Origin of the sequence: Nocardioides eburneiflavus (genome assembly GCF_004785795.1) — a bacterium.
In the GTDB taxonomy this organism is placed as follows: domain Bacteria; phylum Actinomycetota; class Actinomycetes; order Propionibacteriales; family Nocardioidaceae; genus Nocardioides; species Nocardioides eburneiflavus.
The window spans coordinates 3110270-3225612 of sequence record NZ_SRRO01000001.1; the positions used below are offsets into that span (position 1 = coordinate 3110270).

The 115343-nt window shown below is 67.2% G+C and carries 109 protein-coding genes and 1 pseudogene (2 of these 110 running past the window's edge); 76 read left to right on the top strand and 34 right to left on the bottom strand.

All coding sequences use genetic code 11. The annotated features are described in order from the left end of the window. The 11 genes from EXE59_RS25105 to EXE59_RS14700 form a co-directional block, all read left to right on the top strand. On the top strand, positions 1-101 hold the 3' portion of the coding sequence (locus EXE59_RS25105) for a hypothetical protein (protein WP_210429005.1). 76 nt of this gene lie to the left of the window's left edge; 101 of the gene's 177 nt are visible here — the last part of the coding sequence; the start codon falls outside the window, past its left edge; the stop codon is at positions 99-101. 436 nt (positions 102-537) lie between these two features. Then, positions 538-978 carry a dimethylamine monooxygenase subunit DmmA family protein gene (locus EXE59_RS14655; RefSeq protein WP_135839570.1) on the top strand — a complete coding sequence of 147 codons (441 nt, stop codon included), beginning with the start codon at positions 538-540 and terminating at the stop codon, positions 976-978. Next, on the top strand, positions 975-1928 hold the full coding sequence (locus tag EXE59_RS14660; protein ID WP_135839571.1) for a PDR/VanB family oxidoreductase: 954 nt from the start codon (positions 975-977) through the stop codon (positions 1926-1928). Before EXE59_RS14655 ends, EXE59_RS14660 begins: the two co-directional genes overlap by 4 nt. A gap of 32 nt (positions 1929-1960) precedes the next feature. After that, positions 1961-2980: a heme-dependent oxidative N-demethylase family protein gene (locus EXE59_RS14665; protein ID WP_168218529.1), complete on the top strand. Its 1020-nt coding sequence runs from the start codon at positions 1961-1963 to the stop codon at positions 2978-2980. Positions 2981-3154: 174 nt separating this feature from the next. Then, positions 3155-3610: a MaoC family dehydratase gene (locus EXE59_RS14670; RefSeq protein WP_135839573.1), complete on the top strand. Its 456-nt coding sequence runs from the start codon at positions 3155-3157 to the stop codon at positions 3608-3610. Next, positions 3607-4650: a phosphotransferase family protein gene (locus EXE59_RS14675; RefSeq protein ID WP_135839574.1), complete on the top strand. Its 1044-nt coding sequence runs from the start codon at positions 3607-3609 to the stop codon at positions 4648-4650. Before EXE59_RS14670 ends, EXE59_RS14675 begins: the two co-directional genes overlap by 4 nt. After that, positions 4650-5897, top strand: a complete 1248-nt coding sequence (locus EXE59_RS14680) for an acyl-CoA dehydrogenase family protein (protein WP_135839575.1) — start codon at positions 4650-4652, stop codon at positions 5895-5897. The genes EXE59_RS14675 and EXE59_RS14680 overlap by 1 nt, the downstream gene beginning before the upstream one ends. Continuing rightward, on the top strand, positions 5884-7725 hold the full coding sequence (locus EXE59_RS14685) for an acyl-CoA dehydrogenase (RefSeq protein WP_246056801.1): 1842 nt from the start codon (positions 5884-5886) through the stop codon (positions 7723-7725). The genes EXE59_RS14680 and EXE59_RS14685 overlap by 14 nt, the downstream gene beginning before the upstream one ends. 69 nt (positions 7726-7794) lie before the next feature. Next, positions 7795-8532, top strand: coding sequence for an SDR family oxidoreductase (locus tag EXE59_RS14690; protein ID WP_135839577.1), 738 nt, complete (start codon positions 7795-7797; stop codon positions 8530-8532). Between the two features lie 44 nt (positions 8533-8576). Further along, positions 8577-8837 carry a hypothetical protein gene (locus tag EXE59_RS14695; protein ID WP_246056803.1) on the top strand — a complete coding sequence of 87 codons (261 nt, stop codon included), beginning with the start codon at positions 8577-8579 and terminating at the stop codon, positions 8835-8837. Positions 8838-9273: 436 nt separating this feature from the next. Next, the gene (locus tag EXE59_RS14700) at positions 9274-10266 is read left to right on the top strand and encodes an NADPH:quinone oxidoreductase family protein (protein WP_135839578.1); all 993 of its coding nucleotides are present in this window, start codon (positions 9274-9276) and stop codon (positions 10264-10266) included. Between the two features lie 262 nt (positions 10267-10528). Here EXE59_RS14700 and EXE59_RS25110 read toward each other — a convergent pair whose 3' ends face one another. The 3 genes from EXE59_RS25110 to EXE59_RS14720 all read right to left on the bottom strand — a co-directional run bounded on the left by EXE59_RS25110 (position 10529) and on the right by EXE59_RS14720 (position 13976). Continuing rightward, positions 10529-11773, bottom strand: a complete 1245-nt coding sequence (locus EXE59_RS25110; RefSeq protein WP_135839579.1) for a tyrosine-type recombinase/integrase — start codon at positions 11771-11773, stop codon at positions 10529-10531. A gap of 281 nt (positions 11774-12054) precedes the next feature. Continuing rightward, entirely contained in the window at positions 12055-12993 is a 939-nt protein-coding gene (locus EXE59_RS14715) for a 3-carboxyethylcatechol 2,3-dioxygenase (RefSeq protein ID WP_135839580.1), read from the bottom strand. Next, the gene (locus EXE59_RS14720) at positions 12990-13976 is read right to left on the bottom strand and encodes a zinc-binding dehydrogenase (protein WP_135839581.1); all 987 of its coding nucleotides are present in this window, start codon (positions 13974-13976) and stop codon (positions 12990-12992) included. The genes EXE59_RS14715 and EXE59_RS14720 overlap by 4 nt, the downstream gene beginning before the upstream one ends. A 100-nt stretch (positions 13977-14076) precedes the next feature. Here EXE59_RS14720 and EXE59_RS14725 point away from each other — a divergent pair, with 100 nt between their 5' ends. The 8 genes from EXE59_RS14725 to EXE59_RS14760 all read left to right on the top strand — a co-directional run bounded on the left by EXE59_RS14725 (position 14077) and on the right by EXE59_RS14760 (position 21499). Further along, positions 14077-15474 (top strand): aromatic ring-hydroxylating dioxygenase subunit alpha, encoded by a 1398-nt coding sequence (locus EXE59_RS14725; RefSeq protein WP_135839582.1) that lies wholly within the window; start codon positions 14077-14079, stop codon positions 15472-15474. Then, entirely contained in the window at positions 15471-15824 is a 354-nt protein-coding gene (locus tag EXE59_RS14730) for a non-heme iron oxygenase ferredoxin subunit (protein WP_135839583.1), read from the top strand. The genes EXE59_RS14725 and EXE59_RS14730 overlap by 4 nt, the downstream gene beginning before the upstream one ends. Continuing rightward, entirely contained in the window at positions 15824-17044 is a 1221-nt protein-coding gene (locus tag EXE59_RS14735) for an NAD(P)/FAD-dependent oxidoreductase (protein ID WP_135839584.1), read from the top strand. The genes EXE59_RS14730 and EXE59_RS14735 overlap by 1 nt, the downstream gene beginning before the upstream one ends. Before the next feature lie 65 nt (positions 17045-17109). Then, a complete protein-coding gene (locus EXE59_RS14740) occupies positions 17110-17694 on the top strand; it encodes an aromatic-ring-hydroxylating dioxygenase subunit beta (RefSeq protein WP_210429006.1) in 585 nt (194 codons plus the stop codon). Between the two features lie 11 nt (positions 17695-17705). Continuing rightward, positions 17706-18566, top strand: coding sequence for an alpha/beta fold hydrolase (locus tag EXE59_RS14745; RefSeq protein ID WP_210429007.1), 861 nt, complete (start codon positions 17706-17708; stop codon positions 18564-18566). Beyond that, positions 18563-19396 (top strand): 3-(cis-5,6-dihydroxycyclohexa-1,3-dien-1-yl)propanoate dehydrogenase, encoded by an 834-nt coding sequence (gene hcaB, locus EXE59_RS14750; RefSeq protein ID WP_135839585.1) that lies wholly within the window; start codon positions 18563-18565, stop codon positions 19394-19396. The genes EXE59_RS14745 and hcaB overlap by 4 nt, the downstream gene beginning before the upstream one ends. Positions 19397-19409: 13 nt before the next feature. Continuing rightward, the gene (locus EXE59_RS14755) at positions 19410-21047 is read left to right on the top strand and encodes an acyl-CoA synthetase (RefSeq protein ID WP_135839586.1); all 1638 of its coding nucleotides are present in this window, start codon (positions 19410-19412) and stop codon (positions 21045-21047) included. Further along, positions 21044-21499 carry a hypothetical protein gene (locus EXE59_RS14760; protein ID WP_135839587.1) on the top strand — a complete coding sequence of 152 codons (456 nt, stop codon included), beginning with the start codon at positions 21044-21046 and terminating at the stop codon, positions 21497-21499. Before EXE59_RS14755 ends, EXE59_RS14760 begins: the two co-directional genes overlap by 4 nt. Positions 21500-21537: 38 nt before the next feature. Here EXE59_RS14760 and EXE59_RS14765 read toward each other — a convergent pair whose 3' ends face one another. Continuing rightward, positions 21538-22341 (bottom strand): IclR family transcriptional regulator, encoded by an 804-nt coding sequence (locus EXE59_RS14765; protein WP_210429008.1) that lies wholly within the window; start codon positions 22339-22341, stop codon positions 21538-21540. Between the two features lie 148 nt (positions 22342-22489). Between EXE59_RS14765 and EXE59_RS14770 the strand changes: the two genes are divergently transcribed. From EXE59_RS14770 to EXE59_RS24520, 6 genes are all read left to right on the top strand, one after another. After that, the gene (locus EXE59_RS14770; protein ID WP_246057070.1) at positions 22490-23050 is read left to right on the top strand and encodes a helix-turn-helix domain-containing protein; all 561 of its coding nucleotides are present in this window, start codon (positions 22490-22492) and stop codon (positions 23048-23050) included. A 274-nt stretch (positions 23051-23324) separates the two neighbouring features. Next, positions 23325-24044, top strand: a complete 720-nt coding sequence (locus EXE59_RS14775; protein ID WP_281280316.1) for a 2-keto-4-pentenoate hydratase — start codon at positions 23325-23327, stop codon at positions 24042-24044. Then, entirely contained in the window at positions 24041-24988 is a 948-nt protein-coding gene (locus EXE59_RS14780; protein WP_135839589.1) for an acetaldehyde dehydrogenase (acetylating), read from the top strand. Before EXE59_RS14775 ends, EXE59_RS14780 begins: the two co-directional genes overlap by 4 nt. After that, positions 24985-26010, top strand: coding sequence for a 4-hydroxy-2-oxovalerate aldolase (gene dmpG / locus EXE59_RS14785; RefSeq protein ID WP_135839590.1), 1026 nt, complete (start codon positions 24985-24987; stop codon positions 26008-26010). The genes EXE59_RS14780 and dmpG overlap by 4 nt, the downstream gene beginning before the upstream one ends. A gap of 27 nt (positions 26011-26037) precedes the next feature. Then, positions 26038-27072: an alpha/beta hydrolase gene (locus EXE59_RS14790; RefSeq protein WP_135839591.1), complete on the top strand. Its 1035-nt coding sequence runs from the start codon at positions 26038-26040 to the stop codon at positions 27070-27072. Further along, a complete protein-coding gene (locus tag EXE59_RS24520) occupies positions 27069-27176 on the top strand; it encodes an FAD-linked oxidase C-terminal domain-containing protein (RefSeq protein ID WP_246056807.1) in 108 nt (35 codons plus the stop codon). Before EXE59_RS14790 ends, EXE59_RS24520 begins: the two co-directional genes overlap by 4 nt. Before the next feature lie 138 nt (positions 27177-27314). Here the strand turns inward: EXE59_RS24520 and EXE59_RS14800 are convergent, their stop codons facing one another. The 3 genes and pseudogenes from EXE59_RS14800 to EXE59_RS14815 form a co-directional block, all read right to left on the bottom strand. After that, positions 27315-28871, bottom strand: coding sequence for a bifunctional 3-(3-hydroxy-phenyl)propionate/3-hydroxycinnamic acid hydroxylase (locus tag EXE59_RS14800; RefSeq protein WP_135839593.1), 1557 nt, complete (start codon positions 28869-28871; stop codon positions 27315-27317). Positions 28872-29182: 311 nt separating this feature from the next. After that, positions 29183-29333 (bottom strand): annotated as a pseudogene (locus EXE59_RS25115) (IS30 family transposase); the annotation flags it as partial. Positions 29334-29843: 510 nt separating this feature from the next. After that, on the bottom strand, positions 29844-30611 hold the full coding sequence (locus tag EXE59_RS14815) for an SDR family NAD(P)-dependent oxidoreductase (protein WP_168218530.1): 768 nt from the start codon (positions 30609-30611) through the stop codon (positions 29844-29846). 505 nt (positions 30612-31116) lie between these two features. On the opposite strand from EXE59_RS14815, the gene EXE59_RS14820 reads away from it, so the two are divergent. The 4 genes from EXE59_RS14820 to EXE59_RS14835 all read left to right on the top strand — a co-directional run bounded on the left by EXE59_RS14820 (position 31117) and on the right by EXE59_RS14835 (position 35807). Beyond that, positions 31117-31662 carry a VOC family protein gene (locus EXE59_RS14820; RefSeq protein ID WP_135839595.1) on the top strand — a complete coding sequence of 182 codons (546 nt, stop codon included), beginning with the start codon at positions 31117-31119 and terminating at the stop codon, positions 31660-31662. 316 nt (positions 31663-31978) lie between these two features. Continuing rightward, entirely contained in the window at positions 31979-33256 is a 1278-nt protein-coding gene (locus EXE59_RS14825; protein ID WP_135839596.1) for a sugar ABC transporter substrate-binding protein, read from the top strand. Continuing rightward, the gene (locus EXE59_RS14830) at positions 33256-34788 is read left to right on the top strand and encodes a sugar ABC transporter ATP-binding protein (RefSeq protein WP_210429010.1); all 1533 of its coding nucleotides are present in this window, start codon (positions 33256-33258) and stop codon (positions 34786-34788) included. Before EXE59_RS14825 ends, EXE59_RS14830 begins: the two co-directional genes overlap by 1 nt. Continuing rightward, positions 34785-35807, top strand: coding sequence for an ABC transporter permease (locus tag EXE59_RS14835; protein ID WP_135839598.1), 1023 nt, complete (start codon positions 34785-34787; stop codon positions 35805-35807). The genes EXE59_RS14830 and EXE59_RS14835 overlap by 4 nt, the downstream gene beginning before the upstream one ends. Before the next feature lie 150 nt (positions 35808-35957). On the opposite strand, the gene EXE59_RS14840 is transcribed toward EXE59_RS14835, so the two are convergent. After that, positions 35958-36902: a LysR family transcriptional regulator gene (locus EXE59_RS14840; protein WP_168218531.1), complete on the bottom strand. Its 945-nt coding sequence runs from the start codon at positions 36900-36902 to the stop codon at positions 35958-35960. On the opposite strand from EXE59_RS14840, the gene EXE59_RS14845 reads away from it, so the two are divergent. The 4 genes from EXE59_RS14845 (at position 36877) to EXE59_RS14860 (ending at position 41728) form a co-directional block, all read left to right on the top strand. After that, positions 36877-37926 carry a LysR family transcriptional regulator gene (locus tag EXE59_RS14845; protein ID WP_168218532.1) on the top strand — a complete coding sequence of 350 codons (1050 nt, stop codon included), beginning with the start codon at positions 36877-36879 and terminating at the stop codon, positions 37924-37926. The two genes, EXE59_RS14840 and EXE59_RS14845, sit on opposite strands and share 26 nt — an antisense overlap. A gap of 359 nt (positions 37927-38285) precedes the next feature. Next, positions 38286-39146 carry an ornithine cyclodeaminase family protein gene (locus tag EXE59_RS14850; RefSeq protein ID WP_210429011.1) on the top strand — a complete coding sequence of 287 codons (861 nt, stop codon included), beginning with the start codon at positions 38286-38288 and terminating at the stop codon, positions 39144-39146. Positions 39147-39154: 8 nt separating this feature from the next. Next, a complete protein-coding gene (locus EXE59_RS14855) occupies positions 39155-40645 on the top strand; it encodes an NAD-dependent succinate-semialdehyde dehydrogenase (RefSeq protein ID WP_135839602.1) in 1491 nt (496 codons plus the stop codon). Between the two features lie 63 nt (positions 40646-40708). Beyond that, positions 40709-41728: a dihydrodipicolinate synthase family protein gene (locus EXE59_RS14860; protein ID WP_135839603.1), complete on the top strand. Its 1020-nt coding sequence runs from the start codon at positions 40709-40711 to the stop codon at positions 41726-41728. A 211-nt stretch (positions 41729-41939) separates the two neighbouring features. Here EXE59_RS14860 and EXE59_RS14865 read toward each other — a convergent pair whose 3' ends face one another. Then, positions 41940-42902 (bottom strand): amidohydrolase family protein, encoded by a 963-nt coding sequence (locus EXE59_RS14865; RefSeq protein WP_168218533.1) that lies wholly within the window; start codon positions 42900-42902, stop codon positions 41940-41942. Further along, positions 42902-43840, bottom strand: a complete 939-nt coding sequence (locus EXE59_RS14870) for a VOC family protein (RefSeq protein ID WP_135839605.1) — start codon at positions 43838-43840, stop codon at positions 42902-42904. Before EXE59_RS14870 ends, EXE59_RS14865 begins: the two co-directional genes overlap by 1 nt. 207 nt (positions 43841-44047) lie before the next feature. Here EXE59_RS14870 and EXE59_RS14875 point away from each other — a divergent pair, with 207 nt between their 5' ends. From EXE59_RS14875 to EXE59_RS14930, 12 genes are all read left to right on the top strand, one after another. After that, positions 44048-45103: a LysR family transcriptional regulator gene (locus tag EXE59_RS14875; protein ID WP_135839606.1), complete on the top strand. Its 1056-nt coding sequence runs from the start codon at positions 44048-44050 to the stop codon at positions 45101-45103. Positions 45104-45523: 420 nt separating this feature from the next. After that, the gene (locus EXE59_RS14880; protein ID WP_135839607.1) at positions 45524-46912 is read left to right on the top strand and encodes an aromatic ring-hydroxylating oxygenase subunit alpha; all 1389 of its coding nucleotides are present in this window, start codon (positions 45524-45526) and stop codon (positions 46910-46912) included. Between the two features lie 3 nt (positions 46913-46915). Next, positions 46916-47470, top strand: a complete 555-nt coding sequence (locus EXE59_RS14885) for an aromatic-ring-hydroxylating dioxygenase subunit beta (protein WP_210429012.1) — start codon at positions 46916-46918, stop codon at positions 47468-47470. After that, positions 47467-47682: a ferredoxin gene (locus tag EXE59_RS14890; RefSeq protein WP_210429013.1), complete on the top strand. Its 216-nt coding sequence runs from the start codon at positions 47467-47469 to the stop codon at positions 47680-47682. The genes EXE59_RS14885 and EXE59_RS14890 overlap by 4 nt, the downstream gene beginning before the upstream one ends. A gap of 26 nt (positions 47683-47708) precedes the next feature. Continuing rightward, the gene (locus tag EXE59_RS14895; RefSeq protein ID WP_135839608.1) at positions 47709-48971 is read left to right on the top strand and encodes an NAD(P)/FAD-dependent oxidoreductase; all 1263 of its coding nucleotides are present in this window, start codon (positions 47709-47711) and stop codon (positions 48969-48971) included. Beyond that, on the top strand, positions 48958-49791 hold the full coding sequence (locus EXE59_RS14900; protein ID WP_135839609.1) for an SDR family oxidoreductase: 834 nt from the start codon (positions 48958-48960) through the stop codon (positions 49789-49791). Before EXE59_RS14895 ends, EXE59_RS14900 begins: the two co-directional genes overlap by 14 nt. 97 nt (positions 49792-49888) lie before the next feature. Next, complete coding sequence (locus EXE59_RS14905; protein WP_210429014.1) at positions 49889-50878, top strand: MBL fold metallo-hydrolase; 990 nt, start codon at positions 49889-49891, stop codon at positions 50876-50878. A 12-nt stretch (positions 50879-50890) separates the two neighbouring features. After that, positions 50891-51817 carry a fumarylacetoacetate hydrolase family protein gene (locus EXE59_RS14910; RefSeq protein WP_168218534.1) on the top strand — a complete coding sequence of 309 codons (927 nt, stop codon included), beginning with the start codon at positions 50891-50893 and terminating at the stop codon, positions 51815-51817. Positions 51818-51942: 125 nt separating this feature from the next. Continuing rightward, on the top strand, positions 51943-53211 hold the full coding sequence (locus EXE59_RS24530; RefSeq protein WP_281280319.1) for an FAD-binding oxidoreductase: 1269 nt from the start codon (positions 51943-51945) through the stop codon (positions 53209-53211). A gap of 537 nt (positions 53212-53748) precedes the next feature. Continuing rightward, positions 53749-54681, top strand: coding sequence for a VOC family protein (locus tag EXE59_RS14920; RefSeq protein ID WP_135839611.1), 933 nt, complete (start codon positions 53749-53751; stop codon positions 54679-54681). Positions 54682-54788: 107 nt separating this feature from the next. Further along, the gene (locus tag EXE59_RS14925) at positions 54789-55940 is read left to right on the top strand and encodes an alpha/beta hydrolase family protein (RefSeq protein ID WP_135839612.1); all 1152 of its coding nucleotides are present in this window, start codon (positions 54789-54791) and stop codon (positions 55938-55940) included. Positions 55941-56088: 148 nt separating this feature from the next. Continuing rightward, on the top strand, positions 56089-56553 hold the full coding sequence (locus EXE59_RS14930) for a nuclear transport factor 2 family protein (protein WP_168218535.1): 465 nt from the start codon (positions 56089-56091) through the stop codon (positions 56551-56553). Between the two features lie 329 nt (positions 56554-56882). On the opposite strand, the gene EXE59_RS14935 is transcribed toward EXE59_RS14930, so the two are convergent. The 5 genes from EXE59_RS14935 to pdhA all read right to left on the bottom strand — a co-directional run bounded on the left by EXE59_RS14935 (position 56883) and on the right by pdhA (position 61911). Then, positions 56883-57803 carry an NAD(P)-dependent oxidoreductase gene (locus EXE59_RS14935; RefSeq protein ID WP_135839614.1) on the bottom strand — a complete coding sequence of 307 codons (921 nt, stop codon included), beginning with the start codon at positions 57801-57803 and terminating at the stop codon, positions 56883-56885. Continuing rightward, entirely contained in the window at positions 57685-58167 is a 483-nt protein-coding gene (locus EXE59_RS25120; protein WP_135839615.1) for an SDR family oxidoreductase, read from the bottom strand. The genes EXE59_RS14935 and EXE59_RS25120 overlap by 119 nt, the downstream gene beginning before the upstream one ends. A 260-nt stretch (positions 58168-58427) precedes the next feature. Next, a complete protein-coding gene (locus EXE59_RS14945; protein ID WP_246056811.1) occupies positions 58428-59816 on the bottom strand; it encodes a dihydrolipoamide acetyltransferase family protein in 1389 nt (462 codons plus the stop codon). Further along, entirely contained in the window at positions 59813-60778 is a 966-nt protein-coding gene (locus EXE59_RS14950) for an alpha-ketoacid dehydrogenase subunit beta (RefSeq protein WP_135841321.1), read from the bottom strand. Before EXE59_RS14950 ends, EXE59_RS14945 begins: the two co-directional genes overlap by 4 nt. 26 nt (positions 60779-60804) lie before the next feature. Next, on the bottom strand, positions 60805-61911 hold the full coding sequence (gene pdhA, locus EXE59_RS14955) for a pyruvate dehydrogenase (acetyl-transferring) E1 component subunit alpha (RefSeq protein WP_135839616.1): 1107 nt from the start codon (positions 61909-61911) through the stop codon (positions 60805-60807). A gap of 131 nt (positions 61912-62042) precedes the next feature. Here pdhA and EXE59_RS14960 point away from each other — a divergent pair, with 131 nt between their 5' ends. Continuing rightward, positions 62043-62492 (top strand): Lrp/AsnC family transcriptional regulator, encoded by a 450-nt coding sequence (locus EXE59_RS14960; protein WP_135839617.1) that lies wholly within the window; start codon positions 62043-62045, stop codon positions 62490-62492. 228 nt (positions 62493-62720) lie between these two features. Then, positions 62721-63635 (top strand): SDR family NAD(P)-dependent oxidoreductase, encoded by a 915-nt coding sequence (locus EXE59_RS14965; protein ID WP_135839618.1) that lies wholly within the window; start codon positions 62721-62723, stop codon positions 63633-63635. A gap of 241 nt (positions 63636-63876) precedes the next feature. Here EXE59_RS14965 and EXE59_RS14970 read toward each other — a convergent pair whose 3' ends face one another. From EXE59_RS14970 to EXE59_RS14980, 3 genes are all read right to left on the bottom strand, one after another. Then, positions 63877-65223 (bottom strand): IS256 family transposase, encoded by a 1347-nt coding sequence (locus EXE59_RS14970; RefSeq protein ID WP_425464498.1) that lies wholly within the window; start codon positions 65221-65223, stop codon positions 63877-63879. Between the two features lie 171 nt (positions 65224-65394). Continuing rightward, positions 65395-66378, bottom strand: coding sequence for an NADPH:quinone reductase (locus EXE59_RS14975; protein ID WP_135839619.1), 984 nt, complete (start codon positions 66376-66378; stop codon positions 65395-65397). Between the two features lie 56 nt (positions 66379-66434). Next, positions 66435-66977, bottom strand: a complete 543-nt coding sequence (locus tag EXE59_RS14980) for a PadR family transcriptional regulator (protein WP_135839620.1) — start codon at positions 66975-66977, stop codon at positions 66435-66437. A gap of 97 nt (positions 66978-67074) precedes the next feature. Here EXE59_RS14980 and EXE59_RS14985 point away from each other — a divergent pair, with 97 nt between their 5' ends. The 7 genes from EXE59_RS14985 (at position 67075) to EXE59_RS15015 (ending at position 74595) form a co-directional block, all read left to right on the top strand. Next, positions 67075-67494 (top strand): ester cyclase, encoded by a 420-nt coding sequence (locus EXE59_RS14985; protein ID WP_135839621.1) that lies wholly within the window; start codon positions 67075-67077, stop codon positions 67492-67494. Between the two features lie 482 nt (positions 67495-67976). Then, positions 67977-69242, top strand: coding sequence for an MFS transporter (locus EXE59_RS14990; RefSeq protein WP_135839622.1), 1266 nt, complete (start codon positions 67977-67979; stop codon positions 69240-69242). A gap of 28 nt (positions 69243-69270) precedes the next feature. Continuing rightward, on the top strand, positions 69271-70833 hold the full coding sequence (mhpA, locus tag EXE59_RS14995; RefSeq protein ID WP_135839623.1) for a bifunctional 3-(3-hydroxy-phenyl)propionate/3-hydroxycinnamic acid hydroxylase MhpA: 1563 nt from the start codon (positions 69271-69273) through the stop codon (positions 70831-70833). A gap of 30 nt (positions 70834-70863) precedes the next feature. Beyond that, positions 70864-71847 (top strand): gamma-resorcylate decarboxylase, encoded by a 984-nt coding sequence (tsdA, locus tag EXE59_RS15000; RefSeq protein WP_135839624.1) that lies wholly within the window; start codon positions 70864-70866, stop codon positions 71845-71847. Next, positions 71844-72935 (top strand): maleylacetate reductase, encoded by a 1092-nt coding sequence (locus EXE59_RS15005; protein WP_281280320.1) that lies wholly within the window; start codon positions 71844-71846, stop codon positions 72933-72935. The genes tsdA and EXE59_RS15005 overlap by 4 nt, the downstream gene beginning before the upstream one ends. Beyond that, positions 72932-73804: a dioxygenase family protein gene (locus EXE59_RS15010; RefSeq protein WP_135839625.1), complete on the top strand. Its 873-nt coding sequence runs from the start codon at positions 72932-72934 to the stop codon at positions 73802-73804. Before EXE59_RS15005 ends, EXE59_RS15010 begins: the two co-directional genes overlap by 4 nt. 62 nt (positions 73805-73866) lie before the next feature. Beyond that, positions 73867-74595 carry an IclR family transcriptional regulator gene (locus EXE59_RS15015; RefSeq protein WP_135839626.1) on the top strand — a complete coding sequence of 243 codons (729 nt, stop codon included), beginning with the start codon at positions 73867-73869 and terminating at the stop codon, positions 74593-74595. A 118-nt stretch (positions 74596-74713) separates the two neighbouring features. Here the strand turns inward: EXE59_RS15015 and EXE59_RS15020 are convergent, their stop codons facing one another. Genes EXE59_RS15020 through EXE59_RS15030 form a run of 3 tightly spaced genes read right to left on the bottom strand, consistent with a single transcriptional unit; the run spans position 74714 to position 77345 of the window. Continuing rightward, positions 74714-75355 (bottom strand): CoA transferase subunit B, encoded by a 642-nt coding sequence (locus EXE59_RS15020; RefSeq protein ID WP_135839627.1) that lies wholly within the window; start codon positions 75353-75355, stop codon positions 74714-74716. After that, complete coding sequence (locus EXE59_RS15025; RefSeq protein WP_210429200.1) at positions 75352-76125, bottom strand: CoA transferase subunit A; 774 nt, start codon at positions 76123-76125, stop codon at positions 75352-75354. The genes EXE59_RS15020 and EXE59_RS15025 overlap by 4 nt, the downstream gene beginning before the upstream one ends. A gap of 2 nt (positions 76126-76127) precedes the next feature. Next, on the bottom strand, positions 76128-77345 hold the full coding sequence (locus EXE59_RS15030; protein ID WP_135839629.1) for an acetyl-CoA C-acetyltransferase: 1218 nt from the start codon (positions 77343-77345) through the stop codon (positions 76128-76130). Between the two features lie 78 nt (positions 77346-77423). Between EXE59_RS15030 and EXE59_RS15035 the strand changes: the two genes are divergently transcribed. After that, positions 77424-78317 carry a LysR substrate-binding domain-containing protein gene (locus EXE59_RS15035; protein WP_135839630.1) on the top strand — a complete coding sequence of 298 codons (894 nt, stop codon included), beginning with the start codon at positions 77424-77426 and terminating at the stop codon, positions 78315-78317. A gap of 233 nt (positions 78318-78550) precedes the next feature. On the opposite strand, the gene EXE59_RS15040 is transcribed toward EXE59_RS15035, so the two are convergent. From EXE59_RS15040 to EXE59_RS15065, 6 genes are all read right to left on the bottom strand, one after another. Then, positions 78551-79270 carry an HAD family hydrolase gene (locus EXE59_RS15040; protein ID WP_210429016.1) on the bottom strand — a complete coding sequence of 240 codons (720 nt, stop codon included), beginning with the start codon at positions 79268-79270 and terminating at the stop codon, positions 78551-78553. A gap of 32 nt (positions 79271-79302) precedes the next feature. After that, positions 79303-81024: a glycoside hydrolase family 3 protein gene (locus tag EXE59_RS15045; protein WP_135839632.1), complete on the bottom strand. Its 1722-nt coding sequence runs from the start codon at positions 81022-81024 to the stop codon at positions 79303-79305. A gap of 5 nt (positions 81025-81029) precedes the next feature. Continuing rightward, complete coding sequence (locus EXE59_RS15050) at positions 81030-81908, bottom strand: cyclase family protein (protein ID WP_168218538.1); 879 nt, start codon at positions 81906-81908, stop codon at positions 81030-81032. Positions 81909-81984: 76 nt separating this feature from the next. Further along, positions 81985-82998 carry a substrate-binding domain-containing protein gene (locus tag EXE59_RS15055; RefSeq protein ID WP_135839634.1) on the bottom strand — a complete coding sequence of 338 codons (1014 nt, stop codon included), beginning with the start codon at positions 82996-82998 and terminating at the stop codon, positions 81985-81987. Between the two features lie 39 nt (positions 82999-83037). After that, positions 83038-84105 carry an ABC transporter permease gene (locus EXE59_RS15060; RefSeq protein WP_135839635.1) on the bottom strand — a complete coding sequence of 356 codons (1068 nt, stop codon included), beginning with the start codon at positions 84103-84105 and terminating at the stop codon, positions 83038-83040. Next, positions 84102-84857, bottom strand: a complete 756-nt coding sequence (locus EXE59_RS15065; RefSeq protein ID WP_168218539.1) for an ATP-binding cassette domain-containing protein — start codon at positions 84855-84857, stop codon at positions 84102-84104. Before EXE59_RS15065 ends, EXE59_RS15060 begins: the two co-directional genes overlap by 4 nt. Before the next feature lie 198 nt (positions 84858-85055). Between EXE59_RS15065 and EXE59_RS15070 the strand changes: the two genes are divergently transcribed. Further along, positions 85056-85721 (top strand): TetR/AcrR family transcriptional regulator, encoded by a 666-nt coding sequence (locus EXE59_RS15070; protein WP_135839637.1) that lies wholly within the window; start codon positions 85056-85058, stop codon positions 85719-85721. A gap of 180 nt (positions 85722-85901) precedes the next feature. On the opposite strand, the gene EXE59_RS15075 is transcribed toward EXE59_RS15070, so the two are convergent. Together EXE59_RS15075 and EXE59_RS15080 are read right to left on the bottom strand one after the other, a co-directional pair. After that, positions 85902-87632: a GMC family oxidoreductase gene (locus tag EXE59_RS15075; protein WP_135839638.1), complete on the bottom strand. Its 1731-nt coding sequence runs from the start codon at positions 87630-87632 to the stop codon at positions 85902-85904. A gap of 144 nt (positions 87633-87776) precedes the next feature. Continuing rightward, on the bottom strand, positions 87777-89228 hold the full coding sequence (locus EXE59_RS15080) for an aldehyde dehydrogenase (protein ID WP_135839639.1): 1452 nt from the start codon (positions 89226-89228) through the stop codon (positions 87777-87779). Between the two features lie 248 nt (positions 89229-89476). On the opposite strand from EXE59_RS15080, the gene EXE59_RS15085 reads away from it, so the two are divergent. The 9 genes from EXE59_RS15085 (at position 89477) to EXE59_RS24200 (ending at position 99570) form a co-directional block, all read left to right on the top strand. Then, on the top strand, positions 89477-91078 hold the full coding sequence (locus tag EXE59_RS15085) for an FAD-dependent monooxygenase (RefSeq protein ID WP_135839640.1): 1602 nt from the start codon (positions 89477-89479) through the stop codon (positions 91076-91078). Then, positions 91075-93180 (top strand): acetate--CoA ligase family protein, encoded by a 2106-nt coding sequence (locus EXE59_RS15090; RefSeq protein ID WP_135839641.1) that lies wholly within the window; start codon positions 91075-91077, stop codon positions 93178-93180. The genes EXE59_RS15085 and EXE59_RS15090 overlap by 4 nt, the downstream gene beginning before the upstream one ends. After that, a complete protein-coding gene (locus EXE59_RS15095; protein WP_135839642.1) occupies positions 93173-94858 on the top strand; it encodes a (2,3-dihydroxybenzoyl)adenylate synthase in 1686 nt (561 codons plus the stop codon). Before EXE59_RS15090 ends, EXE59_RS15095 begins: the two co-directional genes overlap by 8 nt. 1 nt (position 94859) lies before the next feature. Next, the gene (locus EXE59_RS15100) at positions 94860-96011 is read left to right on the top strand and encodes a cupin domain-containing protein (protein WP_135839643.1); all 1152 of its coding nucleotides are present in this window, start codon (positions 94860-94862) and stop codon (positions 96009-96011) included. Continuing rightward, complete coding sequence (locus EXE59_RS15105; RefSeq protein ID WP_135839644.1) at positions 96008-96868, top strand: fumarylacetoacetate hydrolase family protein; 861 nt, start codon at positions 96008-96010, stop codon at positions 96866-96868. The genes EXE59_RS15100 and EXE59_RS15105 overlap by 4 nt, the downstream gene beginning before the upstream one ends. Next, positions 96868-97623, top strand: coding sequence for a maleylpyruvate isomerase family mycothiol-dependent enzyme (locus EXE59_RS15110; RefSeq protein WP_135839645.1), 756 nt, complete (start codon positions 96868-96870; stop codon positions 97621-97623). Before EXE59_RS15105 ends, EXE59_RS15110 begins: the two co-directional genes overlap by 1 nt. Before the next feature lie 62 nt (positions 97624-97685). After that, a complete protein-coding gene (locus EXE59_RS15115; protein ID WP_135839646.1) occupies positions 97686-98519 on the top strand; it encodes a PaaX family transcriptional regulator in 834 nt (277 codons plus the stop codon). Positions 98520-98582: 63 nt separating this feature from the next. After that, positions 98583-98807 (top strand): alcohol dehydrogenase catalytic domain-containing protein, encoded by a 225-nt coding sequence (locus tag EXE59_RS24195; protein WP_210429017.1) that lies wholly within the window; start codon positions 98583-98585, stop codon positions 98805-98807. 40 nt (positions 98808-98847) lie between these two features. After that, positions 98848-99570, top strand: coding sequence for a zinc-binding dehydrogenase (locus EXE59_RS24200; protein ID WP_246056813.1), 723 nt, complete (start codon positions 98848-98850; stop codon positions 99568-99570). A 525-nt stretch (positions 99571-100095) separates the two neighbouring features. Here the strand turns inward: EXE59_RS24200 and EXE59_RS15125 are convergent. Next, on the bottom strand, positions 100096-100563 hold the full coding sequence (locus EXE59_RS15125) for a hypothetical protein (RefSeq protein ID WP_135839647.1): 468 nt from the start codon (positions 100561-100563) through the stop codon (positions 100096-100098). A 1392-nt stretch (positions 100564-101955) separates the two neighbouring features. On the opposite strand from EXE59_RS15125, the gene EXE59_RS15130 reads away from it, so the two are divergent. The 5 genes from EXE59_RS15130 (at position 101956) to EXE59_RS15145 (ending at position 104851) form a co-directional block, all read left to right on the top strand. Further along, positions 101956-102201 carry a hypothetical protein gene (locus tag EXE59_RS15130; protein ID WP_135839648.1) on the top strand — a complete coding sequence of 82 codons (246 nt, stop codon included), beginning with the start codon at positions 101956-101958 and terminating at the stop codon, positions 102199-102201. 375 nt (positions 102202-102576) lie between these two features. Continuing rightward, positions 102577-102966, top strand: a complete 390-nt coding sequence (locus EXE59_RS15135) for a single-stranded DNA-binding protein (RefSeq protein ID WP_135839649.1) — start codon at positions 102577-102579, stop codon at positions 102964-102966. 14 nt (positions 102967-102980) lie between these two features. Beyond that, positions 102981-104015, top strand: coding sequence for a DUF4192 domain-containing protein (locus EXE59_RS15140; RefSeq protein WP_135839650.1), 1035 nt, complete (start codon positions 102981-102983; stop codon positions 104013-104015). 13 nt (positions 104016-104028) lie between these two features. Continuing rightward, positions 104029-104184, top strand: a complete 156-nt coding sequence (locus tag EXE59_RS23820; protein WP_168218540.1) for a hypothetical protein — start codon at positions 104029-104031, stop codon at positions 104182-104184. Continuing rightward, the gene (locus EXE59_RS15145) at positions 104177-104851 is read left to right on the top strand and encodes a hypothetical protein (RefSeq protein ID WP_135839651.1); all 675 of its coding nucleotides are present in this window, start codon (positions 104177-104179) and stop codon (positions 104849-104851) included. The genes EXE59_RS23820 and EXE59_RS15145 overlap by 8 nt, the downstream gene beginning before the upstream one ends. A gap of 352 nt (positions 104852-105203) precedes the next feature. Here EXE59_RS15145 and EXE59_RS15150 read toward each other — a convergent pair whose 3' ends face one another. Next, on the bottom strand, positions 105204-105419 hold the full coding sequence (locus tag EXE59_RS15150; RefSeq protein ID WP_135839652.1) for a hypothetical protein: 216 nt from the start codon (positions 105417-105419) through the stop codon (positions 105204-105206). Between the two features lie 532 nt (positions 105420-105951). Here EXE59_RS15150 and EXE59_RS15155 point away from each other — a divergent pair. Then, positions 105952-107040, top strand: a complete 1089-nt coding sequence (locus tag EXE59_RS15155) for an IS110 family RNA-guided transposase (RefSeq protein ID WP_135837073.1) — start codon at positions 105952-105954, stop codon at positions 107038-107040. Between the two features lie 320 nt (positions 107041-107360). After that, entirely contained in the window at positions 107361-107705 is a 345-nt protein-coding gene (locus EXE59_RS15160) for a hypothetical protein (RefSeq protein ID WP_135839653.1), read from the top strand. Positions 107706-107759: 54 nt separating this feature from the next. Here the strand turns inward: EXE59_RS15160 and EXE59_RS15165 are convergent, their stop codons facing one another. Both EXE59_RS15165 and EXE59_RS15170 read right to left on the bottom strand, forming a co-directional pair. Then, entirely contained in the window at positions 107760-109307 is a 1548-nt protein-coding gene (locus EXE59_RS15165) for a hypothetical protein (protein WP_135839654.1), read from the bottom strand. Next, positions 109297-109662 carry a hypothetical protein gene (locus EXE59_RS15170; protein ID WP_135839655.1) on the bottom strand — a complete coding sequence of 122 codons (366 nt, stop codon included), beginning with the start codon at positions 109660-109662 and terminating at the stop codon, positions 109297-109299. The genes EXE59_RS15165 and EXE59_RS15170 overlap by 11 nt, the downstream gene beginning before the upstream one ends. Before the next feature lie 217 nt (positions 109663-109879). On the opposite strand from EXE59_RS15170, the gene EXE59_RS15175 reads away from it, so the two are divergent. Continuing rightward, positions 109880-110746 carry a hypothetical protein gene (locus EXE59_RS15175; RefSeq protein ID WP_135839656.1) on the top strand — a complete coding sequence of 289 codons (867 nt, stop codon included), beginning with the start codon at positions 109880-109882 and terminating at the stop codon, positions 110744-110746. Between the two features lie 159 nt (positions 110747-110905). On the opposite strand, the gene EXE59_RS15180 is transcribed toward EXE59_RS15175, so the two are convergent. Then, complete coding sequence (locus EXE59_RS15180) at positions 110906-112078, bottom strand: NAD(P)/FAD-dependent oxidoreductase (RefSeq protein WP_168218541.1); 1173 nt, start codon at positions 112076-112078, stop codon at positions 110906-110908. Between the two features lie 1070 nt (positions 112079-113148). Between EXE59_RS15180 and EXE59_RS15185 the strand changes: the two genes are divergently transcribed. The 3 genes in view from EXE59_RS15185 to EXE59_RS15195 are tightly spaced (at most 23 nt apart) and all read left to right on the top strand, a layout consistent with a single transcriptional unit that may run on beyond the window. Next, a complete protein-coding gene (locus EXE59_RS15185) occupies positions 113149-114048 on the top strand; it encodes an ABC transporter substrate-binding protein (protein WP_210429018.1) in 900 nt (299 codons plus the stop codon). A gap of 23 nt (positions 114049-114071) precedes the next feature. Continuing rightward, complete coding sequence (locus EXE59_RS15190; protein ID WP_246056815.1) at positions 114072-115040, top strand: amino acid ABC transporter permease; 969 nt, start codon at positions 114072-114074, stop codon at positions 115038-115040. Next, on the top strand, positions 115037-115343 hold the 5' end (the start) of the coding sequence (locus tag EXE59_RS15195; RefSeq protein WP_135839659.1) for an amino acid ABC transporter ATP-binding protein. It continues 461 nt past the right edge of the window; only the first 307 of its 768 coding nucleotides appear in the window; it begins with the start codon at positions 115037-115039; the stop codon falls past the right edge of the window. Before EXE59_RS15190 ends, EXE59_RS15195 begins: the two co-directional genes overlap by 4 nt.

Genomic DNA, 115343 nt, shown 5'->3' on the forward strand with positions numbered 1-115343 from the left:
CTGGTGAGGTGGTCGTACGCAACTCGGTCATATCGGTAGATCCATACATGCGGAGCCGGATAAACGATGTCGAGTCGTCCATCAGAACCGTTCGCACTTGAGGCGGGTCTCGATGGCGGTGCCGTCGCGCGCCGTCGCCGTCTGCGAAGCGACGCCTTTCTCTGCTGAGCCGTATGTCATCCATCCCCCAACCGGGCACGGGTCGCCATGACACCTTCTCGCCCATGCGGGCGCGCCGCACAGTAGTTCCCGACGACGACGCCAGAGCACACGGAGAGTGAGCGCAGCATGAGGGAGCCGACCGTTCCGCGAGCGGTTTCCAGTGACCACCCAACCGTCTCGGCCTCGCATCACGCTGTGGCTCGGAGGCCTCGCTCGATCGAGCGCTGGCAGACGAACGTACCGAATCACGCAGCACGCCCATCGAGTCTGCCACCGGCAACTCGCCATGTGGTGGTGAGCTTCGGCGGCCTGGGGTTGCGGTTCGGAGGAGCCGCTGCGGCACGAGAGGTAGCTGACCGCCTCGCTTCCACAGTCATGTCTTCCCAGTCGGTCGTCGATCGCGTGCACGTGGACAACCTCGATTCGGAGGGGCTGGCTCGCATCGGATTGGACATCCTCGCCGCCTCGGTGGGCACATGCTTCGTTTTCGTTGGGTCGGAGCGTGAGGTGTATGCCGCCAGGTCGGAGGCCATCGCTTCGGGCGCGATCTCGGAAGAAGTTGTGGTGGCCCCTATCGACGGGGAGGCTGGCAGTGACGATGCGGTCGCCTGGTCGGACGGTGCTGAACCGCGCAACCTGTTCTGTGCCCACTGTCACCAGACGTTCACCGCGGTTGCCGGCGTAGGTGACGCGGTGACCTGCCCGAGTTGCGGGCTGTCCCTGAGCGTGCACTACAACTTCTCGCGACGCCGGGCGGCGTACCTCGCGAAGTATGTGTCCAAGGACAGCTTGGTGAACCGAGGATCACGACCGTGATCGAGCATCCGAAAGCCGACGGCAGATTGATTGAGCTCGCTGTCGCTTCTGTCGTGCGGAATGTACCCGACGTCGCCGGCCTCAGCCTCGTGCCAGCGATGGGCGGGACGCTGCATTCCTACGCACCAGGGAGCAACCTGCCAGTCCAGTGGCGAGAAGGCCGTTTCAACTCGTACTCGTTGACCGGGGATGGCTACCAGCCCGATGCCTACGAGATATCGGTTCGCCTAGACACGAGCGGCAGCGGCGGCTCGGTGCGATTGCACCAGCTCGCAGAGGGTGACAGCGTGTGGACCTTGCCGCCGCGGGACGACTTCACTCCTGTCTGGTCGGCGCGCAAGCACCTCCTCATTGCTGCCGGGATCGGAGTCACGCCAATCCTGTCGCACGCCCGCTCGCACCAATTCTGGAAACGTCCGTACGAGGTCCACTACGTGACACGCAGCGCAGTGCATCTCGACGACTTCCTGGGGCTCGCGGATGCCGACCCGACCGTGTACTTCTCGCGTGAACAGTTCGCCGGAGCACTCCCGGAACTACTGCGACGTCAGCCGATGGGCACACACCTCTATGTCTGCGGACCGGAAGGGATGATCGATTCCGTGCTCGGAGCGGCGCGGGATGCCTATTGGCCGTCGGCCAGGCTCCACCACGAAGCATTCGCCCTCCCAGCCCTGAATGCAGGCCCGCCGTTCACGATCAACGCACGACGAAGCGCGGTGACTGTTGACGTGCCAGCCGGTGTGACGGCACTCGAAGCCTTGGAGGGCGCAGGCGTGCCTGCACGGAACTTGTGTCGCCGAGGTTTCTGCGGTGAATGCGCCACCAAGGTCCTTGACGGGAAGCCGCTTCACCGCGACGAGGTACTAGACGCAGACGAGCGGAAGTCGGGGGACCAGATGCTCGTATGCGTATCGCGTGCACAAGGTCACGTCTCGCTCGACCTGTGACAGACAACCCGCCGACCAAACAAGGAGGACAAGTGCGTCCCACCGACTTCGCCGCCACTGACGTCGAACACTTCCCGTTCCCACTTCAAGACGACTCGATGCGGCCTCGCGTGGACGTCGAACCGGCATGTGTTGCCAAGGACAACGGCGTGGGCACCTGGGGACGCACGATGTTCGTCGTCGATCACAACTACGAGCGCACCAGCCAGATCCGCCGAGACATCCTCGAGGCCGACCGGGCACGCTTCACGGCGTTCCCACACATGATCACCGCCCAATGGGACGCGATGACGTACATCATGCGACGGCTCGCGGCGGAGTACCCCGACGATTTCGCGGTCCGCATCTCAGGAACTGACTGGACGTGGACGAACAAGCTGCTGGACATCCACCACGACTTCGTCTTCGGCGACGCCGACACCCTTCCCCACCAGCCGTTGGAGTACATCGCTCGGCAAGTCCAGGAGGACCTGCTCCTCCTCGACGTGCACGAAGAAGGCCTGGTTCTCGACAGCGCGTTAGTGACGTTCTCGATGGCTTGGTCCCCGACATTCACCACGGGAATGACCTTCCACGAAGCGCATGGGACCATCCCGCGAATCATGGGTGACGGCACCGTCAGCCGAGCCGAGAGGTTCCTGATGACCATGCCGCCTGGTGAGGTGTACCGCCGCAACCCATGGTCGTTCCAAGTTGGAGGCAGGCTCGATATCTCCATGGATACGCTGCCCGAATGGTCGGCTGAGTTGAGCGAGTTCCTAGCGGGCGATCCTCACGAGCAAGTCGGCCAAAGGATGCGGATGCGCAGCGAGGTTTCACATTTCGTGCGGCTCCCGATGACGGGGGTGGTGCTCTACACCATCCGTGCCCAGTCCATCACCCTGGAACAGCTCGCGTCAGTGCCCGCATGGGCTCGGCGCACGGTCAGCGTGATTGAAGAGCAACCAAAGGACCTCGCGCACCACCGCGGCTTCACGCTCTACGGACCGGTGGTGCTGCCGTACCTCAAGGACCGTCTGGATTCGACCACTGGCATTCGAACCAGCCTCTGACCGAGCCCGTGTGTTCAGCGGCGCCCGGACATCCCCCGGCCGGGCGCCTTTCCCGCGCTCGGCTCATCCAATCGACTCCTGCACGGCACGCTACCGACACAAGCATTCGACCCGCTCTCGAACCCGCGACCCATCGAGGTGACCGCGCGAAGGGCGCTCGTGAAGGGATATGCGATGAAGGTCTTCCGAAGCGTGGAAGAACTGCGAGACGCAGTGGGCACCCACGTGGGTCATTCCGACTGGTACGACATCGACCAGCGTCGAGTCGACCTGTTTGCCGAGGCCACAGGCGACTTCCAGTGGATTCATGTGGACCGCGAGCGTGCCGCTGCCGGACCGTTCGGCTCGACGATCGCTCACGGTTTCCTCACGTTGTCGTTGCTGCCCGTCCTGACGTGGGGGGTGTATCGCACCGAGGGCTTCCGGATGGAGATCAACTACGGCCTGAACAAGGTCCGATTCCCTGCTCCGGTGACGGTGGCGAGCCGCGTGCGCGCTGGCGTCGAGATGATCTCCCTAGAGGAGTTCGGGAACGGGTACATGTCGACTACCCGGATCGTGATCGAGCGCGAAGGCGCGGACAAGCCCGTTTGCGTCGCCGAGAGCCTCGGCTACATGGTGCCCGCATGAGCACGCCGGCCACGACGATTCCGGGGATTGACCTGGATCGACTCCGTGACTGGATCGACGAGACGATGCCCGACCGAGCCAATGAGGAACTGGACGCCGAACTGATCACTGGTGGACGCTCGAACCTCACCTACCGGCTGCGGCTCGGGAGCACAACATGCATCCTTCGTCGCCCCCCTCTGGGTCACGTCCTGGCAACCGCGCATGACATGAGCCGCGAGTACACGGTCATGCGGGCACTCGGCGGCACCGACGTACCGGTGCCACACGTACTTGCCTCTTGCGAGGACATAAGCATTATCGGTGCGCCGTTCTACCTCATGGACTTCGTCGAAGGCTCCACGTTCCGTAGCAGGCACGATCTCGGCCAGCTGGGCCCGCACCGAGTTCGATCGCTGTCCGAAGAGTTCATCGACGTCCTGGCGCGCATTCATTCCGTAGACCATCGCGAAGCCGGCTTGCAGGACTTCGGCCGACCTGAGGGGTACCTCGCGCGGCAGGTATCCAGGTGGCAGACCCAGATGCAAGCATCCCACTCCCGAGACCTTCCTGACGCGGACCGCCTCGTATCGCTGCTTACCGAGCGTGTCCCGTCGTCCGGTCCCATCGGAGTCGTGCACGGCGATTACCGCCTCGACAACGTGATCGTCGACGAACGCGACCGTCCCGCCGCGGTCATCGACTGGGAGATGTCCACCATCGGCGACGTGTTGTCGGATCTGGGACTGACCGTCGTATACATGCGCCTCGCAGCGATGGTGGGTGATGCGCGATTTGAGGTGGTCGCCGACGCCTCCAACGCAGAGGGGTTCATCTCAGAGCACGACGTTCTCAAGAGGTACGCGCGCCTCACAGGCCGCGACCTCGGTGACTTCGGCTTCTACCTGGGGCTCGCCAGTTTCAAGCTCGCAGGGATCCTCGAAGGCATCCACTACCGCTATCTACAGGGTCAGACACTCGGACCCGGCTTCGAATCGATCGGCGACACCGTCGGTCCGCTCCTTGCTGCTGGCCTCGACTCGATGGAGGAGAACTACTGATGGAGTTCGCGCTCGACGCCAAGACCGAGGACTGCCGGGAGACGCTGCTGACCTTCATGGACACGCACGTCTACCCCAACGAGACACGCTTCCATGAGGAACTCTCGGCCGCCGAGGACCGTTGGGCCTGGGACACGTTGCCAGTGTTGAAGGAGATCCGCGCCGTAGCGCGCGACTTGGGGTTGTGGAACCTTTTCCTCCCTGGCGACCACGGGGGAGGTCTTACGAACCTGCAATACGCGCCCCTGGCCGAGATCACCGGCCGCAGCATGCACTTGGGCCCTGCAGCCCTCAACTGCTCAGCTCCGGACACGGGCAACATGGAGGTCCTGTCGCTCTTCGGCACGGCGGCGCAGAAGGAGCAGTGGCTCCAACCCCTCCTCAACGCCGAGATCCGCTCCTCATTTGCCATGACTGAGCCCGCGGTTCCGTCGTCTGATGCAACCAACGTTTGCACCGAGATCCGCCGCGACGGAGATGAGTACGTCATCAGCGGATCCAAGTGGTGGATCACTGGTGCAATGAACCCCAACGCCAAGATCTTCATCGTCATGGGCAAGACCGATCCCACCGCCGATCGACACCAGCAGCAGTCGATGATCTTGGTCGAGCGCGACCGCCCAGGCGTAGGTGTCGCCAGACACCTGGATGTTCTTGGATTCGACGACCATCAGCACGGCGGGCACGCCGAGCTCAAGTTCCACGACGTACGGGTCCCGGCCAGCAACTTGATCGGCGAGGAAGGCAAGGGCTTCGCAATCGCCCAGGCACGTCTCGGTCCGGGCCGCATCCACCACTGCATGCGGATGATTGGTATCGCCGAACGAGCAATCGAGCTCATGTGTGAGCGCGTCGACGGTCGGACGGCCTTCGGTAAGCCACTCGCAGACCAAGGAGTCATCAGGACCTGGATTGCGGAGTCGCGCGTCCGGGTCGAACAGCTTCGGCTGCTCGTGCTCAAGACCGCATGGCTGATGGACACGCAAGGCAACCGAGCCGCCCACACGGAGATTCAGTCCATCAAAATTGCTACCCCGCGCACCGTCGAGTGGATTCTCGACAAGGCGATCCAGGCGCACGGAGCGGGCGGGCTGTCGCAGGACTTCCCGCTCTCCTACGACTTCGCGTCTGTGCGGACGATGCGGTTCGCTGACGGACCCGATGAGGTGCACCTCAACACCCTCGGGCGAGCCGAGCTTCGTCGACAAGCAGAGCGCCGCGAGGGGGTACGCCGTGGCCGCGGGTAAGACCGTTCTTCAGCGCAAGCTGCTGCCGGCGTTGGACTTCATGCTGCACGACTGGCTGAAGGTCAGCGACCTTACGAGCCGACAGCGGTTCGAGGAGCACAGCCGCGAAACGTTCGACGAGCTAATGAGCGCTGCGTCAGACGTGGCCGCAGATCGCTTCGAGCCGGCGTACCGGATCAGCGACGAGCAGGAGCCCTACGCGGTGGACGGGGGGGTGGTGACTCCCCAAGAGACTCATCTTGCCTTCCAGGCCTACCGCGACCTCGGGATCCTTGCAGCCAGCCACGACGCCGACTTTGGCGGAATGCAGCTGCCGAGGACCGTCGACCTAGCGACTCGGGTCATCTTCGGAGCGTCTGGGCACAATCTCGCGCCGTTCCTCTTGACCGACGCCAACGCGTCGCTGCTGTTGGAGCACGGCACGGAGATGCAGAAACGCGTGTTTGCCGTGCCGGAACTCGAGTTCCGATGGACGGGAACCATGTGCCTGTCCGAGTCCCAGGCCGGCTCGTCTCTCGCCGACATCACAACGGTTGCTCGAGGAGACGGCGAGGATTACGCGACCGACTCGCTAGGACCGCGTTACCGCCTGACCGGCAACAAGATGTGGATCTCGGCTGCCGAGCACGACCTTACCGAGAACATCATCCACCTCGTGTTGGCGAAGATCGTGCGTGAGGACGGGACTGTCGACCCCAGCACCAAGGGCATTTCGCTATTCATCGTTCCCAAGGTGCTGGTGGACGAAGATTCGCGCCTGCTTGAGCGTAACGACGTGACGTTGGTCAGCCTCAATCACAAGCTCGGGCATCATGGGACACCCAACACCGCGCTCGCTTTCGGCGATGGCACGCACACCCCCCGTGGAGCGGGGGGAGCGATTGGCTACCTCGTCGGAGAAGCCGGTGACGGGCTGCGCCAGATGTTTCACATGATGAATGCGGCGCGCATCGAGATCGGTCTGGCAGCGGCGTCGCTCGGCATGGCCGGTTACGCCACCGCGCTCGACTACGCCAAGGATCGCCGCCAGGGCCGCCCGCGGACGCAGGGCGCCAAGAATCCCTCACGACCTCAGGTGCCAATCATCGAGCACGCAGACGTGAAGCGAATGCTGCTGGCGCAGAAGGCGTATGCAGAAGGGGGCACTGCCCTCGCTCTGTACGCCGCCAGGCTGCTAGACGATCAGATGACCGGGACGCCCGCTCAGGCGGAGCGTGCGTCGATGCTGCTCGACATCCTCACACCGGTAGTCAAGAGCTGGCCCAGCGAGTGGTGCTTGGAGTCCAACAGTCTCGCTATCCAGGTCCTTGGCGGCGCCGGGTACACCCGCGACTGGCCCGTGGAGATGTACTGGCGCGATCAGCGGCTCAACATGATCCACGAAGGCACGCACGGGATTCAGGGCCTCGACCTTCTCGGCCGCAAGGTCCGAGTGGACGGTGGTGCGCATCTGGACGCGCTGGGCCTCGAGATCCGTAGCACGGTCGGCGCCGCCGAGCGCGCCGGGATGAAGGCTGAGGCTGCCGCGCTGGCACGGGCCTGGGATCAGCTGCTCGATGCGACCGAACGCGCCTGGGCCACCGAAGATCCTTCGGAGGCGCTCGCGAACGCCACTCCGTACCTCCAAGGATTCGGCCACGTCGTGGCCGCTTGGATCCACCTCGACCTCGCCGTCGCCGCTGCCGGCAGCGACCACAGTGAGGCCCCAGGACGAACCGCTGCAATGAAGTACTTCTTCGCCTACGAGCTGCCCCGCATCGGGGCCTGGTTCGACGTGGCAGCGCGCCGTGAGCCGCTCTGTCGGGACGTACTTCCAGAACACCTGTAGTCCCAGGCCAAGAGCCAAAACCTCCCAGACGTCGTCAGCAGTGGCGGTGTCCCGTCGAAAGGAACGAACATGGGCAACCTCGCCCTCGAGTTCACAGGACGCACCGTCGTCGTCACCGGGTCCGCACGAGGGATCGGCAAGGAGGTGGCGCGCACGTTTGCTACCGCCGGCGCCAGCGTCTACCTCATCGACCCCGACGCCGACGAGGTCAAGCGCTCAGCCGAGGAAGTTGGGGGCACCGCGATTGTCGGCGACGTGAGCTCGACCCAAGACGTCCAGAACGCCATCGGTCAGATGGTCCGCGAGACAGGGCGGGTGGACATCGTCGTGAACAATGCGGGCATCCTGCGCGACAAGGTTCTCTGGAAGCTCACCGACGAGGACTGGGATCAGGTTCTTGCGGTGCACGCTGGCGGCACCTTCCGCATGACTCGCGCCGCGGTCCCGCACTTCCGTGAGCAAGGCTACGGACGAGTCATCAACGTCACCTCCTTCACCGGTCTCCACGGCAATCGGGGCCAAGCCAATTACGCCACAGCCAAGGCGGGCATCATCGGCTTCACCAAGACCGCGGCGAAGGAACTCGCAGCCTTCGGGGTGACAGTGAACGCCATCTCGCCCAACGCAGAGACACGGATGATCGCGTCTATCCCCGAAAACCGGCGGGAGGCAGTGACGGCCGAGATTCCGCTCAAGCGCTTCGCGCAGCCCCACGAGATGGCAGCCGCCATCGCGTTCCTCGCGTCCGAAGAGGCCGGCTACATCACGGGTACCATCTTGCCGGTCGATGGCGGATTGGCCATGTGAGCTCGGCGATGCCCACCAACACCGCCCACAGGCCAGAAAACTGCATGGACGAGAAGACGCCAGCGGCGGTCTCCATGCGTGTCGGCATCCGGGAGTCGCGACCTGGCAAGACGCTGGTCGCCGCCACGGCGAAGACGGCGGCGCAGCTCGCCGCGCTCGGCTACGACGTCGTCGTCGAGGCAGGGGCCGGCGCGGCCGCGGACCAGCCGGACACGGCGCGCGCCGAGGCGGGCGTCCGCGCGGATGCTCTTCGGCGACGTCACGGACAAGGTCAACGAGATCGTCGCCGCCCTCGGAACCACTGATTTCGCTAGCACCGGCCCTCGGGCCGAACTTCGCTCCGCCTGACGCCTGAGAGCACATAGAAAGGAGTGACCGTGACGACACGGCGCACATTCGCTGAAAAGATGAGTCCGCCGCCCAGCTGGCCCGTTCGCCATCACCATTGGCCGCGCTACCTCGTCTCCGCACCCCGTGCCGTGTGTCCTCGGGGTGGGGCCGGGCGATTGCCCGTTCCATATGACAATTGGCATGCCCGAGAAGTTGGCAGCCCTCAGGCGGTCTGCGGCGCCCCAGCTGTCGAGTGGAAGTTTTTCTGGACCTTGGACTTCAAGGATGCCGGTGTGCGCGCGTGCCCCGACTGCGCGAGGTTCACCAGCCGCCGATCCTAATCGGTGGTCACGACTCGATTCATTGATCGGTGCGTGCTGACTGCGAATTTCCTTACTAGGAGCTACCCCCATGCAAGCCATTCAAATCACGACGCTCGAAGGGCCAGAGGCCATTCATCTGTGCGAGGTGGCGACACCGGAAGGAGACGATCTCGTTCTCATCGACGTCGAGGCCATCGGGGTGGCGTTCCCAGAACTGCTCCAAACCCGCGGGCTGTATCAGTATCAGCCTGGCTTGCCGTTCATCCCTGGCGCTGAAGTCTCCGGTGTCGTTCGGTCGGCGCCTGACGGGTGCAGCCTTCAGCCCGGCGACCGTGTGGCGTCTCTGCCCCTGATCGGTGGATTCGCTGAACAGGTACGAGCTCGTTCCGATCTCACGTTCCGGCTGCCCGACGAGGTGAGCTTCGAGGCAGGAGCCGCCTTCGTGTTCAACTATGCGACGTCGTATTTCGCGCTCGTTCAACGTGGTGGACTGCAACCGGGCGAGACGGTGTTGGTCCACGGGGCCGCTGGAGGAATCGGCACGAGCGCGATACAGGTGGCGAAGGCCTTCGGGGCCGGGGAAGTTATTGCTGTCACTTCCTCGGCGGAGAAAGGGGACGTCGCGCTCCAAGCCGGAGCAGACCGCTATGTGCTGGCAGACGGCTTCAAGGATGCAGTCGGCCGCACCGTCGACGTCGTCGTCGATCCCGTGGGCGGTCCTCGGTTCACCGATTCCTTGCGCACGCTGCGTGAGCACGGCCGGCTGCTTGTGGTCGGGTTCGCGGCCGGCGAAATCCCGATCGTGAAGGTCAACAGGTTGTTGTTGAACAACATATCGGTAGTGGGAGTCGGCTGGGGCGCTGATTCCTTCGCCCGCCCTGGCGAGGTGGCGGCACAGTGGGATGCACTGGTGGACCACCTCCGTTCCGGTGCCCTGAGTCCCGTCATAGGGCCGATCTTCGCGTTAGAGAACGCTGTTGAGGCCCTCCGGTGCCTCAACAGCCGCGGCGCGACGGGCAAGGTGTTGCTGACTACGGACCCGAACGGCCATCGTCCCCGCGAGCCGAAGAAGGCTGAGTAACTCTGTTGCCGAAATGAGTGACCCTGATGCGCGCTACCGGGCAGTGAAGGCAGCGCAGGTCGCTGCCGACGTCGTAACCATGCGGACCTTGTTCACCGAGGACGCGCCCGTATGTACGAGCCTCACAGCGGCAGCCGCTCAGGACCAGCAGTAGCCGAGTTCTTGGGCACCTCGGTTGGCACGAGTCTTTTTTGACCTCCAGTTTCAGCCGCTCCCATGGATCGTTCAGGGAAACCGCGCGTCGATCGAGTGCAAGGAGACACTACGGACACTTAAAGGGGTCGCGCTGAGGATCAACTGTGCCGATGGTGGGAGTACATCCAGCCGTCGCGTCGGAAGCCCTGAGTCCAAAATGACGCCGCAGTTGGCTATCCCTACTTACCGGCAGGTTGGAAGGGTGCACTGTGGTCGAGGCACGTGGAGCGCGCTGAGTGCGCAAGCCGACAGTCCCGAGTTTGTAGACCTGTGCGGCGTTGACGCTGGAATGACCGGCCCTCTTCATCAGGTCGGGGAGTGTTGCCCCGGCGTGCGCGGCGAGTGTGAGGCCTGTGTGCCGGAGGTCGTGGAACCGAAGGTCGGGACGGTCTGCGTCTCGGCGCCCCGCGTCAAACCACCGGAACATCGTCGTACCGGTCAGATGGCCTCCGGAGCAGCCGTCGTGCTCGCAGTCGCAGGTGCCTTTCGGGGGGCGGACGCTGGGGAAGAGGAGGTCGTCTTGTCTGGGTCGTGCGTGCGCTGACAGGTGTTGGAGGAGAGCGTCGCGTAGGTGGGGCGGGACAGTGATGTCTCGGCGGCCGGCGTCGGACTTGGGCTCCCCGACAAGGACTCGCCCGTCTCGAAACGTCATGGCGCGCGGTGGACTTTTGAGGGTCGCGCCGTCGGCGGACACGTCGCGGCGGCGCAGCTCGGCTACCTCGCCGAAGCGCAAGGCGCACCAGCCGGCCAGGAGCACGGCCATGCCGTACGACCCGGGCATGCGAGCGGCGATAGCTTCCAGCTCTGGCACGGTGGCGGGCTCGATTGTTCGCTGACGCTTGGTCTGTCCCGCCCCTTTGAGGATGGCCGGATTGACGGCCAGAAGCTCTTCGTCGACGGCGCTGCTCAAGATGGTGCGGAGGAGTCCGTAGGCATGGGCGTTGCCGGTCCGTCTGTGCGAGGGCAGGCCGCCGTGCCACTTCTTGATCTGCGCACGAGTGATCTGGTCGAGGCGAGTTGGTCCGAAGGCGGGGAGGAGTTCTCTGTCCAGCATGCTGCGGTACAGCAGCCGGGTTCGGGGACGGAGGGGAGTCCCGTCGGGTCCGCGCCGGTTCTCCAGCCACCCTTCGGCGTACGCGCTGAACGTCTGGCGAGCAGCCGCCTCGGCCTCCTCCCTGGCTTTACGCTCGACGGGACAGAGGTAGACCTCACGGACGATGTCCGTGCGGACGCCGGCCAGCCAAGCGTCCGCGTCGCCAGTCGTGGTGAACGTCGTGTGCGCGGCATGCTGCTCTTGACAGTCCCGACACACGTACTGGGCTTGGAGGCGTCCCGAGGGAGCCTGCTAAGGGCGGCGCGGGAGCGACGGCTGAAGCTGGACCCCGAGCAGCTGGCCCGAGAGCGGCGCGTCGAGGAGGCGTCGGTCGACGTCGAGGTCGCCTGGGAGGACCGGGCCCGGGCCGAGCGGGCGGTGGCCGACGCGGAGGTCGCGGCGGCGGCCGCGATCGAGCGGTTTGTCGCCGAGCGCCTAGCGGTCAAGGATGTCGTGCACGGGCCAGCTACCGGCCGGGACCTGGGGAACGCGAGGTGGCGTCACCTCTGTGCGGCAGTCGCGACCGCGAAGCCTGCGATCCATTCGGGGATCGCGCGGTAGAAGCGGTTCGACATCTCGTAGGACCCGCTGGCGGCCAGTGAGGCAAATGCGGCAATCCAGGTGCGCACCTCGTGCCCGGAGCCGCCGCCTTGATGGCCCACCCACTCGACCGCCCAGGAGTCGAATTCGGCCAGGTCGCCCTTCTCCAGCAGGTCAAGCAGAAGGTTGTCCCACTCGGGATTGATCGGGATCATCGATGTCGCGCCGGCGGCGTAGTCGCGTCCGGCCTGCACGACGCGCTCCTCGGCCTTCGCGCGCTGCTCGGGCGTGGGCGGATGGCCTTCGATGAGGGCGTCGGCGACCCGCGGGGGTGCACCGTCGAGCACCGGCACCGGGGGATCGTGGGAGAGCCCACCGGAACCGAGAAAAAGCACCCGTTTGTCGAGCTGGGCGGCGGCCTCGCCGATGGCCGTACCCAGTGCACGGACGCGCGACAGCGGACCAAGGGGGGTGGCCACACCATTCACGAACACCGGTACAACGGGCACCTGATCGATGCCGCCGAACAAGACCTCGAGCGGCTGCACGAAGCCGTGGTCGACGGTCATCCGGGCGGAGATGGTCAGGTCGACTCCATCGTCGAGCACGGCTCGTGCGATGGCCTGCGCGGCTGCTGTGTCGACGGAGAGCGGCCCTGCCTGCGATCCGAAGTCACCGACGGAGTGCGCCGCTGTGGCCAAGCAGAACGGTGGCATCTCCTTGTAGAAGAAGCCGTTGTAGTGGTCCGGCGCGTAGAGCACCACCAGTTCGGGGTCGAACTCGTGCACGAACGCGCGCGCCTGCGCGACGGCGGCATCGACGGCGTCCAGGACCTCGGCGTCCGGGTCGTTCTTGCCGATCAGGGGGGAGTGGGACAGGCCCACGGCAGCGGCGCTCACGTGTGCTCCTTCGGGTCGGTGGGGTGGACGATGACCTTGCCGACTACGTCGCCGTCGGCCATGAGCTCGAAGCCCTTGTGGATTTCGGCGAGGGGCATGGCGCGGTCGATGACGGGGCGCACGCCCGTAGCGGTGATCATGCGCAGCAGCGCCACGAACTCACTGCGCGTGCAGCCGGTCGATCCGAGGATCCGCTGCTGCAGGTAGAAGATCCGGCCCAGGTCGGCCGGTGGGTTCATCCCGGACGTGGCTCCGGCGATGACGACGGTGCCACCGGGGCGCAGGCACTTCAGGGAGTGGGACCAGGTGGCCTCGCCGACGGTCTCGATGACGACGTCGACCTTCTCCGGGAGCCGGCCACCGGACTCGATGCCGCGCGCGCCCCATGACTCGGCGAGCTCCAGCTTGGCGGCGGAACGTGACGTGGCGTAGACGACCGCGCCGGCCGTGACGGCGAGCTTGATGGCGGCGGACGCGACCCCACCTCCGGCGCCCTGAACGAGAACACGGTCGCCGGCCTTGATCCCGGCCTGGGTGAAGAGCATCCGGTACGCCGTACCCCACGCGACCGGCAGGCAGGCGGCCTCATCGAATGAGATCCCGTCCGGGATCGGAAGGAGGTTGCGGGCCGGCACCAGCAGAGACTCGGCGAACGCGCCGTCGGTCTTCTCTGAGAGCAGGGCCCGCTGCGGGTCGTGGGTCTCGTCGCCGCCACCCCGATCAGAGGAGGCAATGACGGGGTAGACGACCACGCGGTTACCTACCGCGTCATACCCGGCGGCGTCACAGCCGAGGATCCTGGGGAGCTCTTCGGGCGGGTGCCCGACGCCACGCAGTGTCCAGAGGTCGTGCATGTTCAGCGATGAGGAGACCACCCGCACGAGCGCCCAGCCGGGCCGTGCCAGCTTGGCGGGCACGTCGCGCAGCACCAGCCCGGACATAGGGTCGGTGGGGTTCTGGGAGATGGCCACGGCGGCGAACATGGCTAAACCGTGCGGGTCGTGGCGACCGGGCGGCACTCGGCGTGCCGTGCAACGGCACACGGGCTGTGAGGACCGGTCGCACCCGGTGTTCCGTTCTCTCATGACCTCGACCATCGAGCCTACGACGGCGCAGGAGGCCTGCCCGGGCAACGCATGCGGCAACCCGCCCCAGGGTCGGGCCACTTCCGCGGCGCGCGGCGCGCTGGACCGGCCCTCTGAGCTCCAGCGCACCGTCGACGTCTCCGGCCTCGTCGACAGCGAGGGCGGGCTCCTGGATCGCGCGATCTTCACCGACCGCCTGCTCTACAGCCAGGAGCTGCGCCGGGTGTTCGCGCCCAGTTGGCTGTTCCTCGCGCACACCGACCAGTTCCACAAGCCGGGCGACTTCTTCACGACGTACATGGGTGAGGACCCGGTCATCGTGACCATGGACAAGAACCGGCGGATCAAGGCGTATCTCAACTCCTGCCGGCATCGCGGCGCCCGGGTGTGCCGCGCGGACTTCGGTCAGACCCGGAACTTCACTTGCACCTACCACGGCTGGTCCTACGACCTCGAAGGCCGGCTCGTGAGCGTGCCCAACGAGAGTGGGTATCCCGACTCCTTCCGCCGTGAGGACTGGGGCCTGGTCGAGGTCCCGCACGTGGAGAGCTACCACGGACTGATCTTCGGCACTTGGAACCCCGAGCCCGTCTCGTTGCGTGAGTCGCTCGGCGATATGGCCTGGTATCTCGACGCGATGCTCGACCACGACCCCGAAGGAACCGTGGTCGTCGGAGGCGTCCACAAATGGGTGCTCGACGGGAACTGGAAGCTCGCGGCCGAGCAGTTCGCCACCGACTGGTACCACGTGAACATGAGCCATGCGTCGGCGCTCATGGTGCTCTCGCCGACCGGGAAGGGCTCCAAGGACGAGATCGTCCACCGCACCGGTCGGCAGTACGTCGACCCGAACGGCCACGGAGCCGGGTTCCCGGTTCACCCGAAGAACCGGTTCGACGCCGATACGGTGCACCACTGGATGGACTACGACGCGCTCCGTGAACGCCTCGGCGACGCACGTGTCGAAGGACCGGTGACCACCGGCCACGCCACCGTCTTCCCGAACTTCTCCTACCTCCCGGTCAACGGCTCGATCCGCATCTGGCACCCGAAGGGTCCGGACGAGATGGAGGTCTGGGCCTGGACGATCGTGGACAAGTCCATGCCGGGGGAGGTCCGCGAGGCGCAGCGTCTCTACAACCTCCGCACCTTCGGCCCCACTGGCATCTTCGAGCAGGACGACGGCGAGAACTGGTCGGAGTGCCAGGCCATCGCGCATGGCTTCATCACCAACGGGGTCGCCCTGAACTACCAGATGGGCATGGGGTCCGAGCGCGAGGACGGCATCCACCCCGGCACCACCAGCGAGCTCTACAGCGACGCCGCCGGCCGGTCCTTCTACGCCCGCTGGCGCACGCTGATGAACACCCCCGCCTGGCACGAGGAGACCCAATGACCATCGACACCGGCAACGGCGTTGGAATTCGGGTCGCGAACCTGAACGACATCCCCGAGGGCGAAGGCATCTCCGTCCCCAAGTACGTCACCGGCACCGACGACGACATCGCGCTGCTGCGGGACGAGGACGGCAGTGTCTGGGCGCTGGACGACACCTGCACCCATGAGACTGCGTCGCTGGCTGACGGCTGGGTCGAGGAAGGTCATGTGGAGTGCCCGCTCCACTCGAGCAAGTTCTGCCTCAAGACCGGCGAGGTGCAGGGCCTGCCCGCCACCAAGAACGCCTGTCCTCACCGCGTCGAGGTCCGCGACGGCGAGATCTGGCTGTTCCCCAACCAGGCTCCCTGATGGAGGCGGCCCGTAGCGTCGTCATCGTCGGCGGCGGCATCGCTGGCGTCAGCACTGCAGTCGCGCTCCGCTCTGGCGGTTTCCTGGGCGAGATCACGCTTGTCGACGCCGGTGAGTTCCCCTACGACCGCCCTCCGCTGAGCAAGGACTATCTCGCCGGGAAGCAGGACCTTGAGCAGGTCGCCCTGCAGCCTCAGAGTTGGTACGACGACAACGCGGTGCGGCTGCGCAACCTGGCATCCGTGACCGCCCTCCGCCCCGGACATCGGGCCGTCGAACTGTCCGACGGAAAGCTGCTTGCCGCCGATCGCATCGTGTTGGCCACCGGCGGCCATGCGGCCCGCCCGCCGATTCCGGGCGCGGACAGCCCGCGGGTCCACGTCCTGCGCACCGCCGAGGATGCCGATGCCTTGCGCAAGGCGATGCTGCCCGGTGCCCGGCTGTTGGTCGTCGGCGCCGGTCTGATCGGGGCAGAGGCCGCGTCGACCGCGCTTGGCCTCGGCTGCGAAGTCACCCTGGTCGACCCGGTCGCGGCGCCGCTGGCCCACACGGTCGGCCGCGACGTCGCCACCTGGCTGCACGGACTGCACACCGAGCGCGGGATCTCCGTCGTCACCGCCGGCGTCGAGTCGTTCGCGGACACCGCGGCCGGCGTCGAGGTCCGGATCTCTGGCGAGGACGAGTCGCGCACCTTCGACGCCGTGCTCCTCGGTGTGGGGATGACGCCCGAGACCTCCCTCGCCGAGGAGGCCGGTCTGGAGACCGATCAGGGCGTGGTGGTCGACGCCGGCCAGACGACGAAGACCCCCGCCGTACTCGCGGTTGGCGACTCCACGCGGCGTCGCATCCACGGCGCCCTGCTGCCCCGCGCGGAGCACTGGGAAGCAGCCCAGCACGACGGCGCCCGTGCGGCCGCAACCATCCTGGGCGTCCCCCGACCGGCTCCGACCTCGAGCTGGTTCTGGAGTGATCGTCACGGGCTGCATCTCGAGGCCGTCGGCAAGATCGCGGGCGCTGGGACCACCGTGGTCCGCGGCGCGATCGGCGACCCCTCCTTCTCGGTGTTCGGCGTGACCGGCGGACGGGTCGTGGGCGCTGTGGCCGTCGACGAGCCGAACGCGGTGCGTGCCGCCCGCCGCCTCATCGACCGATCGATCGTGGTCGATCCGCACCGTCTCGCAGATCCCAGCGTCGACCTGCGCAAGCTGCTCCGCGGCTGAACGGGCGTGCCGTGCGACGGCACACGACGTTCCGCCAACTCCGCAGAAGGGATCGAATGGTGACCGTGACCACCACTACGGACCCGGCCTCGGCGATGAGCGCCCGCGAGCCCGGGGCGCTTGCGGACTTGCAGACCCACTTCGAGGTCGAGCAGTTCTACTACCGCGAGGCCGAGCTGCTCGACGACGGTCGCTATACCGACTGGCTCGAGCTGCTCGCCGACGACCTCGACTACTGGATGCCGACGCGCACCAACCGGCTTCGTCGACAGCAGGCGCTGTCGATCGCCAAGCGCGGCGAGGCGGCGTTCTACGACGAGTCCAAGGAGTCCCTGGCCTGGCGGATCCGCCGCTTCGACTCGGGAATGGCCTGGGCCGAAGACCCGCCGTCGCGCACCCGCCACCTGGTGACCAACGTCGTCGCCCGCTATCTCGACCCCGACGAGCACGAGGGCTTCACTCCCCACGACCTCGTGGTCCGGTCGGCGTTCCTGGTCTACCGCAACCGGCTGGAGCGCGAGGAGAACGTCTTCGCCGGCGGACGCACCGACGTGCTCCGGCGTTCGCCGTACGGTCTGCTGGTCGCGCGCCGCACGATCCTGCTCGACCAGAACATCCTGCAGTCCAAGAACATCTCCACCTTCTTCTGAAAGGACCCTCCGTGACCGCCACCGAGCTGGAGCTCACCCACCACACCGTGTCGACCAGCCGCGGCGACATCGCCGTGGCCGAGACCGGCACCGGCCCGGTCTTGGTGATGCTGCATGGCGGCGGCCCGGGTGCCTCCGCGGTCGCAAACTACGGCCAGAACCTCGCGGCTCTGTCGAAGCACTTCCGCGTCGTGCTGCCCGACCAGCCGGGTTTCGGTGGCTCGTACCGGCCGAGCCAGGAGGAGCTCGATGGCTTCTCGATCACCCAGATCGCCGTCGACGCCCTCGTCGAGGCGTTCGACCAGCTCGGGATCGAGAACTTCCACCTGCTCGGCAACAGCCTCGGTGGAGCGGCCGCGATCGCGCTGGCCCAGCAGCACCCCGACCGAGTGATTCGGCTGGTGCTGATGGCGCCCGGCGGCGGCTGGCTACCGTTCGGCCCCACGCCGACCGAGGGCCAGAAGGAGATGTGGAAGTACTACAACGGCGAGGGCCCGTCGCTTTCGAAGATGAAGTCCTTCATCGGCGTGATGACCGCCGAGCCGAAGAAATGGACCGAGACGGCCGAGGCGCGTTACCAGGCGTCGCTCGACGAGAGCCACATCGCGTTCTACCACCGACTCAACGCCCACTTCGCCCAGCGGCGCGGCATGGACCCGCTATGGCGTGACCTGCACAAGGTGAATGCCCCGACCCTGCTGCTGTGGGGCCGCGACGACCGCACGATCACGCTCGAGGGCGCCCAGATCATGCTGAAGTACATCCGCGACGTGCAGCTTCACGTCTTCGGAAACTGCGGGCACTGGGTGCAACTGGAGCGCCAGGCCGAGTTCGAGCGCCTGGTCACCGACTTCCTGGGCAATGGCTCGTGAGCGGCTGGCTGGAGGGTTACGTCGCCCTCGTCACCGGCGGCGGGTCCGGCATCGGGGCCGCAGTCGCGGAGCGATTCGTGGCGGAGGGCGCCTCTGTTGTGGTGATGGGCCGCGACCAGGACAAGCTGGCCGCGGTCGTGAAGAGCTCGACGGACCCGGACCGCATGCACGCCGTCGCCGGCGACGTGTGCTCCGCCGACGACCTGGCTGGCGCCGTCGCCGAGACAATCGACCGGTTCGCCAGGCTGGACACGCTCGTGCCCAATGCCGGGATGTGGGACTTCCAGCGTCAACTCACCAAGCTCACCGCCGACGAGCTCTCCCGCAGCTTCGACGAGCTCTTTGCGGTCAACGTCAAGGGCTACCTGCTCGCCGCGCACGCCGCCTGGCCCGAGCTGGTGAAGACCCGGGGCAGCATCATCATGACGCTGTCCAACGCCTCCTTCTACGTCAACGGCGGCGGGCCGGTCTACACGGCCAGCAAGCACGCATGCCTCGGCCTGATGCGGGAGCTAGCCTATGAGCTCGCCCCGAAGGTGCGCGTCAACGGCGTGGCCTGCGGTGGCATGAACACCGACCTGCGCGGCCCCGCCTCGCTGGACCTGGCCGACCGGTCGATCGCTACAGCGTTCGCCAAGCGGGGCTCGGACGCTCCGCCGCCCCCGATTCCACTGCACGACTCCAGCACGGATCCGCGCGACTTCACCGGGTCCTACGTCCTACTCGCGTCGCGCGAGCAGTCCGGGCCGATCACCGGGCAGGCCATCTCGGTCGACGGCGGCATGGGCGTGCGCGGCTTCCGCAGCGACGCCGGCGGAAACCATCTCTAAGGAGCGACCACCGATGACCAGGCACATCTCGATCCCCGAAACGAACGCCGCGCAGACGAAGCCGCCGGTGCTCGGCCACCCCGCGAACTCCGGCCACCGGGTCGACATCAACGCGGCCACCGCGGTCGCCCGGCACGCCCGCTTCCGGCCGGACAGCACCGCGGTCGTCTACGAGGGCGGCGACCTGACCTACGGAGAGCTCGACGATCGTGCCGCCCGGCTGGCCTCCGTGCTGGCCGACGGCGGCACGAGCGAGGGTGACCGGGTCGCCTACCTCGGGCTCAACAGCCTGTCGTTCCTGGTCACCATGCTGGCGGCGTTCCGGCTTGGTGCGATCTTTGTGCCGATCAACTTCCGGCTCGCCGGTCCGGAGCTGGAGTCGGTGCTGGCCCGCAGCGGCGCCAACACGATCGTGTGCGAGGAGGGCCATCGCGCCGCCGTCGACGCGGTCACGGGTCACCGGCTCTCTCTCAGGCTGCTCGTCGACGACGATCCGGCGATCCCGACCACCCCGGTGACCAGGCCATGGATCGGCTGGTCGGCGTTGTTGGCAGACGCGACGCCGTACGCTGAGATCGCGGTGAGCGACTTCGATGATCCGGCGATCCTTATGTTCACCTCGGGCACGACCGGCCTCCCGAAGGGGGTCGTGCTCACCCACGGCAACGCGTGGTGGAACTCCGTCAACGTCGAGCTCATGCTCGACAGCCGGCCCGGTGACACCACCCACGCCGCGGCGCCGCTCTTCCACATCGGCGCGCTCAACAGTTTCGTGCTGCGTGCTCTGGTGCGCGGCAACCGCATCGTGCTGCGCCGCGGGTTCGACCCGGAGCAGACCCTCGACGACTACGCTCGGTACGCCGTCGGGTCGACGTTCGCGGTCCCGACCATGTTCCAGGCGCTGGCCCGACACCCAGGCTTCGCCGATGCAGACCTCTCCGCGCTCCGGTCTGTCGTCGTTGCTGGCGCGCCCGTCCCGCCGTCGCTGATCCGGCAGTGCGCCGAGCGAGGCATCCAATTGCAACAGGCCTGGGGTCTGACTGAGACCGCCCCGTTCGCGACCCATCTGCCGGCGGAGTGGACGTTGGCCAAGACGGGCTCGGCCGGCATCCCGATGCCGTACACCGAGGTGCGGGTCGTCGACATGGAGGTCGGCGATCCGCTCCCAGCAACCCGACGGGGAGAGATCGTCGTACGCGGCCCCAACGTGACGCCTGGCTACTGGGAGGATCCTGAGGCCACGGATGCGGCGTTTGACGGAGAGGGGTGGTTCCACTCCGGGGACATCGGCTACCTGGACGACGACGGTTTCCTCTTCATCGTGGACCGCCTCAAGGACATGATCATCTCGGGAGGGGAGAACGTTTACCCCGCCGAGGTGGAGCGGGCACTCGCCGACCTTCCTTGTGCGGTCGACGTCGGCGTCGTCGGCGTGCCGGACGATGAGTGGGGTGAGGCGGTGGTCGTGGTAGTCGCCGTGGCCCCGGGCGCCGAGCTCACCCTCGAGCAGGTCCGCGAGCACGCCGCGAAGAGTCTGGCCCGCTACAAGCTGCCCAGGCGGCTGCAGATCGTCGACAGCCTCCCGCGCAACGCCTCCGGCAAGCTCGACAAGATCCGGATGCGTTCGAGCCTCGCGATGGAGGAGTCATGACTGCCGAGATCCCGGCCATCTCGCTCGAGTCATGGAAGACGCTTTCCCGGGACACCGCCCGAGTCTGGACAAGGCTTGTTCTGCGTCGCCAAATCGAGCCCGCCACCGTCGGCACCGTCGTTCTCGAGCGTTGTGCATCCGGCCGTCTGCGGGAGGCTTACCCCGTGAGTGAGCACGACATCGAGGTTCGGGTGACCGAGTTGCCTCCCGTGGTGCTCACCTCCCTTCTCGGCGATCTGGTCGCGGCGATCCTGGCCGCCGACCCCCACTGCCGCCGAGTCATCTACGCCGTGCCCGAGGGCGATCTGGAGCTGCTCGGCGCGGCCGAAGACGCGGGATTTCGCTTCGTGGTGGACGTCGAGCTACCTGACGGACCGGTGAGCTTGGGGGTCGCCGAGCCCGCCTGGGTCACGTTCGTCGACCTGGACCTCGAGCGCGTACCGCATACCTGACGGGCTTCGTCAGTCGTCCTTCGGGTCCGGGACCGACGTCATGCGACGGAGCGTGGTCGGCGCAGGGATGCGCCCAGCCCCGCCCTCAGAGCGGCCAGCGAGGCGGAGTGTGCGACTTGCCGAAGGGCAGGCGAATGCTGTTGGAGGTCGAAGCTGCCCACGGGGCCGGACACGGACAGACCTGCGACCGGACGACCGCCCACCCCGAAGACCGGAACCGCGATGCAAGCGAGCCCCGGCGCGGCTTCCTCGGACTCCACTGCGAAACCGTCGCGGCGTACGTTCATGAGCTGGAGGGTCAGGCGATCGGAATCCACGAGCGAGTTCGCGGTGAGCGCTGTTAGCGGAGCGGTGGCGAGGGCGTCGAAGGCGGCGGGATCGTGAGCAGCCAAGGCCTTGCCGATGGCCGTGCAGTGCGCAGGGACTCGTCCTCCGACCCGGGAGGGCGAGGGAACGCGGCGGTGACCGTAGAGCTTGGCCAGGTACACCACCTCGACGCCGTGCAGCGTGGCCAGATGGACCGTTTCGTGGGTCAACTCGTACAGGTCTGCCAGGAACGGGGTGAGGGCTTCGCGGATGCGCTCGTTCTCGGGGGAGTAGACGGCGCTGCCCAACTCGTGAAGTCGCCGACCGAAGCGGTAACCGCTTCCCACTCGCTCGACGACACCGTTGCGCTCGAGCATCTTGAGCACCCGGAAGGCCGTGGACTTGCTCAACTCCGCTCGTCGAGCCAGTTCACTGACGCCCAGGCCGGTACTGGCCTGGGCGCCGAACGAGACCAGCAGGCTGAACGCCTTGTCGATCGCTGCCCGATCGTCGCGGGATGTCGTCGTGCTGCTCATGGTCCGAACTCCGATGTCCTCGCTCTGATCTAGTATAGGTGACATGATGGCTACTAGAAGTGACGCCAGTCAAGAGTGACGGGCCGTCAACTACAGTGACACCCTTGGAGTGGTCGAGGTGGAATCAAGTGAGCTTGTGGCCCGAAATGTGCACCGTTTCCGGCTGGAGCGCGGGCTCAGCATCGGGGACCTGGCCCGAAGGTCAGGCTTGGCAAAGCAGACCCTGTCCAAACTCGAGATGGGGAACGGGAACCCGACTGTGGAGACCCTGGCTGCCGTCGGCTCCGCTCTCGACGTGTCGCTGCGACGCCTGGTCACCGAATGGGGCACCCCGGTGTACGTCCTGCGGTCGGACCAGGGGGAGTGGTCGCATTCCCGGGGACACCAAGAGCGCGCCCTGGACGAGGTCTACGGCTCGGGCTATGTGCGGACTGTGCTGCTGAAGATGACCCGCGGGGACGACTCCGGGGAGGTCGACGCTCACCAACCCGGCACGCTGCACCACGCCTACGTGGTGAGGGGGAAGGTGCGGATCGGGCCGACGAGCGACCTAGTCGATCTCTCGGCCGGAGACTTCGTCCGTTTCCCTGGCGACATCCCACATAGGCAGACGTGCCTGAGCGATCGGGCGCTGCTGCACATGGTCACCACGCTTCCGCAGGTGCGCCAGTTCGGCCCCACGGTGCTCAGCCAGGCCCAGTCCACATGAAGGTGTGCCGTGGAGCGGCCGGGGCTGTCGAGGGCGTGCGCGCCCTCGACAGCCCCTTCGCCGTTTGCGAGTCGCGAGGTAAACCCACGGGGCATCGCCAGAAGCAAGACCGATCCCTGTGCCGTTGACCGGCACGGACCACCCCGCATCTCGACAGGCAGTCGATATTCGAAGGGTGACTCTTGAGCCCACGCCCCTGGATGCCGGCCTGGCCACCACCCGAGCAGCAGACCGGCTACTCAACGCGACCACCACCCACGTGCCCTGCAGCCCCGTGCGGGACCTCATCGGCTCCGACAACGTCCTCGCCGCTTACGCCGTCCAGCGGCGTCTGACCCAGGCGCGACTGCTCGACGGTGCCCGAGTGGTCGGCCGAAAGATCGGACTGACATCTCCGGCCGTGCAGGCACAGCTGGGGGTGGACCAGCCCGACTTCGGGATGCTCTTCGACGACATGGCCCATGACGACGGCGCCATGATTCCTTTCGGATCCGTGCTACAGCCACGTGTGGAGGCGGAGATCGCCTTCGTGCTCAAAGACGACCTCGTCGAGGGTGAGCTCAACAACAAGCGGGTTCGCGCGGCCATCGACTACGGCGTGGCTGCCCTTGAGATCTGCGGCAGCCGCATCCGGGACTGGGACATCAGCTTCGGGGACACCGTCGCCGACAACGCCTCGGCCGGAGCCTACGTGCTCGGCGGGGTACGCGTGCGGCTGGATGAGGTCGAGCCCAGGGATGTCGAGATGACGATGAGCGTCAACGGCGAGCAGGTCTCGACCGGATCCGGAGCGGCTTGTCTAGGCGACCCGGTCAATGCGCTCATGTGGCTCGCCCGCCAGGCGCGCAAGCTCGGCGAGCCGCTGAGGTCCGGACAGGTGGTCCTGTCCGGAGCGCTCGGCCCCATGTTTCCCATCGCCCCCGGCGCCGAGGTCACCGCGACGATCACGGGGCTAGGCACTGTCTCGTGCACGTTCACCGAGGAGGAGGAATGAGCCGGACCAAGGTCGCCATCATCGGTTCGGGCAACATCGGCACCGACCTGATGATCAAAGTGCTCCGCAATGCCGAGCACCTGGAGATGGGTGCCATGGTCGGCATCGACCCTGACTCCGACGGTCTCGCACGCGCCGCGCGGATGGGTGTGCAGACCACGCACGAAGGCGTTGCCGGACTGATGGCGCTGCCCGACTTCCCCGAGATCGAGATCATCTTTGACGCAACATCGGCCAAGGCCCACGAGGCGAACGCCGCGCAACTCGGCCCGCTCGGCAAACGGCTCATCGACCTGACCCCCGCCGCGATCGGGCCCTACGTCATCCCCGCGGTCAACCTCGAGGAGCACCTGGACGCGCCCAACGTCAACATGGTCACCTGCGGAGGACAGGCCACGATCCCCGTGGTCGCGGCCGTCGCCCGCGTCGTACCCGTGGAGTACGCCGAGATCGTCGCCTCCATCGCCAGCAAGTCGGCCGGCCCGGGCACCCGGGCCAACATCGACGAGTTCACCGAGACCACCTCGGCCGCGATCACCCAGGTCGGCGGCGCCAAACAAGGCAAAGCGATCATCATCCTCAACCCCGCCGAGCCGCCGCTGATCATGCGCGACACCGTCTTCGCCCTCGTCGACGCGCCAGACCCCGCGGTGCACGAGGAGATCCGGCGGTCGGTGGAGAAGATGGTCGCCGACGTGGCGGCCTACGTTCCTGGCTACCGGCTCAAGCAACCGGTGCAGATCACCGAGATCCCCGGGGACCAGCCGGTCGAGACCCTCATCGCCGAGGGTGCCCAGCGTCCCACCCACCAGGTCTCGGTGTTCCTCGAGGTCGAGGGCGCCGCGCACTACCTCCCGGCATACGCCGGCAACCTCGACATCATGACCTCGGCTGCCGTGCAGATGGCAGAGCGGATCGCCGCTGCCAAGGAGGCCCACAAGTGAGCACCAAGATCTTCGTCCAGGACGTCACCCTGCGCGACGGCATGCACGCCCTTCGGCACCGGATCTCCACCGACGACGTGCAACGCATCGTCAAAGCCCTCGACGAGGCCGGCGTCGACGCGATCGAGGTCGCCCACGGCGACGGACTGGCTGGCGGCTCGGTCAACTACGGCCCGGGCTCCAACACCGACTGGGAGTGGATCGAAGCCGCGGCCTCTGCGCTGGAGCGCGCGCGGCTGACCACGCTGTTGCTGCCCGGCGTGGGCACGATCCATGAGCTGAAGACCGCGTACGCGCTCGGCGTCCGCTCGGTCCGCGTGGCTACGCACTGCACCGAGGCCGACATCTCCGCCCAACACATCGCCGCCGCGCGGGAGCTAGGCATGGACGTCTCCGGCTTCCTGATGCTTTCCCACATGGCGCCGCCCGAGGAACTCGCCCGGCAGGCAAAGCTGATGGAGTCATACGGCGCACACTGCGTCTACGTCACCGACTCCGGCGGCCGGCTGACGATGAACGACGTGGCCGCCCGCGTCCAGGCCTATCGCGACGTCCTCGACGCCGGGACCGAGATCGGGATCCATGCGCACGAGAACCTCTCGCTCTCGGTCGCCAACTCCGTCGTCGCCGTCGAGAACGGCGCACGCCGCGTGGACGCGTCCCTCGCAGGCCATGGCGCCGGTGCTGGCAATTGCCCGTTGGAGGCCTTCATCGCGGTCGGGAACATCTCCGGGCTGAAGCACGGTTGTGACCTGTTCCAGCTGCAGGACGCCGCCGACGACATCGTTCGCCCGCTGCAGGACCGGCCGGTCCGGGTGGACCGGGAGACCCTCACGCTCGGGTACGCCGGGGTCTACTCCTCGTTCCTTCGCCACGCCGAGAACGCGGCGCGGAGCTACGGCGTGGACGTCCGCGACATCCTCATGGAGTGCGGTCGCCGCCGACTCGTCGGCGGCCAGGAGGACATGATCATCGACGTCGCCATCACTTTGGCCACCGACAACCAGGCCGTTGCGGTCTGACGACCCCACTGAATCAGGAATTGCGACATGACCGACTCAGCACGACGAGTAGACGTCCAGTTCGGCTCAGGCGACGGGAACTGTCGGGCCTGGCTCTACCTACCCGCCGGCGCCACATCTGCCGAACCGGCGCCGATCATCGTCATGGCACATGGCTTCGCCGGCATCAAGGAGATGAGGCTCGACGCGTTCGCCGAGCGTTTCGTGGGCCAGGGCTACGCCTGCCTCGTCTTCGACTATCGACACTTCGGGGCCAGCACCGGCGAGCCGCGTGAGCTCGTGAACGTCCGCCGCGAACTCGACGACTGGAAGAACGCCGTCGCGTACGCCAGGCATGTGCCTGAGGCGGATCCCGCCCGCGTCATTCTCTGGGGCACCTCATTCGCGGGTGGTCACGTCATCGTTACGGCAGCGGACGACCCCGACATCGCTGCGACCATCGCCCAGTGTCCGTTCACCGACGGTCTCGCGGCCGGCGTGAGGATGCCATTCACCACGCTTCTGCGGCTGATGCGCTGCGCCGTCCAAGACAGTCGCGCGGCCAAGCGGGGCGGAGACCCCGTCAGAGTCGAGGTCGTCGGAAACCCTGGAGATCTTGCAATCATGACCGCTCTCGATTCCATGCCAGGATTCAACGCGATTCTCGAAGCCTCCGGAATCTCCGACTGGCCAAGCCGCGTCCCTGCCCGGGTCATGTTTCAGATCCCCCGATATGCCCCTGGCCGTCGTGCCAAGGACATCCGCACGCCGATCCTGTTCTGCATCTGTGACCGCGACAGCGTCACCCCGGCTCGCAAGACCGACAAGTACGCAGCACAGGCCGTGCTAAGCGAGACCCTTCACTACGACGCAGGGCATTTCGAGATCTATGTCGGGGACCTCTTCGAGACCGTCGTGTGTGACCAGATTTCGTTCCTCGCCGAGCATGTGCCCACCCGACCTTTGATGGACATGCTCGAATCGCACCCCAAGGTCACTCCGGGCGCTGGGATCGCGCAGAGCTCGGCGACGTCGGTCGTCTCAACGCGCCGTGGCTGGCCAAACAGGCCGGTCGAGACGTGATCACGGTGACCGCACGGATCAAGCGTGCGCTGGACCCGTGCGGCATCCTCAACCCCGGAGTCATCCTGGAGACCGGGGGCCCGTCGCGGGAGGCCACCTCCTGAGCAGGGGTGTAGATGGAAGCCCGAGCGCCCCTCGTCGACGACCTGCCCCTGTTTGTCTCGAGCTCGGCGAGCCGTTCATCGCGGTTACGGACCGGATGGACTTCAAGCACGGCTGCGACCTCACCGTGAGGCAGACCATCATTTGACAGGGGCGACGGCGGGGAACTCCGGGACCGCCAGACCGTCGACGTCGGTGGCGGCGATGAAGCGGTCCGGTCGTACCGCCAGGACGCGTACGCCACTCTCCTCCAACCACGGGAGCAGCATTCGTGCGGTATCGACGCACGTATCGGGTCCGGATGCGTGCGCATTGGCAGGACTCACTGTCACGTAGCGGGCGCCCAGCTCATCCCACCCATCCTTCTCGGCAGGGCTCAGCACGGTGGCGGGATCGACGCCAGCTCCAAGCAGCACGAAGCCGTCGCCGAGAAAGTCGTCGAGAAGCATTCGCCGGCCGTGCGTCGTGGTGACCAGCGGCTGCGGGATCATCCGACCTACGAGTGAGCCGGACGAGAACGGACCTCGGAACCAGCCGGCTGCTAGCCGTGGAGTGGAGCGCTCCAGAGTCGAGTCCTGTGCACCGGTTCGTGGGGTGAGGCGAGCTTGCTCCTCCGGGGAGAGCTCCTGCTTGATGATGCGACCGAGCTGTACGGCGAGGTCGGTGTAGTAGGCGACGTTCGGGCGCCTCTCTACCTCGTAGGTGTCGAGCCACTGCGGTGACAGCCTCCCGTTGAGCACCCGGCCAAGTTTCCAGCCTAGGTCGTGAGCATCACGGATGCCGGACTGCATCCCGGCGCCCGCCCATGGCGGCATCATGTGGGCCGCGTCGCCGGCCAGGAAGACGCGTCCAACTCGCCAGGTGTCCGCCATCCGCGTGTGGTGCTGGTAGAAGGCGTGCTGATGAATCTCCACGTCATCCTCGGAGACGCCGAGAGCCTGGAGCAGCTTCCAAACATCCGTGCTGGTCGGATAGTCCGCCGGCGACTCGTCAGGCCGCAGCGGAATCTCCCAACGGTGATTGCCTGCCGAAAGGGCGACGTCCACGGCGGGGCGATCCTTGTCGGACCAGAAGGTCAGTATGTCGCGGTCGGGCCACCAGCGCTTGACCCGGCAGTCGATGACGACCCACGTCACATTCAGCGTTTCGCCGACCAACCGTGCGCCGATCGCCGAACGCGTCTGAGAGGAACCGCCGTCGGCCGCGATGGCATAGCGCGCCCGCACGGATGTCGATCGGCGGGTGGCGACTTCGGTAGCGGTGACGGTCACTCCGTTGGCGTCTTGCTTGACGTCCGTGACGTTGTAGCCAAAACGGGTGTCGATCTCAGAACGCTCCTCGGCGCAGGCGCGCAGCTCGGCTTCCAGGGCTGGCTGGTAGATGTTGTAGAAACGCGGTTCCTTGCCGAGGAGCGACGGGGGGTGCTCGACGCGGTAGATCTCAGCGTGGTCGTAGGTCAACCAGCGCGACGCGCGTTGCGGTTCCAGCGTGGGTGCAACCCGGTCGTCGACCCCGAGGGACTGAAAGATCCGCACCGTCCAGTCGTTGACCGTCATGGCCCGCGCTCGCTGGTAGATCCCTTCCTCGCGTTCGAACACGATCGTCGTGGCACTCTCGTGCGCCAACGACAGGGCCGCCAGCATCCCGGTCGGTCCGTAGCCGATGATCGCCACATCGGCGTCGAACTGGTCGTCCATCTTCATCCTTCTTGTCAATGTTCCGTAGATCCCACGGCGATGCTCGTGCGGCTACTACGGGTTGGCCGGCCGTTCCTTCTATGAACGCGCAGGTAGTGCATTCTTAGGCGACCTGGACGTGCGTTCACGACTGTGCCCCGACTGCTCCTTCTGCACCCGGATCGGACTCATGCCCCGCTCCTCGGCGAAGGTGACGACCTGCTGGAAGACGCGGGGGTCGGGTTAGGACCTCCGAGAACAATGTCGACCATCACAGGCGAGCGAACTGACCGTCGTTCCGCAGTGCGGCACACAGATCGCAGCATCTTTCAATGGGCGGGAACGGCTCGGTTCTTGACCTCCGCGGGCCCTTCGGTGATGAGCGCCTCAGGTGTGACGTGTGCCCAGGTCTTTCGCCTTCACGTCGGCTCGCAAGGCCCAACCGGTCCGCAGGCGCAGGATGAGCCCATGCTTGAGCGCCCCATGGATCATCGCCTCGGTGCGTTGGCGAAGTCCTCGGCCTCACGAATCATGGATCCAGCGCGCTTTATCGCGGCCATCGCGGGGAATGAGTCCGCAGGGTGTCGCACGAAGTAGGCGGTCTGTGTTGCACCGAGGCAGACGAGTCCCTCGAACATGAAGACGGCTCCCCGTGCGATGGTCGATCTGGCATCGCTGAAACGTGCCCCTCGCGGAGGTCGTGGTGAGGACCGCACGCGTTTCACGACGGGTTGCCAACCCGTCCTGAGATGGGTGACGCCTTGGTACTCGCACCGGCAGGGGCGTCGACTTCCGCCCGGAGGGGCGCATCGGTCATCGTGGCGGTCATGATCTTCCTCAGGTGGGGTTGCGGCCGATGAAGAACTCCCGGAACGGGTCCATGCTCGGCTCGAAACCCGGGTCGATGAGCCCCTTCCGCACGGCGTACATCTGGCCGTCGTAGATACGCTGTGTCGGCTGGCGCAACGGTCCAGCGACCCCTTGCGACCTGCGTTAGTGCATCCGGATGCCACCGTCGACGTTGAACGCCGCTCCGGTGATGTGCCTGGCCCGGTCGGAGGCGAGGAACGCGATCATCTCCGCGATGTCGCGGGGAGTCTGGTATTCGCGCTGGGGGATGAGGTTGCGGAAGTGCTCCACGGCCTCGTCCAGCGTCATGCCTTCCCGCTTGGCCCAGTCGTCGAAGTCGTGCATCCCAGTTTCGAGCAGGCCCGGGTGCACGGAGTTCACCGTGATGCCGCGCGACGCGTACTCCGCCGCCAGAGCATGGGTGATCCCGATGACCGCCGCCTTCGACGCGGTGTAGGGAAGAATGAAGGGCGATCCCATCTGACCCACGATCGACGAGAGGTTGATGATCCGACCGCTGCCTTGCTCGATCATCCCGGGGAGGAAAGCCCGCGTGGTCACAAAGGTCCCGCGCGCGTTGGTGTCCATCACGCGGTCCCACTCCTCGTCAGAGATGTCGGTCACCGCACACGTGGGCGAGTTGACCCCGGCGTTGTTGACGAGGATGTCCACCCGACCGAACACCTCCGTTGCGCGCGCAGCCAGAGCGACCCCGGAGTCACTGTCGCGAACGTCGTGCTCCACGCCTATGGCCTCGCCCTCGAGCGCATCCGCAAGCTGTGCAGCCTCCGAGCCGCGCAGATCAGCCACCACGACCCTGGCGCCCTGCTCTGAGAGACAAGCAGAGGTTGCTCGGCCAATGGCGCCGGCGCCACCGGTCACCACCGCCACGCGTCCATCGAGGTCCGGCATCATGAGCTCCCTTCGAGGGAAACGACTGACGATCGCCGCATGCCGAACCCGCGAGTGATCGCCACGTCGAGCGGACAGACTCCGCTCCGTTGCGTTGCCGCGGACCCCATCGAACGTTGCACTACGAACCTCCCGGTATCGACTCGAGTTGTGACCTGCCGATGGACAGTAGTCCCGCGTGTTACGTCCTGCTAACAATGGTTGGTGATCTCTGTGTATTGACCAGGGCAATGCCTCGTCGCAGAGCGCCTCGCCTGAGAGGTCGTTCGCGACGGTCGGGACCGTCAGCCGTCGATCGAACGGCGGTCACGCCGCGGCAAGCGGGCCACTCTTGGCGATTGATGAGATCGATGCGCCGTCTTGGGAAAGAGTTGTTGTTCGAACTGTGATGAGCGGCACTAGCCTCGCGAGTCGTTGTCCCGACTCGGGCTCGGGCTCGTGAGGAGACGCGGGAGCCTCTCAAGGGCCCCTCACCAATCTGACCATCATCACGGAGAGTCCAACCATGCACGACATGTCGTTCGTCGGACGATCCTTCGATCAGCTCTGCTTCGTGGTCGAGGATCTTGACGAAGCTGTGGAGACCTGGAGGCGCAACTTCGGCATCACGGCATGGAGCGTGTGGGAGAACCTGTCCGTCGGCCAGACGGAGAAGACCTATCGGGGCGAGCCCGCCGAGTTCGAGTTCAGCGTGGCCTATGCCTTTGCTGGCGAACTCCTCATCGAGTTGGCCCGGCACGACAGCGGATCGAGTGTCTACAAGGACTGGTTGGACGAGAAGGGCGTTGGGCCCCATCACATCGGATTCCGGGTCAGGGACGCCGCTGAGTACGCCGCCGCGGAGGAGGCGTATGTCGCGCGTGGCATCTCCAAAGCAATGAGCGGCTTCATCGAGGGCAGCGGAGTGGGACTAGGAAGCTGCCGGTGGGGCTACTTCGACACGCGCGAGACCCTCGGGTGCTACACGGAGATCTACTACCTTGACCCAGAGCTGATGATCAGTATGGAGCGGATGAAGCGCGGAGAGATTTTCACGTCTCCGCCGCTCTAGTGGCGTAGGGCGTTCCTCGCCGGAGCATCGACAGGGCGCCAGCTTCTGTCCGTCGCGTCGCCTCACAGCAGGCGAGGCGAGGCTCTGGGTGAGGCGTCCTCGTCCTGGCGGGCAAGGCTCTTCCCGCGCTCGGCTGACCGGCCGCGCTCGAACCGGTGCCCGTGACGCTGTTCGATTCCCGTCATCGGCGCAACGCATCATCGAGAGCGATCTGCGCTGATCGTTATCATCGATCATTGAGGGATGGCACGCGCCGTTATGCCGACTTCTAGGCGAGCGCGGTTTTTGGATAGACCACCAGAAGTGATGTCTGCGCATGCAAGATAACGGTTTCTCCGATTGTCTGCCGATCCCTACAGTTCGTGACGAGGGCCACACTGGCCGCCGATCAGGAGGGCACACAGTCATGCGAAACACCTCAATTCGACGTCGAGCCGTCGCGCCGTTGGTCGGGATTGCCCTGGCCTGCGGACTCAGTGCCTGCGGGTCGGACTCCTCATCGGACGGTGGCGATGCGGGCTCGGGCAGCGACGCGAGCACGAACGTCGGTGCGACCGGCGCCGACATCGACGCCGACATCGACGCCGAGCTCGCGGCCGACTTCAAGGGCACCTTCACCGCGCCGCCCACCTCCGCTCCCACTCCCGCGGCCGACGCGAACGTCTGGGTGGTGCCGTGCGGCAAGGTCGTCGCCGGGTGTCAGGCTCCTGCGGAGGGCGCTGTCGAGGCCGGCGAGGCCCTCGGGTGGACGATGACCATCGCCGACGGTGCCTTGGGGGTCGGCGACGGCTACAGCGTGGCCATCCGCCAGGCCGTCGCGGCGAAGGCCGACGCGATCATTGTGACCGGTATCGACTGCGACTACGCCAAGGGCGGGCTGCAGGCCGCCAAGGATGCCGGCATCCCGACGATCCTCTTCGGAGGCTTCGATTGCGATGACACGCCTCTGTTCACCACCGAGGTGAAGCTGAGCGAGGAGTACCCCAGCTTCGGAGACTTCCTGAAGGCATGGGGCGCGGCGAAGGCGCGCTGGCTCATCAACGCGACCGACGGCAAGGCAAAGGTGATCAACACCGTCGTCACCGACTCGAGGACCGCCCGATACCCCAGCGAAGGCTTCGCCGACGAGCTGGCGAAGAGCTGCCCCGACTGCGGCATCGTCGACAACCTCGAGTTCCAGGTCGCGGACGTGGCCGGGCCACTGGCGCAGAAGTTCTCGGCCATTCTGCTCTCCAACCCGGACGCGAACGCGATCCAGCCGACCTTCGACTCGTTCATCCTCGCGGGGTCGATGCCGCAGGCCATCGCGTCCACGGGACGCAAGATGACGATCATCGGCGGCGAAGGTCTGGCTCCGGGCATTTCCCTGATCCACGCCGAGCAGGTCGGCGCGGCGATCGGGTGGGACAACGGCTGGGCCGGATGGGGCGCCATCGACACCACCATCCGCGTGCTGGCCGGCGAGGACACCGTGCCCCAGGGTTGGGGTTGGCAGACGGTCGACGCCGACCACGACCTCCCCGCGGATGGGGAGGGGTACACGACCGGCTTCGACTTCCGGAGCGCCTACAAGGCCGCATGGGGCATTTCCTAGTGGACTCGAGCCCCGCTCTGCTGGTTCAAAAGCTCAGCAAGCACTACGGCGCGACGCAGGCCTTGCGCGACGTCGACCTGACGACGCAACGAGGCAGCATCCACGCTCTCGTCGGAGCCAACGGGTCTGGCAAGTCCACGTTCGTCAAGATCCTGGCGGGGATCGAGCGGGGGGACCACGGCGGCACGATCGCCGTGGGCCCCCAGGTCGTCCCGGCCTCAGGCATGAGCCCGGACCTGGCCCATGACCTGGGGCTCCGCTTCGTCCACCAAGACGTCGGTCTGTTCGACGGGTTGACGGTGTCGGAGAACATCGCTCTCGGGCACGGCTTCGGCACCCAGAGGCTCGGGCGGATCCATTGGCGCCGTCTCGAGTTGGAGGCGGCGGCCCTCATCGACCGCTACCAGATCCACGCCACACCACGCTCCACGGTGGGTTCGCTCAACGCGGCGAGCCGGACGATGCTGGCGATCGCCCGAGCCCTGGGCGACGATCCTGACGAGGGGGAGCGCATCCTCATCCTCGACGAACCGACGGCGTCGCTGCCAGAGCGGGAAGCCGATCTGCTGGCTCAGATGCTCAAGCGGTTCGCCGCAGGTGGCCAGACGATCCTGTTCATCAGCCACCACCTCCGCGAGATCCTGCAGCTCGCGGACAACGTCACCGTCCTCCGGGATGGTCGTGTCGCAGCGGATGTGCCGGCCGCGGACCTGACCGAGGACGAGCTCGTGACGCACATCTGCGGCCGGCGCATCGTACAAGCGGCCGTGGCGGCCCGGAAGGCCGACGGCGGAGAGCAGACTCTGGCCGTCGACGGGTTGGTGAGCGGGCGGCTCAACGGAGTCTCCTTCAGCGCGGACAGGGGAGAGATCGTCGGGATCGCGGGGCTGCAAGGTTCGGGACGCTCGACCCTGCTGCGTACCTTGTTTGGCCACCTCCCAGCGTCGCAGGGATCCGTGCGGTTGCGAGGCGAGGCTCGAAGGCTGGCGGAGCCGGCAGACGCGATTCGGGGCGGCATCGCCTACCTGTCGGAGGATCGTCAAGGCGAGGCCGTCTTCGGTGGCCTCAGCATCAGGGAGAACGTGGTCGCGGCGTCGTTGCGCGAGTTCTGGCGCGGCTTGCGGATGGCCCACGGCGCGGAGTCGTGGGAGACACAGAGGCAGATCGAACGGTTTGGCGTGGTCACCTTCGGGCCGGAACAGACACTGGACGCACTCTCGGGTGGCAACCAGCAGAAGGTCGTGCTTTCCCGGTGGTTGCGGCGCAAGCCGTGGCTGCTGCTGCTCGATGAACCCACGCAAGGCGTGGATGTGGGGGCGCGGGCCGACATTCACGCTGCACTGCGTCGTGAGGCCGAGAACGGCACCACGGTGCTCCTGGTCTCCTCGGACTTCGAGGAGCTCTCCCTTGTCTGCGATCGCGTGCTGGTGCTGCGCGACGGAGTCGTGGCGGCCGAGTTCCACGCCCCGGACATCCACCCCGACAGTCTGGTCCAAGAGTCCTACTTGGAACGTCAGGAAGAAGCGTCATGACCGTCACGGCCTCGGAGACCAACACGAACCGTCCACAGAGCAAGAGCCATGGGTTCCTCGTCGGCCTCGGGCAGCGGTACGGACTGCTCGTCATCCTCGCCGCGGTGGTGCTCTTCTTCAGCACCTACAGCAAGACGAGTGAGGCGTTCCCCAGCCAGGCCAACCTGATCACCCTGATCGGGAACTCCACCGTCGTCTCCGTGATCGCGCTCGCCATCGTCGTGCCGCTCACCGCGGGCGTCATCGACCTGTCGGCGGCGGCCACGACCGGCGCGTCGTCGATCGCCACCGCGTCCGTGATGTCGCGGTTCGACGGTCCGCTGTGGTTGGCCGTCCTGGCGGGGCTCGTGATCGGCGCCGCCGTCGGCGCCACCAACGGTCTGCTCATCACCCGGCTCGGATTGGACCCGATCATCGAGACGTTGGGCATGTCCATCCTGCTCGGCGGCGTGGCGATCTGGTACACCGGTGGGCTGACCATCACCGGGAACATCTCGACCACCCTGACGCAGTTCGGATCGCTGAACTGGTGGGGCCTGCCACGGCTCCTCGTGGTCCTGGTCCCGGTCGTCCTCGCCACCTGGTACCTCCTGGAGCACACGCCGTACGGGCGCCAGCTCAGCGCGATCGGCAGCAACCCGAAGTCAGCTCGCCTGGTCGGCATCCGGGTCGAGCGCATGATCCTGTCGAGCATGACCATCGGGGGCCTTCTCGCGGGGATCGCAGGGGTCCTGCTCTGTGCGCGGGCGGGGTCGGCCGACACCAACGCGGGTCCGAGCTTCCTCTTCCCTGCGCTCGCCGCCGTGTTCCTCGGTGCGACCACCATCAAGCCGGGACTGCCCAATCCCCTCGGCGCCATCGTGGGCGTCTTCTTCGTGGCGATCGCCGTCAGCGGACTCAGCATCGCCGGAGCCGCAGCCTGGGCGCCAGGAGTCTTCAATGGTGGCTCGTTGCTGTTCGCGGTCTGGATGACGACGACGTTCGCGCGACGCGGAGGGCGGGCCAGACGGGGGGCATAGACGAGGCTCTTGGCAGCGACGAGAGCCAGGCCGCCAGCGCGGCGCTCGCGGCGGACGAGGCGACGTTCGTCGGCAGGTCCTCGGTGGTCTCGTTCCTCAGTGCGGAGAACCGGTTGCTCGAACAGGCTGAACCGTTTCGCAGTCGTTCCGTCAGACGATGTCGACAACCGAGCCCACCAGTCGTGCGGCATGGGATCGCAATGCCTCGCGCAACCAGACATGGCCGGGATCGTTGTCGAGTCGACGAAGCCAGACCATGGTCTCGCTGATCGGCTGGAGCTGCATCGGTGGTTCGACCAGTCGGATGCCGGCCGCCGCCGCGATGCGTAAGGCGGGTATGCGAGGGATGAGAGTGATCAGGTTGGTGTGGCGGAGCATGAACGGGGCCACGGCGAAGCCAGCGCGCACCTCCACGCGCCGCGGGATGCCCAGCACGTTGAGGTTGGAGTCCCCGGAGGAGGGGCTGCCGTCGGTGCCCTCGGCGGCGAGGTACGGCATCCTGCTGAATTCCTCGACTGAGATAGCGCCTGTCACGTGGTCGTTGTCCTTGTCCGCCGCCAAGAGGTAGCGATCGCGGTAGAGCACCTCCCAGCGCACCTCGTCGGACCAGATCTCCGGTCGGGAGGCCATCAGCTCCCGTGGTAGGACCACGAGGTCGGCCTGACTCCGGAAGAGGGTGGGGGCGAAATCCTCGTCGAGGGGCTGGATCTCGACTCGGATGTTGGGTCTGACCGGCGTGATGTCGACGAGCAGGGGGTGCAGGAGTCCGACGGCGGCGTGACCGGTCGCCATGATCACGAACGTGCGTTGATCCGTATCGGGGTCGAAAGACCGGGATCCCGTGAGCGCCGCCTGTATCTGGATGAGCGTCGCGCGCACGGGATCGATCAGTGTCTCGGCGACCGGCGTAGCCACCATCGAACGGCCGCTGCGCAGCAGGATCGGATCGTCGAAGAGCCTCCTGATCCGAGCCAGGGTTGAGCTCATGGCCGACTGACTGATCCCAAGCCGCTGAGCCGCGCCGGTCACGCTCCGCTCATCCATCAGCGCCTCAAATGCGACCAGGAGATTGAGATCGACGCGGTTCAGGTCCACGGCTGCCATCATAGGACCGCTCCCGGGTCCCCCTCCTCTGAGGCGACGCGGCATCGAAGGCCGGCCCCGCGCGTCCCGGTCTGTCTACGATGGCCTCATGGACCTCGCGGACGTCGACATCAACCTGTTGGTTGCATTCGATGCATTGATGTCCGAGGGCGGCGTCACGGCTGCCGCGAACCGGATGCACGTCGGCCAGTCGGCCATGAGCGCCACGCTCTTGCGGCTCCGTCGCCTACTCGACGACCCGGTCCTGGTGCGGACCGGGCGGACGATGGCGCCGACGCCACTTGCCCTCTCGCTGACGAGTCCGATCCGTGAAGCCCTCAACCAGATCGACCAGCTCCTGACCGAGCGGCCCGCCTTCGACCCCGCGCGGGATCACCGGACGTTCTCCATCAGAGCCAGCGAGTACGCCACAGTGGCGGTTCTGCACCCACTGAGCGTCAAGCTCCGCAACATTGCTCCGAACGTCAGTCTCCGGATCTCCCCGGTCATGCCGAGGTTCATCGAGGACCTGACCCACAACGACTTCGACCTCGTCATCGTCCCGCCGCAGTTCGTCGGCGCCGGCAGCCCCGTCCACTCCCAAGTCCTGTACGAAGACCCTTACGTCGTTGCCGTCGACAAGTCGCACCCCGACGTGACGGACAGCATCGACCTGGCACTGTTCACATCGCTCCCGTATCTCGCACAAAAGAGCTCGGGGAACCGGGCGTTGGTGGAGGTACAGCTGGACCGGCTCGGCATCGAACGTCGAACCGAGGTCACGACGGACTTCGGTCTGGCGCCGTTCCTCCTCCGAGACACCCTGCTGGTGACCCTGATCCCGGTGAGCTTCGCGTCGTTCCTCGCCGAGGGGGTCGGCCTCAAGCTGCTCGAGCCGCCGATGCGACTGGATCCAGTGACGGAGTCGATGTTCTGGACCTCCCACCGAGACGACGAGCCGGCTCACCGCTGGCTCAGGACTCAGCTCCTCGAGATGGCGGGCCCCTTGCGATCTGAGACCACCCCCGGCGACTAGACCTCGCCGGCCGTCACGGTCGAGTCGCAACGGTGTCAGCAAGGGGCCGATTCAACGCCGCAAGCATCGATGGGATCGCTCTTCCTTTATAGATTCTGAACGTTTCCCTTGATGTGATCTCGGCCATACAGTGTCGTTCGCAGGCCAGAGGGCCGAGCACAGCGCTGAAGCCTGAGTGGCTGAGGCGAGGCTCGGTGCCGGGGCCCCTTGGTTCACCGCGCACAGGAGGTCTCCACTACATGACCCTGCTTCTCGACGACGCGGTGGTTCGCCAGGTGTTCTCATGGAGCGGAGCGACGAGCGCGTTGCGAGAGGCCTACGCGGCCGAATCTGAGTCGGCGCGCTTCCCGCCCAGGAGCATGGCTCGAGGCGAACAGGCCTGGCTGCGGACGCTGAGCGGCGCGCCGGGGGACAGCGGGCTGATGGGTCTCAAGACGATCGCCGTCGCGCTGAGCTCCAGGCGCGTGAGCTACCTGATCTCCCTCTTCGACCAGTCGTCGGCCGAGCTCGTGGCGCTCCTCGACGGGCACTCGATCACCGGCTACCGCACCGCCGCCACCTCGGCGCTGGCGGCAGACATGCTGGCCAAGCTCGGCGCCCTGTCGGTCGCCGTGATCGGTTCTGGCTTCGAGGCGCAGAACCACCTGCGCGCCATCGCTGCCGTGCGAACCGTCGACGCGGTCCGTGTCTTCAGTCCGCGCCCGCAGAGCCGGGCACGCTTCATCAGCGAGCTGTCGGACCTCGGTCTTGCGATCTCTGCGGAGGACAGTGCGGAAGCAGCGGTGCGGGAGGCGACCCTCGTGATCTGCGCGGCACGCTCCCGCGACGAGTCCCCGACCCTGCTCGGAGAGTGGCTGGCCCCCGGATCGTCGGTGGTCTCGATCGGGTCCACCCTCCCCGAACAGCGTGAGGTGGACCCCGAGACGATGCGGCGCGCCGATCTCATCGTGGCCGATGAGCTGCGAGAGGTCCTGGACGAGACCGGTGACGCTCTCGCCGCCCGTCGCGACGGCATCGACCTCGACAGCAAGACCGTGTCCCTGTCCGACCTGGTGTCCGGCCGGGCGCCGGGACGTCAGGACGACCAGCAGGTCCTGCTCTACAAGTCGGTCGGTGGCGCGATCCAGGACCTGGCCGTCGCCGCCATGTGCGTGGCCCGCGCCCGAGAGGCCGGACTGGGCGCCACCCTGCCGGTAAAGATCACACCCGTGGCGAAGTAGGCGAGAACATGCACCAGACCCTTGACGATCACGCCGGTCTGTCCCGTCAAATCCGCACCACCCCCTACGTCAACGGCCTCTGGGTCGACGTCGGCGAGTCGGGCACGATCGATGTCGACGATCCCGCAACGGGGGAGATCGTCGCCACCGTGCCAGCGATGAGTCGCGCTCAGGTGCGGGACGCCATCGAGGCCGCGCACCGCGCGCTCCCCGCCTGGCGCAGTCGGTCCGGCAAGGACCGCTGCACGGTCCTCCGGGCCTGGGCCGAGCTCGTCGCCGCCAACGCCGAGCACCTCGCTCGGCTGATCGCGCTCGAGGAGGGCAAGCCGCTGGCGGAGGCCAGGGGAGAGGTGGCGTATGCCGGCTCCTTCATCGAGTGGTTCGCTGAGGAGGCCAAGCGCGTAAGCGGCGAAGTTCTCATGACGCCGCAGGCCTCTGGTCGCATCGTGGTCCTGAAGGAGCCGGTGGGCGTCTGCACCGCCATCACGCCGTGGAACTTCCCCGCCGCGATGATCACCCGCAAGGCTGCGCCGGCGCTCGCTGCCGGGTGCACGATGGTGGTCAAGCCGGCCGAGCAGACCCCGCTGACAGCGTTCGCGCTGGCCGAGCTGGCTGCAGAGGCGGGCGTGCCGCCAGGGGTGCTCAACGTCGTGACCGGCCATCCCGAGGAGATCGGGCCCGAGCTCACGACGCACGAACTGGTGCGCAAGATCAGCTTCACCGGGTCCACGCAGGTGGGTCGACTGCTCCTCGCCCAGGCGGCGGGCACGGTCAAGAGGGCCTCGATGGAGCTCGGTGGCAATGCTCCGATCCTAGTGTTCGACGACGCCGACATCGATACGGCGCTCTCGGGTGTCATGGCGGCCAAGTTCCGCAATTCGGGGGAGTCCTGCATCGGAGGCAACCGCGTGTACGTGCAGGCGGGGATCTACGACGCCTTCGCCGCAGCACTCGCGGAGAGGGCCGCCTCACTCATCGTGGGCCCCGGCCTGGAAACCGACAGCCATATCGGGCCTCTGATCGACCAGGCTGCCATCGCCAAGGTTGAGGCGCATATCGCCGACGCGACCGCAGGCGGCGCCTCGGTCCTCAGCGGCGGGACCGTTGATCCACGCGGTGGCCGATTCTTCACTCCGACCGTCCTCGGCAACGTCCTGCCCGGCATGCTGGTGACCAGGGAGGAGACGTTCGGCCCGGTCCTGCCGCTGATCAGGTTCGAGAGCGAGGCCGAGGTCGTCGCGTGGGCCAACGACTCCGAATACGGGTTGGCCGCCTACGTGTTCACCCGGGATGCCGAGCGGACCTGGAGGGTCGCGGGAGCCCTCGAGGCGGGCATGGTCGGGATCAATACCGGACTGATCTCCAATGAGATCGCCCCCTTCGGCGGCATCAAGCAGTCGGGACTGGGTCGGGAGGGGTCGGTCCACGGGATCGACGAGTACCTAGAGCTCAAGTACGTCGCCTGGGAGAACGCCCGTGGCGTACCTCTGCCCGAGTGATGACTGCTCAACCACCCACGGAGAGCCGACAGACCTGTCCGTCACTATCTAAGGAGTCACACCATGCCCAGCTACACCCGGCCGGAGGCCCGCGAGTGGGCGCGCGAAAAACTCATCGGTGCGATCAACTGCACCATTCCCTCGTTCACCTCCGACCTGCGGGGAATCAACGAGAAGGCAATTCGGCACGACATCGCACTCGCCAAGCAGCACGGGTTCATCGGCACCCTGGGGGTCTCGGAAGTGGCGATCTCCGTGCCGGAGTACACCGACTTCTTGCAGATCTCGAAGGACGAGGGCGGCGACGACTTCGTACTTGTCCACCACGCGAGCTGGAGCAACCTGGAGCAGAACCTCGAGGCGCTGAGAGGCGCGGAGGATGCGGGGGCCGACATCGTGCTGCTGTCCTACCCCCCGAACTTCTACCCCGAGACCGAGCAGGAGATCTACGACTACACCAAGGCGGTGTGCGACGCCACCGACCTCGCGGTGATCCTCTTCCCGATGTACTTGTGGGGCTTCAGCCCGCGGATCCACCCCTCCGACATCCCCGTGCGTCTGATCCGCCGGCTCCTGGACGATTGCCCCAACATCGCCGTCATCAAGGCCGAGGGCGGGTTCCCCCACTACATGGGGGCGATCGAGTGCCAGCGTCACTTCGGCGAGGAGGTCGTGATCTCCGTGCCCATCGAGTCGGACCTGATCTCGCTCGGCCAGCTCTTCCCGATCCAGCTCTCCGCGACCAGCGATCACGAGTACTACGGCCCGATGATCCCGCGCATCATGGAGCTGCTGCGGGCAGAGAAGTTCGACGACGCCAGCGAGCTGTTCTGGCAGATCCACCCCGGTCGCAAGGTGAAGGCGAGCCTGGGTCCCGTGATCGGTGGCGGCGCATTCATCAACCGACAGTTCTGGAAGTTCCAGGGCTGGCTCCAGGGCTACAACGGGGGGCCGTTGAGGCAGCCCACTCAGCGCATCCACGACGCGCAGATGAAGGCTCTGCGCCAGGCGCTGGTGGACTCGCAGCTTGAGCCGAGCATGGACCCGTTCCGTGAGTTCTTCATCGGACGTAACCCGGTCTGATCGTCCCATCCGGGATGCCCTCAACCAGATAGCAGCGGAGATCGAGCTCGACAGAGTCGGCATCGATCCTCGAACCGAGGGCACGACGGACGTCGGTCGAGCCCCGTTCCTCCTCCGCGACACCCAGCGGGAGACACTGTGCCGTCATGCTTCGAGTCGTTCCAGCGGAGGGGAACGCGCCGAAGCTGCTCAAGCCGCCGATGCGGGTGCATCAGAGACGCAAGAGTCTGCGTGCGTTGGCTCCCATGTCGATCGGGAGCCGTTCGACCTGGGCCGGAGAGGACGAGTCCCATCCCCCGAAGTTCGTCCCGAGGACCAGCCGCTCCGGATTCGCCGTTTCGATGAGTAGATCAGCGCTCTTGTCGGAATGGACGTGGACGTCGAACCACAGGCGGTTGTAGCCCTCGTCGAAATCAGCGAGGTCGACCGGAGCCGCGCCTGTTGCGACCCAGGCGCGGACCCTTCCGAGCAGGAACGGCACCGCGCCCCCGCCGTGGCTGATGCAGATGTCCAGCTCGGAATGGCGGCGGAGCACACCACCGAGGAGGAGCGACGTCGTCGCGATCGTCTCCTCGAAGGGGTAGCCGATCGTGACGTCGCGCAGCCAGCGTCGCAGGCGGGGGTCTCCGTCAGGTCCGTCGATGCCGGGGACGACCGAGTGTATGAACAGCGGCACGTCGAGGTCCGAGCAGGCGGCGTAGAGGTCGTCGAGATCAGGGTGATCGAGGTCCTCAGCGGCGTCAGTGCCAATGACCGCGCCGACCACGTTCAGGTCCCGGACGGCCCGCTCAAGCTCCGTGACCGCCGCTCCGACATCGCTGACGGGCAACAGGGCGAGTGCCTTCAGCCGGGCGGGATCTGCACTCGTCCACTCGGAGAGGAGCTCGTTGTACCTGCTCGCGAAGCGGCTGGCTACCTCGGCGGGCGTATGGGAGAAGTACCACAGCGGGGACGCACTGACCACCTGCACCTCGATGCCGGCCTTGTCCAACTCGTCGAGCCGCTGCTCGGCAGTGCGGTCCAATCCCGGGATCTTCCCCAGCACGTAGTCGAACCCTCCGGTGGTGAGCGTCGCGATTCCCGCCGCGTCCCGGGTGAGAAACGGGCCGAGGTCGCCGACACTTCCGAGAAGTGTCTCGAAGAACAGGTGGGCGTGCGTGTCGATAGCCGACATCACGAGTGCTGCGGGTCGACGGGGTGGACGGTGGGGTTCATGCCGAGGTGCGAGTACTCGTGACCCCAGACTTCGCCAACCCAGCCCTCGGCGCTGTCGAAGTACTGAGCGGACCAGCTGCCGTCGTCGACCTGGATGGAGTCCCATCCGATCTCGAAGTCGAACCCCGTGGGGGTCCGGGCGTAGAAGGACAACATCCGGTCGCCGATGTGACGGCCCATTGACGACGAGATGGGGAGGCCGGCCTTGTGCGCAGCGTCGTAAGCCATGCCGACTGCGTCCATATTTTTCGTCTCGATCATGACGTGCTGCAGCCCACTCATCCCGGCCATGCCCATCAGCCCGAGGCTGTGGTGGCGGGGGTTGGCGGCACGCAGGAACCACATTTCGCTGAACGGCCCACCGACGCGGGTGATGTCGGACGTCTTCAGGCCGAGGACGCGGGTGAAGAATTCTACGGCCTGCTCGATGTCGGGAACGACGAGCACAGCGTGGCCCAAGCCCTGGCTGCCGGTCACGAACTGTGACTGATAATGGCCACCGCGGAACCGTCCCTCGAAGGTCAGTTGACCGGAGAACAGCTCGTGCCGGTTGCCGAAGGGGTCCTTGAAATGGAACAGGTAGCGCACCGAGCGGTCGGCACGCTCCTCCGGCTTGGCCTCGGTGACCTCGACGCCGTGAGCTCGCAGCTCGGCGACGGCACCGTCGAGATCCGTGGCGCTGTGGAGCTCCCAGCCGATGTAGGCCAGCTTGTGGTCGGGCCCCGGGTGGACGGCCAGCCTGTAGGCGCGGTCGTCCCATGACACGCGGAGCACGCTCTCGCCCGCGGAGTCGGATTTCTCCTCCACCTCCAAGCCGTAGACGTCGGGCCCGAGCGCGAGCCACTCGCTGGCTGCCGGTGATTCGACTCCGACGTAGCCAAGACTGTGAATCCGCATGTCCTGAAGTTCCTTCCTTGATCGTTCTGGGCCCGGTGGCGATCAGCGCGTTGCTGTAATCTCGCACCTCGTGAGCGGCGCGAGACGGGGCCGCGGCAGTTGCGTGGACAGCGTCACTGACCGCAAGCGAGAAGGGAAACAGGCAGTGGCGATAGTCGCTATCTGCAACCGCACACTCGTCGTGCCGGGCGTGCGGGAACCGAGACGATGACATCGCATATCGGGTCGCTCGACGCGAACCTGTTGGCGCCGCTGCAGGCATTGCTAGAGCTGCAGCACGTCAGCCGAGCGGCTGAGCGCATGCACGTGAGCCAGTCAGCGATGAGTGCGACCTTGGCGCGTCTGCGCCGACACTTCGACGACGAACTGTTGATCAGGTCCGGTGCCGCCTACTCCTTGACGCCCCTCGCGCGGTCCCTGCTGCCCCTGGTGAACTCGGCGATCCAAGCGGTCGAGTCAGCGTTCGACGCCCGCGCTGGGTTCGAGCCGCGAACCAGCGACCGGCGCTTCACGATCGTGGCCTCCGACTACGCAGCCGGTGTAGTGAACCCTCCGTTGCGGGCCCTGCTGGCCGAGACCGCTCCTGACGTCGGTGTCCACTTCCACTCGGTCCCCGGGAGCCCCGTCCTGGACCGCATGGCCCTTGAGTACGACCTGATCATCGCCCCCGGCGAATACGGGCTGCGCGGGGACTTCCGGCCTCTCTTTCGCGACGAATTCGTTTGTCTGCTCGACCTGAATCACCCAGCGGCCGCCGAACCGGAGATCACCATCGACCAATTGTCGGAGATCCCCCATGCCGCTGCATCGTTCGCCCCGGACCTCTCGACCGGGGCGGACCGGCTCCTCGATCAGCTCGGCGTGCACCGTCGGGTCGCCGTGGTGTCGGACGAGTGGTTGTCACTCCCGTGGCTCATCCGGGATACCAGCCTCGTCGCGCTGCTCCCGCGCCGCATCGCCTCGTGGTGGGCTGCGCGGGGAGGCTTCGTCCTCCGCGAGGTCCCTGGGGACGACCGCGGTGAGTTCATCGAGAACGTCTACTGGCATCCCAGCCGGCGCGGTGATGACGGGTTGGCCTGGCTGCGCAACCAGATGGTCGACGCGATCGCGGAGTCCGACGGCGAGCCCAACCCCACGTACGTGGGCGCGAGCGCTGACGGGCGAACTCTGCGACACCCGCGCCGCGCGGAGCGAGCGCCGCATGGCGTACGACCGCTCGATGATCCCGCAGATCATGGAATTGCTGCCGGCAGAGATGTTTGACCGAGCCGGCGGCCTGTTATGGCAGATCCACCCCGACCGCAGGTGACGGTGAGCCTGGCCCCGTGATCGCTGGGGGCGCGTTGATCAACGGACATGTCTGGAAGTCCAGGGCTGGCCCGAGGGCTGCGAAGGCGGGCCGTTGTGGCTGGTCACTTGTCCCACTCAGCGCACGCCGCGCAGAAGAGGGCTCGTGTGCCCGTTTCGTGAGTTCTTCACCGGTTGCGACCCGGCGTGATCTGGGGCGTGGAATCGACCGCGTGGCGGGTTCAATGATCGACGTGGTCGATGGATCCGAATTGATGCCAGTCGTCTTTTCATGATGTGACCGGTGCCATACCGTGGGCTCATCACGCGAGTGTCGAGCCGCACGCCTCGGGTCACGGTGCCCTCGCAACAACGCCAGTTCAGCAAGGGAGAAGCATGACCGTCACGACCCCTTCCACGTCTGCCCACGACAGTGTTGCCGCGACCCTGGAGCGGGTTGAGCAGGCTCTCGACAACGATCGCCTGCCTGTCGAGATCTTCAACGACGAGGCCGTCTTCAAGGCTGAGATGGATCAGATCTTCGGCACCTGTTGGGTGTTTCTCGCGCACGAGAGCGAGATCCCGAAGGCCGGGGACTTCGTCCAGCGACGCATCGGCGTTGATCCTGTGATCGTCACGCGGGATGGCAAGGGTGAAGTCAACGTGCTCTCGAACTACTGCCGCCACCGCGGCACGCAGGTCTGCCAGACCGACGCGGGCAACTCCCGTTTCTTCAAGTGCCCGTACCACGGCTGGACCTACTCGAACGATGGCGACCTCGTGGGCACCCCGAACAAGCACGGTGCCTACGCCGAGAACTTGGATCCCAAGGAGTGGGGGCTGTATCGGGCGCCGCGGGTGGACAGCCGGTTCGGCTTCATCTTCGCCTCGCTCGCGGCCGAGGGCCCGACGCTGGACGAGTACCTCGGCGGCGCCGGGTGGATGCTCCAGATGATGGTCGGGCTGCACCCGGATGGCATGAGGGTGGCGGGACCCCCGGAGCGCTACAAGCTGAAGGCCAACTGGAAGACGGGCTCCGAGAACTTCGCGGGCGACACCTACCACGTTGGGACGCTGCACTACAGCAATGAGGAGATCGGCATCGCGCCCGACCTCAAGAGCAACGTCGAGGTGACTCGCTCCTACGACTTCGGTAACGGCCACTACACGATTGGATTTCCGTTCGTTGAGCTGGCTGGACCGTTTGCCGCGTTCTGGGGTTACGACCCGGAGACGGCTGCCAAGTTCGACCTGAGCGGGCTCGACGAGACGCAGCGCCACATGGTGGAGAACGAGCCGCCGATCGTGGGCACGATCTTCCCCAACCTGAGCTTCCTGCGGTCGCCGGTCCCGGTGCGCATCGGTGAGATGGAGATGGCGGTCGTCACGACGTTCCGCCAGTGGCAGCCCGTTGGTCCCGGCGAGATGGAGCTGTGGAACTGGCAGTTCGTGTGGACGTTCCAAGACGAGCAGCAGGCTCTCGACGCCTACGTCGCCGGTCAGTTCACCTTCGGGTCCGCCGGGACCTTCGAGGTTGACGACACCGTGGCCTGGGAGGGAGCTCCCAAGGCGGCGAAGAGCCCCTGGATGCGCCGGCAGGAGATGGAGTTCAGCTTTGGACAGGCCCATATGAGCCCCGTGAACCGCGAGGCTGACCCCACCTACAAGGGTCCCGGGATCAAACGCCCCACCGGCTTCGGCGAGCACAACCAGATCAGCTTCTACAGGCACTGGGTCAACACGCTGCGCCACGGCACGCAGGCGACGAGCGTTCAGGAGGGCTGACGCATGGCAATCACCGAGGCGAGTCCCGCGGCAACGGCGCCGGTCGACGCAATGGCTCCGGTCGACCCAGAGTTGCTCGCAACCGTTAACCAGTTCTTGGCGCTCGAAGCCAAGCTCTTGGACGAGGGCCGGGAGGAGGACTGGTTGGAGCTCCTCGACGAGGAGCTGCTCTACGTCGTCCCCATCAGGCTGGCCACCGAGGATCGGGCCGATGAGATCCAGCGCGGTGCCTTCCGCATCCGCGACACCAAGTACCACGTCCGCACCCGCCTCCAGCGGCTCGGGACCGGGCACGCCTACTCCGAGATCCCGCCGTCGCGGACCATGCGGCTGGTGGGCTCCGTTCTGGTACAGCGCACGGCGGACGCGGACGTAGTCGACGTCACCAGCGCGCTGCTCGTCTACCGCCAGCGCGGCATCGACGACCACTTCGACCTCATTCCCTGTCGACGCAACGACACGCTGCGGCTCACGGCCCAGGGCCCTCGGCTGCTCACTCGTGAAGTGATCCTGACCGAAGTGGGCATCGCCACGCCCAACCTCGGAGTGTTCTTGTGACCGGACAGGTCGAGATCCTGCTCGACACCAACCTCTGCAACGGCTACGGCGTCTGCGTGACGATCATGCCGGACGTGTTCGACACCCCGGCGGGTAGTCCGGTCGCGGTGCTTCTGCGAGACCGGGTCGAGGCAGACGAGACAGACGACCTCGACGAGGCCATCCGCGCCTGTCCAGCGCAGGCGCTGGCCAAGCGCGAGCTAGCGTCGTGACGACGAAAGGCGGCTCCCTGGAGAACGTGGTCATCGTCGGCGCTTCCGCGGCGGGCCTGAGCGCTGCCGACGGACTGCGCGAGGGAGGGTACGACGGACGCATCGTCATCTTGGGCGATGAGCAACATGAGCCTTACGACCGGCCGACCCTGTCGAAGAAGCTGCTTGTCTCGCAGGGGGAGCCGCAGCTGCACGCGCTGCGCACACCGGAGCGGCTGGAAGCCGACGGCGTGACCCTTCTGCTCGGCCACCGAGCGGTCGGCCTCGACGTCGACCGCCACTACGTCGTGACCGAGAACGGCGACGCCGTCCCCTGGGACGCCGTGATCATCACGACCGGGAGTCGGCCGCGGACCCTGGTGACTACTGAGGCGGAGACCCTCCCCGTGCTCCGCACTCCCGCAGACCTTGGCCTCCTGCGCGAAGCGGCGGCACGCTACGGCCAGGTCACCCTGATCGGCGCTGGGCTGATCGGGCTGGAGATCGCTTCCAGCCTGTCCGGGCACCACGTCGAGGTGACCGTGATCAACGACCTCGAGCTCCCGTTGCGCAACATCCTCGGAGAGCCCGTGGCTGAACAGGTCCGCGAGCTGCATCGGCGTCACGGCGTCGATCTCCTGCTGGGTGTCAGCGTCGAGAGCGTCAGCGGTGGCCCCGGGTCGTACTCCGTCCAACTCTCCGACGGCAGCACTCACCGCACCTCGTTTGTCCTGGTCGGCATCGGCGTAGAGGCCAACGACGAGTGGCTCGACGGGTCAGGCGTGGCGCTGGATGCGGGTGTGGTGGTGGATGCGGCGGGTCGCGCGAGCGTTCCAGGAGTCTGGGCGGCCGGCGACGTGGCTCGCCTGTTGTCGCACCCCTCGCTGCCCGAGTCGACCCGCGTCGAACACTGGACACACGCCATCGAGCACGGCCGCCACGTCGGCCTCAACGTCGCGAGGGGATCCCACGCCGACTACGCCGCCGTGCCCTACTTCTGGACTGAGCAGTACGGACGGCGGTTCCACGGCTACGGCCGCATCCGGCCGGGCGACACGGCACAGCTCGTCGAGGGAGCCCTCGACGAAGAGGAGTACCTGGTCCTGTACGGCAGCGGCGAGAAGCTCCACGCCGTGGTCTCGTGCGGGTGCGTCCGGTCCCTCAGGGGCTACCGCAAGCTCCTCGAGCGCAACGGCACCTGGCGTGAGGCTCTGGACCTGACCGGCCACACCGCCCCGATCCACACGACGTCTCCCCCCACACCGGCTGACGCAACAACTAACGTAAGGAAGAACGTTGAAGCTTCTTGACGACCACATCGTCCTCGTGACCGGCGGTGGTTCCGGTTTGGGGCTGGGTGTCGCGCGGCACCTGCTGACGGAGGGCGCGCAGCTCGCGGTGCTCGAAGTCGACCCTGACAAGGTGAAGGCTCTGAGCGAGGAGTTCGGTGACAGCGCGCTGGTGCTTCAAGGAGACGTGCGCAGCATCGGAGATCTCCAGGACGCGCGCAGCGCGATCGTGGAGCGTTTCGGCAGGTTGACCTCGATCGTCGCGACCCAGGGGATCTGGGATGGCAATGTTCCGCTGGTCGACATCCCTGTCGAGCAGATCGACGCGTTGTTCGATGAGGTTTACTCCATCAACGTCAAGGGCTATGTCCTGACCGCGAAGGTGTTCCTTGATCTGATCCAGGCCGAGCGGGGTGGCCTCGTGCTGACGGCGTCCCAGGCGGCTTTCGCTGCTGATGGTGGCGGTACCGCGTACACCTCCAGCAAGGGTGCGGTGCGCAGCCTGGTGAACCAGCTCGCGTTCGAGCTCGGACCGGAGATCCGAGTCAATGCTGTGGCGCCTACGGGGATCGCCAAGAGCGAGATCCGGGGGCCCGCAGCACTCGGTCTCGAGCAGTCCAAGCAGTCCGACATCCCAGCCGACGCGTTCCGGTTCGAGTTCGAGTGGCTGACTCCGCTACAGCACCTGCCCTCGCCGGAGGAGTACGGCCCGCTGTACGCCTTCCTCGCGTCGCGCCACAACACGGTGATGACAGGACAGACGCTCATCGCTGACTCCGGCACCTTGAACCGCGCCCTGGGGTCGATGACCGCCCTGGTGAGGTCGATGCCGGACCGCTGACCGACCCCTTCCCCGCATCCGCCGGCGAACCCGCGTTGCGGTCGGTGTCTGAGCGACGCTCGAAGGCACGCCGTCCGCGGTACCAACGCGGTGCTGTGTGTTCGCTTCTCCCTCTTACCGAAGAAAGGCACAGATGAGTCACCGTGTGGAAGGCGGGCGGTTTGCGCCTCCGGAGACCGCTGTCGAGGTCAGCGACGGCATCTTCTCTTACGCGCAGCCGGACGGCAGCTGGTACATCAACAACACCGGCTTCATCGTCGGCTCGCGCGGTGTCGTCAGCGTCGACGCATCATCGACGGTGGACCGGACCCGCGCATTCTTGGCGGCCATCGCCAGAGTCACCGAGGCGCCCGTCCGCACCTTGATCAACACTCATCACCACGGTGATCACACCTACGGCAACTTTCTGTTCGAGGGTGCCACCATCGTCGGTCGGGAGGGCATCCGCGAACTCATCATGCAGTTCGGTGGTCCTGAGGCTCTGCCCCCGGTGTGGGACGAGGTCGACTGGGGGGACGTCACGCTCGCTCCACCGTTCTTGACCTTCACCGACCAGGTGAAGGTCTACGCCGACGACCTCGAGTGCCAGGTGACTTACGTCGGCGCGCCGGCGCACACGACCAACGACTCGATCGTGTGGATCCCCGAACGTCGTGTCCTCTTCAGCGGCGACCTGCTGTTCAAGGGCGGGACCCCGTTCCTGCTTCAGGGATCGATCGCCGGTTCGCTCGAGGCTCTCGAGCGTCTCTCCGCGCTGGGCGCCGAGACGATCGTCCCGGGACACGGACCCGTGTGTGGACCCGAGGTGATCGACACGGTCACGTCCTACCTGCAGTTCGTCCAGAAGGTCGCTGCCCAGGGCATGGATGCCGGGCTCACTCCGCTCGAGCTCGCTCGCGACACCGACCTCGGTGACTTCGGCGAGCTGCTGGACTCCGAACGGATCGTCGGCAACCTCTACCGAGCGTATGCCGACCTCCACGCAGGGATGAACGGCACTCAGCTGGGCGCTCCGATCGACGCGGTCGGTGCCTTGGCGGACATGGTCGCCTACAACGGCGGCAAGCCGCTCTCCTGCTACGCCTAGAAGGGAAAGACCATGCGTTGGGCCAGCCACATCAGCGGCAAGGACGGCCAAGAGCACGCCGCTCTCGTCGAGGCCGACAACCTGCTCAGCGTCGAGGAGACGCTGCTCGAGCTCTTGCAATCGGACGGCACCCTCGGTGCCCATGCCGCCAGGGCCCGGAGCAACCCGTGGGACGTCGTTCCTCTCGGAGGAGCGTCTCTCGTCGCACCGGTGCCACGACCTCCCTCCGTCCGGGACTTCATGGCGTTCGAGCAGCATCTCGTCAACTGCTCCGCCGCCATGGGTACCTCGGTCCCCCCGGTGTGGTATGACCAGCCGGTCTTCTACTTCACCAACCCCGCTGCGATCACGGGCCCCTACGACGACGTCCCCATGGCGCCCGGCACCGCTCAGTACGACTACGAGCTCGAGGTCGCGGCGGTCATCGGACGACCTGGGTCGGACCTGGCGCCGGCGGACGCGGAGGCCTACATCGCTGGTTACGTGTTGTTCTGCGACTGGAGCGCTCGAGACCTGCAGAGCAAGGAGATGACCATCGGCCTCGGTCCGGCCAAGGGCAAGGACACGGCGACCAGCCTCGGCCCGTTCCTGGTCACACCGGACGAGCTCGAGGCTCGCCGATCGGGGAAGGGCTACGACGTCGCCATGACGGCATCGGTCAACGGCACCACCTACAGCCAGGGAAACTGGCGAGACCTCTTCTGGTCGTTCGAGCAGATGCTCGCCTACGCCTCCCGGGGGACCGAGTTGCAGGCCGGCGACGTCATCGGCAGCGGAACCGTCGGCACCGGCTGCATCCTCGAGCTGTCCCAGGTGCACGGGGGAGACCGCTTCCCGTGGCTCCAGCCCGGCGACCGGGTCGAGCTCGATGGAGGCCCGCTCGGCCGGATCTCGGCGCAGGTCAGCCCCAGCGCGGCTGATCGGCTTGCGCTGTCGTGACAGCGCCGATCGGCGAACTGGCAGACGTCCTCCCAGGCGGCTCGGTCCTGGTGGACCCAGATCTCCTCGCGACGTACCGCTACGATTCGGCCAGGGACCCTCGCGCGGGCACACCCACAGCTGTAGTGCGTGCGACGTGCACGTCCGACGTCCAGCAGGTGTTGAAGTGGGCCAGCGAACACGGCGTGCCCGTGGTGCCACGAGGTGCGGGGTCCTCTCTATCGGGTGGTGCCTCGGGCATCAACGGGGGAGTCACCCTCAGCCTGGAACGGATGCGCGACATCACCGTCGACCCCGTCAACAGGGTCGCGGTCGTCGGCCCTGGTGCCATCACCGCGGACGTGAAGTCGGCCGCGGCTGAGCACGGTCTCTGGTACCCGCCAGATCCGTCGTCGGTGGAGATGAGCTCCATCGGAGGGAACGCGGCGACCAACGCGGGCGGCCTGTGTTGCGTGAAGTACGGCGTCACCAGCGACTACGTCCTCGGGATGGAGGTCGTCCTCGCCGATGGAACAGCGCTCCGCCTCGGCGGGCCTCGACTCAAGGACGTCGCGGGACTGGCGCTGCTCAAGCTCTTCGTCGGGTCAGAAGGCACTCTCGGCGTGATCACGGAGCTCACGCTCCGCCTGCTCCCGCGCCCGGCTGGCGCGGCGACGCTGGTGGCATCCTTCAGTTCGCTGGATGCGGCCGTCCAGGCGGTGGTCGGGCTGACTGCTCGAGTCCGGCCGTCCATGCTCGAGCTGATGGACAGGGTCTCGATCAACGCCGTCGAAGACATGACTCGCATGGGCCTGGACCGTGCCGCCGAGGCGCTCCTCATGGTGCGCACCGACACGCCGGGCGAATCCGCCGTCGAGGAGATCGCCCTGATCCACGAGGTCTGTGGTCGTCACGGCGCCAGTGAGATCTACACCTCGACTGATCCTGACGAAGGCGAGGCCCTCCTTGCGGCACGCCGCGCTGCCCTACCTGCGCTCGAGACCCTCGGTTCGCTCCTCATCGACGACGTCGGCGTGCCGGTTCCGGCGCTGCCCTCGCTGGTGCGACGCATCCAGGCGACAGCGGCTCGCCACGATGTCCTCATCGCCGTCGTTGCGCATGCCGGCGACGGCAACGTCCACCCGGTGATCGTCTACCCGAGCGGCGACTGCGACGCAGAAGCTCGCGCGCGACGTGCCTTCGGTGACATCATGGGCGCTGCGATCGAGCTCGGTGGAACGATCACCGGTGAGCACGGCGTTGGTCGTCTGAAGGCGCCGTGGCTGGCCGACCAGGTCGGTCGAGACGTCATCACGGCGACCGCGCGGATCAAGGATGCGTTGGATCCGTGCGGCATCCTCAACCCCGGAGTCATCCTGGAGACTGGGGACCGGTCGCCGGATCCCGGCTCCTGAGCCAGGTCCGGCTGGCGGAGGACCGCGACCGGCTCGTCGACGACGTCGCGCGGCTCGGACTCGGATATCCGAGGTGATCGTGGCCCCATCGCAATGACGTGCGCAGGCGATTCGTTCACCATTCACTCTGCATTTCCACCAGTTCTTCCCCGTTCCGATGTCAATGATTCTCGTGGCCGATCAGATCAATCGGAACACGTCGCGAGCCAGTGGCATCTCGATCAATGTGTCTGTAGACGCGCCTTACGGTTGGCGGACTCATTGATGAGGTGGATCGAGGGTGTGGCCGTCCGCGTCTGTCCAGCGAGATCGGTCTGGGGGCGGCTCAAATCGGCCGCATGGCTTCGGGTCGTGGGGCCGGTGAGGCGCGGACGGAGATCGAGTGGGTGGGCGCGGATATGTCTCGACCACCTGGGCGAACAATCGACGAAATCGATGCGCTGACATCAAGATTCATTGTTGGTGAAGATGTGAGGTTCGGCCCTACGTTATGAATTGCCGGCGCTTCGTTCGGTCCCTGTGTGAGGAGCTTCTTCCATGTCCCTGGCTTTCCGGCCCATTACCCATTTGCGCCATGTCGGAATTGCGGTCCCCAGCTATCGACAGGCCGTGGACTTCTACCAGAACGTCTGGGGTCTCACACCGGTCGCGCAGGACAGCGGGGTGACGTTCTTCGGGACGCCAGCCGATCCAGAGCACTACATCCTCCGGGTCCGTGAGGACCGGCAGAAGCGGCTCGACCTGATCGCTTTCGCCGCCGATTCGCCCACCGACGTGGATCTCCTGGCCGAGCGACTGATCGACAGGCAGATCAAGATCGATCGCGACCCGGACAAGTTGAGCACTCCGGGCGGTGGCTACGGGCTGCGCTTCTTCGATCCCGACGGCCGGCTCATCGAGGTGTCGGCCGATGTCGAACTGCGGCCGTATCGCCAGCTGGAGGCGAAGGAGTCCATTCCTCAGAAGCTCAGCCACGTCGTCATCAACACCACGAACGTGCATGCGACGAAGGCCTTCTACGAGGACGTTCTCGGGTTCCGGCTGTCCGACTGGCTGGGCGACTTCATGTGCTTCATGCGGTCCGGCCCCCAGCACCACATCCTGGCCATCTCCCAGGCTCCGAGCCACTCGCTGAACCACATCTCGTTCGAGATGCGCGGCATCGACGAGTACATGCGCGGCACCGGTCGGATGATCCGCCATGGCCACCGACCGCTGTGGGGGCCGGGGCGGCACGGCGCCGGGGACAACACCTTCTCCTACTTCCTCGACCCGTTCGACAACATCATCGAGTACACCACCGAGCTGGAGATCGTCGACGAGGACACGTGGGAGCCGTCGGTCTACGATCCCGCCTCACCAGACACCCAGGACCAGTGGGGGACCGGCGGCGCCATGACGGAGGTCATGCTCCCCATCATGCTCAAGACGCGGGACGACGTCGGTCTCTGGACCCCATCGCCAATGTGAGCCCCGGTCCAGGGCCGATTGCCTCCGCGGAGGGGGCGATCTGCGGACGAGCAAGTAGTGCAGGAGAGTCCCGAACCACGACGATGCCGCACCCGGAGGTGCACTGAATGTTTGAGTACTTCAGCGGGCCCAGGTACATCTGGAACCTCAGCGTCTGCGGGACGCTGAACTGTGGTGGCGCCATCGACGAGGTCGACCGCGCGTGCCGGCCGGCTCGCGCGGCGCAGGACGTCGACTCCGGCAGCAAGCTGTTCATGCAGGGCTGGAAGGCCGTCGCAGACGAGGTCGCAGAGCAGGCACGTGCCTCTGAGGCCGCGGGTCACCTGCGGACCGCGGGGCAGCAGTGGTATCGGTCCGGGCTGTACGTCTCGCATGCGGAGCGGATGATGGGGAACTCGGACCCGGGGCGTCGCGAGTTCTACCAGCAGGCGCTGGACGCCTTCGCCAAGGTCTTCGAGATCGCCGACCCGGCGACGACGCGGGTGGAGGTCCCGTTCGAGGGCACCACGCTGCCGGCGTACTTCTCGAATGCGTCCAAGAACGGCGAGCCGGTGCCGTGCATCGTGATGTGGAACGGCCTGGACTCCACCAAGGAGCAGATGTACACGTCGGGCTGGCCGCAGGAGATGCGCGAGCGCGGCATCTCGGTGCTCATGGTCGACAACCCGGGCTCGGGCGAGGCGCTGCGCTTCCAAGACCTCACCTCCCGTATCGAGTCCGAGGACTGGGCCGCGGCTCAGGTCGACTGGCTCGAGTCCCGCTCGGACGTCGACAGCGATCGGATCGGCCTGGTGGGCTGGTCGCTCGGCGGCTACTACTGCCCGCGCGCGGCCGCGTTCGAGAAGCGGTTCAAGCTGCTCGCCATCTGGGGCGCCAACCACAACTGGGGAGAGGTCCAGAAGAAGCGGCTGCAGCGTGAGGGCGAGAACCCGGTACCGCACTACTGGGAGCACGTCCTGTGGACATGGGGTTTCGACGACGTCGACACCTTCATCCAGTACGCCGAGGGCGTCAACCTCAACGGCGTCGTCGAGAAGATCACCGTCCCGTTCCTGATCACGCACGGCGAGAACGACCGGCAGATTTCAGTCGACTACGCGCACCAGTCCTATGACCAAGCCGTCAACAGTCCGAAGCGAGAGCTGCGGATCTTCACCGTCGAGGAGGGCGCGGCCGAGCACGTCGGCCTCGACCACATGCCGCACATCAACGCCTACATCGCCGACTGGGTCGAGGACACGTTCGCTGAGATCTCCTGAACCGCGCTCGGTGAGTCGGGCACCGCAGGGCGACAGGGCATTGCCACCAACACATTGCCAGCTGGCCTCGCGTCTCACCAGGCTTGCCCGCCACCGGGCCGCGCCAGCCATGAAGGTGCCCATCCAATCCTCAAGGAAGCGAACGCCGATGCCCGTCTCCCAACCACCGACCGACCCGACACAACAGATCCAGTGGCTCGTCGATCGAGCAGCGATCAGTGACCTTCTCGTCGACTTCGCACGCGCACTCGACGAGAAGGACTGGGAGGGTTACGCGAACCACTATGTGGACGACGGAGTTCTGAGCTTTCCGGGCGGGGCCGGCCACGAAGGTCGGACCGGTATGGCTGACTTCGCGGCTGCGAGCCTCAGCCGCTACGCCGGCACCCACCACCTCACCACCAACTACGCGATCAGCGTGGAGGGCGATGCGGCGACCGCAAGGGCATATCTGATCGCCGCCCACATCTTCGATGCAGCTGATCCGACCCGGCATGCGGATGGGGCCGGCTGTAACAACTGCCGGCTCCGCCGTACCGCCGACGGCTGGCGGCTGACCGAGGTGGCGTTCCAGGTGTCCTATCTCTCCGGCGAGATGATGTTTCCGCTCTGACGGCGATGTCATGCGCTCACGGCCAGCGGGGGCGACGGTCAGGGTCGGCCACAGCCCCGCGCGGTCTACGGGAGCGGCGCGGTGTCTGGATGGCCGACGGGGCGGTCGACGATGTCGCTGGACGTAGCCGCGCGTTGCCTCGGTCAGCGGAGTGGCATCGTCGGCTGGTATCGCGTCCTTGCAGACTCACAGTCCAAAGGGTCACCCTCGAGAATCCTGCCCTGGCCTGCTGTCCGCCATGAATGCACGGATGACGTGGGTGTGGTGCAGCTGTACGACGCTCGGCGCGACAGTCCGGGTTCAGCCTTGCCCGCTCTGCTTCGACTCCGTCAGTGCACGCGGTACAGCAGGGGCTGGCCGGTCGCCCGGCGCTCGAGCTGCCTGATCAGCAGCTCGTCGGCCCTCCTGTCCCAGCCATCGGAGGCACCCCTCACGTGAGGCGTGAGGATTTGGCCCGGTAGGGACCACAGGCGGTGGCCCGCTGGGAGCAGCTCCGGGTCCGTCACGTCCAGCACTGCTCGTATCCGAGCTCCCCCCAACGCGTCGGCGAGCGCGTCGGTGTCGATCACCGGGCCACGAGAGATGTTCACGACGATGGCGCCATCGCCCAGCTTCGCCAAGAACTCAGCGTCGACGAGTCCACGCGTTGCCTCGGTGAGCGGAGCGGCGAGCACTATGACGTCCTGGTAGGCGAGCAGCTCGCTCAGCTTCTCGAATGCGACGACAGCAGCTGCAGCTCGGCGTCCGACCAGGGTCACGGTCGCGCCGAACACCTCGAGCACGGTGGCGATCTTGCGACCGATGTCGCCCGGCCCGATGACGAATGCTGCGCTGCCCTCGAGACTCGAGCGGTGCTGAGCCTGCCAGATCCCGTCCCATTGCTGACGCAGCAGAGTGGGGTGTTGGTGGAGCAGCGTGAGTATGCCGGCGACAGCCACCTCGGCGGTCGAGGAACCGTGAAGCCCCCGGCCGGCACACAGCGCCACGTCCGCCGGGACGACGTGCTCCCACGTCTCGAAGCCGGCCGACATGAGCTGGACGACGTCCAGGGCGGGCATCGCTGCCAGCTCCGCCGGGTTCATCGGCTCGAGACGGTATGGCGTCAACAGCACCTCAGTCTGCTCGATGCCGTCAGGTGGAAGCCCGGAGCCGTCCCAGACCAGCACCTTCGCGGCCCAGCGCCCGCCGTCGAGTTCTTCCACCTGGGCTCGGTGTTGCTCGTCGGCGACACAGTCGGTCACCTTGCTCATACGAGCCCGAGCCCGCCGTCGACCGGCAGGACAGCCCCGACGGTGTAGTGGCGTCGATGAGCGTCAGAAACGCGGTAGCGAGATCCGACGGCATGCCGAGGCGCGCGGCGTGCTGGACCACCTGGTCCCGAACGGCCCACTCGCGAGTCCGCTCGGTCTCGATGTAGCCCGGTGCGATCGCGTTGACCCTCACCTCTGGACCCATCGCCACCGCGAGGCACCGGGTCATGTGCTCGAGACCGGCCTTTCTCACGGCGTAAGGGATGCTCGAGCCGGAGACCGTCGAGCCAGCCACTGAGCTCACGTTGATCACCAGGCCCCGCTTGTCTTCAGCATGGCCTCGCTGGCCTGGGTCAGGTGCCACGGGCCGAGGAGGTTCACCTCCAGCATGCGAGTGAAGAAGTCAGCGGTGACCGCCTGCAGGTCCGCATGCCGGACAGGGATCCCGATTCCAGCGTTGTTGACCAGAGGTCCAGACGCCCGTACGTGTCGGCGCACCGTCGAGCCCGGTGAACTGCGCGGTTGCGTCTCCGAGCGAACCATCGCAATGTCGAGTAGGAGCGGATCGGGGCAACTTGCGACCAGGCGCGCGATCGCCTCGCCGGCTGGGAATGGGGGTCGACATCACAGCCTCGAGATTGCGAACGCCGGGTTCTCAATTGCGTCGGCGACTGCACGCATGAAGCCGGATGCGGTGCCGCCGTCGCAGACGCGATGATCGAACGCGAATGACATCTGAGTGATGCGGCGCGCCACGATGTCGCCGTTCACCACCCAGGGTCTCTCGATGATGCGGCCGAAACCGAGGATGGCAACCTGCGGATGGTTGATGATGGCCGCGCTCCCGTCGACTCGGAAGCTGCCGTAGTTGTTGAGGGTGAAGGTCCCGGCGGCCAGCTCTTCGGGAGAGCATCGGCCGTCACGGGCGCGGGCCGTGAGAGCCCGGATCTCGCTGTCCAGCTCGGTGGTGGTGAGGCGCTCCGCAGCCGCGACCGATGGGACGACCAGACCGCGCTCGCTCTGGACGGCGAATCCGAGGTTGATCGACCGCAGCTGGACGATCTCGTTCGTCGTGGTGTCGATGCGGGCGTTGAGCACCGGGTACTGGCGCAGGGCTGCCACGGTGAAGCGAGCCAAGTAGGCGAGGATGCCGGGACCGCCGTCGTTCGCTGAGCGTTGGTTCTCGCGCAGCTCCCAGAGGGGGGTTGCGTCGACGTCCACCCAGACAGTTGCCTCCGGGATCTCAGTGCGAGAGCGGGTCAGCGCGGCCGAGACGGCCTTGCGGAACGCGGTCAGCGGGATTCGAGTCTCGCCGGAGACCTCGACAGGCTTCGAGGTCGTGGAGGCAGTGGCTTCAGCCGCATGTCGGTCGGGGTGCGCCCTCTCGACGTCCGACCTGGTGATGAGCCCACCACGCCCTGTGCCGGTCAGGGTGTGGAGGTCGATTCCGTGCTCGCGTGCGAGGTTGCGGACCAGCGGCGAGATGACCCGGGGGACGGCGTGTCGCGTGGGCACGATGCTGGCGGCGGTGTGGTCTGTGGCCTCGGTCTTGGGGGTGTCCTGCGCGAGGGCCGTGGTGCGCCCGGGTGCTCCGAGGACGGCATTGCGTCGGCGCCGACGGCCGCCGGACGCAGGGTCGGACGTCCCGTATCCGATGAGCACGTTTCCGGAGCCAGCTCGTTCCTCGTTGCGGTAGGTCTGTGCGGCAGCGTCGGCCTGCTCGGTCCGGTCGCTCGGTTCAGGGTCCGAGGCTGTGGGGGTGACGCTGACCAGCGCATGTCCGACCTGGACGGTCTCGCCCTCCCGGGCGTGCAAGGCGAGCACGCGTCCTGCGAAGGGCGAAGGGACCTCGACGATGGACTTGGCAGTCTCAACTTCGAGCATCGGCTGATCCACGGCGATGACGTCGCCGACGTGGACCATCCAGCGCACGACGTCGGCCTCGGTCAGTCCCTCGCCGAGATCTGGGAGGTTGAAGGTCCGAGTGTCCGTGAGTGCCGATGTCGACGTCACGAGTCCTCCCACTGGAGATCCTCGACGGCGTCCAGGATGCGGTCGACGCTGGGCAGCTGGAAGTGCTCGAGCTTGGGCGGCGGGTAGGGGATGTCGAACCCGACCACTCTGCGAACTGGTGCTGCGAGGTGGTGGAAGCATCGCTCGGTGACGCGCGCCACGATCTCGGAGGCGACGCTGGCGAACCCGGTCGCCTCGGCGACAACCACGGCCCGACCGGTCGATCGGACGGCCTTGCAGACGGTCTCGTCGTCGAAGGGGACGATCGATCGCACGTCAATGACCTGGAGGCTGCGTCCGTCCTGTGCAGCGATCTCGGCCGCCTCGAGAGCGGGCGGAACCGCAGGTCCATATGCGATGAGGGTGGCGTCGCTGCCCTCCCGAAGCACCTGTGCTCTGCCGATGGGCGGCACGGGACGGGTGAGGTCGACTTCTTCCTTCGACCAGTACAGCTTCTTGGGCTCGAGGAAGACCACGGGGTCCGGAGAGGCGATGGCGGCCCGGAGGAGTCCGTATGCGTCCGCCACGGTGGCGGGGGTGACGACATGCAGGCCGGGGGTGTGTGCGTAGTAGGCCTCGGAGGAGTCGCAGTGGTGCTCCACCCCACCGATGCCCCCGGCGAACGGCACGCGGATGACCATGGGCGCTGAGAGGGCGCCTCGTGTTCGGTTGCGCAGCTTGGCCACGTGACTGACGACCTGCTCGAACGCGGGGTAGGCGAACGCATCGAACTGCATCTCGACGACGGGCCTCATCCCATGCATCGCCAACCCGACCGCCAGGCCCACGATCCCTGACTCCGCCAGTGGTGTGTCAAAGCAGCGCTTGTCGCCGAACTCGGCGTTCAGACCGTCGGTGACGCGGAACACCCCGCCCAGGGGGCCGACGTCCTCACCGAAGACCAGGACGGAGTCGTCGTCGGTCATGGCGTCGCGCAGGGCCTGGTTGAGGGCCTGCGCCATGGTGAGCTTGGTGTTCTCGGCGGTGGTCACAGGTCTGCCTCGGGGTCGGTGGTGTCGCGTTCCAGCTCGTCCGCGACGACGGCCGACTGTTCCTGGAGCTGGGCGGTGGGCTGGGCGTAGACGTGGTCGAACAAGTGCCGGTAGTCGGGTGGCACGTCGGTGTTCAGGCCACCTCGGATGTGGCCGGCCATCTCCTCGGCTTCGGCGGTGATGGAGGCCGCGAGCTCGTCGTCCAGAAGCCCCTCGGCACGCAGAAAGGTCTCGATCCTGGTGAGGGGGTCGCGGGTCAACCACGCCTCCACGTCTGCGTCCTGCCTGTAGCGGGTGGCGTCGTCGGCGTTGGTGTGGGCCTGCATCCGGTACGTGTGCGCCTCGACCAACTGCGGGCCACCGCCCGCACGCGCCTTCGCGACAGCACTGCTGAGAACGCTCAGGACCGCGGCCAGATCGTTGCCGTCAACGCGCTGACCGGGGATCCCGTAGCCGATGCCCTTGTGGGCGAGTGAGGGCGCCACCGATTGGCGTGCGAGCGGCACCGAGATGGCGTACTCGTTGTTCTGGACGAAGAAGACGACGGGCGTTTTGAAGACGGCCGCGAAGTTGAGCGCCTCGTGGAAGTCGCCCTCGCTCGTTGCCCCGTCACCGCACAACGCCATCGCAACTGTCTTCTCGCCGCGCAGCTGTGCGGCGTGTGCCAAACCCACCGCGTGCAGCAGCTGGGTCGCCAACGGCGTCGTCGCGGGCGCGACCCGGTGTCGTCTCGGGTCGTACCCCGAGTGCCAGTCACCTTTCAACAAGACGAAGACCTCAACTGGGTCGACGCCGCGAGCCACGACAGCCGCCGTGTCGCGGTAGGTCGGGAAGAGCCAGTCTTCGTCGTCGAGTGCGAGGGCTGCGGCGACCTGGCAGGCCTCCTGTCCGTGGGAGGACGGATAGACGGCCAGGCGACCCTGTCGTACGAGCGCGTAGGCCTGATCGTTCAAGCGCCTCGCGCGAACCAGTGCGGCGTAGCCGGCAAGCAGGGCGCTGTCGTTCGGACGGTCGATCTGCGAATCGAGAACAGCGGTGCCATCAGCCGAGATGCAGGCCAGCGGCTCGTCCGTCGGCAGAAGATCGTCGATGACACTTTTCATGCGGGCATGCTCGCAAATGCACCATTTGAACTCCACAGTTGGCGGAAGTTCGAGACTATGTTTGCAGAAGGCGGGCCGTATCGCGCAATGTGTCTTCGGATGAGTGTCGACCGCGGTGCTGGGAGAGGCAAATGGCAGAGGACGTGGACGGTGTAGATCGACAGATCCTCGACGTCCTGGCCGTCGACGGCCGCATCTCCATCCGTGCTCTGGCCGAGCGTGTGCACATATCTCGAGCCAACGCGTACGCGCGGGTGGAGCGGCTCCGATCCTCCGGCGTCATTCTGGGGTTCCGGGCCGAGGTGAGCCCCGAAGCCGTGGGGCTCAGGACTTCGGCCTACGTGACGTTGAACCTCCACCAGACGGAGTGGCGCACCGTTCAGCAGCGGCTGCTCCAGGTGCCGGGGGTGGTGCACGTTGCGCTGGTGGGAGGAGAGTTCGACGTCGTGCTCCTGGTGAGGGCACGTGACAACGCCGACCTCCGCCGGGTCGTGCTCGACGAGGTCCAGGCCATCGAAGGGGTCACCAGCACCCGGACACTGCTGTTCTTCGACGAGTCTGAGCCCGCTCGACACGGGTAGCGCAAGGCGTGGGGGACAGTCTGTGCGAGGTGTCGACCAGGTCGCTGGACTTGTCCTGATCTCAGTCGCTACTGAGCCTGCTGCCGTCCGAAGGGTTTACTGACCGAGCGGTCTGCAATACCTTCGCACCCCGGCGTCGAGTCGCTGACCACTGCCTGGCCAGCACTGTCAAGGCGTCACAGGATCTTCGAAGCGTGCGCGGCCGGCACCCAAAAGCAGGAGTGAGACATGGAGACACTTGTTGGCCGCACTGCGTTCGTCACGGGTGGCGCCAGTGGCATCGGGTTGGGCATCGCCAAGGCGTTGGCGCAGAACGGTGTCGCGGTCACCATCACTGGAACGAAGCCCGAGCGACTTGACGCGGCCGCTGCCGAGATCGCGCTGTTGGGCGCACGGGCGCGGACTGCCTGCTTCGACATTACCGACCGCGACGCCTTCGAGGCGGCAGCGGACGATGCTGAAGCCGAGTTCGGCAAGGTCGACATCCTCTGCAACAACGCGGGCCGGGGGTTTCTGGGCTCGATCGTCGAGTCGACTCCCTCGCAATGGGAGTGGGCGTTGGCGAGCAACGTGATGGGCATCGTCAACGGATTGCACACCTTCGTTCCGCGCATGCGGCGTCGCGACGGCGAGAAGCACATCATGGCCACCTCCTCGGCTGGCGGGCTTTTCGCGGCTTCCGTCGGCGGCATCTACACCACCACCAAGATGGCCGTGGTCGGGATGATGGAGGCCCTACGGGCCGAGGTTGCGGCTGACTCGATCGGAGTCTCAGTCTTCTGCCCGCATTTCGTGCGGACCAACATTCGGGAGCACGCGCTCCACGCCCCCGGGTTCGTGGGTGAACCCATCGCCGAGGCCGAACCCGAGCCAGCAACCGGGATGGACCCACTCGAGGCAGGCGCTTACGTCGTAGACGGGATTCGGAACAACCGTCTGTACATACTCTCGCACCCCGAGATCGCGAGCGTGCTGGAGGAGCGGCACAACGGGATCATGGCGGCACTCTCCGAGGCGACCCCAGAGGCCAGCAGGGTCGAGGCGGAGGCTCCGACGCTCAGCTTCGACGTCTACTCGGAACCTGCGCGAGGCGGAGCTTCGGCTCCAGACCCTTCTGTTTCTTTGTCGACGGTCACGGGGTAGGTGCGGAACCTGAGTGGTCCGGCGCACCTTCCTCCCGCCGACGGCTATCCCCTCGGCCTCGACCCAAGCAGGACGTCCGCCACTTCATCTGCCCTCAATCTGCCCTCGCCAGCGCCGAATTCGACGCCAAGAGTCTCGGTGAACACCCGAAGGCCCAATGCAAAGGTATCCGCAGGTCAGAGGCATTCTCTGCAGTCAACGAGGGTCTGTCCGACTAACGGTGTAAGCAGCGGTTCCATTGTTAGAGGTTCTCCGGGGCCGGCATCCGATCGGCGAAGGTGATGGCGAAGGCGTTGAGTGCTGGCTTCCACCTCATCGTCCATCGTGTCTGACCGGTGCCCTTGGGGTCCAGCGACCTGGTGACCATGTAGAGGCACTTCATCGCTGCCTGCTCGGTCGGGAAGTGGCCCCGCACCGTGACCGCGCGACGGTAGCGGGCGTTCAACGACTCGATCGCGTTGGTCGAGCACAGCACCTTGCGGATCTCGGCGTCGTAGTCGAGGAACGGGGTGAACTGCTCCCACGCCGATCGCCACAGGCCACTGATCGCGGGGTAGGGCTTGCCCCACTTCTCGTCGAACTCCTCGAACGCCCGCCAGGCCGCCTCCCGGGTCGGGGCACCGTAGATCGGCTTCAGATCGGTGGCGATCTGTCCCCAGTACTTCTTCGAGGCGTAGCGGAAGGTGTTGCGGATCAGGTGGATCACGCACGTCTGCACAACGGCTTGGCCGTACACCGCTCCGACGGAGTCGGGCAGGCCCTTGAGGCCGTCGCAGATGACGAAGAAGATGTCCTCCACGCCGCGGTTCTTCAGCTCGGTCAGGACCTGAAGCCAGAACTTCGCTGACTCCCCGCCACCGGTGCCGGCCCAGATGCCGAGGATGTCCTTGTGGCCGGCGAGGTCGACACCGATCGCGGCGTAGATCGGACGGTTCCCGACCTGGCCGTCGCGGATCTTGACGTAGATCGCGTCGATGAACACCGCGGCATAGACCTTCTCCAGGGGCCGCGAGGTCCACTCGGCCATCTCGGCCACGACCTTGTCGGTGATCCTCGAGATTGTGTCCTTCGACAGCGAGGCCCCGTAGATCTCGGCGAAGTGAGCGCTGATCTCACCGGTCGTGAGGCCCTTGGCTGCCAGCGACAACACGATCGTGTCGACATCACCGAGGCGTCGTTGGCGCTTGGCCACGATCACCGGGCTGAAGGTGCCATCGCGATCACGCGGGACGGTGATCTTGATCGGTCCGACGTTGTCGGTCAGCACCGTCTTGGTCCGAACCCCGTTGCGGGAGTTCCCGCTGTTGCGGCCGGCGGCCTCGTGCTTGCCATAGCCCAGGTGCTCAGACATCTCCTCGTCCAGCGCCGTCTCGATCACGGTCTTGGTCAGGGCCTTCAACATGCCATCCGGGCCGGTCAACGCGACCCCACGAGACCGCGCCGTGCGGACCAGCTCGCGGGCGATCTCGAGCTCCTCAGCAGATGGCTGAGCAGACCCCTCGAAGCCAGGGTCACCTTCCTGCGCAACGTCCGGCGGTGACACCGCCACATCCTCGGGTGGGCTCACAGAACTCAGTGTTTCGGTCATCGTGACTCCATCTCGCCAACCAGCTGGTCAGCGTGTCGAGCCACTTACACCGTTGTTCGGACAGTCCCGTCAACGACGAGCGACCGCAGCGGAACGCCGTTGACTGCGAGAGTCATTCGCGCGATGGTCAACGCCTTCTCCGCCCACGGGACCCAGTGTTCGGAGTCTGTGCTAGTGGGGGATGGTGACCAGGATGCGGCCGTGGCCACCGCCAGTGTCGACGTGGTCGTGGGCCTTGGCGATGTCCTCGAGCGGGTAGCGGTCGCCGACAGCGACAGTGAGGGCGCCGGCGGCGGCGGCGGAGATGAGGTCGCGGGCGGCCTGGCGCTTCGCTTCGGGTGGGAAGTCGTCGCTGCCGAGCAGCCGCAGGGTGACGTTGTTGAACAGCAGGGGCCAGAAGGGGATCTCGGTGCGGTCCGTGCGGGTGGCGTAGGCGGCGATGACGGCCCCGTGGGCGGCGACGGCGTTGTCGAGGTCGGCATTGTCGGACAGCGCGACCTCGATGATCCGGTCGACGCCCCGCGGCGCGAACGCGCGGATTGCTGCGGCCGGGTCGCTGGTGTCCAGGGCGAAGGCCTGGGAGACGATGGCCGGGTCGACGCGGTCGAGGTCCGCGGTTCGGCGGACGGTGGCGATCACCGTGGCGCCGGCCCAGTGAGCGAGCTGAGCGGCCATGGAGCCGACACCGCCGAGAACTCCGTGGACCAGGACCAGTTGGCCCTCGACCGGGCCGTCGGCGAAGACGGTGCGGTGGGCGGTAATGCCGGGGATGCCGAGGCATGCGCCCAGTTCCTCACTGAGGTGGGCGGGCAGGGCTGCGGCCTGATGGTCGGGTACGACCGTGTACTGGGCGGCGGTGCCGAAGGGACGATAGGACTGGGCGCCGTATACCCAGACCCGTGCTCCGACGCGGTGGGCGTCGACTCCGTCGCCCACCGCGTCGATGAGTCCGGCGGCGTCGCTGTGCGGGATCACCCGCGGGTAGGGCATGGACGAGCCGAGCCAACCGCGCCGTTTCTTGGTGTCGCCGGGATTGACTCCCGAGACGGTGACGCGGACGCGGACCTCGCCGGGGCCGGGGACGGGATCAGGAAGTTCGCCGACATGCAGGACATCGGCCGCGGAGCCTTGGTCGTTGTACCAAGAACCAAGCATCGGGGGTCCTCCGTGGGCAGTCAGTTCGTGGGGGCGGCGGGTGGATGAAATCGTTGCTAGTGCGATGCGGTGTCGAACACGGGCGGTTCCTCCCCGAGGGTCTCGCGCAGCCAGGTCCGTTCGGCGCGGCTGGTGGCACGGGCGGTGAGCAGCATGCCCCGCCGGTAGGGGTCGGCGATCTCCTCGGCAGGCAGGGGCCGGTCGTTGTCGTAGAAGAAGCTCGCCGGTTGTTCCAGGAACTCCAGCCGTCTGCGCAGCACCGCGTGCTGTTCGGCCACGTCGGGCAGGTGGGAGAGGAATGCCACGACGACGTAGAACCGGGTGAAGTCGGTTATCTCGTGGTCGGCGGGGTTGCGCAGGCGCTCAAGCATCTCGGCGCGGCCGGCCGCGGTCAGGCTGAGTACGTACCGGGCCGCCCCCGCGCCCGGGTCGGCGCGTCGCTCGATCAAGCCCGCCTTGGTGAGGCGATTGATCGCCGGATACAGGCTGCCGTCACTGACAGGCCGCGTATAGCCGGTCAGGTGTGAGACGCGACGGCGCAGCTCGTGCCCGGGCAAGAGGGCCTCGGCCAGGAAGCCGAGTATGGCGAGTTCCAGCATGGGCCCATCCTCGCACGTGTACATCGATTCGATGTCTACATCGATTCGATGTATATTGGGCTGTCCGCCTTACACGTCCCTGGAGAGGCGCAACCCGATGCCGTCGCAGTCCACCCAGTCAGTGATGAACCGCTTCGTCGAGTTCATCAACACGGCCAACGAGGATCTCGCCCACGAGGTCATTTCTCCGGACGCGGTGTTCCACGCACCCAGCCACCCGGAACCACTGCGGGGTCCCGACGGGTACATGGAAGTCCTCGCGATGATGCGCGGCGGCTTCTCGGACGTGGAGTGGACGCTGGAAGAGGCGGTCGCTGAGGGCGACACGGTGGCCGCGCGGTTCACCATGCGGGGAACCCATGACGGTGAGTTCTTCGGGGTCCCGGCGAGCGGCAGCAAGATCTCGGTGCAGGCCATGAACTTCTACTACCTGGCCGACGGTCGGATCGTCGGCGAGCGGGGCCAGCCAGACCTCCTCGGGCTGATGCGACAGATCGGTGCCCTGCCGGCCTCGTGAATCTCGTAGCCGCCGGGTGAGTCTCGATCGCGCGGGATTGCCGCTGCGGCCGCAGGCGCCAGCACGAGCTTGCCGCGGCCGTAGTCGTGGTGGTCGGGGCTGCCGCTTGCCGGGAACCTGATCGACCCTTCCGAGCGTGCCCGCGCCGACGAGGAGGGCTCCACCTCGCACGACCTCGTCCTTCCGTGCCGCCGCGCGGGCGGTCGGACAACGAGGTGATCGCGTACTGCTGCCACATCCGAGCGGCGCACAAGGTGCGCCGTGCACGTCGTCGGCCCCGCAGGGCGAAGCTCAAGCGTCAACCGTGGGCGCGACGTGCTACAGGCAGGGCGTCGTGAGCGTCGTGAGCGTGGAGATTCGGTTGGACAGTTTCGAGTTTTCACAATTATGCATTGACTTCTACATAAGTGAATTCTACCGTGTGATGGACGTCGCATCTCGGGCACCCCCCGCCACTTCCTTCTCTGTCAGGAGAGCCAGTCATGTCGACCACCACCCCTACTGCCGCCGCAGCGGGCAGCAGCCGCGAACGCACGGTCCTGCTCGTCGCCGGAGGGTTCGCAGCCCTGGAGGGCTACGACCTCGCCTCGTACGGCGTCACGATCCCCTCCCTGCTCGGATCGGATCTCGGTGTGACAAAGGATTCCGCCGGGCACGTCGGCTCCTTGCTCGCGATGGGCATGCTCGTCGGAGCCGCCCTGTGCGCGATCCTCATCCGCAGGTACGGCAGCAGGCGCCTGCTGTTCGTCGGAGCCGGGATCTTTTCTGTCGGCACCCTCGGATGCGCCCTCGCGACTACCTTCGACCTGTTCGGTGTCGCGCGGACGCTCGTCGGCCTCGGCATCGGCATCGTGCTCCCCACCCTGACTGCCTACGTGGCTGACGTCTCCGAGTCGCATCGGCGCAGTCGCAACGTGGGCGCCATGATGGCCGGGTACGCCGGCGGTGCGCTGCTCTCCGCGGTGCTGGCCAGCGCGCTGCTGCCCGAGCAGTCGTGGCGGTGGATCTACGCGATCGGTGCTCTCCCTGCCGTCGTGCTCCTTCCCCTCGCCGTCCGCCTGCTGCCCGAAAGCCCCCACACCCCTGCTACGGGTGCGATGAGCGCTCGCAACGACTTCGGCGGACTGGGGCTGCTGTTCGGACGCGGCGTCTGGCTGGCGACGGTGCTGTTCTGGACCATCTCGTTCTGCGGGCTGCTCCTCGTGTTCGGGATCAGCACCTGGCTGCCGACGATCATGCAGGAGGCCGGCTACTCATTGGGTTCCTCGCTGCGCCAGACGAGCGCGATGTGGTTCGGCGCCGGCGTCGGCATGGTGGCCGGGGGAGCGCTGGCCGGTCGCCTCGGCATCAAGCGGGTCGTGGTGTTCTCGTTCTCGGCCGGAGCCGTGGCCCTGTTCGTGATGAGCTCGCGCCCGCCGCTGGCGTTGCTGTTCGTCGCGATGTTCGTCAGCGGCCTCGGCTTCATCGGCTCGCAGGTCCTCACCAACGCCTTCATCGTGACCAGGTACCCCGACGAGCTGCGCGGCCCGGCAATCGGGTGGGCACTGTCGGTCGGACGTGTCGGCGCCATCGTCGGCCCCACGATGGGTAGTGCCATCCTCACGTCCTCGCTCGACGTGAAGTGGAACTTCTATCTCTTCGCCATCCCGGCCGTGGTCGGCGCCGTGCTCGCGGCGTGCGTGCCCGTGATCCGGGCTCGCCGACCGGTCGCGGCCCAGGCCGAGCCCATCACCTCCAGCCCCGTCTGACCGCGGACACACGAATCAGGAGCACCCGATGAATTCCGACCGCCACAGCCGTGACGACGAAATGATCGCCGACGTCATCGTCGTCGGTTTCGGCCCCACCGGCATGAGCCTGGCCGCGCTGTTGGGGCAGCAGGGTCTCGACGTCGTCGTGCTCGAGCGCTACGAGGGGCTGTACAACCTGCCCCGTGCGGCAGCGTTCGACGACGAGACGATGCGAACGTTCCAGAAGCTCGGTGTCGCCGAGAAGATGATCCCCGGCACGAACGTGCAACCGGGCTACACGTGGGTCAACGGCAACGACGACGTGCTCATGGACATCGAGTTCGAGAACCCGGGCCGTTGCGGATGGCCGTCGCAGTACATGATGTACCAGCCGCACGTCGAGACGGTGCTGCACGACCTGGTCGAGTCCCTGCCGAACGTCCGTGTCCACCGCGGCACCCGCGTCGTCGGACTCACGCAGGACGCCACCGGGGTCGCAGTCACCGCGACGGCCCCCGACGGTGCCGATCGACACGTTCGTGGCCGGTACCTCGTCGGCTGCGACGGGGGGAGTGGCTTCGTCCGCGAGGCACTCGGAGTGGGACTCGACGACTACGGATTCTTCGAGAACTGGTTGGTCTGCGACTTCCACCTGCGGCGGGAGGTGCCGGGTCTGCCGACGTTCCGCCAGGTGTGCAACCCGGCGGAGCCGATCGCGATCGTCAACATCGGACCGCGTTACCACCGGTTCTCCTTCCGGCTCGAGGCGGAGACCAGCCGCGAGGAAGCGACCCACGCCGAGCGGGTATGGGAGCGCGTCAGCGAGTACCTGCACCCCGAGGACGCAGATCTGGTCCGCACCGCCAATTACACCTTCCGCTCGGCGATCGCCGAACGCTGGCGCACGGGCCGGGTCCTTCTGGCCGGCGACGCCGCGCACCAGATGCCGCCGTTCCTGGCCCAAGGCATGGTGTCGGGCATCCGCGACGCCCGGAACCTGGCCTGGAAGCTGGGCATGGTGCTGGCCGGCCACTCGGACGAGCTCCTCAACAGCTATCAGGAGGAGCGAGAGCCACACGTCCGGTTCATCACCGAGAAGGCGATCGAGCTGGGGCGCGTGCAGACGATGCGTGACGTCGAGGAAGCCAAGCGCCGGGACGCCCGCATGATCGCGGCCCGACAAGCCAACGAAAGACCCGTCAAGCTCGTCTACCCGGCGTTGTCCGGCGGTCTCGTCTCCAGTGGAGGGGACCTGTTCCCCCAAGGGCTCGTCTCCTCACCGGAACGCACGGCCCTGCTCGACGACGTGGTCGGCACAGGATGGCTCATGGTGGCCAACGGCGCACCGGTCCTCGACTCGCTGTCCCAAGCCACTCGTGACGCCTTCGCGGCACTCGGCGGTCGGGAGGTCACCTTCGGCCTCACCAGCATGTTCGAGCCCGCCGACCTGTCCGACACGGGCGGGGTGTACGCGCGCTGGTTCACCGGCACAGGCTGCGCGGCCGTCATCGTGCGTCCGGACAGCTACATCTACGGCCTCGCTCGGGACGCCGACGAGCTCGCAGCACTCACCAAGGAGCTGCTAGGCCAGCTCGCAGTCCCCGTCTGAACGACCCCCACGAACCGAGGAGAAGAACCCATGGAAGGCAAGATCGCGCTCGAGGAGCACTGGGCGATTCCGGAGACACTGCAGGACTCGGCCGGATTCGTACCAGGAACCTACTGGGACGAGCTCCAGAGTCGACTACTGGACGTCCAGGACCGTCGACTCAAGCTGATGGACGAGCACGGGATCGAGACCATGATCCTGTCGCTCAACGCTCCGGCGGTCCAGGCGATCCCCGACCGGCGCCAGGCCATCGAGACAGCGCGGCGGGCCAACGACGCGCTGGCGAAGGAGTGCGCGCAGCAGCCAGACAGGTTCCGCGCCTTCGCGGCCCTGCCGCTGCAGGACCCCGACGCTGCGGCCGAGGAGCTGCGGCGCTGCGTCGATGAGCTCGGCTTCGTGGGCGCGTTGGTCAACGGGTTCTCCCAGGACGCGGCACACGGCGACGGTCACGACCCGCTGTACTACGACCTCCCGCAGTACCGACCGTTCTGGACGGAGGTCGCAGCGCTCGACGTGCCGTTCTACCTGCACCCGCGCAACCCGCTCCCGCAGGACGCCCGCATCTACGAGGGGCACCCGTGGCTGCTCGGACCGACCTGGGCGTTCGCGCAGGAGACTGCGGTCCACGCGCTTCGCCTCATGGCCTCCGGACTCTTCGATGAGCACCCGTCTCTGCAGATCGTCATCGGCCACATGGGTGAGGGAATCCCGGCGATGCTGTGGCGGATCGATCACCGGAACGCCTGGGTCGACCTCCCCAAGACCTATCCGGCCAAACGGCGGTTCGTCGACTACTTCTCGGAGAACTTCCACATCACCACGTCGGGCAACTTCAGGACCCAATCGCTGGTCGACGCCCTGTTGGAGCTCGGTTCCGAACGCATCATGTTCTCCACGGACTGGCCCTTCGAGAACATCGACCACGCCGCCGACTGGTTCGACGCCGCCTCCATCTCGGAGGCCGATCGCCTCAAGATCGGCCGCGACAACGCCGTGAGGCTGTTCAAGCTGTGACGACGTCGTCGATATCAAGGCCTTCCGCGTTCACCCACACGGCCGGGCCGGCACGCGTCCTGTTCGGGCGGGGCTCGCTGGGTCGGGTGGGCGAGGAGGTCGAGCGCCTGGGTGTGCGACGCGCGCTGGTGCTGACCACCCCTCCGCAGGCCGACGACGGCGCTCGCCTCGCGCAATCGTTGGGCAACCTGCGGGCCGGTCAGTTCGCCGGCGCCACGATGCACACCCCGGTGGAGGTGACGCTCGAGGCGCTCGAGGTCCTTCGCCGGACAGGCGCCGACGGAGTGGTGTCGCTCGGCGGCGGATCGACGACGGGGCTTGGCAAGGCCATCGCCGCCCGGACCGGCGTGCCGCAGGTCGTCGTGCCGACGACCTATGCGGGATCGGAAGTGACGGCAGTCCTCGGTGAGACCGAGAACGGTGTGAAGACAACGCGCTCCGGACCCGAGATCCTGCCGGAGACCGTCATCTACGACCCCGTCCTGAGCGACACGCTGCCGGTCCCGCTGAGCGTTACCAGCGGACTCAACGCGATGGCCCATGCCCTCGAGGGCCTCTACGCCCGCGACGGCAGTCCGATCTACTCGGTGCTCGCGACCGAGGGCCTGAAGTCCTTCCGCGACGCGCTGCCACGGCTCCTCGAGGACGGTTCCGACCAGGACGCTCGAGACGCCGCGTTGTACGGCGCCTGGCTGTGCGGAACGGTGCTGGGAGGAGTTGGCATGTCGGTGCATCACAAGCTGTGCCACACACTCGGTGGCCGTCTGGACCTGCCGCACGCCGAGACCCACTCGATCATGCTGCCGCACACCATCGCGTACGTCGCCGGCGCGGCGCGGACAGAGCTGGCACCGGCGGCGCAGGTCTTCGGCGATCCGATCGGCGGCGCACTGCACGACTTCACGACCTCGGTCGGTGCGCCACTACGGCTTGCAGACCTCGGGGTGACCGAGCTCGAGCTCGACGGCGTCGCCGACCTCGCCGTCACCGCGCCGTACTGGTCACCCAGACCACTCGACCGGGACGGGATCCGCGAGCTGCTCCAGAATGCCTGGGACGGCAACCGACCCGTAGAAGCGGGGGCATGACGATGACCTACTTCACCGAGGGCCAATCCGTCGCCGAGGTGCTGGGGCGCCATGGACCGAACGTTGACGAGCGACTGGCCGAGGTCTTCGGAAGCCTCGTGTCGCACCTACACGCGTTCGCGAAGGAGGTGGTGCTGACGGAGTCGGAGTGGGAGGTAGCCATCTCGTTCCTGACGCGCACGGGGCAGCTGTGCAGCGACCAACGCCAGGAGTTCATCCTGCTCTCCGACGTGCTGGGCCTGTCGATGCTGGTTGATGCGGTCAACCACCGTCGACCGCCAGGTGCCACCGACAGCACGGTGTTCGGCCCGTTCCACGTCGACGGGGCACCGGTGCGGGCGATGGGTGACGACATCTGTCTCGACGGCAAGGGCGAGAGCTGCCTCTTCACGGGCCGGGTCCTCGACCTCGCGGGTGAGCCCGTCGACGGTGCGTGCGTCGACGTCTGGTCCGACAACGCCGACGGCTTCTACGACGTCCAGCAGCCGGACGAGCAGCCGAGGTGGAACAACCGGGGACGATTCCTGACGGGGCCGGACGGTCGATATGAGTTCCGCGGCATCAAGCCGACGTCGTACCCGATCCCCGACGACGGCCCGGTCGGTCAGCTTCTCGGCCAGCTCGGCCGGCACCCCTATCGACCGGCGCACGTGCACTTCCTGGTCACCGCCCCGAACCACCAGCGCCTCGTGACCCACACGTTCGTCGCCGGCGACCCCTATCTCACGTCCGACTCGGTGTTCGGTGTGAAGGAGTCGTTGGTGACGGAGTACGAGCGACTGGACGATCAGGAGGTGCAGTGGCGCTGCCACTTCGACTTCGTGCTTGCGCCGGACGACCCCGGCCCGGAAGGGGCACTGGGTGCGTAGACTTCGCCGCTGTGAATGAGGCGCCAGACCCACGGCAGGGCATCCAGTCGGTCGAGCTGTCAATGACGATCGTCGAGGCCATCGAGCGCAGCCTCGGGCCCATGAGCCTCACGCAGATCGCGAACGCCAGCGGTATGGGGCCGAGCAAGGTGCACCGATACCTGGTCAGCCTGTCCCGAGTGGGTTTGATCGCGCGATCTCAGCGGTCCGGCCTCTACGACCTGGGGCCGGCGGCTCGGCGTATCGGCGTGGAGTCCCTGCGCCGAATGGACGAGGTCGGCCTCGTGTCCGAGCACTTGCCGGGGCTGCGCGATCGCACGTCGCACGCCGTCAACCTGGCGGTCTGGGGTGACCAGGGCCCCGTGCTTGTGCGCTGGGACTACGGCTCGTACGCCTTGCCCATCACGGTGCGGGTGGGTGCGACGTTGCCCTTGATGACATCGTCCGTCGGTCTCGTCTACCTGACGTATCTGCCCGAGTCACTCACCAGGCCTGTCCTTGAAAGCCAGCAGTCGAACGACTCTGGCGGCGTACCAACAGGCGCCGAGCTTGCTGCGCTGCGCGAGAAGGTGCGGCGGCGCGGCGTCGCGCTGACCTCCGGCGGCGTGATTCCCGGTGTCACTTCGCTGGCGGCGCCCGTGTTCCCGGCCGGGGAGTCGCTGCCGCTGGTCATCGCTTTGGCGCTGCCTGCTCGAGTTGCTGACGACGCCGAGGTGGCCCGGATCGAAGCCGAGCTGCTCACGACAGTGGAAATGGTCGGGCTCGACCTGGGCTCCTCAGGCGGGGCGTGAGTGCCGAGCCGAGGTACGTGTCGGAACGATGCGACCCCACCGCTTGCCCGTACTCGGGCAGCGCAACTGGTTGGTGCTGCGGATGACCTTTCCCAGTCAGCATGATCTGTGTAGCGGCTCAGTCTCCGCCGCGGAGCAGCAGCGGGGCGCCGGTCTTGAGGGCAATCTCGTCCAGGGTCACGCCTGGGGCGAGCTCCACGAGCTCGAACGAGTTGGCGGCGACGTCCAGGACGCCCAGGTCGGTGATGACGCGGGACACGACGCGGCGTCCGGTCAGCGGCAGCTCGCAGTGCTCGACCAACTTGGGCGCGCCATCCTTCGAGACGTGTTCCATGAGGACGATGACGCGGCGCGCTCCACTGACCAGGTCCATGGCACCGCCCATGCCCTTGACCATGGCACCCGGGACCATCCAGTTGGCCAGGTCGCCGGCCACCGAGACTTGCATGCCACCCAACACCGCCGTGTCGATGTGGCCGCCGCGGATCATCGCGAAGCTCAGCGAGGAGTCGAAGTAGCTAGCGCCCGGGAGCACCGTGACGGTCTGCTTGCCGGCGTTGATCAGGTCGGGGTCGACCTCGTCGTCGTAGGGGAAGGGTCCGACGCCCAGGATGCCGTTCTCGGCATGCAGGGTCACTGTCGAGTCAGCCGGCAGATATCCCGGAATGAGCGTGGGCAGCCCGATGCCGAGGTTGACGTACTCGCCGTCCTGCAGCTCGAGCGCGGCTCGGGCGGCCATCTCGTCGCGGTTCCAGCTCATGCCGACGTCTCCTCGCGGGGGCGGGTGGTGCGCTTCTCGATGTCCTTGTGGGCGGCCTGCTCGCGGGTCAGCTCGACGACCCGTTGCACGAAGACGCCGGGGAGGTGGACCTCGTCGGGTCCGAGCTCGCCAATCTCGACGATTGTCTCGGCCTCGACGATCGTGAGCCGCCCTGCCATCGCTGCCGGGATGTTGAAGTTCCGTGCGGAGGCGTGGAAGACGCAGTTGCCGGCACGGTCCACGACTGCGGCCCGGACCAGCGCAACGTCGGTGATGATCGACTCCTCGAGCACCATCTCAGTGCCATGGAAGGTGCGGACATCCTTAGGCTCCGACGCAAGGGCTACGGTGCCGTCGGGGTGGTAACGCCACGGCAGCCCGCCCTCTGCGACCATCGTGCCAACCCCTGTCGGGGTGAAGAAGGCGCCGATGCCGGCGCCGCCGGCGCGCATCCGCTCGGCAAGGGTGCCTTGCGGAGTGAGTTCGACGGTGAGCTCTCCGGCGAGGTATTGCCGGGCGAACTCCTTGTTCTCGCCGACGTAGGACGCGATGACCCGGCTGATCCTGCGCTTCTCGAGCAGCAGGCCGAGACCAGCGCCGTCGACGCCGCAGTTGTTGGAGACGACGGTGAGGTCGTCGGCACCCTGGTCGAGCAGCGCCGCGATCAGGAACCACGGGATGCCGACGAGGCCGAAGCCGCCGACGGCCAGGCTGGATCCGGGCGTGATGTCGGCCACCGCCGACGCGGCGGAGGGGACGACCTTGTCGATGCTCACGATGCGACCCTCTCGAAGACGGCGGCCAGGCCCTGGCCGCCGCCGATGCACATGGTCTCGAGGCCGTAGCGGGCCTCGCGACGCTGCATCTCGTGGGCCAGGGTGGCCAGGATGCGAGCGCCGGTGGCGCCGACGGGGTGGCCGAGGGAGATGCCCGAGCCGTTGGGGTTGAGCCGCTCGTCTCCTGCGTCGACCTTCCACTCGCGCAGGCAGGCGAGCACCTGGGCGGCGAAGGCCTCGTTGAGCTCGATGACGTCGATGTCGTCGAGGGTGAGTCCGGCGCGCTCGAGGGCCGCGGCGGTCGAGGGCACCGGCCCGATGCCCATCACCTCGGGTCCGACGCCGGCGACCGCCCAGGACCTGAGCGACAGCAGGGGTCGTAGCCCGCGGCGCTCGGCCTCCTCCCGCGTCGTGACGACGCACATGGCGGCGCCGTCGTTCTGGCCGCTCGCGTTGCCTGCCGTGACGGTCGACTCGGTGTCGATCTTCTGGCGGACCGGGCGCAGGGCGGCCAGCTGCTCGAGGGTGGTGTCGGGGCGCGGGTGCTCGTCACGGTCGACCACGACATCGGGCTGGCCGCGACGGCCGGGAACGGTGACCGGCACCAGCTCGTCGGCGAACGTGCCGGCGTCATGGGCGGCGCCGGCACGCTGCTGGGAGCGGAGCGAGAACTCGTCCTGCTCCTCGCGGGAGATGGCGTATTCGCGGCGCAGGTTCTCGGCGGTCTCGAGCATGCCACCGGGGACGGGGTGGTCCTTGCCGCCGGCGGTCTCGCGAGCGCGGACGAGGCGATCCATCAGCTCCACACCACCACTGCGGATCCCGGTCCGCAGCCCGAGGGCGTAGTGCTCGACGTTGGACATGGACTCCACTCCGCCGGCGACGACGACCCTGGCGGCGCCGGTGGCGACCTGCCCGGCGGCGTACAGGACGGCCTGCAGCCCCGAGCCGCAGCGGCGGTCGAGCTGGAGGCCAGGGACGCCGGTGCCGAGGCCGGCGTCAAGGGCGGCGATGCGCCCGATGGCGGGGTTCTCGCCGCTGGGGTAGCAGTGCCCCAGGATCACATCATCGACGTCGCCCTCCTTGAGATCGGTCCGACGGACCAGCTCAGTGAGGGTGGACGAGGCAAGGTCGACGGCGGAGAGGGAGGCAAGAGCGCCTCCGAAGCGACCCACAGGAGTGCGGAGCGGCTCGCAGATCACGATGTCGGGCATGAACCGACCGTAGGTGAGCCAATCAATATTCTGAAGTATCCATTTGACGTTCATTGAGACTGTGGAAGTCTTGATCGGGTGGAACTCCGTCACCTGCGCTACTTCCTGGCCGTGGCCGAGGAAAGACACTTCGGTCGCGCTGCCGCGCGGCTGCACATGGCACAGCCCCCGTTGTCCCAGCAGATCAAGCAGCTCGAAGACGACCTGGGCGTGCAGTTGCTCAACCGCACCACCCGACGGGTTGACCTGACACCCGCCGGTGAGGCCTACCTCGCGCGAGTGCGAGCCATCCTCACGTCGGTCGAAGCGGCCGCGAACGAAGCCAAGCGGATCGACAGTGGGCTGGAGGGACGGCTCGTGGTCGGATGCGTCGGCTCGGCGACGTACTCCCTGCTTCCGTCGCTCGCCCGAGCCCTGCGTGAGCAGTCGCCCGGTGTGGATTTTGCCTTTCAGGGGGAGATGCTCAGCCGCGACCAGATCGCTGCCCTCCGCGATCGCTCCATCGATCTCGCGCTGCTGCGACCCTCCGGTGACCCGACCGAGCAAACCGACCTCACGATGCTCACCCTGCGTGAGGAGAAGTACGTCGTGGCTCTACCCAAAGGCCACCGGCTGGCGAGTCGCAAACAGGTGCGAGTCACTGACCTTCGCGACGAGGACCTCATCGTTCACTCGGGACACGGACGATCTGCGATGCACGATGCGGTGTCGGAGCTGTGCCGCGCGGCGGGATTCGAGCCGCAGGTCCGGCACGAGGTCGCGGAGACATCGACGCTGGTCACGTTCGTCGCTGCCGCACTGGGAGTCGCGATTGTCCCTGCCCCCGTCTCCGATCTCCAGGTGGCGGGAGCCACATACCGACCCCTCATCGGCCGCGCGCGGATGAAGCTCGTGGTCGCAACGCGCGCCCACGAAGAGTCTGCCCTGCTGGCCCGCGCACTCCAGGTGATTCGTCGGCACTTCGAGTCGTGAGCAGCACGCATCGTGAGCGACCACGCCGCCTCAGGCCCAACGTGGGCAGAGCCCAGCGGCAGAAGCAACCCTCATCTGCGGTGAGGTGCGTCAGACAAAGGCGACGCGTGGAGCGAACACCGATGTCCTATCGGGCAACGCCACACGCAACTTCCCGGGACACGGGCCACTCTCCCACGGCCCCTCAAGGCAACCCGGGACGTCCTCCAGTAGGTGGTCCGATCACGCGGGCGTCAACGACATGCGATCGGCGGAACGAGTGGAAGCAGCTCGGCGAGGTCGCTCACCACGGTATGAGCACCCGCCTCGCGAAGGGCGCGCGGGCCTACGCCGCGGTCGACGCCAACCACGTGGCCGAACTGCCCGGCGGCACCCGCCGACACCCCCGAAACAGCATCCTCGACGACCGCACATGCGGAGGGCGCGAGACTGAGTCGGTTGGCAGCGTGCAGGAAGGTGTCCGGTGAAGGCTTGCCCGCAAGCCCAGCAGCGGACGCGTACGCGCCGTCCACGACGACGTCGAAGCGGTCGTCCAGGCCGGCCGCGGAAAGCACGAGCTGTGCGTTCTGGGAGCTTGACACCACCGCCACCGAGCAGCCTCGGGACAGCACTGCGTCGAGGAAGGTGCGACTCCCCTCGTAGGCGGCCACCTTCTGACTACGGAGGATGTCGCGGAACACCATGTCCTTGCGGTTGCCGAGCCCACAGATCGTGTCGGCGGACTCCGAGTCGTCGGGCTCGCCCTCGGGTCGGAGGATCGATCGGCTCGTGAGGAGGCTACGCACGCCGTCGTACCTGGGTCGTCCGTCGATGTGGGCGTAGTAGTCCGCATCCTCGTAGGGAGCGACGGCAAGCGACGCGAGGTAGGGCGCGAACAGCCGCGACCAGGCACGCATGTGTACGTCGGCTGTCGGGGTGAGTACACCGTCGAGGTCGAACAGCCATCCGCGCACGTCAGCGAGGCGAGTCGGTGGCGTCTGACTGGTCACAGTGCTGCGTCCCACCTGCCGGCGAAAGGGTCCACCGGGCTGCGTCCCACCGGCTCCGCCTCCCCGAACAGAACAGCGAGGACCGCTTCTACGCTGGACGGTGTCGGTGTGTAGGCGTTGATCGCGGTGCGGATCATCGGCACGTCCTGGAGCAGGTAGGGGTCGGCGATCGACACGAGCGCCGTCGGCAGGCTTGCCACGTGGCGGGGAGCGTCGAGCCCCTGCCACGGAGTCCAAGCGATCCTGATCGAGTTGCTGTTGCCAATGTGGCGGACGTTCGCGAAGTAGAGACAGACGTCGTAGGTCTCGTGCAATCGTTCTGCTGCGGGGATGTCGCTCCCATTGGACGGCACCCGCGAGACGTCCACCTGCAGGCCACGAGCCTCCAGACCCTCGACGAACTGAGGCGCGAAGGGTCCACTGGGATCGTAGAAGGTCGGCTCGTCGCCCAGCACGATCACCAAGGCACGCCGATGTCGCGAAGGATCCAGCGGCAGAAGCCGCTGGGTGTCCTTCACCAGGGTGATGGAACGGCGCGCGATGTCGTCGCGGAGCTCGGCGTCGCGCAGCTCAGCCTCGTGGGGCGTGAAGTCCGCCGCCCGGCGGACTTCGGACCGCGACGCAGGGCGATGAAGTCCGAGAGAGGCCTTCGTGGCCAGGACGCGACGAACCGCGTCGTCGAGGCGATCGGGACTGATCACTCCCGAGTGGACCGCTCGCAGGAGGATCTGGAAGTCCCCGTTCACCGTCACGCTGCCCAGCATCATGTCGACTCCGGCAGCGACCGCGGCCGGAAAGCCGACGTCGCGGGGGCGTACCGCCGTGAAGCCGGTCATCGCGGAGTTGTCGGAGACGATCATGCCGTTGAATCCGAGCTCCCCACGCAGGACGTCTCCCAGGAGCTCTGGTGCCAGGGTCGCGGGTTGGATGTGCTCGGGCGCGATGCCGGGGAGCAGCTCGCGTGTGAGTGCTGGCTGTCGGATGTGGGCGGCCATGATCGTGCGCGCGCCGGCCTCGATGGCGGTGCGGTACGCGGCGCCGAACGTCGCACGCCAGCGGGGCGCGTCGAGATCGTTGTTGGTGGTGACCAGATGCTGATCGCGATCGTCGACCCCGTCGCCGGGGAAGTGTTTGGGTGAGGTGGCGATCAGCTGTGACTCCAGCTCGCGTATGTACGCGGCGCCGAGCAGAGCCACTGTGTCCGGGTCCTCCCCGAACGTCCTTGTGTTGGTGATCGGGTTGCCAGGGTTCATCGCGATGTCGATGACCGGCGCGAACGCCCAGTTGATACCCACTTGGTGGGCGATCCTGGCGCAGTGCCGGGCCAGAGTCACCGCGTCGCGCACATCTCCGGTGGCGGCGATCTGCATCGGGTGTGCAAAGGCCTCGGTGTCGAGCAGGAAGTTGACCGACCCGGACTCGAGGTTGGCTGCGACGAGCATCGGAATCGGACTGAGCCGTTGGAGCTCGGCGACGTCGCGCGTTGCCTGGGCGCTGGATCGTGGCAGTACGAGCACGCCTCCCGGGAAGATCCCGTGACCGGCGAGCTCGGTCCACCACAGCGGAACGTCATCGGTGCGCAGGTACAAGCACAGGAGCTGCCCGACCTTCTCCTCGGTGGAGAGCGAGCTCACGGTGTCCTCAACCCAGGCGCAATCGGCCGGGGCGAGGTGGAAGGGGCGGGCAGTCAGGTCGAGGGAGCTGATGGTGGACCTCATCTGGGTCAAAGGATGGCAAGTGGGTTGACGGGTGATCCGGAGGCTCCGGGCAGGTGCAACGGAGCGACCACGGACAAGAACTCGTAGCGACCAACGTCGGCGCAGGCCGAGGCCACGTCGCTCATGTCGGCCATGTCGACGAGGGGCACCCGGAGACTGTTGAGGAGGAGCGCGTGCCAGGGGACCGGCATGCCGTCGACTTCAGAGGGCACCGAGTCCAGCCCGTGGTCGGTGATCACCAGGGCAGGGCGGACTTCGGCCAGCCATTCTGCACACGCGAGGCTCAGCCCGGGAGCCGGCACTGCGCCCAGCACGTCGTCTGCGGAGCGCGGGTGTTCCCGGCCGAATCGCAACCACAGAGTGTCCCCGGGAGTGAGCTCCACGGACTGTGACGACAACGTGGTCTCGATGTCGTCCGGGGTCACGACCCATCCACCTGGAACGGCCAGACCTCCGGTCGCACGCGGGATGTCCAGGAGCACGCCGCGGCCCACGATGCCACCGATGTGGGCCTCGATGCCGGACGTGCCTCCAGGCCCCGAAGCGTCGATGTATGCGAAGTGGTGCAACGCATCCAGGTGAGTCATCGATGGCGATCCATGGATGTCCAGCTCGATGCGGTCGTTGACCGCGTGCCAGCCGTCGCCGGCATCGTGCCACTGCCGCAGCCGGTAGGGCGCTCCCGGCCCCTCGCTCTCTGCGTCACCTGCCGGTGGTGGCGCCCCCGCCGTCACGACCTGCCCCGTACGCACCAATGCAGCTGCACGGACGAGTGCGGCGGCTGCGGCAGCGGGGGCGGATGGCGTTCCCCGCCCCGCTGCCAGCCGCGCGTGCAGGTCCATGAACGATGCGTGGTCCATCCGGGTCTGCACCGGTCGGGGCATCAGGATCTCCTCAGCGGACGGAGTAGGTCGGCAGGGTCGGCTTGGGTGCGCCGCCCCTGCCGGCTCGGTACTCGGTTCAGCATTCGGCCCTGTAGAGATACTGCTCGGATGCGGGATCGTCCACGTTCTCTGCGGTGAGGACCGAGTTTTCGATCTCTTCGGCATCGGAGGGAGTGACAGGCGCCTTCTCCGTGTTCTCCGTCAGGTAGTCCACGAGGGCCTCGATCGATCGAGCCCCGATCTCGGTGGGGTTCTGTGCGATCAACGCGCTGATTGTCCCGTCGCGCAGCGCGTCGACCTCTCCCGGTACGGCGTCGAACGCGATGAGGGCCACGTCTCCTGCCTTGCCTGCTTGCTTGATGGCTGCTGCGGCACCCAGCCCGTCCGGGCCGTCCGCCGCGATGATCAGCTTCAGGTCCGCGTGGGCGAGCAATAGCGAGGACACAGTGGTCGTGGCCTTGTTGACGTCAAAGCCGCTGTACTCGGTCGGAAGCGCCTCGAGGTCCGGGCGAGCCTCCTCCATGGCGTCGACGAATGGCTGCGTGCGCTGCTCGAGCGGAGGGATGCCCGGTGCCCCACCGAGGAACACCATGGTGCCCGGTCCGTCCGGAACAAGGTCCTTCACGTCTTCGACGAGGGGTGCCGTGTCGGTGCCGCTGGAGATCGCCTTGTACTCGCTGGGCGGCTCCGTCGCCGTCTGGGTCACGACAGGCACACCTTTGCCCATCAGGGTCTTGTACTGGGCGATGAACTGGTTGTTGTTGAACGGGCTGACCAGGATCCCGTCCGGAGAGCTCAACTGCGCAGCCTGGAAGTTGGAGGCCATCGTCGCAGCGTCGGTCGACGTGGAGTTGTAGGTCTTCAGATCCACCCCGAGTTCCTCGGCCTTGGCTTCCGCGCCACAGGAGATGGTCGCCCAGAAGGGATCCGACGTGTTCGGCAGCACGGCGGCGAGCGAGATGTCCTCGGTCGCGGCGCGCGACGAGTCAGCCGCGACCGGGTCGTCGCTCGAGCACGAAGCGGTTGTCAGGGCGACTGCGGCCGCAGCGATCATCGCCGCGGTGCGCCGGGGGGAACGGTTGCACTTCACGAGCTTCTCCTTGTGTGGTGGGGCGGGCTACATCTCGCGTCAGGACCCGGATTTCCTGCGGCGGACGGTTGTCACGCGGTCGAGCAGCACGGCGAGCACCAGCACGGTGCCGACAGCGATGAGTTGCCAATAGGCAGAGACCCCGAGGATGACGAGACCCGACTGAAGGATCACCGCGAGCGCGGCGCCCCAGATGGTGCCGGTGATGGAGATGTGGCCGCCCTCGAGCAGGGTGCCGCCGATGACGGCGGCCGTCACCGCTCCCAGGGCATCATTGGCATGGCCATTGATCGCCGTCGCACCGAAGCGCGACAGGTCAATGAAGCCCGCCAAGCCGGCGAGCGCTCCGCCGAGAACGGCGAGCGAGAGCAGGTAGCGGCGGGTGCGGATGCCGGCGCGTTCGGCCGCAGTGCGCTCGGAGCCGATGGCGCGCACGCGCATGCCGTAGCGGGTGTAGCGAATGGTGCCCCACAAGATGCTCGCGATGACGAGAGCCACCAGAGCCGGGATGGGGATCGGTCCGATGGAGCGGAGACCGAATTCGGTCTGGAGGGCGACGGGTAGCCCTCCGAGGTCCGTGCCTCCACTGAGCAACAGCGCCAGGCCGGTGCCGATCCCCATCGTTCCGAGCGTCGCGATCAGTGAGTTGATCTGTCCGTAGGCGATGAGGAGGCCGTTGACCAGGCCGAACGCCACGCCTCCACACACGGCAGCAACCAGGCCGACGATGATCGCAGTGGCGGGGGAGCCGTACGACGACGCATCGCCAGGGACGGCCTGGAACATGTGCATGGCCGACGCTCCGACGACCGATGAAAAGACCAGGTTGGCGCCCAAGGACAAGTCGAAGATCCCCGCGCCCAGCATCATGGCGAGCCCGAGCGCCAGGAGCAGGGTCTGGGACATGCCGAGCAGGAGCGCCTGCGCGTTTGCGACCGACCAGAAGACGTGCCCGGCCGAGAGCGCTGTGAACACGGCTACGAGAGCAAGGTCGAGCAGCAGGATCCATGCACCGCGTGTCTTGAGCCAGGTCAGCCAGAATGGCGCAGAGGGTCGGCCCCGGTCGTCGGCCTGAGGTGCGGTGTCAGACCTCGTCGAGGCGGTCACGCAGCACCACCCTCCCGATAGCCGACCATCGTCGCGACGAGCTCGGGAACTGTCAGGTCGCTAGAGGGTGCCTCGAGGACCGACTCACCACGCCAAAGGACGGTGATCGTGTCGGCGGCTTCGAGAATGCGAGGCAGGTCGTGCGAGATGACGAGCACGCCGAGTCCGCGCGCCGCGACGGTACGCATCAGCTCGGCGATGATCTCCGATTGCCGAGCTCCCAACGCCGCTGTCGGCTCATCGAGCAGGATCGCGGTGGTTGCCCACATCACGGCCCGCGCCACAGCGACGGCCTGGCGCTGTCCGCCCGAAAGCTCACGGACAGCGACCGTGAGGGACGGCAAGTTGATGGAAAGTTCCGCCAATGCGTTGGCGGCGCGTTCAGTCATCTCGCGCCGGGACATGATTCCCAATCCGCGGCTGGCGAGCTCGTGTCCGAGGAACATGTTGTCGACGACAGAGAGCTGGGGCGCCAGGGCGAGGTCTTGGTGAACTGCCTCCAGCCCCATGGCCTGCGCGTCACGGATTCCCTGCAGCCGAACCTGCTTGTCGCCAATGATCACGTGACCGCTGTCTGGGCGGTTGATTCCGAGCAAGGTCTTCATCAGCGTCGACTTGCCGGCGCCGTTGTCACCCACGAGGGCGACCACCGAACCTGCGGGGACGGTGACGTTGGCGTTGCGCAGAGCCTCGACGTGACCGAACCGCTTGGCGAGTCCACGACAACCAATGACACAGCTGACTTCAGTCACGACGGACCTACTACTGACTCCGACATGCGGTTCCTCCATCTCGGCCCTGCTCGACACTTCACCCAGAGCGGTCACTGGGTGTCTGTCCTGCGAGCACGTGTGACGACGATAACACCAAAACTAACGTTGGTGTAGGTTTTCGTTCTCCGCCTCCACTTTTGCTGCGACCACCGGCAGCGGTGTGACTAGGATCGGGCGGTGGCACCACAGAGATCGCGCCAGTACGCACCCGGAATTGCACGGCGGGCCGCGATCATGGAGTCGGCCTTCACGGCCTTCGGGACTATCGGCTACTGGAACACCACGTTGGCGCAGATCGCGCAGGACTGCGGCGTGACAAGGGCCGGTCTCCTACACCACTTCCCCACCAAGGAGTCGCTGCTCGAAGCCGTCCTGGCGCGGCGTGATGAGGTGAACCGCGACCTGATCTTCGGCGGCAGCCAAGACCCTCGCCGAAACCCGCGCGACTTCCTTGGCAAGCTGATTCGTCTCGTGGAGCACAACGCCTCGCAGCCAGGAATCGTGAGCCTGTTCGCCGTCCTCGGCGCCGAGGCCACTCACCCCGACCACCCTGCACACGCCTACTTTGCCGGGCGATACGAGTCGGTTCGCTCCTGGATCGGCGAGGCGCTCCGTCTTCTCGACCAGGAAGGTGGGTTGCGCCCCGGCAGCGACCCGACCGCGGCGGCCATAGAGCTCACTGCGCTGCTCGATGGCCTCCAAGTGCAGTGGCTCTACCGTCCGGACGCAATCGACATGCCCGCCTTGTTCCGCCAACGCATCAATGCACAACTGGTCGTACCTCTTGATCCGGCCGAGCTCCATGTGACCCCGGTAGCAGGCAGCGCTACGAGTGCGGAGTGACCACACGCTGTGTGTCAGGCGCGCCGGTGGCGCTGACGATGCCCAAACGCTCGGATCCGCATCCAGGCATGGTGACGCCACGTCCTTCCCGGGTCCCCTGTCCAGGAGCAGAGGCAATCGAGCTGACTCGGATCCGACATGTCAGTACATCCTGTTCGGGTGTTGGGAGTGGACCCTGCATCAGCTCGCGCGTCGCGACTCGGTCAGCAACTCAGCCATGCGCAGGCCGATCAGCACGCAAGCCGGCATGGTCGGCACTGCGACGATCCGCGGCATGATCGTGCTGTCCGCGATGCGGAGATTGTTCACACCATTGACCCTCAGCTCCGCGTCGACCACAGCGCGGTCGTCCTTGCCCATCCGGCAGGCGCCGGAGGAGTGGAAGTAGGTCGTCGCGCCGTTGCGGACGAAGTTGGCCAGCTCCGCGCCGACCAGCGTCTTGCCCGGCGCCACCTCGCGCACCACGTGCGGCTTCATCGCCGCCGTGGCGGCCACCGACCGGGCGATCTCGATGCTTCGCTCCAGTGCGGCCACGTCATCTGGGTGGCTCAGGAACTTCATGTCGACCACCGGTCGCTTGCCCGGGTTGGCGGACGCCAGCCTGACGGTGCCCCTGCTCTTCGGGGCGACGAGTCCCGCACACAGCGCCCAGGTGTTGGGCGGTGGTGCGTACTGCGCGGCGATGACCTCGCTCGCGTAGGGGATCTCGATCTGCACCAGGCTGACGTCGGGCAGCTCGAATGAGGGGTCGGTCTTGTAGTAGCCGGAGACGTTGGCGGCACTGTTGCGGGGCTGGATCGGCGCGGGTGACTCGTAGAGACACCCGCCGTGCAGGATGTGGTCCTGGACGTTCTCGCCGACCTCGGGCGCGTGCACCTCGACGTTGATGTTGTGGTCGCGCAGGTGCGCAGCCTTGCCGATGCCGCTCAGCATCAGAAGCTTCGGGGTGTTGAAGCCACCCGTCGAGAGGATCACCTCCCCTCGCGCGCGGAAGACGCGCTTGCGCCCGTTGCGTACGCACTCCACCCCGACTGCGGTCTTGCCGCGCAGAAGGACCTTGTTGACCTGGGTGTTCGCGAGCACGGTCACGTTGTCCCGCTTCAGGACGGGGTAGAGGAAGGCGCGTGCCATGCTCTGGCGCCTTCCGTCCTTGATGATCTGGTTCATGTAGCCGAAACCGTTGCCGGTGACCTCGCGCTCGCCGTTGAGGTCCTCGAGGACCGGGAGCCCGACCTCACGCATGCCGTCGAGTGCTGCGGTGGCCAGCGGCAGCGGGTCTGCCGAGGGCTGCACCCAGACGGGACCGCCCGTGCCGCGGTACTTCTTGTTCGGCTTACCCTGCCAGTCCTCAGCCCCCTTGAGCAGCTCGAGCCCATGCCTGTAGCCCCAGCGCTTGTCGCCACTCTCCTCGGCCCAGTGGTCGAGGTCGGCCTTGAACGGTCGCGCCCAGATGGTGGCGTTGATACTGCTGCCACCTCCGATCACCCTGCCGGTGTGCTCAGGGATCGCACGGTTGTTGACGCCGGGGCTGGGGATCGCGACGTCGCCCCAGTCGCGCTCGGTGCCCAGGTTGGTGAACCACAGGCCGGGGTTGTTCACAGACTCCGCCTTGTCCCAGCCGCCGGCCTCGATGAGGAGGATCTGGGCCGACGGGTCCCGCTTGGCCAGGGTGCCGACCAGGGCGCAGCCGGCACTGCCGGCACCGACGACTACATAGTCGTAGGCGCGCTTGAGTGCTCGTGTGTTCCTGTCCTGGGTGATGCGGGCCTGGTCGAGGTCGTCGGCGAGGGCCTGTGCCGACGTGCTCGACACCAGTCCGGTAGCGACGGCGCCGGCAATGAAGGCACGCCTGTTGATGCGCCCGGTGATCAGGGAGCGCTCGAGTCGGTCGAGCTGGTCGTCGTTGTCCATGGGGGTCCGTTCGTGTGCATGGCGTCAGCGCGGCGCCGTTCAGTTGTGGGGGGTGCCCGAGGCAGGCTCGGGCAGGTCCAACCTGGCGTCCGGCGGAGAGACCTCCGCCGGACGCCCGGCTGAGCGGGCTCGAGGTGGTGGTGCTCAGATCGGGTACTGCTGGTCCGACGGCTCGACCGTGATCCACTTGAGCTCGGTGAACTCGTTGATGACCGCACGACCGTCGAAGCGGCCGTAGCCGCTGTTCTTCATGCCGCCGTAGGGAGCCTGGGCCTCGTTCTGGACCGTGGCGCCGTTGACGTGGACGTGGCCGGCGTCGATCTGCATGGCGACGTTCAGTGCCCGGTGGGTGTCGCGCCCGAAGACGGCCGCGGCGAGGCCGTACTCGGTGTCGTTGGCCACTCGCACGGCCTCCTCGACGCCGGACACCCGCACGATCGTGGTGATGGGGCCGAAGGTCTCCTGGTCGTAGATCTTCATCGTCGGCGTCACGTGGTCGACGATCGTGGCTGCCATCGCAGCACCGTCTGCCGGTCCGCCCGCCACCAGGTCGGCGCCCTGCGCGAGGGCGTCCTCGATCATGTCGTTGATCCGGTCGCCGCTGGCGGGCGTGACCATCGGCCCGACGACGCAGCCCGGGTTGGTGAGCGGGTCGTCGGCACCCAGCTCCGATGCGCGTGCAGCGAACTTGGACACGAACTCGTCGGCGACCGACTCGTCGACGACGAACCGCTCGGTCGACATGCAGATCTGGCCCTGGAAGAGGAAGGAACCGAACACGGCGGCGTTGACCGCGCCGTCGATGTCGGCGTCGTCAAGGACGACGAGGGGGGCCTTGCCGCCGAGCTCGAGCAGGCAGGGCTTGAGCTGCGCCGCGGACTTCTGCGCGATGATGCGCCCGACCCGCGTCGAGCCCGTGAAGTTGATGCGACGAACGGACGGGTGGGCAATGATCGCGTCCACGACGCCGTCGGCGTCCTCCGCGGAGGTGGTGATGAAGTTGAGGACACCGGCCGGGAGCCCCGCCTCATGGAAGACCTCGGCGATGAGCTGGTGGGAGCGAGGGCTCAGCTCCGAACCGCGGAACACGACCGTGTTGCCGCACACGATCGGGTAGGCGAGCGAGCGAGCGGCGAGGACGCCGGCGCCGTTCCACGGAGCCATGCTGAAGACCACGCCGACCGGGACCCGGACCGTCATCGACAGCGTGCCGGGCTTGTCGGTGGGGATGGTTTCGCCCTGGATCTGGGTGGCGAGGCCGGCCGCTTCACGGAGCAGGTTGGAGGTGAGGAACCCGTTGAAGCCGGCCCAGAGGGGAGCGGCGCCGACCTCTTGGCCCATGGCCTCGATCAGCTCGGGTGTGCGCTGGTCCATGAAGTCGGCGGCCTTAAGCAGGATGGCCCGCCGCTCGCTCGGGCCCGTCTTCGACCACGAGGCGAAGGCGGCGGCTGCTGAGTCCACAGCCGCGACGGCGTCGGAGACGTCTGCCGCCGCTGCACGCGTGACGAGGCCTCCACTGAGCGGATGGTTGCGCTCGAACGTCCGTCCGTCGGTGGCGTCCTGTGGCTTGTTGTCGATGATGAGCTGGGTCTGCACGGGTGCCCCTAGAAGTCTGTGGAGGGTGGTGTGACGATCACCATAATGCAACATTCTGAGTCCGCATAGACCCAAAATGTTGCTTATTGATCGGCGATGGACGCCGGGTAACGCGAGCAATCCCACCGGTTCGCCCTGTGCGACTCTCGGCGATTCAAGGAAAGGTCGGCGTGACCTAGCGCAACATTTCACAGACGGCCACCACGAAAATGTTGCGGTACTGCGGGGAGATCCCTACGGTGGACCGCATGAGCCGTCGCGTCGCAGTCGTCGGAGGTGGACCTGGAGGTCTCTTCCTGGCCACTCTCCTCCGCCGTGCCCGATCGGATGTCGACGTGACGCTCTTCGAGCGCAACCAGAGCACGGACGCGTTCGGCTTCGGCGTCGTCTTCTCGGATGCGACCCTGCGCAAGATCGACGAGGCGGACCCGGTGCTGCGCGACGCCCTCACTGCGCACGGTCGCCACTGGGACCGCATCGACGTGTGGAGCGAGGGCGAGCGACACGGGTTCTCGGGGAACGGGATGGCCGCGATCCACCGCCGCGTGCTCCTCAAGCTGCTTCAGGAGAACGCTGCTCGCGCGGGGGTCGACCTCCGGTTCGGGCGGGTCGCGCCACCCCTCGACGAGCTGAGCCGCGACTTCGACGTGGTCGTGGGCGCCGACGGCACGAACTCCGTAGTCCGCGAACACCTCGGCGAGGTCGGGCACACCGTCGACACCGCGACGGCCAAGTTCATCTGGTTCGGCACGACCCACCTGTTCGATGGCCTCACCTTCGTCCACCGTGCGTCGGAGCACGGCAACTTCGCGGTTCACGGCTATCCGATCAGCGACGACCTCTCCACCTTCATCGTCGAGACGGACGAACGCACGTGGCGGGCGGCCGGCCTGGACGCATTCGACGTGTCCCAGCCCCCCGGGGTGTCGGACACGACGTCGCAGGACTACCTCGAGAAGCTCTTCGCCGAGGACATCGGGGGAGCCTCGCTCGTCGCGAACAACTCCCGATGGGGCAACTTCCGCACGAGACGCACCCAGCGTTGGTACCGCGGCAACGTCGTGATGCTGGGAGATGCCGTGCACACCGCTCACTTCTCCGTCGGCTCCGGCACCAAGATGGCCATGGAGGACGCCGTCGCTCTCGCGGAGCAGATCACGGCTGCATGGCGCGGTGACGACGACCTCGAGACCGCTCTGGAGCAATATCAGGAAGAGCGGGCGAGGTCCGTCGCCAAGATCCAGGACGCCGCTCGACCGAGCCTGGCCTGGTGGGAGCGCTTCGGGCGCTACCAGCGTGAGCTGGACCCCTTGACGTTCAGCTTCCACTTCTTCTCGCGAAGCATCGGTGTCGCCAAGATCGCCCAGCGGGACGCGCAGCTCGTCGCAGACGTCCGCGCAGGTTGGCTCGCTCACCACGGCCAGCCCGCGCTGCAGGCGACGGTTCCCCTGCCGGAGGGGAACGCGGGGACGCTCGAGACGGTGCTTCTCCCCGCCGGTCGCGACGGCGAGCTCGCGCTGGTGCGTGACCGACGAGGTACGCAGCTGCGGCTCGTGCCGTCCGGATCCGACGCAGCCGCCAGCACCTCGGCGTACGACGTGCCGCTGGTCCGGGCGCCGGACGACGAGAAAGGCCTCGCGGCGTCGGTCGATGCGCTGCCGTCGGCGGGCCTCGTCGCCATCACCGGGGACGACGAGCTGACGAAGGTCCTGCTGAGTGAGGAGGCTCGCTGGGGCCGCGGACTCACCGTCGTCCTGGTGGGGTCGTACGACGCGGACGCCGCTGAGACTTTGCTGCTGTCGGCGCGCGCCGACGTGGTGGTCATGGCCGACCTTGAGGACGCGAGATGACTGACGTGGGCCTCCGGCCGCGCGACCGGGGCGGGCTCGGCTCCCTCTTCGAACCGAGGGGAGTGGTGGTGATCGGCGCCTCGACCGATCCGGACAAGCTGGGCGGCGCGATGGCCGCCAGCCTCGCCGGCCTGGGCCTGCCCGTGGCACTGGTCAACAGCCGCGGTGGCGGCGGGATGTTCACCTCCGTGCGCGAGGCCGCAGACGGGTCGCCGGTCCCGCTCGACCTGGCGGTCCTCTGCGTCCCTGCGGCCGCGTGCGCGGCGGTGCTCGAGGAGTGCGCGGACGCACGAGTCGGCGCGGCCCTGATCTGCGCGGGGGGATTCGCGGAGGCAGGCGGTGACGGCGTCGAGCACGAGCGGCGGCTGCGCGAGGCCGCCTCGTCGACCGGCATCCGCCTGCTGGGCCCCAACACCTCCGGCTTCTTCGTGCCAGCCTCGGGACTGCGCGCGAGCTTCGTACCGGGAGTCGCCCACCTGACGGCGGGCTCGGTGGCGGTCGTCGCGGCGAGCGGGGGACTCAACCATGCCCTCGCCTTCGCGCTGCAGCGACAGGACGTGGGCGTGAGCCTCGGCGTCGGGATCGGTGCCGGCATCGACGTCACGGCCGTCGACGTCCTCGAGCACCTGGCGGAGGACGACCGCACGACTGCGATCGCCCTGCACATCGAGACCGTCAGCGACGGACCGGCGCTGCTCGCGGCTGTCGCGAAGGTCTCTGCCACCAAGCCCGTCGTGGCACTGGTGGTGGGCGAGCACGACATCGGTGAGTTCGCCCGGTCCCACACGGGTGCACTCGCGACGTCGTGGCGCAGCACCCGGTCCCTGCTACGGCAAGCCGGAGCGGTGGTCGTCGACGACGAGGACGCGCTCGTGACGGCAGCTGCCACGCTGGCCGCCGTTCGGCTCGAGCCGCAGAGTGACCCCGGGGCGGCACTGGTGACTGGCCAGGCCGGCCCAGGTCTGCTGGTGGTGGATGCCCTGCACGGCGGCGACGTCCGCGTGCCCGACCTCTCCGACAAGACCCGAGCGCGGCTCGGCGAGCTGCTGCCTCCCATGACCTACCAGGCCAACCCGGTCGACACGGGGCGCCCCGGACCGGCTCACGCCGACGTGATCGGGGCGGTCGCAGCCGACGCAGCCATCGCAGTCATCGGCGTCTACGGGCTCACCGAGCCTGTGATCGACCTGCCTCGCGTCGTCGCGTCTGCCGACCTGAATGGGAAGGCCGTCGTCGTCGGTCTCGACGGTCCGGCCGAGGAGGTGTCCGACGGACGCCGGACGGCGCGCAGCCTGGGCGTGCCGCTCGTGGTGGGACCCCGTGCGCTGTCCACCGCCCTGGTCGCACTGGTCGAGGACGCACGGCTGGCCTCGGCGCGCCGTGACGCGACCATCGCGGGCGCCCACGGCGCGGCGGGGATCGTCGCCGACGGAGTGGGGTGGACCGAGGCGCAGGCCAAGGACCTCCTGGACGACCTGGGCATCCCCACCCCGAGCCGAGCCGTGTGCACGACCTCGGAGGAGGGACAGGCTGCTCTCGCCCGCATCGACGGGCCGGTCGCGGTCAAGATCTCCGACGCCTCCGTCGCGCACAAGAGCGACCGCGGAGGTGTGCATCTCGCTGTCACCACCGCGCACGCGATGACCACGGCGGTGGACGCGCTCCGGTCGATCGGAGCCGTCGAGTTCCTGGTCGAGGCGATGGCACCTGCCGGCATCGACCTCGTCGTCGGCGCCCGCAGGGACCCGGTCTTCGGACCTGTCGTCCTGGTGGGTGTCGGCGGTGTCGCCACCGAGGTCTACGCCGATGTGGCCATCGCGTCCGTGCCGACGTCCCTGCCGAGGCTCACCGCACTCCCCGGGCAACTGGCCGCGCATGCACTGCTCGATGGCTTCCGAGGCGGGCCCACGGTCGACCGGGAGGCCCTCGCCCGCGTCCTCGAGGCGCTGGGTGACCTCCTGGTGGCCAACCCGCACCTGGACGAGATCGAGATCAATCCCCTCCGCGCACATGCGCGTGGCTTGGTGGCGCTCGACGCCGTCATCGTGAGCAGCCACCAGCCGGACGAGATGGCCGACGAGCAGAGGAAGACGCATGAGTGACCCCACCAGCATGGGGACGGTTCCCTGGCCCCCCGAGTTCGCCGATCTCTACCGGGCCCGTGGCTACTGGGAGGACACGGCCATCGGCGACGTCGTCCGGGCCGTGGCCGACGATCACCCCGAGCGGGTGGCCGTGGTCGACGGCAGCATGCGTCTGAGCTACCGCGACCTCGTGGATCGCGCCGATGCTGCGGCCGTCCGCCTGCGCGAGCTCGGCCTCGAGCCCGACGACCGGATCCTTGTCCAGCTGCCCAACGGCTGGGAGTTCATCGTCCTGACGCTGGCGTGCTTCCGTTCGGGCGTCATCCCTGTGATGGCCCTGCCCGCGCACCGCCGCCACGAGCTCTCCCACCTCGCCGGGGTCTCGCAGGCGCGTGCCATCGCCGTGCCGCGAACGCTCCGCGACTTCGACCACGAGGCCCTCGCTCTCGAGCTCGTCGAGGAGCTGCCGGACCTCACGCTGGTGCTGAGCCTGGACCGTGACCGGCCAGCGGATGGCGAGCGCGTGATCGACCTCGCCGGCCTGCTCGCAGGGCCGGCCGATGCAGCCGAGGCGCGCCAGGCCGCCGACGGAATGCGGCCCGACCCTGACGCGCCCGCGTGCTTCCTCATCTCCGGCGGCACCACCGGTCTGCCGAAGCTCATCACCCGCACCCACAACGACTACGTGTGCAACGTACGTGCGACGTCCGCCACCGCCGAGTTCGACGCCGACGACGTCTACCTCGGCACCCTCCCGGTGAGCCACAACTTCCCGCTGGGCTGTCCGGGCGTCCTGGGCGCGCTCTTCGTGGGCGCCAAGGTGGTGATGCTTCCATCGCCGGAGCCGGTGCGTGCCTTCGCCACGATCGAGGCCGAAGGGGTCACGGTCGCGGCCGCCGTTCCCGCGGTTGCCCAGCGGTGGCTCGACCACCAGGAGGAGGTGGGCGGCGCCCAGCTGGCATCTTTGCGCCTTCTGCAGGTGGGGGGTTCCCGGTTGCCCGACGAGCATGCTGCCCGCGTCCGGCCGGTCCTGGGGGCGACCCTGCAGCAGGTCTTCGGCATGGCCGAGGGCCTCATCAACACGACGCGGGTCGACGACCCGGACGAGGCGATCATCGGCACGCAGGGACGCCCGGTGCACGAGGCCGATGAGGTGCGGGTCCTCGACCCGCTCGGCAAGGACGTCCCCGACGGGACCCCCGGAGCGATCTACACCCGTGGCCCCTACACGCCCCGCGGCTACTACAACGCCGCCGATCACAACACCCGTGCATTCACAGAGGACGGTTGGTACGGCAGCGGCGACATCGTCGTACGGCGACCGGACGGCAACCTGATCGTCCACGGGCGGGACAAGGACATGATCAACCGCGGCGGCGAGAAGATCTCCGCCGAGGAGATCGAGGACCTGATGTATCGCCTCGGCAGTCTTGAGCTCGTCGCTGCGGTGGCCATGCCCGATGCGGTCCTCGGTGAGCGCCTGTGCGTGTACGTCGTACCCAAGCCGGGACGGACTGCGCCCAGCGTCGAGGAGGTGCGCGAGGCCTTCGACGAGCGCGGCGTCGCCGCCTACAAGTTCCCCGAGCGCGTGGAGGTCGTGGCGGACCTGCCGATGACGAAGGTGGGCAAGATCAACAAGAAGGCACTTCGCGAGGACATCGCGACGCGACTCGACTCATCGACAGTGAGGAGCTGAGATGACGACCGATACCGGCACCGACGCAGGAACGGACACCACGTCCGAGCACAACGAGGACCTCGTGGCCGGAGCAGTCGTGCCTCCACCACCGACCGTCGAGGAGCAGCAGCAGATCGATCGCCTCTACGGCGACTTCGACAGCGAGCACATGGTGCCGCTGTGGACCCAGATCGGCGAACTGATGCCGCTGACCCCCAAGCCCACAGCAGTGCCGCACGTGTGGCAGTGGAAGACCCTGCTGCCACTGGCCGAACGAGCCGGTGGCCTGATCCCGGTGGGACGTGGGGGAGAGCGTCGCGCCATCGCGTTGGCCAACCCGGGCCTGGGCGGTCAGCCGTACGCGACGCCCACCCTGTGGGCCGCCATCCAGTACCTCGGCGGGCACGAGGTGGCTCCCGAGCACCGCCACAGCCAGAACGCCTTCCGTTTCGTGGTCGAGGGCGAGGGCGTCTGGACCGTCGTGGACGGCGACCCGGTAGCGATGCGACGCGGTGACTTCCTTCTGACGCCCGGGTGGCGGTTCCACGGCCACCACAACGAGACGGACCACCCGATGGCGTGGATCGACGGCTTGGACATCCCCTTCGTCCACTACACCGACACGACCTTCTTCGAGTTCGGCAGCGACCGGGTGACCGACGAGTCGACACCGGACATCTCGCGCTCGGAGCAGCTTTGGTGCCACCCGGGGCTGCGCCCGGTGTCGCACCTGCAGGACACGGTGTCCTCGCCGATCGGCGCGTACCGCTGGGAGCACACGGACCGCGCGCTCGACGACCAGCTGGCCCTGGAGAAGGCCGGCTATCCGGCCACCGTCGAGCTCGGCCACGCCGCCGTCCGCTACGTGAACCCGACCACCGGCGGCGACGTGATGCCCACGATCCGCGCAGAGTTCCACAGGCTGGAGCACGAGGTGGTCACCCGTTCCCGGCGCGAGGCCGGTTCGAGCGTCTACCAGGTCTTCGAAGGCACCGGCACCTTCGTGCTCGACGGCACCGAGCACACGGTCGAGAAGGGCGACATGGTCGTGGTGCCGTCGTGGACCCCGTTCAGCATCGCCGCCGACGCCGGCCTTGACCTCTTTCGTTTCGGCGACCACCCCATCATCGAGAGGCTCTCGCTCAACCGCATCCAGGAGGACGACGCATGAGGCTCGTGACTTTCCGACGAGCCGAGGGTGGCACCGCCGTCGGCAGGATCGAGGGCGAGGGAGCTGCCGACGACCAGGTCGTCGAGCTGCAGCTCCCCGACGCGAGTGACGTGGGGCAGCTCCTCGGCCAGCCCGGGTGGCGCGGAGTGGCCGAGCAGGCCGAGGGCAAGCGGCACCGATTGGGCGACCTCGACCTGGCGCCAGTCGTGCCGAGCCCCAGCAAGGTGATCTGCGTCGGGCTCAACTACCGCGCGCACATCCTCGAGATGGGCCGCGACCTCCCGGACTTCCCGACCTTGTTCGCGAAGTTCCCCGAGACGCTCACCGGACCTCACGACGACATCCCGGCACCGCCGGAGGACGTCGCGCTCGACTGGGAGGCCGAGCTCACGGTAGTGATCGGCACGCAGTGCCGCCGCGTGTCCGAGAGCGAGGCGGGCGACCACATCGCCGGTTACACCGTGGCCAACGACATCTCGATGCGCTCATGGCAGTTCCGCACCAAGGAGTGGCTGCAGGGCAAGATGTGGGAGGCCTCCACACCGGTCGGGCCGGCGCTGGTCACCGCGGACGAGTGGAAGCCCGGCCCGGACGTCTCCACCGCGGTCAACGGCGAGCAGATGCAGGCTGCCACCACGGGTGACCTGCTGTTCGGACCGGAGGCCCTCGTCTCCTACATCTCCACGATGATCACGCTCAACCCCGGCGACCTCATCCTCACCGGCACCCCCGGCGGAGTGGGCCGCGCCAGGACTCCCGAGCGCTATCTCGTCGACGGTGACCTCGTCGAGACCTCGATCGACGGCCTCGGGACATTGACCAACCGGGTGGTGGCCGAGCGGCCGCAGTCGGCCTGATGGTCGCTCGTGAGGTGCTGTCGACCGATCCGCAGGTGCTCCGCGACCTGGCCACGGCGCGGCTGGGGACGGCGTACTTCCGCCGCCAGCTGGTCAAGGTGAGGGACCAGGACTTCGCCGCGCCCAGCCTGCTGCCGGGCTGGTCGCGCAACCAGCTCGTCTCCCACGTGGGCTACAACGCGCGTGCAGTCGCGCGTCTGGTGACGTGGGCGGCGACGGGTGTCGAAACCCCCATGTACGACTCATCGCAAGCACGCGCCGACGAGATCGAGGTGGGGGCGACCCTCCGCCCTGATGCCCTCCGGAGCCTGTGCGAGCACTCGGCCATCGACCTCGACGTCCGGTGGCGAGACCTCCCCGACGACCGCTGGTCGGTGACCGTCGTGACCGCACAGGGCCGCGAGGTCCCCGCTTCGGAGACGCTATGGATGCGGTCACGGGAGGTGTGGCTCCATGCCGTCGACCTGGACGTCGGTGGTCGGTTCGAGGACATTCCCGCTCCCGTGCTCCACCGACTCCTGTCCGACGTGGCCGGCATGTGGGAGAAGCGAGGTGAGCTCGCGGGTTTCACTCTGGGCGTGGAGGCGGGTCGATCCGGTCGCCAGGTGACGTACGGCGACGCGGAGACTGCCGCGGCTTCGGTTGCCGGGCCCCTCTCTCACCTGGTCGGGTGGGCGACCGGTCGCACCAGTCCGGGCCACACGTCCCTGGAGTGGCGACGAGGACAACCGGTCGAGGCGCCGCGATGGCTGTGACCGACGGCGTCACGCGAGCCCGGGTCCCCGCTTCGACGCGAGCAGTTGGGCATCATGGGCGCATGCCCGTGAAACCCCGCAGCCTCGTGCTCGACATGTTCGGCGAGTACCTGCGCTACATCGGGCCGGAGGTCCGGCTGACTCAGGTGACCAACCTGCTGAGCGAGTTCGATGTCACTCCGGCCTCGGTGCGGGTGACGATGTCGCGACTGAAGAACGAGGAGTGGTTCACCTCCCGCCGTGAGGGTCGCGAGACCGTCTACACCCTGACGCAGACGATGGTCGACGTCCTCGACGAGGGCCGGGCGCGCATCTTCGCACCGCCGGCCCGGCCGTGGACGGGGGACTGGACCATGGTCATCTACCAGATGTCCGAGGCAGAGCGGGTCGAGCGCAACCAGCTCCGCAAGACCCTGGCCTGGCACGGGTTCGGACCTCTGACCACATCGACCTGGCTGGCGCCGGGCGATCGGTCGGCCGAGGCCCGTGCCTTCGTGGGAGAGGGTGTCCGAGAGCAGGTCGACATCCTGCGGTGCTCCTCCGAAGGAGTGGAGCACGACCGCGACATGGCATCGCGGTGCTGGGACCTCGAGGCCCTGGCCGCCGACTACGACGTCTTCGTCGCCGCCCACCAGACCCTCGCTCGGGAGGCGCCACGGCTCATCGGGGCCGAGGCGCTCATCGCCAGGACCGAGCTCATCTCGACATTCCGTCACTTTCCGTTCCGGGATCCGCGCCTCCCGCTCGAGATCCGGCCGATGCCGTGGCCCGGTGACGAGGCCCACCTGTTGTTCCGTCGGACCTACGACGTGCTGGGTGCCGCAGCGCGCGCCCACGTGAGCGACCTGGTGGGCCAGCCCGTTCCCGCTGCGGTCGAGAGCGACCCAGCCGCCTGACACTCCACCGCATCCTGGGCCGGCTCGCCGATGCCCCAGCCGACCCGGAACGGGAGACACACCATGAAGGCCATCGTCCTGGATGCCCCGGGACCTGTGGAGGCTCTGCAGCTCCGGGTGGTGCCTGACCCGGTGCCTCAGCCGGGCTGGGTGCTCATCGAGGTGCGGGCCGCGGGGGTGAACCGCTCCGAGCTCCACACGCGTCTCGGGATGGCCGAAGGCATGGTCTGGCCCCGCGTGCTCGGGCTGGAGGCCGCGGGCGTCGTGGTCGACTGCCCGGGGGGGTGAGTTCGAGGTCGGCACCCAGGTGGTGGCGATGATGGGCGGCATGGGCCGTCAGTTCGACGGCGGGTACGCCGAGCTCACGTGCGTGCCCGTAAGACAGGTCATCCCGTTCACCAGCTCCCTGCCCTGGTCCGTGCTCGGCGCGGTGCCGGAGATGCTGCAGACCGCCTACGGGTCGCTGACCGTGGGCCTCGACATCCAGCCGGGTCAGACGCTGCTCGTCCGTGGGGCCACCTCGAGCGTCGGTATGGCCGCAGCAGTGCTGGCGAAACGTAAGGGGCTCCAGGTCATCGGCACCACCCGCAACCCCGCCAGCGCTGATCGCCTGCAGGAGCTCGGCGTTGACCATGTGCTGGTGGACGACGGTCCGCTGGCCCGTGCCGTCCGCGAGATCGTGCCGGACGGCGTCGACGCCGCCCTCGACCTGGTGGGGACGCCGACCCTGATGGACTGCCTGCACGCGACGCGTGTGCACGGCGTGGTGTGCATGTCCGGCATGCTCTCGAACCAGTGGACCCTTCCTGACTTCTACCCGACTGGCGACATCCCCAGCGGGGTACGGCTCACGGGCTACACCGGCGACGCCACAGACCTTCCGGCTGCGGTGCTCCAGCGCTTCCTCGATGACGTAGCCGCTGGCACGGCCACGGTGCCCATCGGGAAGGTCCTCGACCTCGACGAGGTCCAGGAGGCGCACAGGATCATGGAGGCCGGCACAGCCGGCGGCAAGATCGTGATGGTCACGGCGTCGGGGAGGTCCTCATGATCGACCCGCAGATGGTCCATGCTTGGTCGACTGAGCCGGGACAGTTGTGCCGAGGCCGTCTCCGTGCCCGAGCCGCTGCGGCTGCTGCACTGGCGTGGGCCACGCTGCGTCGGGCGACGAACACAAAGAGGGACGACCCACGTCCCCCACTGTGACCGGCGCCACCGAGAGGCTGGAGACGTCGCGAGCCGGCGACGCCGAGGCCTGGGGCGACCCAGCCCCGCAGGGCGGTGGCAGTTTGGCGCTCGTCAACGGGCGTCGGTCGGGCCAGGTCTGCACGGCTGCCGGGCCCATACGCGCACGAAGGAATTAGTCACGCAGGACGCGTCGGGTCGCGTTTCCCGCTCGGGAGCTCGGACTCAGCGGTCGAGCTCGCCATATTGCGGGCACTACGAGGAGGACGGCTGCGAGGGCCACGATCGTTGCGGAGTCCCGGCGGAACGGGGCATCACCGTGGATTCTCCCAGCGAATGTGAAATGACGGCAAGCGTGCAGCTGTCGAGGAACCGGAGGGTGCCATACACATCAGCGAAGCGACCGCTCGGCTAGAATCAATTGATGCTCTCTGGCCGATCCAAATCGGTTCTGTTCAGGTAGATAGCGACAGTAATCCGTGCCATCGGTGCGAATCGTAGGCGTCGTCCTGCCAATATCCGTCAGTGAGCCGTCGCCGTGCAGGACCCAATTTCCGTCGTCGGTGATCACCGAGCCGACGGCCAGATCAACTAGGCCGTCTCCGGTTGCGAGCGCCGATCGGTCTGTATGGCCGGCAATCATCAATAGCCCAGCATTCGATAACACCGTCTCACTAAAGGATCCCTGCAGCCTCAGGATGGCGCCCTCCTCGATACAGACGTCGCCGAGTACAGCGCCTTGGACGAGCAGTTCCACCCCGGTCCTGACCGTTACGCCCGCCGAGAGCACTCCACGGATCGTCACGTCAGCGTCAACTGCATCAAAGTGGGAGCTGAAGTCACCCTGTAGAACAGTCACGTCCGACCTCCTATCGGTCAAAGACAGGTCTGATGCTGTGCGCAGCGGCGTAGACCTCTTCGCTGGTCGCAAGCATCTCATGGTCCATCGGCGAACGAGCGGATCGGTGCCGCCATGGCTTCCGAATCGGTCAGGAAGGCGTCCTGGGCGAGACCGTGGTCGGCCTCAACGTTCGACGGGGCCCCCCGCCGCACAGCCTCGGACGCCCAGTTCCGCAGCCCTCGTGTGGAATGAGAAGTCTCCGGCGCCGACTGTCGCCTCGACCCGCAGTACGTCCAGTGCGGAGTTGATATCGATGATGTTTCCGGCCGAGTCGAGCCGCTCCCAGTAGCAGTCGGCCACGTCCTCAACAAAGTCCGTGCCGGGCTGTACCCCTTGGTTAACGACCGACTCGAGCACTCGTGAGGCGAGAAGCGACGGCGGCCGGTTCACGCGGGCGACGAGGCTTCTCGTGCTTGATGACCTCAGAGGTTTCCGCCCATCGAGGAGGGTGTCCTCGTGGACAACACACCGGACCTTCAACGGATCTGCTGGTGACAGCTGAAACGTAGGCACCTGCTGTCAAGGGCAGGTTGAGGCGCCCGTCCCACTGAGGTGGGGCGGGCGCCTCGTGCTTCGTCGGGTGTGGCGGCTGGTCAGCGTGTCGTTGGCGACGCAGGGTCAGAGCGGATCGCGTGTCTAGGGTCGAGCGTCGCGCCGATCGCTGGTGTGGCTCTCGTGCTGCTCATAGCTGTGTCGCGGGTCGCTCCTCGCGCTGCTGCCAGCGCCTGGGTCGACAAAGCGATCAGGGATCGTTCCTCATTCTTCGAGCACGGCCAGCGACCAGCCGGCCAGCTGATATGTAGGCACCTGCTGTCAAGGGCAGGCTGAGCCGGGCGTCCCACTGAGGTGGGGCGGGCGCCTCGTGCTTTGTCGGGTGTGGCGGCTGGTCAGCGTGTCGTTGGCGACGCACGGTCAGGCTGATATGCGGCGTGGTCGTCGCGATTGCGGCCTCCCGGGGCGCGTACCCCCGGCGTACCCCGGACGTGCAAGTCGTGCGTTTGCAGGCCTCGCTGGCGTTGCATCCCAGGCGTTCAGCGGAGGTGGACGATAAGCCTGGGGCCATTCGAAGTGAGACGGGTGGGGAACCCCAGGGCTCGTCGGCTCGCGTAGACCTGGGTGACCCCAAGCGTGCCCCGCGCGTGCCCCGCCACGCCTTCGTGCAGGCGACGAACTCACTTCGGCGAGGTGTGCGCGCGGTCGCGCGACGGTGATCGCCCGCGGCGCTGTCCTCGCCATAGGTGAATGAAAGAACTGGCACTCACCTGGAGGCACAGCATGTCGAAACAGACAGCGAGACAGCGAGCCCGGCGGTCGGCACGAGAGTTTGCTTCAAGACGGCGCCGCGAGCTTATGGAGAGGGAGAAGCGGATTGTCGGTCTCGCGGAAGAGGTGATGGTCGCGATCGGAGAACGTGACTTTGCCGTTGCCGAAGGGGAGGCGCGAGCCGGTGAGGCGCTTAGGCGATTGGTGGCAGAGGAGCATCTTGCCATCAGCGAGGCGCTGGTGTGGTGCGGAAATGTGGTGCCGGCGCGGGAAGCTCGTCGGTTGCGCCGACTCGCCGAGATCGCTGACACATCCGACTCGAACGCCAGTTGAATGCCTTCCAACATCAAGATATGAACCGCCGAGCGATGTCTGAACCATTTGGAGCCTCCGGGACGCCCGGAGTTCAGAGGCGGCGCTGACTGCATGTTCCGAGCGATCATTCTGGCCCTCAGCGCGGTCGGTCGCCTCAGTCGCGATCAGCACGTCTGTGCCAACGACTACTCAGGGCATTGGTACGGCGCGCTGCCTGACTGCTGGAGGTCTGCTGCGTTGTTACAGCCGCCTCGACGCCGCGTGCGCCGCTCGACGCGCCCGCCTGGCTCGAGCGCGGAAACGACTTCGGCCGATGTGATCGCTGCCGGGCCTGGCTGACACCTAGGTGACTGCGGGACCGATCAACGTCTCGCAGTCACCTAGGAGGAAGCCATGTCCACCACCGTCACCTTCGCCGGCAACAAGGCCGAGGCACCCGAGCTGCACCACACCCGGGAGAACAAGCCGTTCGTCACCTGCCGGGTCCTGGTCAACAACCGGATCCAGGACGACCAGGGGGAGTGGGTCAGCGACGTGCCCACGGCCCGCAACGTCAAGATCTTCGGCTCGGCGGCCACCCACGTACACGACAGCTGCGGATCCGGTGCCCCGCCCTTCGTCCACGGCCTCGAGCGCACCGAGAGGTGGCCGGATAGGGAGACCGGCGAGAAGCACACCAAGGGCGTCGTGGTTGTCGACAACCGCTTCGGCGGGGTCGGCCTCTCGCTCATGTACGTGTCCGCGCGCATCGACCGCGCCCCGCACGCGGCCCAGGCCCGCTGAGGAGGTTCGCTCCGATGGATCTCGTCGTTCAATCCCCGGACGAGCTGCTGGCCGCGGTGCCACACGTCCTCGGCTTCAAGCCGGAGGAGTCGATCGTCCTGGTGCCCTTCCGGCCCGGGCTGCCGATCAGTCGCGTGGACCTGCCCAGGACCGCCGCCAATCGTGAGGAGGTTTGGGACGCACTCAGCGGCCCGTACGGCCGCCACGCCTGGCCCGGTGCCCGCCTGGCCATCGTCTGCATTACCGAGGACCGCCGCAGCGCCGAGCTGGCCAGTCAGCACCTGTCCAACCGGCTCCAAGACGTCGGCATCACCACCGACATCAGGCTGTGGTCCGACGGCGAGCGCTGGCGTGAGTTCAACACCGGCCACACGGGGCTGCAGACGCCGTCGACCGCTGAGCGGATCGCGGCCGTGACCGTCCTCAGCGGCGCCGCCCAGCCGGCCGCCAGCCGCGAGTCCCTGGCCGTCTCGATGGTCGGCGACCGCGAGCCCATCGCCCAGTTGCTCCCCGCGGCTCGAGCGGCGGCCGCGGACAGCACGCCCGCTGGGGAGAGGGAATGGGCGCTGGACCGGCTCGAGCAGTTCCACGCCGACGGCAACCGGCTCTCCGATGTCGACGGTGCGCGGATGCTCGCGGCCTTGGAGACGATCAGCACCCGGGACGCGCTCTGGGAGGACATGAGTCGGGAGAACTCCACCTCCCACATGGCCATCTGGACCGACCTCACCCGCCGCGGTCCGGACGAGGTCCGCGCAGCGCCGGCCTCCCTGCTCGGCTTCGCCAGCTGGCTGCACGGCGACGGCGCCAAGGCCTGGTGCGCGCTCGACCAAGTGCCCGCCGACCGGCCCTACTCCATGGCCGCCATCGTCGCCTCCGCCCTGCAGAACGGCCTGCACCCCAAGGAGTGGGAGCGCCACCAAGCACAGTTGCGCGAGGTCACAAGTGAGCTCGACGAGTCGTTCGTGCCGAAGCCACCTGGCCACCACACGCAGCGGGATGTCCCGCGGACCCAGCCCACCACCGACCGGCCGGCTCCCGGCCGCTGAGGAGGACACCCGGATGGACGAGCAGGACAACACCGCGACGCAGCACAGCTCCACCGAACGACAGCTGCGCCGCCTGGTCGTGCCGGCACCCGGCGCGTACGACCCCAGTAGGCGCATCGAGGTCGTTTACAACCCGGACCTGGACCTTCTGTGGGGTCCGAATGAGTAGCGCCCGTGACTCCGAGGACGCTGCTGGAGAGCTCGGCCGATGGATCGACGCTCGGACCATCGAACTGCTTGAGGATCTGGAAGAGCACTGGGGAGGTCGCTTTGACGAAGCACGAGTCCGCGAACTGGTGATGGCGTACCTCGGGCTGCGGGGGTCGACCGAGGCTCCGTCGGAGGAGGATCGATTCTCGCTTCTCAACGGCGCAGCTATGGCACTCCTCGGCGACGAGTACCGACCACCTTCGCCGACGTCGGAGTTCAGCGCCCCGGTCGACCTCCATGCAGGGTTCAATGCATTGGCCTCGCTGAGCATCGCCGCGCGTGACTGGCATCGCCACCACGCTGAGGTCCCCGATGCCGAACGCCTTCAAGCGACCCTGGTTCACATCCAAACCTGGATCGACGCGCTCGCCGACACGTGTTTCGAGCTGGCCGACCAGCTGGAACGGCGCCTCGCCAGCGATCAAGGCGAGTTCGACGACTCGGTACTTGTCACCGCCCAGGTAGCCACAACCAGCGCCGATCTTTTGGATCCCGTAGCGGACCGCGCGGAACTCGAATACCTCGACACGGATGGTTCGGAAGACCAGTGGGCCGCCGCTGCGGCAGTTTGTGCCCGCCTCCGGAGCAGCGTCGATGACCTACGCCAGGCGACCGCAGCCCCGTAGACGAACGCGTTCCTGGAGTTGCGGCTTCGCCTCCGGGAGAAAGAACAGCAGGATAAGGCAGTCGCAGAGGTACGTTTTGAGGGCGTGCTGCGCCGCAAGAGGGCCACCTTCAGCATGTAGTGAGGCATCCCACCGCCCTAGATCGCGCACCTTCCGGGGCAGGTGTCGCCCAATCAAGAGCAGGTGCACGATGGACGCGTGAGCCAACCGCAGCCGGAGTACGACGACGTCGAGAACTGGCGCCTGCCGCAGGACGTGCTCGAGGAGCGCGACCGCGAGTGGTGGGCGGAGGCCGAACCGGACGAGGAGTGATTCCCCCGGGGGCAAGCGGCGTGAGCCCGTCCTGGGCGTCTCAAGGCGCGATCTGGCGACGCCGCTGCGCGACCTCGGCACGGACCGCGAGCTCGAGGTGGTCGAGTCGGAACCATCGCCGTCCTCCCGCCAGTGTCGACGGCAGCCGCCCACGCACGGCACGCGCCCGCAGGGCCACCACCGAGCACCCCAGGACCGCGGCCGCCGCGGGCGCCGGTAGCCACTCGTAGTTGTCGTCCGGCGGCAGCGGACCCAAGCGGGGCTCAGACCTGCTCGCCCGGCGTCGCTCCCGCTCGTGTTCTGCCTGGGCACGCTGCTCTCGCAGCTGCAGCACCTGGTCTCGCGGCAAGCTCGGCCGCGCCCGCCTCGGCGTCAGGTCACCCCGACGCACGATCTTCGGCACCAAGCTGACGTGTACCCCGAGCAGTTCGGCAGCCTCTCGCTGCGTCACCCACTCGGACATGGTCAGAAGGCTAGCTCCGGCGCAGGAGCTCGACTGCGACCAGAGCCAGCCCGCCGATCCCGAACAGGAGCGCAGCGCCGCGCTTGACGACGGCAAACTGGTCGCCTGGGGGCGTCAAGGGTTTCAGTTGGCGACGTCACGTTGAGGGTTGAGCGCGATTCAGTCGTCTCGGGTTGATCGCTCAGCGGCCCCCTGCGTACCTAGACGGTATGACGTGACCCCTTCGGCGTGATGGGGTTGCGGGCCGGGGCCTCACTCACAAGATTCGTGGGTTACCGAGCAGGGGCTGCCTGCTCGGCCTATCCGACAATTGTGGGAGGCCCCGGTGTTTACCGAGCGTACGAGTGTTGGGCTCGACGTGCACGCCCGATCTGTCGCAGCAGCGGCGATCGATGGCGTCACGGGCGAGCTGTTCCAGACGAAGCTGACCCCGTCCTATGAGCATGTCGAGTCGTGGCTGGTCGGCTTGCCGGGATCGGTGGCGGTGGCCTACGAGGCCGGGCCGACCGGTTTCGGGCTGTACCGGCACCTGACCGCTGCCGGTATCCGGTGCGAGGTCCTCGCGCCGTCGAAGCTGCAGAAACCGGCGGGTGATCGGGTCAAGACCGACGCCAAGGACGCCATCCATCTCGCCAAGCTCCTGCGCCTCGACGAGATCACGACGGTGTCGATCCCGACCCCGGACCAGGAAGCCGCTCGCAACCTGGTCCGGGCCCGGGAGGACTGCCGCGCCGATCTGATGCGGGCCCGGCACCGGCTCTCGAAACTGCTGCTGCGCCACGGCATCGTCTACTACGGCGGCCAGGCGTGGACCGGCAAGCACGACATCTGGCTGCGCCACGAGGCGCTTCCCCAGCTGACCGCGCCCGCGACCCGGCTGACCTTCGACAACGACTACGAGGCCGTGCTCGCAGTGAAGGCCCGACGGAACCGGCTCGACGCCGCGATCGAGGAGATGGCCGCCGACTCGGAGTTCACCCCCGTCGTGCGCCGGCTCGGCTGTCTGCGTGGGGTCAGCACCCTGACCGGGTTCGGGCTCGCGGTCGAGATTGGTGACTGGCACCGGTTCACCGGCAACTCCATCGGCACCTTCGTCGGTCTCACCCCCACCGAGCACTCCTCGGGGGAGTCGAAGAACCGCGGGTCGATCACCAAGACCGGCAACGGCCACGCGCGCCGGCTCCTGGTCGAGGCCGCCTGGCACCACCGCGCCCGCTACCTGGTCGGGAAAGCTCTGCGCGACCGCTGGGACCTGGCCCCAGCCCAGGCACGGGTCCGCGGCGATGAGGGCAACCGTCGTCTGCACCAGCGGTGGGTGAAGTTCATCGACCGCCGTAAGACCCACAACGTCGCCAACGTGGCCATCGCTCGCGAGCTGGCCGGCTGGTGCTGGTCCCTGGCCGTCATGGACTAACACCCCACGATCTGCTTCGTCGCCAACCACACCTGGTGGCAGCGCGTGGAGCGACCCGCGATTCACCTATGAGCAGTCCGGCGCACGCCGGGCGACGCTCGCCCCTAGACACGCGAAAACGCTCCAGCCGAAACCCCGTCTTGCGGTACCCAACCCGCGAATATCAGTCTGACCCGCGCGTCGCGAAGACACGCTCGCCAAGGCGAGGACGACGACGAAGCAAGAGGCGCCCGCCCCGCAACCAACGGGGACGGGCGCCTCGCCATGCCCCTTGACAGAAGGCACCTACATATCAGGTGACCAGGAAAGCGAGGTGGATCATGACCAATTCTCCCGCCGAGAACCCGATCCCTCGAGTTGTCACCTTTACCGCCCGCGGCAACGCCGCACTCGAGCAGCTGGCCGCGGCACTGGTGGCCGAGTGCGACGGCTCCGCCACGAGCATCGCCGATCTCCTCGAGCAGGTGCTGGAAGCCGACATCGAGGACCTGGCGGACTCCCTCAGCCAGAGCGCCCAGCCGGCGCCGCCCGCGAGCCTCGATGTCGAGGAGATCGTTGGGCCGTCGGCCGAGAGCCCCGACGACGCTGCGCGTCGCCGGCTCTCGACCCGGTCGCCGTCGCCCGGCGGCAAGCCCGGGGCACCCGGCACGGGCATCCCGCGCTGAGGGCCAGATGTAGAGGGTTCAGAGACGCTAAAATCTCGCTTCCGGCTCGGAGGATCAAAGAGGTCGATAGCGGTCTGGCCCGAACCCCTTCACTCCCATGTGGGACCGAGCCTGAACGATCCCCGTCCCTCTCGTCGGCATTCCTGCGGATCCGGATGCTTCCTCACCTTCGACGGTGCCTCCCGCCGAGTGGATCGTGACGAGGGCGGATGCCTTGCTGCAGGCCTCGGTTGTGGCGTCGCCCGCGGAGCGCAGCGCCTCGGCAACGGGTTGTGGGAGGGGGACCAAGCGTTTGGCGAGAATGTCGGCTGGAGAGACCCAGACGACGTCGCCCTCGGTCGGTGGGGTAGCCAGCCCGGCCTCGACGTCGTTGTGTGCTCGGCGGGAAAGGGCGCGGGCGGGACCGACGAGGTTGGGTGCGTCCGCCTTCTCGGCTACGACGTGGGCGAGCTCGGAGCCAGCCTCGATCGCGCGGAGCGTGGCCAGGGTGGCCCGGGGGAGTCCTGGCCGGGTGGCGATGACCTGCGGTGTAGCCAGCGTGGTAGTGGCGTGGGTGATCTGGCGGTACGCGGCGCGGGCCTCCGCGGCCGCGCGGGCCAGTGGGTCCTCGAGGCGGGCACCTGACGGAGCGAGGTCGCCCCAGCGGCTGGCCAGGTTGCCCCAGGAGCGGCCTGCTTCGGCGATCGCGGGCACGAGGCGGTCCGAGGGCTCAAGGATGCCGGCAGTGGCGGCCGCATCGACGAGCACAATGCTCGCGCCGGCGATGAGTCCCTGGGTGCGGGTGATGAGCAGGACGTTGGCCGGCTCGATGTGGTGGGCGAGGGCACGGTGGGCCTGGATGTCCCAGTTGGCTAGCGCCTGGGCGAGACGGCCGGGATCGTCAACGGGCCGGATCGCCTCGCCGGCGAGGGCTTGGGCGAACCGGTCGCTCAGGTAGCTGCGTGCGGTGTTCTCGCACGCGGACATGCGGTCGACCCAGACCCCGGTCGGCGCGACGGCGTAGGGGGAGTGGTGCTGGGCGAGCTGGACGCGGCGACCTGACCCGCGGGCGTCGTTGACGCGATCGCGGCCGTTGTCGTGAAGGGCGACGTTGACGGCGTGGGCGGTCAGATAGAGACCGTGCATGATCCTGGTCCGGGCTGCCTCGAGGTCGCGGTGGGAGCCGGGCTGCTCGTGGGGGATCTGGGAGCCGTAGCGGCGCACCAGGGCTGCGGCCGCGAGCAGGGTCTGGGTCATCTGGTCAACGCGGGGGTGGGTCGGTCCCTGACCTGGCCAGGCCGTCCGGCCGGTCAGGCTGGCCTCGATGGTCGAGGCTTGCCCGGAGAGGCTGGTGATCGGCCGATCGCCCTCGTCGACGCCAGGTCGACCCCCGGGCAGGGAAGCCCATAGATCCTTCGCGGCCGCGACCATCGGCGGCCAACTCCGCAGCAGCGTGCCAGCGTCGTCGCCTCCGACGTCCATGAGCAGCTGGCGAGCCAGATGGTCGACGTCGAAGAGCATCTCGCCGACGCTGCGTACGTCGCGCGAGGTCATCGGGATCTGGTCGACGTCGAAGAGCTCCTCGTCGATGTCGGCATACGCGAGGCGCAGGTCAGTACCCAAGGCCGCGGGCTTCCCGGATGAGGTCGCACAGGTCGACAACCAACTGCGAGCCGTGGACCAGGTCCGGCCGGTGCAGCGGCACCGGGCGGGTCAGCTCCTCGGCCTCGATGAGCAGCTGCAGGGGCGTGCGCACCTCGAGGTTGGGGAGCGAGTCGATGTCGAGCAGCTCGTGGTCGTCGGGCAGCAGGGCGCTGGCCTGGGAGTGCGCGAGGTAGACACCGAGCCCGAGGTCGTGGAGCGGGGAGTCGGGGGTGGCCTCGTCGGCGTCGCTCCACACCTGGGTAGCGGCCTGGTGCAGCAGCTGGGCGATCGAGCCGAGGCGGTCCCAGGTGGTGTCAGCGTTGAGGGTGTCCACGGGTGTTCCTCTCAGTCGGAGGTCGGTCTGGCCCATGAACCCACGTCCCGGCCGCGGCCCGCTGCGCCGAGCGGCGGGCTGTGGATAACTCGGGGAGCTGTCGGGACCTGGGCACAAACTGGTCTCGTTCGCCTATGTCGGTCGGCGGTTGGCGGACGATCACCGCGATCAAAGTCAAGAGATCCGCACTAGTGCCTCAAGGTGGAGGAGGGTCGAGATGAGGTTCCCGATGACCGTGCTGAGAGCCGTGACGCTGGCGCCAGCACTGCTGGTGAGCTTCGTCCTCACCGTGGTGGTGTGCGCCCTGCTCCCGCCGACGCTGGGGCTGGTGGCGTTCGTGCTTGCGGGCGGCGTGCTGGTCGTGCTGGCGCTGGGGCAGCTGCAGGAGCCTGGGATCGCGGCGGTGACCAGGTCGCGGCCGGCGACGGAGGCCGAATTGCGGGTGATGGCGCCAGTGCTGGCCGAGTTGAGCGGCCGCGGTCTCGACGTCGGCGCGCTGTTCGTGCGCCGGACCCAGCGACCGAGCACCCCGGTGGCGGTGGCAGTCGGCCGTCACACCGTGGTGGTCAGCCCTGGGCTGGTCGAGGCGACGCACCGCGGCGGTGTGACCGGCGCGGAGGCGGCCGCCGCGCTCGCTCACGCGGTCGGCCGGCGCCAGGCAATCCGGCCGCGGCTGGAGTTGGCCGTGCTCGCGGCGACGACGCCGTGGCGGCTGATGGTGGCGACGCTCAGCGGCGTCGGCCGCGCCTTCGTTGGGCTTCCGTTCATGCGCCTGGCCTGGACGCTGCGCGCCGTCGTGGGAGTCATCTGCGTGGTGCAGTCGGTCGCCGAGGACCGGGCCTGGGCCGGCCTGCTCGGGGGCGCGGTCATCGCGATGTCCTATCTGGTGCCGGCGGCCGGCCGGCGGATCGAGCTCCGCACGGAGGCCGGGGCGGACCAGCTCGTGAGCTCGCTGGGCCTTGGTCCCGTGCTGGTGGGACTGCTGCGGCGATACGGGCACTCGATGACGCTCGAGCGGATGCAGCGCCTGGGGACGGCCGTCGAGCAGCCTCAGCAGCCGCGGCTCCACCTGGTGCACGGTTGAGGTTGTGCTCTGGCGGTGCGGCGGCGGGCGGCGGGCTACTCGGCGTCCTGGAAGTTGGACGTGGAGGGGTGCTGCGTCGGGGGTGTCACCAGTTCGTGCAGCAGACCCCCGGAATGACCTTGCCGTCTTCACGGTCTCTCTGGGCCCATGTGGATTGGCCTACAACTGCGGACTCACATAGACCTGTGGGGCCCAGTGGGGGAGAACCGTCGCCGCGTTCACCGAGATCGCCGCCACCGCGGTTCGCCCGCGATAGAGCCTCACCACCGCGGCTCCATCTTCGAACGAGCCCCACACGACGCGTCCACGGTCCGCGAGCTGCGGGAAGCCCACGGCCCGGATGCGGGCGCCGTGGATGGTCGTGCCGAACTCCGGCAGCCCGGTGAGAGGGCGGGCCGAGGCCGGACCGGCGAGCAGGTTCTCGGCGGCCCTCGCAGCCTGCTGGCGGGTGCTGGCCCAGTGCTCCATCCGCACGGACTCCCCACCGAGTAGCGGGTGGGGAGCCCGGACGACGTCGCCGGCGCCCACGACCCGGTCATTGCCCACCGCGTGCAGGGTGCCCCGGCAATCCAGTCCGTCCGCGTGGCGCAGGCCGCTGCCGGCCAGCCACTCCACGTTCGGCCGGGTGCCGGTCGCCATGACCACCAGGTCCGCGGACAGGCAGGTGTCGTCGTTGAGGGTGACCCCGAGAACCAGGCCACCGGAGGTCTTCAGGTCGCGCACCCGAGTACGCGGCCGCACATCGATGCCTGCCGCCCGGTGGAGTTCGAGCAAGTGTTTGGCCACGTCGTGGCCGAGCGCGCGACCCGTCGGTACGTCGGACGTGTGCACAAGGATCGTGTGGTGACGATGCTCGACCGCCGTGGCAGCGATTTCGGCGCCGATGAGACCGCCTCCCACGACGACCACCCGGCACGCCGGCCCCCTCAAAGCGGCACGGAGCCGGATCGCGTCCTCTACGGTCCTCAGCACGAACGCACCTCGGGCCTGGGCCACAGAGCCGACGTCGCGCGGCCGCGCACCCGAGGCAACGACCAGGCCGTCGAACTCGATCCGCTCTCGGTCCTCGACGATGACCGCCCTCATGGAGAGGTCGACCGCGGTCGCCCGTGCACCGAGGCGCCAAATCACGTCCGGAACCTCGCCCGCGACGTCGAGCTCGGGCCGCGACGTCTGACCGGTCAAGAAGCCCTTGGACAACGGGAACCGATCATAGGGACGGTGGCGCTCGGCGCCGACCACCACCACGTCTCCGGCAAACCCCAGCTGACGCAGGCTCGCCGCCGCGTGGTGGCCCGCGAGCGAGCCGCCCACGATAACGATGCGTCTCACACGCCCATTCCTTTGGTCACCCGGGCGAACTCGACGGCGACGACCTAGACGGGGTGATTCGTGTACACAACCTTGGGGCCGTGGCCGGCATGGCCGCCCGTGCACAGACGAGGCGCCCGGCCCCGGGTCGATCGTGTGGCAAGGCCCACCTCCTCGTTCGCGCTTCGTGCCGCATACGCTAAACAGTGGCGAGAGACGTCGTCCAGCCTCCAGCGTGCTCATGAGTTGAACTGCCATGAGATGGCCGAGCCGTCCATACGATCATGTGATTCAGAACGCCTACAGGAGCAATTCGTCCGCCATCGACTGAGCGGGTAGTCAGACAGGCCAAGGTCGCTCGCTTGGCGTGGGGTCGAGGGAGGGTGACGACCTTCGCCCGCACTGATCCTCGGCCGCATGGAGGCTCATCGCATCGAGGTCAGCCACGGCGCGAGACGGGAATGCGGCGCCAGACGATCTGATGAGTAAAGTCGCGAATCGTGCTAGAACGCGCGTGAACTCGGCTCATTGAGAGCAGATCGCCTTGTCATCAACTCGATGTCTGGATTGGAAAGTGGCGCGCTTCGTATGGTGCGGGCCATGCTTGGACCCAGCCCCGTACCACGCGACCGCCCCGACATATCGCGGTTGAGTGCGGCGGCGCGGTATCGGGGGCGGCCCAACCTAATCTTGATGACCGACTTTGGGCGCCGCGGATGTGGGCCCGGTCGGACTGGGCCTGAGCTTCGTCGGCCTGACCGAGTACATCGGCGTATCGGGCCTCAAAGGTCAGGCCTGAACAGGCTCACCGCCGTTGGTGGCCGAGCTGCGACACGATTGAGTCGTCGCCTACGCCGGGTCATGTGTCAGCCGCGGATCGCCCGACCGAGGCGCGGGGCGGACGCTCCCTCGGGTCGATGTTGAGCATCTGATCCAGCCCTGTCTGGGGCGTTTTGACCCCTCCGGTGCCGTGGCAGCGGTCTAGCCGATGTCAGGTGCACGACGTCCGAGCGGCGTGCGCTGTGTGCCGGGGACAACCTCTAATGAGAAGAGTAACGAGCATGTTTACGAGTTCGCGAAACGTTTTGACTGTGGCGGTTGTTGCCGCGGTGCTGATGCTGAGTGGGTGTGGGGGTGGTTCGAAGGCTCAGGGCCGCGAGGTCGGGGCCGGCGAGCACACCGATGACATCTCCAGCGGGGTGGAGGTCGATGCCGGCGCTGCGGCGCTGGTGCCTGCGGATGTGAAGGAGGAGGGTGTCCTCCTGGTCGCCATGGATCTGACGAGCCCCCCGTCGGAGTTCTTGGCCTCGGACAACAAGACGCCGATCGGGTTCAACCCGGACATGGCGCGGCTGATCGCGAAGAAGCTCGGCCTGGAGCTGAAGATGGAGAACGTCAAGTTCGACACGATCATCCCGGGCCTTGAGGGCGGTCGGTATGACCTGACGGTGTCCTCGATGGCGGTGACCGAGGACCGGATGAAGGTGCTCGACATGATCGACTACGTGAGCAATGGCTCGTCGATCGCAGTCGGGGATGGCAACCCGGACGGCCTGACTCCCGACACGTTGTGTGGGAGAAGCATCGGCGTGCAGTCGGGTTCGGTGCAGGAGATCGAGCGGCTTCCGTTGCTGTCCGCTGAGACGTGCGACGCGAAGGGGAAGCCGGCGATCAAGGGGGTCTCGTTGCCCAGCGTGCAGGATGCGCTGACCCAGGTCGCCTCGGGTCGGATCGACGGGGTCTTCTACGACACCACGTCCCTGAGCTGGGCGGACAAGCAGCAGCCGGGAACCTTCGAGGTACTCACCCCCCAGGTGAACTCGAACGACAACGCGGTGGCGCTCGGCAAGGGCTCCGCGCTCACGCCGGCTGTCCAGGCGGCGCTTCAGTCGATCATCGACAGCCCGATCTATGCGGATGCCCTCGAGCGTTGGGGATTCGACGGGCTCGGGATCGACGAGGCGACGATGTCCGTCGCCGAGGAGGAGTGATCTCCCGGGGGGACGGCACTCGGGTGGCCGCCTCCGTCCGGGACGCGGCCACCCTTAACGGAAAGGAACCGACCATGTTGGAGACATTGGGGGAGGACAAGCCCCGCCTTCGACTCAGGCGACCGGTGGATTATCTGTCGTGGGTGTTGACGGTCGGCCTCCTCGCGGGGCTGGCGTACACCCTGGTCACGAACGAGAATTATCGATGGCCGGTCGTGCTGGAGTACTTCACGGCCGCGTCGATCATCAGCGGGATCGGGATCACGCTGATCCTGACCATCACCAGCATGGTTCTTGGGATTCTCCTCGGCTTGGTGCTGGCGATCATGCGCGCGTCCTCCCAACCCCCGGTGTCTGCGTTGGCGCGGCTGTACATCACGTTCTTTCGAGGCACCCCGGTGCTGGTCCAGTTGATCTTCTGGTTCAACCTCGCCGCGCTGTATCCCCGCCTCTCGATCGGCGTGCCCGGTACCGACATCTCGATGCCGGTGAACGTCAACCAGCTGCTCAGCCCGATGACGGCGGCGATCATCGGCCTGACCCTGAACCAGGCGGCCTACATGGCCGAGATCATCCGCGGCGGCTTTGCCGCGGTGGGGCGCGGGCAGCTCGAGGCCGCCGAGTCCCTGGGCATGCACGGGTTCACGAAACTCCGGATCGTGGTGATCCCCCAGACGATGCCCTCGATCATCCCGCCTACCGGGAACCAGTTCATCGGCATGCTCAAGGAGACCTCGCTGGTCAGCGTCCTCGGGGTCGCCGACCTGTTGCAGAGTGCGCAGTCGATCTACGCCCGGACCTACGAGACCATCCCGCTGCTCATCGTGGCCAGCCTCTGGTACCTGATCATGACCATGACCCTGAGCGTCCCGCAGTCGATGATCGAGCGGCACTTCTCCCGGTCCACCCGTGTTCCCCGCTCGAGCCGCTCGGCCACTGGCACAGCCGCTCGCCCCGTTCTCGAGGTCGCACCGAAGGAGTCGTTGCTGTGAACGCCGAAGGAACCATCGTCGGTCGCAAGCTCTGCAAGAGCTTCGGCAGCAACCACGTGCTGCGTGGGATCGACTTCGAGGTCGAGGCGGGGGAGATCTCCTGCATCATCGGCCCGAGCGGCTCGGGCAAGTCGACGCTCTTGCGCTGCCTGAACGGGCTGGAGACCCTGGACCGCGGTGTGCTCAAGGTGAACGGGGAGCACTTCGGCTACGTCGAGCACCCGCATGCCTTCCACGCACTGAGCGCACGGCGCCTGGCCCGGCAGCGCACCCGGATCGGCATGGTCTTCCAGCAGTTCAACC

Coding starts and splice junctions, on each gene's coding strand:
- EXE59_RS15030 (WP_135839629.1), bottom strand. CDS start 77,345: ATGCCCGACATCGTGATCTGCGAGCCGCTCCGCACTCCTGTGGGTCGC.
- EXE59_RS15130 (WP_135839648.1), top strand. CDS start 101,956: ATGGAGAGGGAGAAGCGGATTGTCGGTCTCGCGGAAGAGGTGATGGTC.
- EXE59_RS15135 (WP_135839649.1), top strand. CDS start 102,577: ATGTCCACCACCGTCACCTTCGCCGGCAACAAGGCCGAGGCACCCGAG.
- EXE59_RS24200 (WP_246056813.1), top strand. CDS start 98,848: ATGGGCCGTCAGTTCGACGGCGGGTACGCCGAGCTCACGTGCGTGCCC.
- mhpA (WP_135839623.1), top strand. CDS start 69,271: ATGAATTCCGACCGCCACAGCCGTGACGACGAAATGATCGCCGACGTC.
- EXE59_RS24195 (WP_210429017.1), top strand. CDS start 98,583: ATGAAGGCCATCGTCCTGGATGCCCCGGGACCTGTGGAGGCTCTGCAG.
- EXE59_RS14800 (WP_135839593.1), bottom strand. CDS start 28,871: ATGGACGACCAGTTCGACGCCGATGTGGCGATCATCGGCTACGGACCG.
- EXE59_RS15160 (WP_135839653.1), top strand. CDS start 107,361: ATGACCAATTCTCCCGCCGAGAACCCGATCCCTCGAGTTGTCACCTTT.
- EXE59_RS15100 (WP_135839643.1), top strand. CDS start 94,860: ATGACGACCGATACCGGCACCGACGCAGGAACGGACACCACGTCCGAG.
- EXE59_RS14950 (WP_135841321.1), bottom strand. CDS start 60,778: ATGGCGCAGGCCCTCAACCAGGCCCTGCGCGACGCCATGACCGACGAC.
- EXE59_RS15105 (WP_135839644.1), top strand. CDS start 96,008: ATGAGGCTCGTGACTTTCCGACGAGCCGAGGGTGGCACCGCCGTCGGC.
- EXE59_RS14695 (WP_246056803.1), top strand. CDS start 8,577: ATGGACGAGAAGACGCCAGCGGCGGTCTCCATGCGTGTCGGCATCCGG.
- EXE59_RS15175 (WP_135839656.1), top strand. CDS start 109,880: ATGAGGTTCCCGATGACCGTGCTGAGAGCCGTGACGCTGGCGCCAGCA.
- EXE59_RS15095 (WP_135839642.1), top strand. CDS start 93,173: ATGAGTGACCCCACCAGCATGGGGACGGTTCCCTGGCCCCCCGAGTTC.
- EXE59_RS14690 (WP_135839577.1), top strand. CDS start 7,795: ATGGGCAACCTCGCCCTCGAGTTCACAGGACGCACCGTCGTCGTCACC.
- tsdA (WP_135839624.1), top strand. CDS start 70,864: ATGGAAGGCAAGATCGCGCTCGAGGAGCACTGGGCGATTCCGGAGACA.
- EXE59_RS14860 (WP_135839603.1), top strand. CDS start 40,709: ATGCCCAGCTACACCCGGCCGGAGGCCCGCGAGTGGGCGCGCGAAAAA.
- EXE59_RS15020 (WP_135839627.1), bottom strand. CDS start 75,355: ATGAGCTGGAACCGCGACGAGATGGCCGCCCGAGCCGCGCTCGAGCTG.
- EXE59_RS14835 (WP_135839598.1), top strand. CDS start 34,785: ATGACCGTCACGGCCTCGGAGACCAACACGAACCGTCCACAGAGCAAG.
- EXE59_RS15075 (WP_135839638.1), bottom strand. CDS start 87,632: ATGGACAACGACGACCAGCTCGACCGACTCGAGCGCTCCCTGATCACC.
- EXE59_RS14875 (WP_135839606.1), top strand. CDS start 44,048: ATGACATCGCATATCGGGTCGCTCGACGCGAACCTGTTGGCGCCGCTG.
- EXE59_RS14920 (WP_135839611.1), top strand. CDS start 53,749: ATGTCCCTGGCTTTCCGGCCCATTACCCATTTGCGCCATGTCGGAATT.
- EXE59_RS14910 (WP_168218534.1), top strand. CDS start 50,891: ATGCGTTGGGCCAGCCACATCAGCGGCAAGGACGGCCAAGAGCACGCC.
- EXE59_RS14970 (WP_425464498.1), bottom strand. CDS start 65,223: ATGACCGAAACACTGAGTTCTGTGAGCCCACCCGAGGATGTGGCGGTG.
- EXE59_RS14825 (WP_135839596.1), top strand. CDS start 31,979: ATGCAAGATAACGGTTTCTCCGATTGTCTGCCGATCCCTACAGTTCGT.
- EXE59_RS14935 (WP_135839614.1), bottom strand. CDS start 57,803: ATGAGCAAGGTGACCGACTGTGTCGCCGACGAGCAACACCGAGCCCAG.
- EXE59_RS14700 (WP_135839578.1), top strand. CDS start 9,274: ATGCAAGCCATTCAAATCACGACGCTCGAAGGGCCAGAGGCCATTCAT.
- EXE59_RS14780 (WP_135839589.1), top strand. CDS start 24,041: ATGAGCCGGACCAAGGTCGCCATCATCGGTTCGGGCAACATCGGCACC.
- EXE59_RS14960 (WP_135839617.1), top strand. CDS start 62,043: ATGGCAGAGGACGTGGACGGTGTAGATCGACAGATCCTCGACGTCCTG.
- EXE59_RS14990 (WP_135839622.1), top strand. CDS start 67,977: ATGTCGACCACCACCCCTACTGCCGCCGCAGCGGGCAGCAGCCGCGAA.
- pdhA (WP_135839616.1), bottom strand. CDS start 61,911: ATGAAAAGTGTCATCGACGATCTTCTGCCGACGGACGAGCCGCTGGCC.
- EXE59_RS23820 (WP_168218540.1), top strand. CDS start 104,029: ATGGACGAGCAGGACAACACCGCGACGCAGCACAGCTCCACCGAACGA.
- EXE59_RS14880 (WP_135839607.1), top strand. CDS start 45,524: ATGACCGTCACGACCCCTTCCACGTCTGCCCACGACAGTGTTGCCGCG.
- EXE59_RS14980 (WP_135839620.1), bottom strand. CDS start 66,977: ATGCTGGAACTCGCCATACTCGGCTTCCTGGCCGAGGCCCTCTTGCCC.
- EXE59_RS14790 (WP_135839591.1), top strand. CDS start 26,038: ATGACCGACTCAGCACGACGAGTAGACGTCCAGTTCGGCTCAGGCGAC.
- EXE59_RS14815 (WP_168218530.1), bottom strand. CDS start 30,611: ATGCCGGACCTCGATGGACGCGTGGCGGTGGTGACCGGTGGCGCCGGC.
- EXE59_RS14720 (WP_135839581.1), bottom strand. CDS start 13,976: ATGTTCGCCGCCGTGGCCATCTCCCAGAACCCCACCGACCCTATGTCC.
- EXE59_RS14675 (WP_135839574.1), top strand. CDS start 3,607: ATGAGCACGCCGGCCACGACGATTCCGGGGATTGACCTGGATCGACTC.
- EXE59_RS14760 (WP_135839587.1), top strand. CDS start 21,044: ATGACTGCCGAGATCCCGGCCATCTCGCTCGAGTCATGGAAGACGCTT.
- EXE59_RS14670 (WP_135839573.1), top strand. CDS start 3,155: ATGAAGGTCTTCCGAAGCGTGGAAGAACTGCGAGACGCAGTGGGCACC.
- EXE59_RS14885 (WP_210429012.1), top strand. CDS start 46,916: ATGGCAATCACCGAGGCGAGTCCCGCGGCAACGGCGCCGGTCGACGCA.
- EXE59_RS15045 (WP_135839632.1), bottom strand. CDS start 81,024: ATGAGGTCCACCATCAGCTCCCTCGACCTGACTGCCCGCCCCTTCCAC.
- EXE59_RS14975 (WP_135839619.1), bottom strand. CDS start 66,378: ATGCTTGGTTCTTGGTACAACGACCAAGGCTCCGCGGCCGATGTCCTG.
- EXE59_RS15015 (WP_135839626.1), top strand. CDS start 73,867: ATGACGATCGTCGAGGCCATCGAGCGCAGCCTCGGGCCCATGAGCCTC.
- EXE59_RS15110 (WP_135839645.1), top strand. CDS start 96,868: ATGGTCGCTCGTGAGGTGCTGTCGACCGATCCGCAGGTGCTCCGCGAC.
- EXE59_RS14865 (WP_168218533.1), bottom strand. CDS start 42,902: ATGTCGGCTATCGACACGCACGCCCACCTGTTCTTCGAGACACTTCTC.
- EXE59_RS14930 (WP_168218535.1), top strand. CDS start 56,089: ATGCCCGTCTCCCAACCACCGACCGACCCGACACAACAGATCCAGTGG.
- EXE59_RS14965 (WP_135839618.1), top strand. CDS start 62,721: ATGGAGACACTTGTTGGCCGCACTGCGTTCGTCACGGGTGGCGCCAGT.
- EXE59_RS14925 (WP_135839612.1), top strand. CDS start 54,789: ATGTTTGAGTACTTCAGCGGGCCCAGGTACATCTGGAACCTCAGCGTC.
- EXE59_RS15010 (WP_135839625.1), top strand. CDS start 72,932: ATGACGATGACCTACTTCACCGAGGGCCAATCCGTCGCCGAGGTGCTG.
- EXE59_RS14655 (WP_135839570.1), top strand. CDS start 538: ATGTCTTCCCAGTCGGTCGTCGATCGCGTGCACGTGGACAACCTCGAT.
- EXE59_RS15140 (WP_135839650.1), top strand. CDS start 102,981: ATGGATCTCGTCGTTCAATCCCCGGACGAGCTGCTGGCCGCGGTGCCA.
- EXE59_RS14680 (WP_135839575.1), top strand. CDS start 4,650: ATGGAGTTCGCGCTCGACGCCAAGACCGAGGACTGCCGGGAGACGCTG.
- EXE59_RS14725 (WP_135839582.1), top strand. CDS start 14,077: ATGACCTCGACCATCGAGCCTACGACGGCGCAGGAGGCCTGCCCGGGC.
- EXE59_RS14850 (WP_210429011.1), top strand. CDS start 38,286: ATGGCTCGAGGCGAACAGGCCTGGCTGCGGACGCTGAGCGGCGCGCCG.
- EXE59_RS14730 (WP_135839583.1), top strand. CDS start 15,471: ATGACCATCGACACCGGCAACGGCGTTGGAATTCGGGTCGCGAACCTG.
- EXE59_RS14855 (WP_135839602.1), top strand. CDS start 39,155: ATGCACCAGACCCTTGACGATCACGCCGGTCTGTCCCGTCAAATCCGC.
- EXE59_RS15145 (WP_135839651.1), top strand. CDS start 104,177: ATGAGTAGCGCCCGTGACTCCGAGGACGCTGCTGGAGAGCTCGGCCGA.
- EXE59_RS15090 (WP_135839641.1), top strand. CDS start 91,075: ATGACTGACGTGGGCCTCCGGCCGCGCGACCGGGGCGGGCTCGGCTCC.
- EXE59_RS14765 (WP_210429008.1), bottom strand. CDS start 22,341: ATGAGCAGCACGACGACATCCCGCGACGATCGGGCAGCGATCGACAAG.
- EXE59_RS15050 (WP_168218538.1), bottom strand. CDS start 81,908: ATGCCCCGACCGGTGCAGACCCGGATGGACCACGCATCGTTCATGGAC.
- EXE59_RS14820 (WP_135839595.1), top strand. CDS start 31,117: ATGCACGACATGTCGTTCGTCGGACGATCCTTCGATCAGCTCTGCTTC.
- EXE59_RS14870 (WP_135839605.1), bottom strand. CDS start 43,840: ATGCGGATTCACAGTCTTGGCTACGTCGGAGTCGAATCACCGGCAGCC.
- EXE59_RS14985 (WP_135839621.1), top strand. CDS start 67,075: ATGCCGTCGCAGTCCACCCAGTCAGTGATGAACCGCTTCGTCGAGTTC.
- EXE59_RS15085 (WP_135839640.1), top strand. CDS start 89,477: ATGAGCCGTCGCGTCGCAGTCGTCGGAGGTGGACCTGGAGGTCTCTTC.
- EXE59_RS14755 (WP_135839586.1), top strand. CDS start 19,410: ATGACCAGGCACATCTCGATCCCCGAAACGAACGCCGCGCAGACGAAG.
- EXE59_RS15115 (WP_135839646.1), top strand. CDS start 97,686: ATGCCCGTGAAACCCCGCAGCCTCGTGCTCGACATGTTCGGCGAGTAC.
- EXE59_RS14735 (WP_135839584.1), top strand. CDS start 15,824: ATGGAGGCGGCCCGTAGCGTCGTCATCGTCGGCGGCGGCATCGCTGGC.